The following is a 112,140-nucleotide window of genomic DNA, read 5'->3' on the forward strand; positions in this document are numbered from 1 at the left end:
CGAGGTCGAGAGTGATGGCGCGGACGGTGAAACTCATCGTCCCATTCTAAGCCATCAGCTCCTGCATGTTTCGGGACCGGGAATGTTCAGTTTGGGTGCGGCCGAGCCGCCTTGCCGTGACTCGCCGCAGCGTTCAAGCCCGCTTCGCCCGATGGGTCGGGGGAAGCGGAAGCGCGGCATTCCATTCGCGCCAGCGAACCGCCCCGGTTCGGCCGGAATTGTGAAAAAAAGTAGCAACCGCACCGATTCCCGGCGAGCCGCGTACCCTTGTTGCACCGTGTCAATTTCTCCTGGCCGCCGCCGACGGTTAGATTTTCGGCCACCAAGCCGAAGTCGAAGCGCTTCCCCGCGGACGGCCTCAGTTTCGCCGATTGCCCCATGAACCGACCTTCTCCTTCCCAATTTCCTCCCTTCAGCGGTCCCGGCATCGGGGCCGAACTGGTGCAGCGCCGGATCGAGCCGAGCCACAATGCGTTGCAGCCTGGCACCCGGCTCGCCGAGTACGAGCTTCTGTCCGTCCTCGGCGAGGGGCGATTCGGCATCGTCTATCTGGCGATGGATCATGGCCTGCAGCGCCACGTCGCCATCCAGGAGTACTTCCCCGCCGCCTTCGCGTCGCGGGGCAGCGGAACGGAGGTGGTCCTGCGTTCCGACAGGCACGCGCAGACCTTCACCCTCGGCCTCAAGTCCTTCGTCGACGAGGCCAGACTGCTGGCCCGTTTCGACCACCCGGCGCTGGTGCGCGTGTATCGCTTCTGGGAGGCCAACTGCACCGCCTATACCGTGATGCCCTACTACGAGGGGGTCACCCTCAGGGTCGCGCGTCAGGCCATGGAGCGACCGCCGGACGAAGCCTGGCTGCGCGGCCTGCTGTTGCCGCTGCTCGGCGCGGTCGACCTTCTGCACGGCGTTTCCTGCTATCCCCGGGACATCTCACCGGGGAACGTCCTGCTGCTGCCCGACGGCCGCCCGGTGCTGCTGGATTTCGGCGCCGCGCACCCCGCCGTTGGCGATCGCGACGAGGCACTCACCGCCATCCTCGATCCGGCCTTCGCAGCGATCGAGCAGTACGCCGAATCGACACAGCTGCGGCAGGGGCCGTGGACCAACCTCTATGCCCTGGCCGCGGTCGCCTACTACTGCGTCAGCGGTCAATCGCCAGTGGCCTCGACCGCACGCGTGCTGGACGACCAGCTGGAGCCGCTGTTCGAGGTGGTGGATCGCCTCGCCCGCAGTTTTCCGGAACTGAACTACAGCGTGGCCTTCGTCGCGGCGATCGAACGGGCCCTCAACGTCAGGCCCGAGGAGCGGCCCCAGAGCGTGGCCGAATTCCGGCGGGCGCTGCTCGGCGGCCGCAGCGTCGCGGCATCCATCGTCGTGCCGCCCGCGGTCAAGGAAGCTCAGCGGCACGAGACGTCGCCCCCGCGCCCGTCCTCCCGGGAGAACGCGCCTTTCCATGTTTTTCCGAGTGACGCTGAGGACGGAAACGTCGAGGACGCTTCCCCCGGGCGCTCGGAGCCTCGGTCAATGGAAGCAGAGGCGAACCTGCAAACGGCGCTGGCGTGGGAAACCGGGGCCCGGCTCGAATCACCTCCCCGCCAAGCTGCGGGCGCGAGCGTCGACGATGCCGGCGATGCTGCTTGGCGTGCCGTTCTGGAGGCCGCCCCACGCGTGGATGCGGCGCAGCTCGGCGGATCTGCGCACTCGCGGGGCGACGCGAAAGCGGGCAGCTGGCGCCGGGCGTTGTTCGGCGGTGTCGCGGTGGTGGCACTCGCCGTCCTGGGGGCGGGCGGCTGGATGATGTGGTCGGACTACCGTGACACGAAGGGGGTACTGGACGCCCTGGCGCACAGCATGGAGCGGGACGGACGGCCCGCTTCTCTCGTCCCACCCGAGCCACCGGTGACCGTCCTGCCCGAGCCGCGGGCGCAATTACCCGCATCGTCGGTGCCCTCCGGCGCGGCGGCCGAGCCGCAGTTGCCGTTACCCGGGACCGCTGCGCCGGCAGCGGCGCCGGGCGAGCCCGCTGCGGGGGAAGAGGCACCGCTGGCGCAAGCGCCGCCCGAGGAGGTGCCGCCGGTGTCTAACGTCGTCGCCGAGGAAACGCCAAGCCCGCCGCCTCCCGCCGAAGCTGTCAGGAAGGAGTCGAACAATCCGCGCGTGCTGTGCGGAACGCGCACGCACTTCTCCCTCTACCGCTGCATGAAAGAGGCGTGCGAGCGGCCGAAGTACTTCGAGCACCCCGAGTGCAAGTACCTGCGAGTGACGGACACGGTGCGGGCAATCCCGTAAGGATGAATGCCGGACTCGACCGGGGACACCGTGCCGAGAGCCTCCGGGAAATCCCCGTCTGCCGGTGTTCGCGCTCAGCCAAGTCATCGGCCTGAACCGGCTTTGAGAACGGCGGAGGCTTCGCGTCGGTGCGCAGACAGCCAGGAGATTTGGCGGCTACGAGGGCGTCCGTTTGTGTCCTCGAGGTCTGCGGGGACGGCAAGCGCTGCAAGTTCAGCGCGCGGACGACGACAGCTTCGATGGAATCAATTGAGGAAGATCCATGCTCAAAAAGTGGCCTGCAATGCTCCTGGGAACGTGTGTACTCGGGCTCTCCGCTCACCTCGCCGCCTCCCCGGCCGCCGATGACGGCCCGCTCGCCACGATCGCTTCCCTGGACGTCCCGCGCTACATGGGGCGCTGGTACGAGATTGCGAAGTACCCGAACCGGTTCCAGAAGAAATGCGTCGGCGACACCACGGCGGAATATAGCCTCCAGCCCGACGGGAATCTGCACGTCATCAACCGGTGCCGTATCGAAGATGGCCAGTTTGACGAGGCTATCGGGGCAGCGCGCCAGATCGGGGATCAGTCGTCGCCGAAACTGGAAGTCCGCTTCGCGCCGGCATGGCTGTCCTTCATTCCCGCCGTCTGGGGAGACTACTGGGTGATCGACCTCGATCCCGACTACCAAGTGGCGGTGGTCAGCGAGCCGAAACGTGAATACCTGTGGATCCTCTCCCGAAGCCCGAAAGTCAGCCCGGACGTCTATGACAAGCTGTTGCAACGACTACGTGGCAAGGGCTTCGACACGCGCAAGTTGGAGATGACGCTCCACGCCGCGAAGACCTGAGGTGAAATATCCGGGTCAGCGTCACTCCGGCGGCTGTGCGAACAGCCGCGCCGCTCGTTCCGACGCGACCACGATCAGCTTCATGCTCGCGCGCGTCGCGCCGACGAAGAGCTTGCGCACCGTCAGCTCGTCGAGCGCGTCGAAGTCGATCTCGGTGAAGATCACGCACGGCGCGGCCTGGCCCTTGAAGCGGTACACCGAGTCGATCAGGAAGTCGCCTTCGGAGTAGATCGGGTTGCCGAGCAGGTCGTAGCGGCCGGTGAAAGCTTTCAGCCGGTGCGCGCCGAGCCGCTCGTACGGCGTGAACAGCGAGTGCTCGCGGCCGCGGAACGTGATCGTCGCGATCATGTTGCGGCGAAAGCCGAGGCCGAGTGCGCGAGTCATCGCGCGCTTGGTCTGCTCGACGAGCGCGGTTTCATCTTTCCACGTCAGGATCTCGACGCTCGAACCGCCGAGCGGGCTCGCGGCTTCGAGCATGCGCGGCAATGGCAGCGCGCGGTTCAGCGTGTCGATGATGTCCGACGGGCTGCGGTAATTGCGCTCGCTCGTGATGCGCACCCAGCCGGGCAGCGCGATTTCCGGCCGGCCGTAGAGGTTCTGCAGCGGATCTTCGAGCCACCACGCGCGCGCGCCGGGCCGCAGCAGGCGCAGCAGCGCGTCACGCCACTCGTCGCGGAAGTCCTGGCCTTCGTCGACGATCAGCTCGTCGAAACGCCAGTCCTCGCCGGGGTCGAGTTCGCGGAACGCCTGTTCGAGGCGCGCGAATGCATCCGGCGGCGAGAAGTCGGGAACCTCGCCGTGCGCGCGCAGCACGCGGTCGCACAGCTGGTGGTAGGTCGCGACGACGCCGCCCGACGGCGCGATCAGCGCGATGTGGTCGGCGAGCGGGCGGTTGTAGCAGACGTACAGCGGCCGGTGCCCGGCTGCGAGCGCATCGCGGAACACCGCCATCGCGAGCTGCGTCTTGCCGCTACCGGCAGTGCCCGTGACGCGCAGGCGGAACGGTTGCATGTCGATGCGCCGCGCCCATTCCGCGAGGCCGCCGGCAAGCCGCGTGTACAGCGCCTCGGCCTGGCCGATGAACGCGTTGACGTCGGGCACGAGTTCGAGCTGGTCCGCGAGGAAGCGGTGGATGTTGTCGAGCACGACGCGGTCGCGCGGCCCTTCGCGCAACAGGCTCTGCACGATCGCGGCGAGATGTTCGCGGCGCCCGGCGTCGACGATCCGCGCCGGGTCGACGCCGGCGCTGCCGGGCTGGCGGACGGTGTAGTCGGGGCAGTACAGCAGCGTCTCGACGTCCGCCTCGTGGCCCTTGAGGAACGCGGTGAGCCGTTCGCGCAGCTGCCCGGCACTGTGCGCCATGCGCACGCCGACGTGGCTCTTTTCCTTCGTGTACGTCTTGACGAGCCCTTGCGGGGTCTCGTCGAGGAAGCCCGATTCCTGCTCGATCAGCAGCAGGCGCCCGGTCGGCCCGACGACGATGAAGTCGATCGCGCCGAACAGCGCGTGGCCGCGCGCGACGCGGGTCCAATGCACACTGTGATAGATCGCGTGGTCGTCCGGCAGGCCGGCGGCGAGCGTTGCGAGCGTGTCGAGCGCGCGCGCGAGCCTGCCGCTCGCGGGCATGTGCTGCCATCCTTCCGGGTAAATGCGCGCCATCCGCTCGATCCGTCGCATGTCGGGCAGCGGGCAGCGGGCATGTTATCCGGCCCGCCACCCGTGCGCGTCAGCCGCCGCGGATCTCGATGCGCCGCGTTTTCGCGCGCGCGGCTTTCGGCAGCTCGATGCGGAGCACGCCGTTGCGGTAAGTTGCCTTCGCGCCATCGGCCTCGACCGGCGACGGCAGCGGGATCGCGCGGTGGAAGCTGCCGTAGGCGCACTGGCGCACGCGGTAGCGGCCTGCGGTCGCTTCGTGCTCGTAGCGCTTTTCGCCACGCACGACGAGCTTGTCGTCGTCCTCGAAAACGTCGCCGGCGAGCAGCGCCCACGTTGCGGCCGGGAACTGGGCCGATTCCGGCGCGCGCGCGTCGGCGGCGGACGCCGCCTTTTCCGGACCGAAATGCGTCAACGCGCCGGCAGCGCGCTCGCGCAGCTGTCGCCATCCGTCGGCGACCGAGTGCCATGCCTCCTCGAGACCGTGCTTGAACTCGGCCATCCTGTTCATCGTGACACCTCCTGTCGATCGTCGTGGTCGGCGCTCAAGCGATCTTGACCTCGATCTTGCGCGGTTGGGCGTGCGCGTGCTTCGGGATGCGCAGCGTCAGCACGCCGTCCTTGAACTGCGCCTCGACCTTGTCCGTATCGAGCTCCGAACTCAGCGTGAAGGCGCGGCGGTAGCGCGGCAGGCGCAGCTCGGCATAGACCGCTTCCATGTTCGCGGGCGTCTCGGGCGAAATCTCGCCTTCGAGCTGCAAGGTGTCGCCTTCGACGCGCAGCGTCAGCTTGTCCTTCGCGACACCGGGCAGATCGGCGAGCAGCGTGATGCCCGCGCCGTCCTCGAAGACATCGACGCGCGGCAGCAGCGCGGGTGTGTCGCTCTGGCGTTCCGCTTTCGTTACTTCCTGCTTGTCGTTCATCGCAATATCCTCCGTCCGTTTGACCGCTTACTTGATCTCGACGCGCTTCGGCTGCGCCGATTCGCGCCGCGAAACCGAGATGTGCAGCACGCCGTCGCGATAGTTCGCGGTGACGCGGTCCGGGTCGATATCTTCGGGCAGGCTCACGGTGCGCCGGAAGCGTCCGGAGAAGCGCTCGGATGCGTACACCGCCTGGCGCTCGTCGCCCGAAGGCAGCGCGCCCTGACGCTCGCCCGACAGCGTCATCACGCCGCGGTCGATCTGCACGTCGAGCTTCGCCGGGTCGAGGCCGGGCGCGAACGCGTAGATCTCGACCGACGCCGGCGTGCTGCCGACGTTGATCGCCGGGAACGCGCCGCTCGCGACCGCACGAATGCTGCTCGGCTGGCCGACCGTGCCGAACGCCTGCTGCAATTCGCGCTGCAGGCGGTCGAAATCGGCGAACAGCCCGCCAGGGAAGTTCAGAAGCGACTCATACATGGCAACCTCCTTGATCCATCCAGGTTCAACTTGCCGCGGACTTGGCGATCCGCCGCAACCAGGCGACGCGCCCGCGGCCCCGCACTCCCCATATATGTTCGGGGCGACGGAGTTCAAGAGCCTTTTCAAGCCGTGCCGTCACCCCTATCTTGTAGTCAATATGCGGGGCGATTGCCACGCAAAATGAACCGGGAGATCCGAACGCATGGAATTCAGGGACTACTATCAGGTTCTCGGCGTCGGGCGCGACGCGTCGGCGGACGAGATCAAGCGCGCGTACCGCAAGCTCGCGCGCAAGTACCACCCGGACGTCAGCAAGGCGGCCGACGCCGAGCTGCGCATGAAGGAGGTCAACGAGGCGAACGCGGTGCTGTCCGATCCGGAAAAGCGCGCAGCGTACGACCAGCTCGGCCGCGGCTTCCGCGCCGGTCAGGATTTCCGGCCGCCGCCGGACTGGGATGCCGGCTTCGAGTTCACGCGCGGCGGCGACGCGGGCGACTTCAGCGATTTCTTCTCGACGCTGTTCGGTCAGATGGGGCAAGGCGGCCGCGGCGCGCAGTTCCACTCGCGCGGCTTTCACGCGCGCGGCGAGGACCATCACGCGAAGGTGGTCATCGACCTCGATGACGCGTTCCATGGCGCGACGCGCGAGATCCGGCTGCGGGCGCCGGAACTCGACCCGCACGGCCATGTGACGACGCGAGAGCGCACGCTGCAGGTGCGCATCCCGAAAGGGGTGCGTGACGGACAGCAGATCCGGCTCGCCGGACAGGGACGGGCCGGTGCCGGAGGCGGCCCGGCGGGCGACCTGTTCCTCGAAGTCCGTTTTCGCCCGCACCCGCGCTACCGCGTCGACGGCCGGGACGTCTTCGAGACGGTGCCGGTCGCGCCGTGGGAAGCAGCGCTCGGCGCCTCCGTGGATGTGCCGACGCCCTCCGGCACGGTTTCGGTGCGGATTCCACCGGGCTCGCAGAACGGTCGCAAGCTGCGGCTGAAGGGACGCGGCATCCCGGGGGCCGAGCCGGGTGATCTGTACCTCGTCCTCGACATCGTGCTGCCGCCGGCCGACACCGAGGCGGCGCGGCAGTTCTACGAGCGGATGGCGCGCGAGCTCGCGTTCAACCCGCGCCAAGGTCTGGGAACCTGAGCGACGCGCCGGCGCGACGCGGGAGCGCGCGGAGCGGGTAACATGACGCCCTGATCCGCCACGCTCCGTGCCGATGCTCTCGCTCGCCTTCTCGAACCGCTACGAAGTGCTCCTCGAAACGCTGCTCGCGCACCTCGCGATCGAGCAGCCGGGCCCGTTCGGCGCGCGCGAGATCGTCGTGCCGAGCGCGGCACTGCGCCGCAGCGTCGAGCTCGCGGTCGCGCGGCGCGAAGGCGTTGCGGCGAACCTGCGCTTCGCATACCTCGCGCAATGGCTGTGGAGCCAGATCGACAAAGTCGTCCCGGTCGGGGAACAGTCCCCGTTCGCGCCGGCGCTGCTCAGGTGGCGGATTTTCGAGCAGTTCCACGACGCGGCCTGGACCGGCGCGCACGCGCGCCTCGCGCGTTACCTCGGGGCAGCCGACGCGACGATGCGCTTCGAGCTCGCCGAGCGCGTCGCGCGTGTCTTCGATCACTACCTCACGTACCGCCCGCGCTGGCTCGCCGAATGGTCGGGAGGGCGGACGGTTAGCGGCCTGCCCGACGACGCCCGCGCCGATGAAGCCTGGCAAGCCGGGCTGTGGCGCCGGCTGACGGCGGAACTGGGGACGCGCAGCGAGCACCCGGCGGAAACTTTTTTCCGCGTCATCGCCGCAGCCGGCGATGCGTTGCCCGGCCTCCTGCCGGAGTCGGTGCACGTGTTCTGCCTGCCGGCGATGCCGCCGCTGTACCGCGACGTGCTGCGCGAACTGTCGCAGCGGGTCGACGTGCGCCTGTACGTGCTCAATCCGTGCCGCGAATACTGGTTCGAGATCGTCGAACCGCGCCGCCTCGCGTGGCTCGCGGGCCGGCAGCAGGATCTCTATTTCGAATCCGGCAACCGGCTGCTCGCCGCGTGGGGGCGCCAGACGCAGGCGCACATCGACCTGCTGTTCGAAGGCGAAGGTGCGCCGGAAATCGAGAGCAGCCTGTTCGTTGCGGCCGGCGGCGCGAGCCTGCTCGCACAGCTGCACGACGCGGTGCTCGACCTCGTCGACCTCGCGCCGGGCAGCATTGCGCTCGCCGACGACGACCGCAGCGTCGAGGTGCACGTGTGCCATTCGATTACGCGCGAACTCGAAGTGCTGCACGATAGGCTGCTCGCGCTGTTCGCCGCGCCGCACCCGCCGCGGCCCGACGAGATTCTCGTCGTTACGCCCGATCTCGACGCCGCGGCACCGCTGATCGAAGCGGTATTCGGCACCGCGCCGGCGTCGCGTCGCATTCCCTGGACGATCACCGGCCTCGGCCAGACGCGCGTCAACCCGGTCGCGCGCGTGCTCGACGCGGCGCTCGCGCTCGCCGCGAGCCGCTTCCCGGCGAGCCGCGTGTTCGACCTGCTGCAGCAGCCGCCGGTCGCGCGCCGTTTCGGCCTCGACGGCGCGGACCTGGAGCAGGTGCACGAATGGCTGCGCGCGGCCGGTGTGCGCTGGGGGCTCGACGGCGCCCATCGCCGCCGGCTCGATCTGCCGGGCGTGGACCGCCACAGCTTCGCCGAAGGCCTGCACCGGCTGTTTCTCGCGTATGCGCTCGGGGATGGAGACGCAAGCACGGACGAGGACGGCGATGGCAGTGGCCCGGCGCTGTTCGGCGGGCGTCTCGGGCCGGCAATCCCGAAGGCGGCGACGCGCTCGCATTGGGGCGCTTGTGGCGCTACGTCGAGACGCTGCAGTGGCTCGAGGCGGCCACGCGCCGCCCGCAAGACGCCGACGGCTGGCGCGCGCTGCTCGTCGAACTGCTCGACCGCCTGGTCCCGCCCGACGCCGAGTGGGCCGACGACCGGCGCGCCGTGCTCGCGGCGAGCGCCGAGCTGCACGCGAACATGATCGCCGGCGGGCTGCGCAGCGCGGTGCCGCTCGCGCTCGTGCATGACGCGCTCACCGCGCTGCTCGACGATCCGGCGCGTGGCGGCGTGCCCGGCGGCGCGGTGACGTTCGCGGCGATGACGAGCCTGCGCAGCCTGCCGTACCGCGTCGTGTGCGCGATCGGCCTCGACGACGGGGCGTTCCCCGGCGCCGAGCGGCCGGTGGAGTTCGACCTGATGGCGAGGCACGGCGCGCGCGGCGACCGCCAGCGCCGCGACGACGAGCGCAACCTGTTCCTTGATCTGCTGCTTGCCGCACGCGACTGCGTGCATCTGTCGTACGCGGGCCGCAGCGTGCGTGACAACAGCGAAAAACCGCCGTCGGTGCTGGTCGACGAGCTGCTCGACTACGCCGCGCGCGCGTGCGCCGCCGATCCGCTCGATCCGGCGTCGCTTGCCGCCGCGCGGCGCCGGCTGACGGTCGTCCATCCGCTGCAGGCGTTCTCGCGCAGCTACTTTCTCGCCGACCCGGAGCGCGACCCGCGGCTCGCGAGCTTCAACGCCGAATACTGCGACGCGCTGCGCGCCCGCCTGCAGGCGGCCGCGCGCGCGCTGCCCGCTGCGCGCGCCGTCTCTCGTGACGACGAGCACGACGAGCGCGAAGAGGAAGAGGGCTGCGCATCCGGCGTGCCCGGCGAAGCGCCGTTCTTCGCCGCACCCTTGCCGCCGCCATCCGACGAGTGGCGAACGGTCGGGCTCGATCGGCTGATCCGCTTCTTTCGCAATCCGGCCCGCTTCCTGCTGCGCGAACGGCTCGGCGTGACGGTGCCCGAAGGCGACGAGGAGCTCCTCGACGACGAAGCGTTCCTGCCGGCGTGGCGCGAGCGCCAGGCGCTTGCCGAGCGGCTGCTGCCGGCGCTGCTGGCGGGGCGCGATCCGGCAGCGGTGCGCGAGCTCGCGCCTGCCGGCGGCGAGTTTCCGGCCGGGCCGCTCGGCGAGCGGCTGCTCGAGCGCGAGCTCGACGTCCTCCGGACCTATGCGGATGGCCTGCGTGCCGCGCTCGCGCCCGACCCGCTGCCGCCGCTGCACGCGCAGCTCGAGTTCGACCTCGGCGGCGAACGCTGGACGCTCGACGCTGCATTCGGCGATCTGGGTCCGGCTGGCCTCGTGCGCCACCGCTACGACGCCGCGCGCGCGAACGACTATGTCGCCGGCTGGATCGCGCATCTCGCGCTGTGCGCAGCCGCGCCCGGCGCTCGCGAGCTCGGCACCGAATGGCATTCGCGCGACGGCGTCTATCGGCTGCGGCACTGCGACGACGCGCGCGGACAGCTCGCGGCGCTCGTCGCGCTGTATCGCGAAGGCCTGATGCGGCCGCTGCCGTTCTTTCCGAAATCGGCGTGGGCGTGGATCGTCAATGACCGCAGCCGCTACAAGGCGGAGCAGAAATGGCGCGGCGGCGCGCGGCCCGAGTTCAGCGAATGCCGCGACGCGGCGATCCGGCTCGCGTTCCGCGGGCTGCCCGACCCGCTCGACGACGCATTCTACGACCACGCCGCGACAGTGCTGCAGCCGCTCGTCGCGCATCTCGACGACCCGAGGCTGTGACATGACGATGCCCGCGCCCGGCTCTTGCGCCGCCGACGAGCTCGACGTCTTCGGCTGCCCGCTCGACGGCATCCGCCTGATCGAAGCGTCGGCCGGCACCGGCAAGACGTGGAACATCTGCGGCCTGTTCCTGCGCCTGCTCGTCGAGCGCGAGTTGCCGGTCGACGCGATCCTCGTCGTCACGTTCACGCGCGCCGCGACCGCCGAACTGAAAAGCCGCGTGCGCGAGCGCATCGCCGGCACGCTCGCGTATCTCGACGGCGCCGCCGGCGGCGGCGACCCGTTCGTCGCGCAGCTCGTCGCCGCGCTCGAAGCGCGCGCGATCGCGCGCGCGCAGATCCGCGAGCGGCTCGACCTGGCGCTGCAGACGTTCGATGAAGCGGCGATTTTCACGATCCACGGTTACTGCCAACGCGCGCTCGCCGACACGCCGTTCGCCGCCGCGCTGCCGTTCGCGCTCGAGCTCGCCGAAGACGACCTCGAGCTGCGCCTGGAGGCGACGCGCGACTTCTGGCGCCGCGAAATCGCCAGCGACGACTGCCCGGCCGAACTCGGCGAACTGCTGATCGCGCGCGGCGACAGTCCGGAGCGCTGGGCCGCGCTGCTCGGGCGCTATCTCGCCCGCCCCCTCGCGCAAAAGCGCTGGCCCGACGCGGGCGGCGCGGTGAAACCCGATCTGTCCGCGGTCCAGGCGGCGTTCGCCGACGCGTGCGCGCTGTGGAACGGCGACGGGCGCGACGCCCATGACGCTCTGCTCGCCGGCCTGCCGCAGCTGAACGCGACGAGCTACAAAGCCGACGGCGTCGCGCTGGCGGCGAAGAGCTGGACGAGCTGGCTCGCCGGCGGGGATCCGCTCGCGCCGCTCGACGTGCAGGACGGCAAGTTCGCGCTGTTTTCGGCGACGCGCATCGATGAATGCGTGAAGAAGCACTGCAGCGCGCCGCAGCACCCTTTCTTCGACGCTGCGGTACGCGTGCTCGCGCTGCGCGACGAAGTCATCGCGGCGCTCGACGCCGCGCGCCTCGCGCTGCTGCGCCGCTTTCTCGAAACGGGCGCGGCGCGGCTGCGCGCGACCAAGCGCGAGCGCCGGCGCATCGCGTTCGACGACATCCTGTTCAACGCCCATGAAGCGCTCGCCGGCGCCGACAATCCGTGGCTCGCGGCGGCGCTGCACCAGCGCTACCCGGTCGCGCTGATCGACGAATTCCAGGACACCGATCCGCTGCAGTTTGAGATTTTCCGCAGCATCTACGCCACCGGCGGACGGCACGGCGGGCTCTTCCTCGTCGGTGATCCGAAGCAGGCGATCTACAGCTTCCGCAACGCCGACCTGCACACTTATCTGCACGCCCGCAGCGCTGCCGACTCGCGCTACACGCTGAGCCACAACCAGCGTTCGCTCGGCGGCCTGATCGGCGCGTGCAACGCGCTGTTCACGGCGAACCCCGCAGCGTTCGTGCTCGACGGGCTCGCGTACGAGCCGGTCAGCGAAGGCGCGAAACCGCGTCAGCGGTTCGTCGACCTGTCGGCCGCAGCGGATGCGGCGTCGCTGCGCGTGTGGTGGATCGCGCCGGATGCGGACGGCGTGCTGCCGCTGCGCGCCGCAGTCGTCGCAAGCGCGGCGGCAGCGACTGCGGCGGAGATCGTCCGGCTCATCGCTGAAGGCGCCGCCGGGAACATCACGATCGGCGGACGTGCGCTCGCGCCGGGCGACATCGCGGTGCTGGTCAAGAGCCACAGCCAGGGCGCACGGATGCGCGAAGCGCTCACCGCGCTCGGCGTCGGCAGCGTCGAGCTGTCGCAGCAGAGCGTTTTCCACAGCCCGGACGCCGAGGAGCTCGAGCGCGTGCTGCTCGCGATCGCCGAGCCGGCGCACCTGCCGCTGCTGTCGGCGGCGCTCGCGACCGCGCTGATGGGCCGCGACGCCGCCGCACTCGACGCGCTCGTCGCCGACGAAGCCGAGCTGCTGCGCGTGATCGCCCGTTTTGCCGAGCTGCGCGAAGTGTGGCTCGCGCGCGGCCTCGGCGTGATGCTGCGGCGCTGGATCGTGCAGGAGGGCGTCAACGTGCGCCTGCTCGCGCGCGACGATGGCGAGCGGCGGCTGACGAACCTGCTGCATCTGGCCGAATGCCTGCATGCGGTGGCCGCCGAACACCCGTCGCCGGACGCGCTGCTGCGCTGGTTCGCGAGCCGGCGGCGCGAAGCGCAGGTCAGCGAGGCGACACAGGTGCGGCTCGAATCCGACCGCAACCTCGTGCAGATCGTGACGATCCACCGCTCGAAAGGGCTCGAATACGGCGTCGTGTTCTGCCCTTTCCTGTGGGACGGCTTCCCGGGCCGCGGCGATGACGGCGAAGGCTGCGTGTATCACGACGCGCAAGGTGGGCTGCTGCTCGACTTTCGCCCCGCCGCGCGCGACGACGAGGATGTCAAGGCGCTGATGCGCCGCGAGCGCGACGCCGAGTTCCTGCGCCTCGTCTATGTCGCGATGACGCGCGCCGTGTACCGCTGCTATCTCGTCGCCGGCTGCTACCTGAAGAAGAACGGCAAGACGGCGTCGCCGACCGAGAGCACACGCAGCCTGCTGAACTGGCTCGTCGCCGGCGCCGGCTCAAGCCACGCGGAGTGGCTCCGGCACAAGCTGACGACGGACGACATCGAGGCGGCGTGGGCGCGGCTGCTCGAGCGTGCCGAACCCGATCTGGCGATCGTCAACCTGCCGACCGGCGGCGGCGCGCGGCTCGCGAATCTCGAACCTAATGCCGACGCACTGCATGTGCTGCCGCCGCCGGCCCGCCTGCCGTCGGCGTGGCGAATCGGCAGTTTCAGCGCGATGAGCCACGGCGCAGGCACTGAGGCGGCGGCGCAGGACCACGACGCGTGGGTCGATCGCGGCGAACTGCGCGCCGACGGCGACGGAAAACGCGCGCCGGCGCCGCTCGCCGATGACGACATCCTGTGCTTTCCGCGCGGCCCTGCGGCCGGCGACTGCATCCACGCGGTGTTCGAACGGCTCGATTTCTGCGCTGCGGCGAGCCGCGCGCCGGCGATCGCGGCGGCGCTCGCCGGGCATCCGCAGCGCGGTGCCGAGGCCGTGCTCGCGCGCATGCTCGAGCGCCTCGTCGATGACGTGCTCGCGACGCCGCTGCCCGGCGGCATCGTGCTCGGCCGCATCCCGCGCAGCCGCAAGCTCGTCGAACTCGGTTTCCACCTGCCGGCGCCGCGGCTGTCCGCCGAAGCGCTGAACGACTGGCTCGCCCGTGCCGGCTACCCTGTGCCGCGGCTCGCGTTCGGCGCGCTCGCCGGCTACCTGAAAGGTTTCATCGATCTCGTCTTCGAGCATGACGGGCGCTTCTACGTGCTCGACTGGAAATCGAACCACCTCGGCTTCACCGCCGAAGACTACGCGCCGGCGCGCGTCGAAGAGGCGATGCGCACGCACGGCTACCATCTCCAGCACCTGCTCTATGCCGTCGCGCTGCACCGCCATCTCGGGCGCACCGTGCCGGACTACGACTTCGAGCGCCATTTCGGCGGCGTGCTGTATCTTTTCGTGCGCGGCGTTCGGCCCGGCTGGCAGCTCGGCAAGCATCCGGCCGGCGTGTATTTCCATCGCCCGGACGCCGGGACTCTCGCGAGCCTCGACCGCCTGATCGGCGGCGTCCCCGCCGCGGAACCCGTACGATGAACCCTCTCGACCTGCGCCCCGACCAGAGCGCCGACGCCGATCTCGCGCACGGTTTTGCCGCGCATGTCGTGAGCTGGGCGCGCGCCGCCGGCGCACCCGACGCGTGCGTGCCGCGGCTGCGCGCTGCGGCGATGCGCGCGAGCCTCGCGGTCGCCGCCGGGCACGTGTGTGTGCCGCTCGCCGAGCTCGTCGCCGCGGACGAGACGGTCGCCGCGCTGCGCGACGCATTGCTCGCGAGCGGCGTCGTCGGCCGCGCCGGGGCGCCCGAACCGCGGCCGCTGCTGCTCGATGCGGCCGACCGGCTGTACCTGCGCCGCCATTACGACTGGGAACGGCGCCTCGCGACCGCGCTCGTCACGCGTGCCGCAAGCGCGCTGCCGGCGTCGCCGCCGGCCGCGATCGAGCGCCTCGGCGAACTGTTCGCCGCCAACGCTGCGCGGCTCGACGGGCGCGCCGACTGGCAGAAGCTCGCGGTCGCGCTCGCGCTCGAACGGCGCCTGACCGTCATCAGCGGCGGACCCGGCACCGGCAAGACGACGACCGTCGCGGCGCTGCTCGCGTGCCTGCTGAGCAGTGAACCGGAGCTGCGGATCGCGCTCGCCGCGCCGACCGGCAAGGCCGCCGCGCGCATGCTCGACGCGCTGCGCGCGCGCAGCGTGTCGCTGCCGGATGGCGTGCGTGCTCGCTTGCCGCAGACCTCGCACACGTTGCATCGCCTGCTCGGCGTGACGCCGCAGCCGGGGCGCTTTCGCCACCACGCCAGCAACCCACTCGCGCTCGACGTGCTGGTCGTCGATGAGGCGTCGATGCTCGATCTCGCGCTCGCGACGCGCCTCGTCGACGCGCTGCCGCCGCACGCGCGGCTGATCCTGCTCGGCGACAAGGACCAGCTCGCCGCGGTCGAGGCCGGCGCAGTGTTCGCCGAGCTGTGCGCCGACCCGTCGCTCGATGCGTCCTGCGTCGCGCGGCTCGCGGCGCTGACCGGCACGCCGGCCGCCGCGATCGTGCCGCCCGGGCGGCGTCGCGCGACGCCGCTTGCCGGCAGCGTCGCCTGGTTCTCCGAGAGTCACCGCTTTTCCGCCGACTCCGGCATCGGCCGGCTCGCCGCCGGCATCAACGCCGGCGCCGGCGACGAAGTGCTCGCGTGGCTGCGCGAAGGCGGCGACCCGTCGGTCGAATGGCTCGCCGACGACGCAGACGCGCCGGCCGCTGCGGTGCTGGCACGCCTCGAGCAGGGCTACGCCGGTTATTTCGACGCACTGCGCGCGTACGACGGTGATCCGGCGCGGGTGTTCGCCGCGTTCGACCGTTTTCGCGTGCTGTGCGCAGTGCATTGCGGGCCGCGCGGCACCGACGCGACGAACGAACGGCTCACGCGCCACGCCCGCGCCGCAGTCGCTCAGGGGTCCGGCGTTGCCGCGTCGCCGTGGTATCCGGGGCGGCCGGTGATCGTGCTGAAGAACGATTACCTGCTGCGGCTCTACAACGGCGACATCGGCATCTGCCTGCCGGATGCGCACGGGGAGCTGCGCGTCGTGTTCCCCGACCCCGCCGGCGGCTGGCGCGAGCTCGCGCCGCTGCGCCTGCCCGCCCACGCCACCGCGTTCGCGATGACGGTGCATAAGGCGCAGGGCTCGGAGTTCGCGAAAGTGGTGGTGCTGCTGCCGGCGACGGCGGTGAAAGTGATGACGCGCGAACTGCTGTACACCGGCGTCACGCGCGCGGCGCGCGAAGTCGTGCTCGCCGGGCCGGAAGCGGTGCTGCTCGCCGCGTGCGGCACGCCGACAGTGCGCGAAAGCGGCCTGATCGACCGCATGGTCGAAGCGGGCGACGCACTTCGGCTCCCGCCGGGAGGTTCGCGATGATTGGCCGGCTGCGCCGTCTCGTCGCGCTCGCGCTGCTTGCGCTCGTTTTGCCGGCCGATGCCGGCGAAGTGCGCGTTGCGGTGGCGTCGAACTTCGCCACGCCGATGCAGCAGATCGCCGCGGCGTTCGAGCGCGATACCGGTCACAAGGCGCTGCTCGCGTTCGGCGCGACCGGAAAGTTCTACGCGCAGATCAGGAACGGCGCGCCGTTCGACGTCTTCCTCGCCGCGGACGCGAAGGCGCCGGCGAAGCTCGAAGAGGAAGGGCTGGCGTTGCGCGGCAGCCGTTTCACGTACGGCATCGGCCGGCTCGTGCTGTGGTCGGCGCAGCCCGGTTTCGTCGATGCGCACGGCGAGGCGCTCAAGCGCGGCGACTTCCGTCATCTCGCCATCGCGAGCCCGAAAACGGCGCCGTATGGCGCGGCCGCCCTCGAAGTGCTGAACCGGTTCGGTCTCGCCGACGTGCTGCGCGAAAAGCTCGTGACCGGCGAGAACATCGCACAGGCTTACCAGTTCGTCGCGAGCGGCAATGCCGAACTGGGTTTCGTCGCGCTGTCGCAGGTGAGCGCCGATGGCACGATCGTTCGCGGCTCGGCGTGGGTCGTGCCGGCGCAGCTTCACGCGCCGATCCGCCAGGACGGCGTGATCCTCGCCCGCGCCCGGGACAATCCCGCTGCATGCGCGCTGCGTGAATACCTCGCAGGCGACGAAGCCGCCGCGATCATGCGCGCGCATGGATACGACCGCTAAATGGCGCTCGATCCGGCCGGCCTCGCCGCGATCCGCCTGACGCTGGAACTCGCCGCAGTGACGACGGCAGTGCTGCTCGTCGTCGGCACGCCGGTCGCGTGGTGGCTCGCGCGCACCCGCTCGCGCTGGAAAGCCGTCGTCGGCGCGGTCGTCGCGCTGCCGCTGGTGCTGCCGCCGACGGTGATCGGCTTCTATCTGCTGGTCGCGCTCGGTCCGCATGGTCCGGTCGGCCAGCTCACGCAGGCGCTCGGGCTCGGCCTGTTGCCGTTCACGTTCGCCGGGCTCGTCGTCGGCTCGGTGTTCTACTCGCTGCCGTTCGTCGTGCAGCCGCTGCAGAATGCGTTCGAGGCGATCGGCGAGCGCCCGCTCGAAGTCGCAGCGACGTTGCGCGCCGGCGCGATCGACACGTTCTTCAGCGTCGTGCTGCCGCTCGCGCGGCCCGGCTTCGTCACCGCGACGATCCTCGGCTTCGCGCACACGGTCGGCGAATTCGGCGTCGTGCTGATGATCGGCGGCAACATCCCGGAGAAGACGCGCGTCGTCTCGGTGCAGATCTACGACCACGTCGAAGCGCTCGAGTACGCCGAGGCGCACTGGCTGTCGGCAGGCATGCTGGTGTTCAGCTTCGTCGTGCTGCTCGCGCTGTACGGGCGGAAAAAGGAAGTGCTGCGGTGAGCGGCGCGGCGCCCTTCGCTCCCGGCAGCGCGCGAACCGGCGCGATCGCCGGCGACGACACCGCGATCCGGGCGCGCTTCGGACTCGGCTGGCCGGGTTTCCGGCTCGACGTCGACCTCGCGTTGCCGGGGCGCGGCGTGATCGCGTTGTTCGGCCATTCCGGATCGGGCAAGACGACGCTGCTGCGCTGTCTCGCCGGGCTCGAGCGCGCCGCGCACGGGTATCTCGCGGTGCGCGGCGAGCTGTGGCAGGACGAGTCACGGCGTCTCTTCGTGCCGACATGCCGCCGCCCGCTCGGCTACGTGTTCCAGGAAGCGAGCCTGTTCGCGCACCTGACGGTGCGGCGCAACCTCGAATTCGGCCTGAAGCGCGTGCCGGCCGCGGCGCGGCGCATCCCGCTCGACCAGGCGATCGCGCTGCTCGGCATCGAACCGCTGCTCGCACGCCTGCCCGGGCGCCTGTCCGGCGGCGAGCGCCAGCGCGTCGCGATCGCGCGGGCGCTCGCGACGAGCCCGCGACTCTTGCTGATGGACGAGCCGCTCGCGGCGCTCGACGTCAAGCGAAAGCAGGAAATCCTGCCGTATCTCGAAGGCCTGCACGCCGAGCTCGACATCCCGGTGGTGTACGTCAGCCACGCGCCCGAGGAAGTCGCGCGGCTCGCCGACCACGTCGTGCTGCTCGCCGACGGGCGCGCGCTCGCCGCCGGGCCGATCGGCGAAGTGATGGCGCGCCTCGACCTGCCGTTCGCGCACGACGAGGACGCGTTCGTCGTCATCGACGCGCGCGTCGTCGCGCATGACGAAGCCTATGCGCTGACGCGGCTCGAATTCGCCGGGCTGCCGCTGTGGATCACCGGCCTCGATGCGCCGGTCGCGTCCCGCGTCAGGGCGCGCGTGCTCGCCCGCGACGTCAGCCTCGCGCTGTCCGAGCGCCACGATTCGAGCATCCTCAACGTGCTGCCGGCGCGCGTCGTGTCGCTCGACGAGGCCGATCCCGGGCGCACGCTGGTATGTCTCGACGTGGCCGGCACGGCGCTGCTCGCGCGCATCACGCGCCGTTCGGCCGCGCAGCTCGGCATCGTGCCGGGTCGCGACGTGTATGCGCAGGTCAAGGGCGTCGCGCTGCTGCGCTAGCGAAGTGAAATTAACCGGCTAAACTGTTGCGTTGCTCAACCCGGATCCTCGCCTGCCATGATCGACCTGCGTATCGTCCCCGTGACCCCTTTCGAACAGAACTGCAGCATCCTGTGGTGCGACAAGACGCGCAAGGCCGCGGTCGTCGACCCCGGCGGCGACCTCGAGCGCATCCTCGTGAAAGCGAAGGAGCTCGGCGTCACGATCGAGAAGATCCTCATCACGCACGGCCACATCGACCACGCCGGCGGCACTGCGCAGCTCGCGCGCGAGCTTCAAGTGCCGGTCGAAGGGCCGCACGAAGCGGACCTTTTCTGGATCGCCGGCATCCCTCAACAGGCCAAAACGTTCGGTTTTCCGGGCGCCGAGAGCTTCGAGCCCGAGCGCTGGCTGCACGATGGCGACACGGTGACGGTCGGCGACGAGCGGCTCCGCGTGATCCACGTACCAGGCCACACGCCCGGCCATGTCGCGTTCTTCCATGCCGATGCGCGCCTGGCGATCGTCGGCGACGTGCTGTTTGCCGGCTCGATCGGCCGCACCGATTTCCCCCAGGGCGACCACGCGACGCTGATCCGCTCGATCCGGCACAAACTCTTTCCGCTCGGTGACGACATCACGTTCGTCCCCGGTCACGGGCCGACTTCGACGTTCGGCGAGGAACGCCGCAGCAACCCGTACGTCGGCGACCACGCCTGAAGCCTTGCGGGCGACGCCGTTGCCGACGGCCTCGCCCGTTTCAGCCGCGCTTGAGGGCGTCGCGGATTTCGCGCAGCAGCTTGACTTCTTCGAGCTCCACCGGCGGCGGGGGCGGGGGCGGTTCCGAGCGCTTGAGGCGGTTGATCGCCTTGACGGCGACGAAGATCGCGAACGCGATGATGAGGAAGTCGATCGTCGTGTTGATGAACTGCCCGTATTTCACCAGCGGCGCGCCGGCCTTCTCGGCGGCTTCCATCGTCTCGTAAGTTTGGTCGCCGAGATTGATGTACAAGTGCCGGAAATCGACGCCGCCGAGCAGCCGTCCGATCACCGGCATCACGATGTCCTTGACGAGGGAATCGACGATCTTGCCGAACGCCGCGCCGATGATGACCCCGACGGCCAGATCGATGACGTTGCCGCGCATCGCGAACTCTTTGAACTCACGCATTAAGCTCATTCGGGACACTCTCCTGTCGTTGTCGGCCCCCGAGGGCGCCGCGAAACCGATGCCGGCGCCATCTTAGCGCCTGCCGGTGGCGCTGCACAGCGGCGGCGCGTTCGCAGCGCGATGGGGCAGCGGTGACATGACCCGGGCGATGCGCATGCGCCGCGCGACGGTTTTCTTCGCGCTGGTGCTCGCGCTGGCCGCGATCGTCATCGCCGCTGCCATGTATTTCGGCGGGGAATGGCTGCGGGCCGAGTTCGAACGCCGCCTGCAGGCCCGCGTCGTGCCGGCCGTGCGCGTCGACGGCCCCGTTCGCGTGCGGCTGTGGCCGGCGCCGGCGCTCGTCGTCAACGGCATGCGGGTCGCGGGCGACGGTGAAGCCGACATGCTCGAAATCCGCGCTTTGGCGCTCGAGCTCGATCCGGCGCAGTTGCGGCACGGTCGCGTCGCGCTGTCGGCGCTGACGCTCGAAGGGGGCGACATCGCTTTGCGGCGCGGCGACGAAGGAGACTGGAACTTCGCCGGCTGGCTGCGCCCGGACACGACAGCGGGCGACGGTGCCGGCGTGCCGATCGGCAGGCTCGTGGTCACGAACACGTCGCTTCGCGTCGTCGGCGCTCGCGGCGAGCCGCTCGCCGGCCTGTCGGAACTGCGCCTCACGGCGGGCCCGCTCGCGCCGGGCATGCCGGGCACGTTCGAGCTGCACGCTCGCGCGACGGCGGCTGCCGCGTTCGCGGCGGACGTGCGAATCGCATCGAGCGGAAATTATCGATCCGACGACGGCGCCGCGATCATCGAAAACCTGTCATTCAGCGCCGAGGGCAGTGTGGCGCAGTGGCGCGTCGATCGCGCTGACGTGGACGTCGCGCGGCTGCGCCGGGAACGTGACGGCGCCGTGCGGCTCGGCGACAGCCGGTTCGCGCTTGAACTTGCGGCGGGCGAGAGCACGTTGGCGGTGCAGGGCAGTCTCGCGATGCTGGAGATGCCGGCGGACGGCACCGCCGGCCGCGCAGCGGCCGATGCGGTCCCCCGCGACACGGCGAGCGACGCCACGTTCAACGGCGGCACGGTCGAGCTGCCGCACCCGGGAGGCACGCCGGCGCCGCTGATCGTGTCGTTTTCAGGCGACCTGCGCTTCGATCCGGCGGCGCCGTCCGTCGTCCGCGGCACGCTCGCCGGCAGTTTCGAGCGCAGCCGTTTCGACGGTCGCTGGCACTTCGAGCCGGACGCGGTGCCGCCGCTGAGCGTGACGCTGTCGCTCGACCGGCTCGACCTCGATCGCTATCTGCCGCCGCCGGCCGCCCAGCCCGCACCGGCGGACCTGACGGCGTGGCGCAACTGGCCGGTCGAGGCGGATCTGCGGGTTGACCGGCTGACGCTCGGCGGGCTCGTCAGCGAGAACGCGCGCGTGCGCCTGACCGGCCGCCTGGTGGGGGCGAACCCGACTACAGGCGCGCGCTGAACACTGGCAGGCGCCAGCCGAAGCGCATCGCACCGAGGCGGATTACGAGCACCAGGACGCCGGCGGCGAGCGCCGACACGCCGGGCGTCGCTCCGGAGGCTTTCATCGCGATCAGCAGCAGCGCGCCGGCCCACGACGCGGTCGCATACAGTTCGCCGCTGAACACCAGCGGCACCTCGTTGCACAGCACGTCGCGCACGATGCCGCCGAATACACCGGTGACGACGCCCATCAGGCTCGCGACGAGCCACGGCGTGCCGAGCGCCAGCGCCGCCTGCGTGCCGCTGACGGTAAACAGCGCGAGGCCGACCGCGTCCGGCAGCAGGAAGAGTTTGCCCGGCAGGTGCACGAAGCGCACCAGCGCGAACGCCGCCAGCCCGGCCGTCAAGGCGGTGATCAGGTAGCTCTGATCGGCGATCCAGAACACCGTGCGGTCGAGCAGCAGGTCGCGCAACGAGCCGCCGCCGAGCGCTGCCGCGAGCGCGACGATGACCATGCCGAAAAGGTCGAAGCGCTTGCGCCCGGCTTCGAGTACGCCGGCAGCCGCCTGCGCGGCGACGCCGGCGAGGCCGATGCCATAGACGAGAATATCGATCGGAATCATCGGGCGCGAGAATAGCATCGCTGCGCGTCTGTCCGGCCGGCAGTTCGACGAATCGGTCATTCGACTCCCGGGGCTGCGCGCAGCGCATCCCCGCGGCGGGACTCGACGAGCTGCGGGAACGGCACCCGTGATAGAGTCGCCGCGCGTCGTGTTGCCGGGGCGTTAGGGGGTGTACTGGGGGTGATCGCGATTCCGCAGGCGATTTCCCGCGCGAGCGTCGTGTTGCTGGGCGGGGATCGGGCAGCGCGTGATGAATTGGGGACAATGGTGAAGTGCTTGGCATCGAAATTGCACGGCGTCGCACTAAAATGGTGTTCTGCCTGTCAGGGAGCCGGGGCGTGAAGGAACGTTTGATGTCCGATGCACCCCGCCGAACGGGGCCGGAGTGATCATGGCGAACTGGTCGGAGTGCGGTCGGCAGCGCCGCCCGCTCGTCGTCGGCATCGTCGTTTTCCTTGTCGCGGCGATGATCTCCTGCCTGCTCGTGCTGGGCCTGGGGGGCGGCATCTGGCTGCCGAGCGTCGAGGGCGACAACCGGGTGCTGTCGCTGAACGCCGCCGTGGCGCTGCTGTTCAGCCTGCTGCTTGGCGTGCTCGCAAGCCAGATCGCGCAGGTGCGCGCGCAGCGCGCCGAGCTCCGGCGACTGGGGGCAGCGCGCAGCGCCCAAGTGCGGGCGCGCGAGGCGGAGCTGGATCGCGCGCAGTCGGTCGCGCATGTCGGCGAACAGCAGCTGCGCAAGCTGTCGACGGCAGTCGAATGCAGTCCGGCATCGATCGTCATCACCGACCGCAGCGGAAACATCGAGTACGTCAATCCGCAGTTCGAACGCAGCACCGGCTACACCGCGCAAGAAGTGATGGGAAAGAACCCGCGCATCCTCAAGTCCGGCAATCGTTCCGCGGATGAATACGCGGCAATGTGGGCGACGATCACGCACGGCCACGTGTGGCGCGGGGAGTTCGAGAACGTGCGCAAGGACGGCGTGCATTACTGGGAGCGCGCGTCGATCGCGCCGATCCGGGCAGTCGATGCAACGATTTCGGGCTTCGTCGCGGTCAAGGAAGACATCACGCTGCAGAAGCGGGCCGAGCGTGAGCTGCGCGATCGCGAAGTGAAGCTCGCCGCGCTGATCGCGTCGTTGCCCGACCTGATGTTCGTCATCGACCGGAACCGGCGCATCGCGGAATTCCACGCGCCCGATCCCGGACTGCTGCTGATGCCGCCGGAGTGCTTTCTCGGTCGGTCGTATGCGCGAACGCTGCCGCCGGCAGTGGTCGCGAAGTTCGACGCGGCGCTGGAGGAAATTTCCGCGACCGGAGGGGCGAAGCAGGTTGAATACACGCTCGAGTTGCCGCGCGGCACGCACCATTTCAGCGCATCGGTCAGTCGCCTCGCCGGCACCGGCCTCGCCCCGGAAGGCTTCATCGTGCTCGTGCGCGACCTCACCGAGCGCGTGCGCATGGAAGAGGCGCTGATCGAAAGCGAGTTGCGCTACCGCGAGCTGTTTGCGAACAGTCGCGTCGTGATGCTCGTCAGCGATCCGGACGACGGCCGTATCGTCGATGCGAACGCGAAAGCCTGCGAATACTACGGCTACGATCCGGTTTCGCTGACGCGCATGAAGATCGACGACATCAAGGTGCCGGGTGGCGAGCAGATCCGGTTCGACACTGCGCAGGCGCGCAAGACCGACGCGTTCCGTTTCCGCCACCGGCTTGCATGCGGCGACGTGCGCGACGTCGAAGTGGCGAGCAGTCCGATCGAGATTGCCGGCAGGAAGCTGCTCTACTCGATCGTCCAGGATGTCACCGAACGCAAGCGCTTCGAGGAGCGCATGCGCGAGGCGATGGTGGTGTTCAAGGCCTGCAGCCAAGGCATCATGACGACCGATGCGCGCGGCGTGATCACGTCGATCAATCCCGCGTTCTGCACCATTACCGGCTACCTCGCTGCCGACGTCATCGGCCGCAAGTCGTCGATGTTCAAGCCCGAATGCCACGAGGCGGCGTTCTTCGACGCGATGTGGACGTCGATCGTCGAGAGCGGCAGCTGGGCCGGCGAAGTGTGGAGCCGGCGCAAGGACGGCGACAGCTATCCGCAGTGGGTCACGATCACCGCGGTGCGCGACACCGACGGCAAGATCGCCGAGTACGTCACGCTGTTCAGCGATATCACCGAGCGCAAGCAGCAGGAAGTCGCGATGTGGCGCCAGGCCAACTTCGACGCGCTCACGGGGCTCGCGAACCGGAGCCTGCTGCAGGACCGCCTCGGTTGCGCGCTCGCCCATGCCCGTCGGCATGGGTGCAAGGTCGGGCTGCTGTTCCTCGACCTCGACGGCTTCAAGTGGATCAACGATTCGCTCGGCCACGACGTCGGCGACGAGCTGCTGGTCGATGTCGCGCGCCGCCTCAACACCTGCGTGCGCGACGAGGACACGGTCGCGCGCCTCGGGGGCGACGAGTTCACGGTGGTCGTGCACGACCTTGCCGACCGTGCAGACCTCGGCGCGATCGCCGACAAGCTCGTCGCCGTGCTGCGCGAGCCGTTCGCGTTGTGCGGCGCGCGTCATCATATTTCCGGCAGCGTCGGCATCACCGTGTTTCCCGACGACGGCGACGACGTCCAGACGCTGCTGCGCAACGCCGACATCGCGATGTACAAGGCCAAGCAGGCGGGCAAGAACCGCGCCCAGCCCTATGCTCCCCACATGCAGGCCGATGCGCTCGCGCGCGTGCTTCTCGAAGCGGACCTGCGCATTGCCGTCGAACAGCGCGCGTTCGAGCTGCATTACCAGCCGATCGTCGATTGCGCGAGCGGCGCGCTCGTTGGGGCCGAAGCGCTGATCCGCTGGAAGCATCCCGAGCGCGGCACGGTTTCGCCGCTCGAATTCATCCCGGTCGCGGAAGAATGCGGGCTGATCGTCCCGATCGGGGAATGGGTGCTGCGCGAAGTCGTGCGCCAGCGGCGCGACTGGCTCGCGCGCGGCTATCCGCCGCTGCGCCTCACGCTGAACGTGTCGGGCGTGCAGTTCCGCGAAACCGGCCTGCCGGAGCTCGTGCGCGCGCTGCTCGCGGAAGGCGGCACGACATGCGGTTCGCTGGTCTTCGAGATCACCGAATCGGTGCTGATGGGCGGTAGCGACGAAAACGTCGAGGCCCGCATGCGCGACATCAAGGAGCAGGGCATCTGCTTCGCGCTCGACGATTTCGGCACCGGTTTCTCGTCGCTGTCCTATCTCAAGCGCTTCCCGGTCGATATCGTCAAGATCGACCGCAGCTTCGTGCGCGACTGCCCGGACGACGGCAACGACGCGAGCCTCGTCGAAGCGATCATCAACATGGCGCACAGTCTCGGGCTGCGCGTCACCGCCGAAGGCGTCGAATCCGCCGAGCAGCGCGAATTCCTGCGTGCGCTGGGCTGCGATTACCTGCAAGGCTACCTGATCAGCAAGCCGCTCGCGGCCGACGCATTCGAGGCGATGATGGCGCCGCTGCGAAGCGTCGCCGGCGCGGCGGAGTGCACGGAGTCATGCTGAGGCTCACGCCGCGGCGGCGAGCGCGTCGAGAATGCGCCGGACCGGCGTCGGCAGCGCGGCCGCGTCCAGATCGGCGAGCGCGAGCCAGCGATGCCCGACTTCGGCGACGCTGCGCCCGGCGGCCTCGACGTCGAAGCGGATCGGCGTAATCTCGAGCCGGAAATGCGTGAACGCGTGGTTCAGCGGGGCGAGCGGGAGGCTCGCGCGCGGCGCAAGGCCGAAGCGCGTTTGCAGCCACTGCGCGGCGTCCGGCTCGCTGTCGGGAATTTCCGGCAGCGCGAGCAGCCCGCCCCAGATGCCGGCAGGCGGGCGCTGCTCGAGCAGCACGCGCCCGGCCGCGTGAATCACCGCGACGCGCACGCGGCGCTGCGGCACGATCTTGCGCGGACGCGCCGCGGGCAGCTCGGCGAGGCGGTCCTCGCGGTGGGCGACACACGAGTCGGCGAGCGGGCAGCGTGCGCACGCCGGCCGGCTGCGCCTGCACACCGTCGCGCCCAGATCCATCTGCGCCTGGATGTAAGTGCCGACGTCCGTCTGCGGTAGCAGCGATTCGGCGAGCGCCCACAGCTGCGTCTCGACTGCCCGCTCGCCGGGAAAGCCGGCGACGCCGAACGCGCGGCACAGCACCCGCTTGACGTTGCCGTCGAGGATCGCCGCGCGCTCGCCGAACGCGAACGCCGCGACCGCCGCTGCGGTCGAGCGGCCGATGCCGGGTAGCCGGGCGATCGCTGCGGCACGCGACGGGAAGTTCCCGCCGTGACAGTCGACCACCTTCTGCGCCGCCTTGTGCAGGTTGCGCGCGCGGGCGTAGTAGCCGAGCCCGCTCCACAGCGCGAGCACCTCGTCGACCGGCGCCGCGGCGAGCGCCGCGAGGTCGGGGAAGCGCGCGAGAAAGCGCGCGTAGTACGGGATCACGGTGTCGACCTGCGTCTGCTGCAGCATGATTTCCGACAGCCAGACACGATACGGATCGGGGGCGTGGCCGCACGGGTGCTGCCACGGCAGGTCGTGCCGGCCCTCGCGGCGATGCCAGTCGATGAGCCGTGCGGCGAAAGTCGTGTGTGTCTCCATTGCCCGCTGTTCCCTTCGTCTGCGTTGCCCGATGCCGCCTGCGCAGCGATAATCACCGGCTCCATTCACTTCAGCGGCGGCGGGCGACAACCTGCGATCCGCCGCCCGGCCCCCGCTCATGTCCCAGCCGCCCGTCACCCACCAGGAATTCACCCGCGCGTTCCGCGACACGCTCGGCATGTTCGCCACCGGCATCGCCGTGGTCACGACCCGGGCGGCGAACGGCGAGGCGATCGGACTGACGGTCAATTCCTTCAACTCCGTTTCGCTCGACCCGCCGCTGATCGTGTGGAGCCTCGCCCGCCATCTGCAGAGCCTGCCGATATTCGAAGCCTGCGAATACTACGCGGTCAACGTGCTGTCGGAAGACCAGCAGCACCTGTCGCAGCTCTTTGCGACGCGCTCGGACGAAAAGTTCGTCGGCCTCGACATCGACGATGGCCTGTATGGCGTGCCGCTGCTGCGCGGTTGCTGCGCCCGCTTCGAGTGCCGCAACACGGTGCGCCACGAAGGCGGCGACCACCTGCTGTTTCTCTCGGAAGTCGTGCGCTTCGACCGCGAAGACCACCCGCCGCTGATTTTCCATAGCGGCGTGTACCGGCGGCTCGCAGCCGATTGAAGCGCCGCGGCCGAACGTCACCGCGTTTGCCGGTGGCGCTCGTTGCGCTACACCGGCCACCGGCGCAAATCAACGCTCAACGCGTTCTCGCCATTGGCTGGCGCAGCCAGAACACCACCAAAGTGATGATCGTCAGCGGAACGACAAACCCGAGCATCGTCGCGGAAAAAGCTTGCAAGGCGTCGTGCTGCTGAGCGGCAAGTATCAGGTAAGTGACGTAGGCCAGGTAGTAGCCGAGGAATACGGCGCCTTCCCAGCGCGCGATCTCACGCCCGGTGAGAAAGACCGGCAAGCAGGCCAGAGCGACAGCCAGCATCACCCAGATGTCGAAGTTGAGCAAAGAGGGGGCCAGAGCCAGGCCGCCGCTGCCGGCCACCACTCCGCTCAGGCCTACGCAGCCCAGAATGTTGAACGTGTTGCTGCCGACCACGTTGCCGACCGCAATGTCGCGCTCGCCCTTGAATGCCGCCGTCAGTGAGGTCGCCACTTCCGGCATCGAAGTGCCAGCAGCGACGATGGTGAGGCCGATGACCACATCGCTGACGCCGAACGCCCGGGCAAACGCGACCGACGAACTCACCAGCCAGTCCGATCCCAGCACAAGCAGTGCCAGTCCCGCGACGATCAAGCCAAGCTGGACTGCCCACCGCGTATCCCAGCCGCCTTGTTCGGCAGCTTGGATTTTTTCATTGAATTCGGACGCCTGCTGTGCGCTCTCTTTGCGCGACTGAATGACCAGAAACGCCGTGTAAGCGAGCATCAGGACCAGCAAGAGCGCGCCCTCCCACAGCTTGATGGTGCCATCGAGCGCCAGAGCCAGCAGCAGCAACGACGCGCCCAGCATGATCGGAATCTCCTGCCGAATCAGCTGAACGTGCACCACCAAAGGTACGATCAGCGCGCTGGCTCCCAAGATGAACAGCACGTTGAGGATATTGCTTCCCACGACGTTTCCTACCGCGATATCGCCCTGCCCGTCGAGCACCGCGCCGGTGGATACCGCCATTTCGGGGGCGCTTGTTCCGAAAGCAACGATCGTCAACCCGACCACCAGGGGTGACAAACCCACCGACAAGGCCAGCTTCGACGCGCCGCGAACAAGAGAGTTGGCGCCCACTATCAACGCGACCAACCCCGCTGCGAACCACAAAGACTGTAACCAGAGCATGGCGGCAATATCCCGAGAAAAAACGCCCGACAGGGCTTGTTGTTAAAACGGCAACTGAATAAATAAAACCGTTCGCCCTGAGCCCGTCGAAGGGCGGTGGCAGGGCTTCGACAAGCCTGTCCTGAGCTTGCCGAAGGGCTCAGCCCGAACGGGATGTGGGTGCCGCGCCAACAGATCGGATAATTTTGCACGGCCGACCTGTCAGAGGAGCGCGCATTAATGAAAAATTTTTCGGTTGAGAATTGAATGAAAACGTTCGTCCTGAGTGGTCGAACAGCGGGGGCAGGGCTTCGACAAGCCTGTCCTGAGCTTGCCGAAGGGCTCGGCCCGAACGGGATGTGGGTGCGGCGCCAACAGATCGGGTAAGCCGACTTCGATTGAAGCGGAGCGCTGGCTCGCCAACGTCATGACGAGCCCGAATTTTCGTTCGGAAGACCAGCAGCACCTGTCGCAGCTTTTCGCGACGCGCTCCGACGAAAATTCACCGGCCTGGACCTCGACGAGGGCCTGTACGGCGTGCCGTTGCTGCGCGGCTGCTGCGCCCGTTTCGAATGCCGCAACACCGTGCGCCACGAAGGCGGCGACCACCTCGTGTTCCTGTCGGAAGTCGTCCGCTTCGATCGCGAGGACCGTCCGCCGCTGATCTTCCACAGCGGCGCCTATCGGCGCCTCGCTATCGACTGAACAGCCGAATCGCCGCTTGAACCGCTGATCGATCGGACGGGATCGCTCGCGGCCGCTGCATCGGCTGCCGAAGCCGCTTCAACCCCCGCGGGCGTCAAGCGCAAAATGAGCCCCGCTCGGACCGGCTGCACGCGCCCTGGTGTATGAGCAGGGGCTTTACCTCAGCGGCCTGCTCGCGATCGGGCTGATGTCGCTGGCAATGGTGCTCGCCACCCGTCCGGCGTGGCTGGAGCGCCCGCTCGGCGGCATGGACCGCATTTTCCGCGTGCACAAATGGGCCGGCATTCTCCCCGGCGTGTTCGCTCTGCTGCACTGGCTGATTGAGATGTCCGATGACTTGGTCAAGTCGATCTTCGGCCGCGGCGGGCGCCCGCACGAGGAAGAATTCGGCGGCCTCCTCGAAAACCTGCGCGAGGCCGGCGAGGAACTGGGCGAGTTCGCCATCTACCTGGTGCTGGCGATGGTCGTGCTGAGCCTGCTGAAGCGCTTTCCGTACAAGTTCTGGCGCCACATTCACCGCGCCATGCCGGTGCTCTACCTGATGCTCGCCTTTCATGCCGCGGTGCTTGCTCCGATCGCCTACTGGACCCAGCCCGCGGGTGCGCTGCTGGCCCTGCTGCTGGCCGCCGGCAGCGTCGCTGCGGCACTCTCGCTCACCGGGCGGATCGGCCGCGAGCGGCGCGTGCATGGCGTCGTTACCGGAGTGTCTTCGCCCGCCGCCGATGTCACCGAAGTGGTCTGCCGCCTCGACGGCGACTGGCGCGGGCATCGCGCCGGGCAGTTCGCCTTCGTCGGCTTCGACCGCTTCGAAGGCGCCCACCCCTTCACCATCGCCAGCGCCGACCGGGGCGATCGCAACGTGAGCTTCCAGATCAAGGCCTTGGGCGATTACACCCGCCAGCTCTCGAGCCGGATCGCCGTCGGGCAGGCGGTCACCGTCGAAGGCCCCTACGGCCGCTTCGTCCTCGATCGCCACAACCGCAAGGCACGCCAGATCTGGGTTGCGGGGGGAATCGGCGTCACCCCCTTCCTCGCCTGGCTCGATGCCCTGCGCACCCGTCCGGAGGATGCGCCGGCCGCCGACCTGCACTACAGCACTCGTGACCTCGCACGCGACCCCTTCGCCGCCCGTCTGCAGGGCTTGTGCGCCGAACTGCCGTCGGTCACGCTGCATGTGCACGACAGCAGTGCCGGCAGCGTGCTCACCGCCGAACACCTGTCGGCCGCGCAGGGCGGCGACCGGGGCAGGCCGCGCAGCGCCGAAGTCTGGTTCTGCCGGTCCGCGTCCCTTTGCGGAACAACTGCGTGCCGGACTGCTGCGCATCTGGGGGCCACGGCTGCGCTTTCACCAGGAAGCCTTCGAGCTGCGCTGAAGAAGGCAAAATTGTGCGCCCGGCCTGACGGCCGGGCGCAGATCTCAAGGCGATCGGCTCGATGAGGCCGCAGCAAAAGACGCGCATGACCCCGCTGATTTTCGAGGAACTGGGCTGGGGCTATAGCGGACTGGGCATCCCGGCGATGGCGTTAGCGACGGGGTTTCCCGCGTTTGCCGCTTCGCACCCTCGCTGATCTGGGAAGGCGACGACCGGCCCTCGCCGTCCGCCGGTACGGTGAAGGTCATGCAGGAAGAGGGGCGAGTCCGAATGGGAACAAGCTCTTGGAGGGGGTATGGAGCGGGCGATGGGAATCGAACCCACGGCTCTAGCTTGGGAAGCTAGGGTATTACCATTATACGACGCCCGCGATTCAGGCCAATTTGCTCTGAACAGGGCTGTCATTCTAATGGCCGGCGCGGCGGCGCGCAATGCGCGAGTTAGGCGTGCCTGTGGCGCGGGGGTTTCGCCCAAACCGGCGACCGGGCAAGGGTCCGCGGAGGGCGTGGTAAGATTTCGGTTCACTGCACCTCGACAGCTACAGCATGATTGAGCTCATCATCAATGGCAAACCCGAGCGCCTCGACGAGGCGCCGACGGTGCTCGCGCTGCTCGAAGCCAGGCAGCTCGCCGGCAAGCGTCTCGCGGTCGAGCGCAACGGCGAGATCGTGCCGAAAGGGCAGCATGCGCACACGCTGCTCGCCGACGGCGACCGGCTCGAGATCGTCGTCGCGGTCGGCGGCGGCTGAAGTTTCGCCGCCCCGGCGCCGCGCTCGCTGGACCGCGCGCCTTCATCAACCCGATTCCTACAGGCCGAACATGAACGACTCCCTGGTGATCGCAGGCAAGTCCTACCGCTCCCGTTTGCTGGTGGGCACCGGAAAATACAAGGATTTCGCCGAGACGCGCGCCGCGATCGACGCGAGCGGCGCCGAGATCGTCACCGTCGCGATCCGCCGCACGAACATCGGCCAGAACGCCGATGAACCGAACCTGCTCGACGTGCTGCCGCCCGAGCGCTTCACGATCCTGCCGAACACGGCCGGCTGCTACACGGCCGACGACGCGGTGCGCACGCTGCGGCTCGCGCGCGAGCTGCTCGACGGTCACGCGCTGGTGAAGCTCGAAGTGCTCGGCGATCCGGTGAGCCTGTTCCCGAACATGCCCGAGACGCTGAAGGCAGCCGAAACCCTCGTCAAGGACGGCTTCGAGGTGATGGTGTACTGCGCCGACGACCCGATCCAGGCAAAGATGCTCGAAGAGATCGGCTGCGTCGCGGTGATGCCGCTGGCGTCCTTGATCGGCTCCGGCATGGGGATCCTCAATCCGTGGAATCTGCGGCTGATCATCGACCAGGCGAAAGTGCCGGTGCTCGTCGATGCCGGCGTTGGCACCGCGTCCGACGCAGCGATCGCGATGGAACTCGGTTGCGACGGCGTGCTGATGAACACGGCGATCGCGCACGCGAAAAACCCCGTGCTGATGGCGTCGGCGATGAAAAAGGCGGTCGAGGCCGGGCGCGAGGCGTTTCTTGCCGGACGCATGCCGCGCAAGCATTATTCGGCCGATCCGAGCTCGCCGACGAGCGGCCTGATCGGCTCCTGAACGAACGCCGCGCGCGCCGCCTGCCACCTGCGCCGCGCGCGTCGACCCTTTTCGCCATGCCGGCACAGCGCCGGCACGGCCTCGCACGACGTTACGATCCCCGACAATGACTTTTCCCCCCCACAACCCGCCGGAAACCGGGCCTCCGTCCGCCGCTCCGGACGAATCGCTGCCGGCTCCGCAAGGCCGTGTCGCCGGCGATGCGGAAGCGCGCTTTTCGAGCCGCTCGATCCGCAGCTTCGTGCTGCGCCAGGGACGCATGTCGGTCGCGCAGCAGCGCCACCTCGACGAGACGCTGCCGAAAGTCGGCATTCCCTACCGCGTCGCGCCGCTCGATCTCGACGCGGCGTTCGGACGCGCGGCGCCAAAAATCGTCGAGATCGGTTTCGGCATGGGCGAGACGACCGCGAAAATCGCCGCCGCGCTGCCGGACAAGGACTTTCTCGCGATCGAAGTGCATGGGCCGGGCGTCGGCAGCCTGTGCAAGCTGATCGCCGAAAGCGAGCTGCACAACTTGCGCATCGTCCAGCACGACGCGGTCGAAGTGCTGCGCGACATGATTCCCGAACAGGCGCTGGCCGGCGTGCATGTGTTCTTTCCCGATCCGTGGCACAAGAAGCGTCATCACAAGCGGCGCATCATCCAGCCCGACTTCGTCGCGCTGATCGCCTCGCGGCTCGCGCCCGGCGCTTATCTGCACTGCGCGACCGACTGGGAGGAATACGCGCAGTGGATGCTCGAGGTGCTCGCCGCCGAGCCCGCGCTGGAGAATACTGCCGACAGCTACGCCCCGCGTCCGGCTTACCGCCCGCTGACGAAATTCGAAAACCGCGGTCTGAAGCTCGGGCACGGCGTCTGGGACCTGGTGTTCAGGCGGCGCGGTTGAGCGAAGCGCGCGTCGAACGGAGATCTGAACGATGGTGAAACGCCTCTTTGCCTTTTTCGGCGCGCTTCTCGCGGGCTTGTGGCGCACGATCGACGTGCTGCGGCGCGTGCTCCTCAACGCGGTATTCCTGCTGTTGCTCGCTTTTGTCGCGGTGCTGCTGTGGCGCGCGCTGCCCGCGGTGCCGGACGGCGCGGCGCTGGTGCTGCGCCCGGCCGGTCCGCTCGTCGAGCAGAAGACGTTCGAGACGCCGCTCGATTTGCTGCGCAATGGCGGTGTCGCGCCTTCCCAAACGGCGCTGCACGATCTGCTCGAAGCGGTGGAGGCGGCGCGCGACGACCGGCGGATCAAGGCGCTCGTCATCGAAACCGACCGGCTCGGCCCGAGCGGCCTGTCGAAGCTCGCCGAACTGCGCGCCGCGATCGTCGCTTTCCGGCAGAGCGGAAAGCCGGTGTTCGCTCGCGGCGAACGCTTCACGCAGGGGCAGTACTACCTCGCCAGCGTCGCCGACGAAGTCCATGTCGGGCCCGACGGCTTCGTGCTGCTGCAAGGGTTTGCGCGCTACGTCAGCTATTTCGCCGGCGCGCTCGACAAGCTCGGCGTCAAAATGCACGTGTTCCGCGTCGGCGAATACAAGGCGTTCAGCGAGCCTTTCACGCGCAACGACATGTCGGAGGCGGACCGCGAAGCGTCGCGCGATCTGCTCGAAGGGCTGTGGAGCGGCGTGCGCGAGGATCTCATCGCGAGCCGCCGCCTCGCGCCCGAGAAGCTCGACGCCTACGTCAACGCTTACCCCGCCGCGCTCGCAGCAACGGGGGCGATGCGGTGAGCGCGGCGCGCGATGCCGGCCTGATCGATCGCGCGAGCACCCGCGACGAGTGGCGCGAGCTGCTCAAGGCGCGCGTCGGCGCAAGCGAGGACGGCAAGGATTTCCGGCGCGTCGAGGCCGACGACTATCTCGCCGTGGTGCACGCCACGCGGCCCGCGCACGACGACCACGTCGCAGTGCTGGTCGCCCAGGGGGCGATCATCGACGGCAGCGACACGCAGTCGGCGGTCGGCGGCGACAGCCTCGCGCACCTGATCCGCACCGCGCGCGAGGACGAGCGGGTGAAAGCGCTGGTGCTGCGCGTCGACAGCCCCGGCGGCAGCGCGTGGGCGTCGGAAGTGATCCGGCGCGAGTTGGAATTGACGCGCGAGGCGGGCAAGCCGGTCATCGCGTCGATGAGTTCGGTCGCCGCGTCCGGCGGTTACTGGATCGCGACCGGCGCCGAAGAGATTTTTGCGAGCCCCGCTTCGCTGACCGGGTCGATCGGGATTTTCGCGCTGTTTCCGGAGCTCGCCGGATCGCTCGACAAGCTCGGCGTGAATACCGACGGCGTCGCGACCGCCCCGCTCGCCGGTGCTTTCGATCCGCGCCGCCCGCTCGAACCGGCGGCGGCGAAGACGATCCAGCTCGGCATCGAACACGGTTACCGGCGCTTCCTCGAAACCGTCGCCAAGGCGCGCGACATGAGGGCGGCCGAAGTCGACACCGTCGCGCGCGGACGCGTCTGGACCGGCGAGGCGGCGACGAAGCTCGGTCTCGTCGACCAGCTCGGCGGCCTGGACGCGGCGGTCGCGGCGGCCGCGTCGCGCGCCGGACTGAAGCGCTACGAGACGGTGTGGCCGAGAGCGGACGTCGGCCCCGGCCAGCGGCTCCTGCAGCGCTTCGTCGCCATGCTCGCGCCGGACGGCGGCTTTTCGGGCGTTTCAATCCTTGCCGCGTCGCCGCTCGCCGTCGTCATCGAGGGTTTGCAGCAGGATGCCAACGAGCTGCTACGCTGGAATGACCCGCGCCACCTCTATACGCATTGTCTTTGCGAAGCGCTCTAGCCGAGGACGATCCCATGCCGAATCCCGATTTGCACTGCACGGCCGTCCCGTCGCCGCGCCGGGCGCTGGCTGTCGTGCTGTTGCCGCTGCTGCTCGCCGCGTGTGCCGGCACACGCGACACGCCGCGCGCGCCCGACGTGCCGCCGGCAACCCGCGTCGGGCCGGATCAGCAGCTGCACTTCGAGCTCGCGAGTGGCGATTACGATTGCGAATTCGGCGTGAAGGTGCGCGTCAGCCGCGACCTGCGCGACGCGAATCGTCTCGAGCTGGGGTGGGCCGGCCGCTCGTTCGATCTGCGGCGCGACGTGTCGTCGTCGGGTCTGCCCCGCTTCGAGGCGCGCGACGCGGGCCTGGTGTGGATCGACCTGCCGTGGAAGAGCATGCTGCTCGATTCGCGCACCGACCGGCCGCTCGCGACGGAGTGCCGCCCGGCGTGACGCGCGTGGCCGCCGACCCGGTCCTCCCGCACCGCTTCAGTCGCACCGCTTCAGTCGCGCAGGAACAGCGTCAGCAGATCGTTGAGGAAATGCCGGCCGCGCTCGGTCGGGCGGAGGACGTCCGGCGTGACTTCGATCAGGCCTTGCGCGCGCGCCGTCTTCAGCTCGTCCTCGATCACCGCGAGCGGCAGGCCGGTGCGCTCGGCGAACAGCCGTGGCGGGACGCCGCCGGTCAGGCGCAGCGCATTCATCATGAATTCGAATGGCAGCTCGGTGACGCCGATCGAGCGGCGTTCCTGCACGAACTCGCGGCTCTTCGCTGCGTCGAGGTAGCGTCCGGGGTGCTTGTGGCGCATCTCGCGCACGATCCCCTCGAAGCTCGACAGCTTGCCGTGCGCGCCCGCGCCGACGCCGAGATAATCGCCGAACGTCCAGTAGTTCAGGTTGTGGCGGCATTCCTCGCCGGGTCGGGCGAACGCCGAGGTCTCGTAGTGGCGGAACCCCGCGCCGGCGAGCCGCGCTTCGATCGCATCCTGCATGTCGGCCGCGGCGTCGGTATCGGGCAGCGGCGGCGGAGCGTGGTGGAAAGGCGTGTTCGGCTCGAGCGTCAGCTGGTAGCACGACAGATGGGTCGCGCCGGTCGCGAGCGCGATGTCGAGGTCGGCGAGCGCCTGCTCGAGCGTCTGCTGCGGCAGCGCGTACATCAGGTCGAGGTTCACGCGCTCGAAGTTCGCCAGCGCGGTGTCGATCGCGACGCGCGCTTCGCGCCCGTCATGGATGCGCCCGAGGCGCACGAGCTGCGCGTCGTCGAAGCTCTGGATGCCGAGCGACAGGCGGTTCACGCCGGCCGCGCGGTAATCGCGGAAGCGGCCTGCCTCGACGGTGCCGGGATTGGCTTCGAGCGTGACTTCGGCCAGCGGGTCGAGCTGCAGCAGCATGCGCACGCCGGTCAGCAGGCGGTCGAGCGCTGCCGCCGACATCAGGCTCGGCGTGCCGCCGCCGATGAACACCGACAGCACGCGCCGTCCCCACACCTGCGGCAGCGCGGTCTCGATGTCGCCGAGCAGCGCGTCGATGTAGGCCTGCTCCGGGATCTCGCCCGTGCCGCCGCGCGACGCATGCGAGTTGAAGTCGCAGTACGGGCACTTCTTCACGCACCACGGGTAATGCACGTACAGCGCGAGCGGCGGCGACGCCGTCAGTTGCGCTCGCTCGGGCAGCGGTGCGGCAACGGCCGGCGCGGGCGCGACGGGGATAATGCGATGGCGGGTCACAGCGGTTCGGTGGACAGGCGGGCGAGCAGGTGGCGCATCGCCGCGCCGCGGTGGCTGAGGGTGTTCTTCAGCTGCGCGTCGAGCTCGGCGGCCGTCTGCCCGAGCTCCGGGACGAAGAACAGCGGATCGTAGCCGAAGCCGTTGGCGCCGCGCGGCGCGTAGAGGATCGTCCCGTGCCACTCGCCGTCGGCGATCAGCGGCCGCGGATCGTCGCGATGGCGCACCAGTACCACGACGGAATAGAAGAACGCGCGCCGGTCGGCGCTGCCGGCGAGCCGCTCGACGAGCAGCGCGTTGTTGCGCGCGTCGGATTTCGGTTCGCCGGCAAAGCGCGCCGACTGCACGCCCGGCGCTCCGCCGAGCGCCGCGACGCACAGCCCGGAGTCGTCGGCGACCGCCGGCAGCCCGATCAACGCGGCAGCGTGACGCGCTTTCGCGAGCGCGTTCTCGACGAACGTCGGGTGCGGCTCGTCGGCTTCCGGAATGTCGAACGCCGACTGCGACAGCACCTCGATGCCGAGCGGCGCGAGCAGCGCCGTCATCTCGACGGCCTTCTTGGCGTTGTTGCTAGCGAGAACGAGCCGGGTCGTCATGAGTTCAGTTCCGGTCGATCGCCGCTTTCTGCATTTCGACGAGCCGGCGGACGCCGGACTCGGCAAGCTCCAGCAGCGTGTTGAGTTCGGCGCGCGAGAACGTCGCGCCTTCGGCAGTGCCCTGCACTTCGACGAAACCTCCCGACCCCGTCATGACGACGTTCATGTCGGTGTCACAGCCCGAATCCTCGAGGTAGTCGAGATCGAGCACCGGCACGCCCTGGAACACGCCGACCGACACCGCGGCGACGAACTCGCGCAGCGGGCTGTGCGGCAGCTTGCCTTCGGCGACGAGTTTGCCGAACGCGTCGTGGACCGCGACGCAGGCGCCGGTGATCGCGGCAGTGCGGGTGCCCCCGTCGGCCTGCAGCACGTCGCAATCGATGACGATCTGGCGTTCGCCGAGCGCGCTGAGGTCGACGACCGCGCGCAGGCTGCGGCCGATCAGGCGCTGGATTTCCTGTGTGCGCCCGCTCTGCTTGCCCTTGGCCGCTTCGCGCGCGCTGCGCGTGTGCGTCGCGCGCGGCAGCATGCCGTATTCGGCAGTCAGCCAGCCCTGGCCGCGTCCGCGCAGGAACGGCGGCACGCTGTCCTCGACGCTGGCCGTGCACAGCACGCGCGTCGCGCCGAATTCGACGAGCACCGAGCCTTCGGCATGGCAGGTGAAGTTGCGGGTGATCGTGACCGGGCGCAGCTGGTCGGGGCGGCGTTGGCTGGGACGCATGGAGGATTCCTATCTGCTGTACTTGTGAATGGCCTGGTTGATTTCGGCGATCGCTTTCTCGATCTCGTCATCGCTGATGTCGCCGGCGGCGGCCGGCACGCGCGCGCGGCCGAAGACGTTGAGCTGCGTCGTGACCCGATCGAGTGCCAGCGTCTGTGTCGATTCGATGTCGTCGTGTGCTGCGCCGCGCTCGTCGTGCCAACACATCGCGATCATCGACAGGTTGTCGCAGCCGGGCCCGGCGAGCTGCTCGGCGTGGTCCAGCAGCTTCGGCACGGCGTCCATGACATTGGTTCCGGCGAGCCCGTCGACGATGCCCGGGTCGCGCAGCGGGCCCCATACGCCGTCGGTGCACAGCGCGAGGATGTCGTCGTCACGCAATGGCGTCGGCACCGACAGTTCGAGCTGCGGCGTGCGCGTGCCGCCGAGGCAGCTGTAGATGCGATTGCGCTCGGGATGATGCGCGGCGGCTTCGTCGTCGAGCAGGCCCTGGTCGATCAGCAGCTGCACGCGCGAATGGTCGCGCGTGCGCGCGGCAACCCGCCCGTCCCGCAGCAGGTAGAGGCGCGAGTCGCCGGCGTGCGCCCAGTGTGCGAGACCGTCCTGGACGACGCAGGCGACGATCGTCGTGCGCGGCGTGTCATCGAGATCTTTGTCGAACGCGTGATCGACAATCGCGCTGTGCGCGTTCATCAGCACGCGCGACAGGAAGCGCCCCGGTTGGCCAAGGGTCGGCGTCGCTTCGCGCCGGAACGCTTCGACGATGGACTGCACCGCCAGCTGCGCAGCGATCTCGCCGTGTCGGTGCCCGCCCATGCCGTCGGCGATCACCATCAGCAGCGCGTCGCGCGAGTAACAGTAGGCGAGACGGTCCTGGTTGCTTTTGCGCCGGCCGATGCGGCTTTCCTGGTAGATCGTGAATTTCATCGCGCGCCTCTCAAGTGCGGCCGATAAACGATTTGATGCGCGCGCCGAGGTCGCCGAACAGGCTCGCCGGAACCACCTCCTCGCCCCGGCGCATCAGCGTCTTCTGCAGCGAATAGACGCTCTGCGGGCGCTCGAGCGGGTCGAGCTTCAGGCACCAGTCGATCGTCTGCAGCAACTGCGCCGAATAACGCGTCGCATAGGCCCGGGTCGCCGGAACGAAAGTGTCGTGCCGGCTGCGCTCGTCCGAGCGCGGCGGCGCGGTTCCGGCGACGCAGGCGTACAGGCTCGCGCCGACACTGTAGATGTCGCTCCACGGCCCGAGCGCGTTGCGGTTCGTGAACTGCTCCGGGGACGCGAAGCCGGGCGTGTACATCGGTTTGAGCAGCGGCTGGCCGGTCAGCAGGGTCTGGCGCGCGGCACCGAAGTCGAGCAGCACCGGCGTGCCGTCGTTGCGCAGATAGACGTTCGACGGCTTGATGTCGAGGTGCAGCAGCTTGTGCGAGTGCACTTCGCGCAGGCCGTTGAGCATGCGTGCGAAAACGGCGCGGATGAAAGCCTCGCGCACGCCGTCGCGGTGTTTGTGGATATAGTCATGCAGCGTGCGGCCGCGCTCGAACTGCATCACCATGTACACTGTGCCGTTGGCGCGAAAGAAATTGAGCACCCGGACGACGTTCGGATGCATCAGCTTCGCGAGCGAACGCCCTTCCTCGAAGAAGCATTTCATGCCGTAGCGGAAGGCCGGCCGGTTTTCTTCGGTGATCTGCGGCTCGAGCTCGCCGTCCTTGCGCAGCGCGAGCGAGTTCGGCAGGTATTCCTTGATCGCGACCGGGGTGCCGTGGCGATCACGGGCGAGATAGACAATCGAAAAACCGCCGACGGAAAGCTGCCGCTCTATTTGATACTGGTCCAGCTGGAAGCCGGAGGGCAGAGGGCAGTTGGCTTGAGGCGGCATCGACAGGGGGAGAGCCGGAGCCGGCTTTCCGCGAGATTTTCTTGATTGGACCTGCAGTGTAAAGGATCGCGGCAGGTTCCCGGAGACACTTCATGATCCACAGCATGACCGGTTTCGCCGCCCAGACGCGGGACCTCGGGGCGGTGAGCCTGCATATCGAACTGCGCAGCGTCAATTCACGCTACCTCGATCTGTTCTTCCGCATCGGTGACGAACTGCGCCAGGCCGAACCGGCGCTGCGCGAGCGGATCACGGCGAAACTGACGCGCGGCAAGGTCGAGTGCCGCCTCAACCTGCAGACGAACGGCGCCGCGCCGCGCAGCCTCGCGCTGAACACCGCGCTGCTCGACCAGCTGCGCGACGCCGAACAGCTCGTGCGCGCACGCCTGCCGCAGGCCGGGTGCCTGTCGGTCAATGAAGTGCTGCGCTGGCCCGGCATGCTCGCCGACGACGGCGTGAGCTTCGAGCAGCTGCAGCCGGCGCTGCTCGAACTCGCCCAGGCCGCGCTCGACGAGCTCGCCGCGACGCGCCGGCGCGAAGGCGACAAGCTCGCCGCGATGATCCGCGAGCGGCTCGTCCGCCTGCGCGAACTGGTCGCCCAGGCCGAGCCGCGCGTGCCGGTGATCGTCAGCGAATACCAGGAGCGCCTCGCGACGCGGCTGCGCGACGCCGTCGCCTCGCTCGACGAGGACCGCATCCGCCAGGAAGTCGCGCTGTTCGCCCACCGCATCGACGTCGCCGAGGAGCTGTCGCGCCTCAGCACGCATCTCGACGAAGTCGAACGCATCCTCGCCGCCGGCGGTGCAGCGGGAAAACGGCTCGATTTCCTGATGCAGGAGCTGAACCGCGAAGCGAACACGCTGGCGTCGAAATCCGCCGCCACCGACGTCACCGGCATCGCGATGGAGATGAAAGTGCTGATCGAGCAGATGCGCGAGCAGGTACAGAACATCGAATGACGCGGGAACCCGCCAGGAGCGGAATGCCCGGTCGCCGCTGGCGCGCCGCTGCCGCTTGACTGCGAGCGGCAGCGCGGCCGTGGGGGCGCAGGGGGTTCAGCGAAGTATCGCGGGAAGCCTGCTCGGTGAGGAAGCGGCCTCCCCAAGCTTCCATAATTCGAGTGCGAGCGCGCTCACCTCTTCGACGCTGACGTCGTCGACGAAGGACGGGTCGTGCTTGCAGCGCCGCGTGAGGTTGTCCTCGCCGCACACCGGGCACGCGCGGCGCAGCGACGCGGCACAGCGGTTCTGGTACGAGGTCAGCGGCCCCGACACCAGCAGGTTCACGAACCAATAGATGCCGACTGCAGGGGTGCCGACGGCCTGAGCCATCTGTAGCGGGCCGCTGTCGCTCGCAAGGACGAGGCGCGCCCGGTGGAGCAGCGCTGCGAGACCGTCGAGCGTCAAAACGCCACCCGCGTCGATCGCCGGCTCGCTCATCGCGGCAACGACGCTCGCGGAGAGCCGTCGATCGTCCGGGCCGCCGCCCTGCACGACGACGCACGCCCCCATCCGCACGAACTCGTCGGCGACCGCGGCGAACTTCTCGACCGGCCAGATGCGACGCGGGTCGGTCGCGCCGGGACTGAGCACCACCAACGGCCGGTCAGCCGGCAGCCGCAGACGCTTCGCGAGCTCGGCGCGATCGCGCGGCAGCACCGGCAGCAGCGGCTGCAGGTCGACCGGACGCGCGCCGGTGAGCCCGACTGTTTCGAGAAGCCGCAGGCGCTCGTTGTGCCAGGGCACGTACGGCAGCCAGCGGTCGAGCGGCTCGGCGTCGCCGGCCCTCACTCCGACGGTCAAGCGCGCGCCGAGGCGGCGGACGAATGGGTTGGAATGCCGCCCGCCGCCGTAGAACTGGAAGGCGATATCGAAATTCCGGCGCCGAAGCGCTTCGCACGCCGACTCGACCGCGTCCTCGTCCACGACTGCGTCCGGCGGTGCGCCGACGCCGGGGATCGGTGGAAGCACGACGACTTCATCGATGAGCGGCGTGCGGCCTTCGAGGAATTCCTTGTGCCACGCGCGACCGAGGTAGACGATGCGGGCGGCCGGATAGGTTTCGCGCAGCGCCGCGAGCGCCGGCAGCGCGAACATGAAGTCGCCGACCTGGTTCGGGCGCAACACGGCGATCGACGCGACGCGCGGCACCGGCTCGCGCGAGGCGGCATTCATCGGTCCGGTCATTTCGCGACGGCCCTCGCACGATCGAGCGAAAGTTCGCGCTCCGGTTCGTTGTGTTTCTGTTGCGTTGTCATGACGGTCCCCTCGCAGCTGCATGAGGAGCAATGCAATCCCGAGGCCCGCCGTCCCCTTGGATGCGAGGCAGCGTCAGGTCATGTAAAAGCTGCTGCGGAGCCGACAACGTTGCAGCCGGTGGCAACGGTGATCGGCAGTTTCGTCGCTGGAACGAAGCAGGCTGTTTCGCCGCCACCGTGAGGGACATGCGCGATCATCGAGGGCGACGACGGTCGCCGGGGTCGGTCAGCCCGAAGCAGAACGAACTCTTCACCCGGGAGCAAGCGGCCGACAACTGCCCGACGCCGAATCCACGAAGCCGCCCCCCGAACGACTGCTGCGACGGTCAGTCGAATTGGATGATTTGGGGAACATCGCGTTGGTATCGTCGTCCGTAGCCGGCCCTTTTGCTCGCCGCCCTGTCGTCCGCCCGTTGCGCTGCCGATGCGACATCGTTCGCGGATGTTGGATTGCGACGAGCATGCGGGTCCCCTCGATTTCTGTTCTGTTCCTGTTTTGCGTTCCGCTCATGGCCACCCGACTCGACGAACTTTCCGAACGTGACTTTCCCTGGTATGTGCGTCTGGTTTTCGCGTACCAGAAACGCAAGTACGGGCAGGTGCTGTCGCCCATGTGGGCGTGGGGGCGGCAACCGGGGATCATGTTCGTCTTCCTCCTTTTGATCGGACGCTTCAAAAGGCTGGCCTCGCCCGGCCCGCTGCTGCGGACGTTGCTGAGCGTGCGCATCTCGCAGCTCAACCATTGCGATTTCTGCGTGGACTTCAATGCCCACAATTTCCTCGCCGCCCAGGGGGCGCACGAGAAGATCGACTTCATCGACCGCTGGCTGGAGCATCCCGAGGTTTTCAGCGATGAAGAGCGGGCGGCGCTCGCCTACGCCGAAGCGGTAACGCTGAACGACGAGGCCGGCACCGCCCGCGCGATGACCGCGCTCAAGCGCCTCTTCAAGGATGACGCAATCGTCGCCATCACCGCGTGGATCGGCGTGCAGAATCTTTCGAGCAAGTTTAACGACGCGCTGAGCATCCCGATGCAGGGATTCTGCCGGGTTCCGCCCCGTCCGCCTCCTGGTTGATCGACGCTGCGCTTCATCCACGCAGGCCCGTTTCCGAGGCAGGCGCTCGAGCGCTTGCAGAACCGGCAGCTGAACTCTGCTTCCCGCGGGCGGTCGATCAGCCAGTACCCCAGGCGAATAGACCCATGGAAGACCGTGAATCCGGAGCACGCAGCGCACGCCCCAAGGCGACGCCCGAGCCGCCCGCAGCGGCGGCGACGGACGCCGCTCGCGTCTTTCGCGTCGGCATTTCGGGGTCCTATGGCGGCCTGAACCTCGGTGACGAAGCCATTCTCGGCTCCATCGTGTCCGAGCTGCGCGCCTCGCTGCCGGTGGAGATCACGGTGTTCTCGCGCAACGTCGAGGATACGAGTCGTCGCCACAAGGTCGATCACGTCCATGCGGTGCGCCAGCTCACGCGCAACGAAGCCCGCGCGGTCGTCGAAGGCCTGGACGTGTTCGTGCTGGGCGGCGGCGGCATCCTCTACGACGACGAGGCCGAAATCTACCTGCGCGAAGTCATGCTCGCCCATGAAGCGGGAGTGCCGGTGATGATTTATGCCATCAGTGCCGGCCCGCTGGTGCGCACGGTAAACCGGGACCTGGTGCGCGAGGCGCTCAACCGCGCCGCCATCATTACCGTGCGCGACCGCCAGGGGCGGCGCCTGCTCGAAGAAATCGGAGTGGACCGGGATGTGCGGGTGACTGCCGATCCGGCCCTGCTGCTCGCACCGGAGCCGTTGCCGAAGGACGCGCTGCGGCGCGAAGGGATCGATCACGGCCGCCGCCTGATCGGCGCCTCGGTCCGCGAGCCCGGCCCCGCGGCCCCGGATATCAACATCGACCATTGTCACAGCCTGTTCGCCAACGCGGCCGATTTCATCGCCGATCGTCTCGACGCGGACATCGTGTTCGTGCCGCTCGAGCGCCAGCACGTGGACATGCAGCACAGCTACGCGGTGCTCTCGCGCATGCAGCTCGTGCAGCGCGCGACGCTGCTGAAGGGCGAGTACACGCCCGGCCAGCTTCTCACCCTCATGGGGCACTTCGAGCTGGCGATCGGCATGCGACTGCATTTCCTGATCTTCGCCGCGATCCAGGGCGTGCCTTTCGTCGCGCTGCCCTACGCGTCCAAAGTGACGGGGCTGCTGCAGGATCTCGAGCTGGAGATGCCGCCGATGAACGACGTGAATACCGGGCGCCTGCTGGCCAACGTGGATCGTTCCTGGGACCGGCGCGACGTGTTGCGCCGCCACCTCGAGCAGCGGCTGCCGGCGCTCCAGGAGCGGGCGCGCGAGAACAATCGCCTGCTGGTGGCGCTGCTCCACGCCGGCGCTTCGATGCGCAGCCTGAAAGGAGGTTGAACCGTGCCGGCGCTGAGCAAACCCTCGTCCATGCGTTCGATTCCGTTGCCGCCGCGCTCGGCGGCGCTCGCGGCCGAGACCGATGTGCTGGTGGTCGGCGGCGGCCCGGCAGGCATCGGCGCGGCGCTCGGAGCGGCACGCGCCGGTGCGCGCACCGTGCTCGTCGAGCGCTACGGCTTTCTCGGCGGCAACGCCACGGCGGCACTCGTCATGCCGCTGATGTCCTTCCACACGCAGCAGCCCACCTTCAGGCTCCAGGGGGTGACGAATCTGCTGCCGGACGACCACGGTCCCGGTCATTCGGTCATCGCCGGCGTGCTGCAGGAGCTCGTCCAGCGCCTGGTGGCGGCGGGCGGGGCGCGGGCGCCGACGCTGGAGACCGGATACGTGGTGCCGTTCGATCCGGAATCGTTCAAGCTGGTGGCGATCGAAATGCTCGACGACGCGGGCGTCGAGCTGCTGTTCCACGCTCTGGCAAGCGGCCTTGCCGGGACGAGGGTCCGCGACGGGGTGGTGTTCGAGACCAAGTCCGGCCCGGTGGTCGTCAAAGCGCGGGTGGTGGTCGACTGTTCGGGAGACTCCGACGTCGCGGCGCAGGCGGGCGCACGCTACGAAATCGGGCGTGATCCGGACGGCCTGGTGCAACCGATGACCCTGATGTTCCGCATGGGAGAGTTCGCGCGCGCCGCTTTCGCCGCCTACGCGGAGCGGCATCCCGACCAGTGGCGCGGGGTCCATGGCCTGTGGGACCTGGTGCGCAAAGCCACCGAAGCGGGCGAGCTCGAGCTCACGCGCGAGGACATCCTGTTCTTCGCCACGCCCCACGACGGCGAAGTGAGCGTGAACAGCACGCGGGTCACGCGGGTGCTCGGTACCGATGTGTGGGACCTCACCCATGCCGAGATCGAGAGCCGCCGCCAGATGCGCCAGGTGGTGCGTTTTCTGCAGCGCTACGTGCCGGGGTTCGAGAAGGCCTACGCGCTGCAAAGCGGCGTCACCATCGGTGTGCGCGAGACCCGGCGCGTGCTGGGCGCGTACTGCCTCACCGCGGACGATCTCCTGCACGCGCGCAAGTTCGACGACGTCATCGCGCGCGGCACCTACCCGGTGGACATCCACAACCCCGAGGGCAAGGGCACGGTGCTCAAGCGCATCCCTGCCGGAGAAGCCTACGACATTCCGCTGCGCTGCCTGATCCCGCAAGGGGTCGACGATCTGCTCGTGGCAGGTCGCGGCATTTCCGGCACCCACGAGGCCCATTCGTCGTTTCGCGTGATGCCGATCTCGATGGCGACCGGGCAGGCGGCGGGAGTGTGCGCCGCCCTGGCCGCGCGCCACGACCAGGCTCCGCGCGCGCTGTCCGTCTCCGCAGTGCAGAACGAACTGCTGCGCCAGGGCGCGGACCTCGGTCAGCGGGAGCGCTGAACGTGGCCGCGGCGGTCGATGAGCTGACCTTGCGATGGACGGCGCGCGCCTGAGGACGGCCATGAGGCGATTCATACGGCATCCGGTCAGTATTCCGATCGAAGTTCGTGCCGGCGAGCACGCCGGCGGCGAGCTTCATCCCGCGGGGAACGTGAGCCTCGGTGGGATCGAGTTCGATTCGGACTCCGCGATCGAGCCGGGCAGCCTCGTCGAGGTGCGCATTCCGATTATCGAACCGACGTTCGCAACCTGCGGCCGTGTGGCCTGGTGCCGGCGCACGGGGAACCGCTTCGAACTCGGCGTGCAGTTCCTCGATGCCGACGAAGCCTATCGCACGCGCATGGTCGAGCAGGTCTGCCACATCGAGGAATACCGGCGCAGCGTGCAACGCCTCGAGGGGCGCGAGTTGAGCGCCGAGGAAGCCGCGTTCGAATGGATCGGCCGGTTTGCCGGGCAGTTCCCCGAAGCGGGCGACGAGTCCTCGTGAGTGCCGGCCATGCCCTGGAAGCGGTGAGCCTGCATTGCAAGAGCTGACCCTATGATGATCCTGATCCTGTGGGCTCCTGCGCTTTCGCGACGACCGACGTCATGGAACTGCTGCTGCTGATCGTCGCGGTCGTCGCGATCGTCGCCGGGATCGCCGGCGTGATCCTGCCGCTGTTGCCCGGAACGCCGCTCGTCTTCGCGGGCCTGTGGCTGCTCGCGTGGCTGGACGCCTACGTGCGGGTCGGCGGGGTCACGGTCGTCGTGCTTGGGGTGCTCGCGGCCCTCGCCTGGTTCGTCGACTATCTCGCGTCGGCATTCGGCGTCAAACGGGTCGGCGCGAGCGGGCTCGCGGTCACGGGCGCGCTCGTCGGCGCCGTGCTCGGCATCCTCGGCGGCTTCATCGGTGTCGTCGTCGGCCCGATCATCGGCGCAACCGTCGGAGAACTGATCGCGCGCCGCAGCCATGGCCAGGCCGCCCGGGCGGGCCTGGCCGCCGGCCTCGGCTTCGTGATCGCGATCGTCGCCAAGCTCGGCATCACGTTTGCGATGCTCGGGATCTTCGCACTCGCGTGGCTGGTGTGAAGCGCTTCGATGGCACCCGTCGGTTCGGCAGAGGCGTCACGGTCAACAGGCGCTGCGGCGACTCGCGGCGGCGACGACCGGCTGGCCGCTGCGCACCGGCTCACGCGCCGGCGGCGGCGAGGATCGCCTTGACGAAAAACGCAGAGATCGTCGCGAAGAGCAGCATCACGACGAGGAGCGCGACGATGACCAGTGCGACGAGGCGGCGGCTGCTGCGCGTGCTCGCGACCGGGTCGTCGAAGTGGCGCTCGAGCAGCTGCACGTTGCGCTGGTTCGCTTTCCACGCTGCGTCGAACACGTCGCCGAGGATTGGCACGAGGCCGACGAGCCCCTCGATGGCGACGTTCCCGATCATGCGCAGCAGCACGCCGCGCGGGACGCCGAGCCGCGCGGCCTCGCGCACGATGTAGCCCGACAGCAGCACCCCCACCGCGTCACCGAGAAACGGCACGAGGCCGATCAACGCTTCGACGCCGATCCTGAAGCCGCCGGGCAGGCGGATCGAACTGTCGAGCAGCCACGCGAGCGCCCGCAGTTTCTCGCGCGTGCGGGCGGCGTCGCCGCGAACGTCCCGGCCCGCTCCGCCGGCGTCGCGCCGCGCTTTCATCGGCTACCTTCCGCGCGTCGCGACTGCCGGCCGGCAGGGCTGCCGCAGGTGGCGTCGTGCGATGGTCGCAGGATTTCGGGGAGCGGATCGTCGGGCATCGTGCGGGGAGCGGTTGGAGGGGAATCGGGACGTCGCGCGGCGTCGCAGCCGCTTGCCGTTGCGGTGCAAACGGCGTTCCTCATGCGCCCGCCGAGGCGGAGGGGGGCGTGGGGTGGAGTTTCAGGGCTCACCCGAGCGCGGCTGCGAGCTGCTCGATTTTCGCCACGTCTTCTTTCAGGGGCAGGGCGTGCCGGGCTCGCCCCAGCGCGAGTTGCGACTGCTGTCGCGCCGCGGCGCGAAAGGCCGGGTGGGCCAGGCGGGACAGCGAGCGCAAGGTTTTTTGCAGCCGGATGCCCACGGCCAGCGTGCCGGCTCCAGCCGCGGAAATGGGCGAGAACGCATCGTTGAAAAGGTCTTCGACCGCGAGCGGCGGGATGAAAACGTGTGGATGGAAAATTTCGCTGTCTTCGTCCCGCGCTTCGGTCAGGAGCGCGAGCACGCGGGCCAGGGCGGCGAGTGTCGCGATCGCGGTGCCGGGGTCGTTGATTGCCGGTGATAGCGCTTTCGATGCGATCTCCGACAACACGATGATGCCGAAGCGAGGATCCTGATCGAAGGAGCGTCGCTCGCCGACATGGAAAGCCTGACGTGCGGCGTGCAGGAATTTGTCATCCGGCACGAAGTCGAACCAGGCGAGTGGCGCGACCGTATCGACGAAGTCGCCCGGGATTGCGTCCACGTGGATTTCGCCGCCTGCCGCGCACGCCAGCCGCTCCAGCGTGTCCACGTCGATATGCTGCAGGTAGCCGATCCGGGTGCTGGTGACCGAAGCGACGGTCGGTGGCGGTCCGATCGGCATGCGCCCGCCGAGGGATGGATGCTTCCAGCGCGCCCGCAGGGCATGCTCCGCGGCGGCCTCGACGCGGTCGATCGCATCGCCGACACGCCCGAACCGTGCCAGCAAGTCGATCCAGTGCAGCAGCGTGAGCACGATGACGCCGATGATTCCGATCGTGCCGGCGAACAGCACCACCCGGCCACTGTCTCCATACACGCCGGCGTTGAGCGCAATGATGCCAACCAGGCTGAACAGGAAACTGCCGACGAAAGTGCCCAGCGCATTCTGCGCGCTGCTGTCCTGAATCAGCAGCTCGGCGACCCGCGGCGTTGTCGCGCTCGATGCGGTGGCGTAGGCAGATACCATCGTCACCAGTGAAAACGTCGTCACGGCCAGCATGCTCGATGCGAGTATCTCCAGCACATTGCCGATACTCGCGGCGCCGATCTTGCCCGGCCAGTCGGCAGGAATGAGTGGCGCGAGGACGATTCCGGCAGCGGCAGTGAGGATCCCGGCCACGGCAAAGAGCGTTGCCCGCAGCCACAGACGCCGGCCGACTTCGATGATCAGCCAGCGCAGGCGCGACAAACCGGATTTCCTGTCCGTTCGAGCATGGCAGCCATTCTAGTCCTGGCGGCCGTGACGCTTTGCCCTTTTCAAAAGCGCAGCCGGTAATGCACCGTGTATGTCTCGACTCCGTCGTTCGGCTGCTTGAGCCCGGCATTGGAATAGTGGATCACCCGCACGCCGAGCTCCTGATCGGCGAAACGGACGCCGAAGCCAAGGCGGTCCTCGAACTGGAACGACGAGCCGAGGTCGTTGCCTTCGACCTCGGTGCTGCTGAAGGCCGCGATCCCGATGCCGATCGCGACGTACGGCCGGAACGTCGTGCCGGTGAATTCGTAGACGAACACCGGGCTGAAGGACAGGCTGTGGTTGCTGGCCGTCTCGTCGCCTTCCCAGTACGTGTAGCCCGCATCCCAGTAACCGCCGAGATGCCCCGTGCTGCTCTGCAGCCAGCGGCTGCCGAAGTCGACCTGAGTGCTGACCCGATAAACCATCGTCGAGTCGCCCGTCTGGCCGACAGCGAAAGTCACATCGGTCGCGTGTGCAGCGCTGACGCTTCCCATCGATATCGCTGCAAGAGCGCCCGCCAAAAACAGTTTGTTCATCGAAATACCTTTTTTGTTATTAATCCTGCAAGCCGATGCCGTTCGGGCTCAGGGCGAACGGTCGTATTTGACTGCCACTTTAATAATAGTGAGATACCTCCTGTGAGGTAGTGCAAAGTCTAGAGACGGAAATTTCCCCGCAAATTGATGGGCGTCAAACGTAAAAACTTATTGAATACACAAAGAAAATAGGGGAAATGCGGAACGAGCTCGGCTGTTCCGGGCTTTCCCGGAGGGCCGGACAGCATGGTTGGCCGAGCGGCGGATGCGTTTTGTCTTGCGGCTACTCGCGATCCGATCGACGCAACGTAACGAAGAACGACGTGAACCGCGTGCCGAACGAGGAGTGCCCGCCCGAGTTCGACCGGCCGCTCATCGAGCGCCTCGACAACACCCACGTCCGCTTCGAGAGCGGAAGGGGAGATGGCCGGTGCCGCCGGGCGCCGCGGCGGCGCGAGCGGTCGGTCAGGCCGGTATCGCTGCGCTTTTCGCGGACGTGTCGTCGGCGTCGGCTTTCTTGCGCACCGCTTTCGGGTCGCACGTGATCGGGCGGTAGATCTCGACCCGGTCGCCGTGCTTGAGCGGCGTGTCGAGTTTCACGACTTTCGCGAAAACGCCGACTTTCTGCACTGCCAGGTCGATATGCGGGAACTGCGCAAGAATGCCGGAGCGCTCGATCGCCGCGCCGACGGTCGTCCCGTCCGGGACTTCGAGGTTCAGCCACACCTGGTGCGACGGCTCCGAATAGGCGACGCCGATTTTCATGGACATCTGCGTTTTCTCCTTCAAGCGCTCGGCACGGAAGCCGGCACCTGCGGCACTGCCTGCCGCCGGGTTTCGAATACCCGCTTGGCCGCGAGGAGCAGCCCGAGCACCGCGAAGCCTCCCGGGGGCAGGATCATCAACAGCGCGCCGTCGTACTCCGGGACTCGCATCTCGAGAAACGCGAAGCCCGGTCCGAGCAGCAGGCTCGCCTGCGCGAACAGCGTGCCGGAGCCGAGGAGCTCGCGGATCAGCCCGATCGCCGTGAGGGCGAGCGTGAAGCCGAGCCCGGTCGCCAGCCCGTCGAGGGCCGAAGCCGCGACGCCGTTCTTGCTCGCGAACGCTTCGGCGCGTCCGAGGATCGCGCAGTTGACGACGATCAGCGCGATGAAGAGGCCTAGGATCTTGTGCAGCTCGTGCGCCCACGCATTCATCGCCATGTCGACGATCGTCACCAGCGTCGCGATCAGCACGACGAAAACCGGGATGCGCACCTGCGAGCTCACCGTCCTGCGGATCATCGACACGAGGACGTTCGACACGACGAGCACTGCCGTCGTCGCCAGCCCCATCGCGAGCGCGTTCGTGCCGGTCGTCGTGACCGCCATCGCCGGGCACAGCGCGAGCATCTGCGAGAAGACGACGTTGTTCTCCCACACGCCGTCCCTGACGATGCCGCCGATGTTCATGGTTTGTCTCCGAGAAGGTCGCTGCGATGGGCGGCGAAGAAGTCGAGCCCGCCTTTGACGGCTTTGACGACCGCGCGCGGCGTGATCGTCGCGCCGGCGAACGCGTCGAACACGCCGCCGTCCTTTGTCACGGCCCACTTCGCGGGGGCCGGGTCGGCGAGGGATTTGCCCGCGAACCCGTCGATCCAGCGCGACTTCGCCGTCTCGATCTTGTCGCCGAGGCCGGGCGTCTCGGTGTGCTTGAGGACACGCACGCCGAGCACCGTGCCGCGCGCGTCGACGGCCATCAGCACCGTCACGTCGCCGGCATAGCCGCGCTCGGCGGTCTTGAACACCGCGCCGACCGGCATGCCCGCGTGCTTCGCGAGATGCACCGTGACTTTGCCTTTCGCGCCGTCGAGCTCGACGACGTCCGCCAGCAGGTCGTTGTCGGCGAAGCCGCTCGGCAGCACTTGCGCGAGCGTCATGCGCAGATCTTTTTCCTCGGCGGCGGCGATCGGCACTTTCGTCGCCTCGAACGCCCATGCGAGCGCAGTGCCGGCGACGAGCGCGATCGCACCGAGCAGCACCGGCTGGTAGGGCAGCGTCTCGCGGACCGCGTCGAGTGCCGGCGCGCGATCGGATCCGCTCATTTCACACCTCGCTGCGCGGCGGCGTCGATCGGGGCGCCACGGTAAGTCCTGCCGAGGATGCGCGGCCGGCAGTAGCGGTCGATGACCGGCGTCAGCGCGTTCAGCAGCAGCACCGCGAACGCCATGCCTTCCGGATAACCGCCCCAGCTGCGGATGATCCACGTCAGGAGCCCGATGCCGAAGCCGAAGACGAGCTGTCCGAACGCGGTGTTCGGCGACGTCACGTAGTCGGTGGCGATGAAAAACGCACCGAGGATCGCCGCGCCCGACAGCAGATGCGCAGAGGCTGGCAGGTAATGGGCCGGATCGAGCGCGTGGCCGATTGCTGCGGGGATCGCGAGGCCGGCGAGGACGGCGAGCGGGATATGCCAGCGGATGACCCCGGTGGCGAGCAGATAGAGCCCGCCGGCGAGAAGGAAGATCGCGCCGGTTTCGCCGAGGCTGCCGGCACGCGCGCCGGCCCACGATAACAGCGGATCGGTCGCCGCGCCGAGCGCGTGCAGCAGATCGACGCCGCGGGAAAGCTCCGTCTTGGCGTGGCCGAGCAGCGACGCCGACGCAATCGCGTCGGGAAGCGGCGGCGACGCGAGCGTGATCCACAGCCCTTCGCCGAAGCCGGGCGCGCCGTCGGCCGTCATCGGCAGCGGCGCGACCCACTGCGTCATCACGACGGGGAACGACACGAGCAGCGCGACGCGAGCGACCATCGCCGGGTTGAAAAGATTCTGGCCGAGGCCGCCGAAGAGCTGCTTGCCGATCGCGATCGCGATGAAGCCGCCGAGCGCGCCGATCCACGCCGGCGCCCACGGCGGCAGCGACAGCGCGAGGAGCCAGCCGGTCAGGACGGCGGAGCCGTCGCCGAAGCTGCTGTCGAGGCCCATCAGGCGCTGGCAGACGAGCTCGGTCAGCACGCACGTGCCGACCGTGATGACGAAAAGATGCACCGCGGGCCAGCCGAACAGCCAGAAGCCGAACAGCGTCGCCGGCAGCAGCGCGACCTGCACGTGGCGCATCGTCCGCGCTATCGACGCGCCGCCGTGGGCGTGTGGCGAAGCGGGAGGCGAGGCGTGAGGCAGCGTGCTCATGCGGATTCTCCTGCCGGGGGTGTCGCGACGGCAGGCCGGGGTGCCGGAGCCGGTTGCGCGTCCGGCGCGGCTTTACGCCGCGCGGCGGTTTCGGCCTTCTCGCGCGCTTCGCGTTCGAGTCGCTCGGCTCTTGCCTGCGCGAGCGTCTTCGTCGCCTCGCTGCGCAGCTTGTGGCGGTCCCGCGCCGCGAGCTCGCCTTTGGCGTGATGGAAGTATTGCACCAGCGGAATGTGCGACGGGCAGTCGTAGGCGCAGCAACCGCACGCGATGCAGTCCTTGAGGCCGAACTTCACCGCAGCGTCGAGATCGCCGGCGCGAACGCGGCGGGCGATCTCGAGCGGCAACAGGCCGACCGGGCAGGCGCGCACGCAGGTGCTGCAGCGGATGCACGGGCCGGGCGTACGCACGCCGACTTCGTCGCGATCGAGGACGAGGATGCCTCCGCTCCCCTTGATGACCGGCACGTGCAGCGTCGGCACCTGCATGCCCGTCATCGGGCCGCCGAGGAGCAGCCGCGCCGGTGCGCCACGGTCGGCGCGCACGCCGCCGCAGAATTCGAGCACCGCATCGGCGAGCGTGCCGATCAGCACTTCGACGTTGCCGGGCTCGCGCACGCACACGCCGTTGACGGTGACGAGGCGCGACAGCAGCGGCCGGCCGAAACGCACTGCGTCGCGCACGGCGGCTGCGGTGGCGACGTTGTGCACGACGACGCCGACATCGGCGGGGCGACCGTTCGCCGGCACTTCGAGCCCGGTGAGCGCGAGCACGAGGTGCTTCTCCGAGCCCATCGGGTAGCGTGTCGGCACCGGTTCGACGCGGATTTTGGCGTGTCCGGCCGCGGCCGCGCGCATCGCCGCGATCGCTTCGGGCTTGTTGTCCTCGATGCCGATGCGCGCTTCGCGCGCCCCGGTCGCGTGCAGCATGATCGCGATGCCGTCGATCGCGTCGGCGGCGCGGTCGCGCATCAGCCGGTCGTCGCACGACAGGAACGGCTCGCATTCGCCGCCGTTGATGATCAGCACGTCGACGTTCGCATCGCGCCCGCCGCTGAGCTTGACCGCCGACGGGAACGCCGCGCCGCCAAGACCGACGACCCCGGCTGCCGAAACGCGTCGGCCGATTTCGGCCGCGTCGAGCGCGAACGGGTCGGCGCACGGCGTCAGCGGCGTCCACTCGTCCCGGCCGTCGCTTTCGATCGTGATCGCCGCGACCGGCAGCCCCGACGGGTGTGGTGCGACGATGTCGCCGATCGCGACGATTCGCCCCGAAGTCGGCGCGTGGATCGCAGCGGAGATCGCGCCCTGCGGCTCGCCGATCCGCTGTCCCTTGCTGACGGTATCGCCGACGGCGACGGCAGGGCGCGCCGGCGCGCCGACGTGCTGCAGCAGCGGCACGTACAGCCGCTCGGGCAGCGGCATTTTGCGCAGCGGCGCGTCCGCCGCCGGCCGCTTGTGGTCTTCGGGGTGGATGCCGCGACTGAACTTGCGCGTGCGCAGGAAGCGGTCGATGAAGCCCATTGCGTCTCCTCAGGCGCCGGCCGCCGGCTTCGGCCAGACCCACTGCTGCAGCGTGACCGGCAGCGGCTGCATCGCCATCGCTTCGGTCGGACAGCGCTCGATGCAGTTGCCGCAACCGGTGCAGGCGTCGCGCAGCACGTTGTGGATCTGCTTCGGTCCGCCGAGGATCGCGTCGGTCGGGCAGACCTTGATGCAGCGCGTGCAGCCGATGCAGATCTCTTCCCTGATGCCGGCGACTTTCGGGCCTTCGTCACGCATGCCGGCGAGATCGACGGCGATGCCGAGCCGCGCGGCGATCGTCTCGGCGAGCGCACGTCCGCCCGGCGGGCAGCAGGCCGGGGACGCGGTGCCGGCCGCGATCGCCGCCGCGGCCCCGGCGCAGCCGGGGAAACCGCACTGGCCGCAGTTCGACCCGGGCATCATTGCCTCGAGTTCGGCGACGACCGGACTCGCCTCGACGGCGAAAAAGCGGCTGGCGAGACCGAGCATGACGCCGAGCGCGGCGCCGAGAACGGTCAGACTGACGACGGCGAAAAGCACCTCTTTTTCCTCCTCAAGTGGCGACGAGGCCGGACAGCCCCATGAAGGCGAGGCTCAGCAGGCTGATCGTGATGAACGCTGCCGGGGCGCCGGCGAACGCGGCCGGCACGCTCGCGAGCGCGAGGCGTTCGCGCAGGCCGGCGAAGATCAGCAGCACGAGCGTGAAACCGAGCGCCGAACCGAAGCCGAACAGCACGCTCTTGAAGAAGCCGTAGCCTTGCTGCACGTTGAGCAGCGCGACACCGAGCACGGCGCAGTTCGTCGTGATCAGCGGCAGGTAGATGCCCAGGCTCTGATACAGCGCCGGGCTCGTCTTGCGGATCGCCATCTCGGTGAATTGCACGGCCGCCGCGATGACCAGGATGAAGCTCAGGATGCGCAGGAAGCCGAGGTCGAACGGCGCAAGCAGCCAGTGCTCGAGCATCCAGCTCGCGGCCGCGGCGAGCGTGATGACGAAAGTCGTCGCGAGCCCCATGCCGAGCGCCGCGTCCATGCTTCTCGACACCCCCATCGCCGGGCACAGGCCGAGGAATTTGACCAGCACGACGTTGTTGACGAGCGCGGTCGACAGCAGCAGGAGCGCATATTCGTGCATCGCGTGCTCCCGCTCACACGGGGTTGCGCGACAAGTCGCGGCTCGCGTGGCGCACGAAGCGCGGCACCGTGCTGCCGCTGGCGGCAAGCCGCGACGCGACGCGGCGGGCGATCGCGAGGCCGAGCACGAGGCCGCCGGCCATCGCGCCGAAAGTGGCCAGGTCGCTGCCGGCTGCCAGCTCGGCAGTTGCGCCCGCGCCGAGCATGATCGCGAGCGGCAGCGCGTAGGCGGTCAGCGCGGCCGTCGCGAGCGCGTCCTCGCCGACGCCGACGACGACCCGGTCGCCGACTGCGAGGCAGGGCCCGTCGCCGCCCGTCGCGACCGGAAAACGGCGCGCCGCGATCCGCCGCGAGAACGTGCCGGCGCCGCTGGCGAGGGCGAAAGTCGTCGAACCGCAGCTGCGCAACGCCGCGCAGTTGCCGCACCCGGCGCTCGGCTCCGGCTCGAGCCACGCGACGGTGCCGGCGACTCCGACGACGCGCGCAGTGCCTTCGAGCAGCGGCGCGCCGCTGCCGGCGATGCCGTCCTGTTCCCGCCCATTCATGTTGGCCGAACCTCCTTCGTCGAAATGCTGCCGTTGCCGTGCGACGGGCCGGCCCCGGGTCTTTTCCCCGCGCTCGCCGTCCCGCATACAGCGGCGTGACCGCCGCGCAGCAAAAAGGTTGATGTCAAACAATCAGTTTTGCAAACGATACATAAAATCAATACTAAAAGTCAATGGGTGTAACGCAAGGCCGGCGTTCAGCGCGTCGCTTTTCCACGGTTCCGGGCGCCCGGCGCTCCCTGATCCCGACAAAAACGGCGGCCGCAGCCGAGACGCTGCCCTATAGTTGCAGTCCGAATCCGGTCGCCGGACGCGTCGCGCGACGGCAGGATATTCGCCAGCACCGCAGGTGCGGGAATCGAACCGAGGAGATTCGACCGATGATGCTGTCCCGCCTCACGCTTGGCGTCGCGATCCTCGCCGCCGTGGTGCTGTTCCTGTCCGGCTCGGGCACGCGCTTCGGAGTGTGGCCGTTTCCCACCGGCTTCATGCTGCTGAAATGGGCTGCGTATTTCGGGCTCGCGGCGGCCGCGGTCGCGCTCGTCGGCCTGCTCGTGCCGAAGCTGCGCGCCGGGTACGCGCGCAGCTTTGCCGCCGCACTCGTGCTCGGCGTCGCCGTGGCGGCCGTGCCGGCGTACTGGATGCAGGCGGCCGGCCAGGTGCCGCCGATTCACGACATCAGCACCGACCTCGACGATCCGCCCGCTTTCGCCGCAGTGCTGGCGCAGCGGGGCGACGCGTCGAATCCGCCCGAGCATGGCGGGCCGGCTGTTGCCGACGCCCAGCGTCGTGCCTATCCCGACATCCGGCCGCTCGTGCTGCCGCTGCCGCCGGAGGATGCGTTCGCGCACGCGTTGCGGGCGGCGCGCGCGATGGGCTGGGAGATCGTCGCGCAGGACGCGGCCGCGGGACGGCTCGAAGCAACGGCGACGACGCTGTGGTTCGGCTTCAAGGACGATGTCGTCGTGCGCGTCACGCCGCTGCAAGGCGGCAGCCGCATCGATGTCCGCTCGGCGTCACGCGTCGGCGTCAGCGATGTCGGCGCCAACGCGAAGCGCATTCGTGCCTATCTGGCGAAGCTCGCGGACTTCGCCGACTGACGTTCAGCAGCCGGAGAGGCATTTCGCGTCGGCGTCGAACGTCATCGTCCGGCCGCTCAGCGGCACGCGCATCGGCGCCGTTAGCGCGTTGCCGAACTGCGCGGTGCGCGTCTCGGGCAGCAGCTCGCCATCGCGCGTCGCCGCCTCGTTCGCATGCGACGCGATCACTGCGTTCGGCTTGACCATTTCGTTGATGACGTGGGCCGCTTCGGCCGGTCCCGTCGTGAACGTGCCGCCGATGTTGATCACCGCGAGCTTCGCGTTGTAGAAGCGCCGCACGACGAGATCCTGCTCGGCCGTCACGCCCGTGTCGCCGGACAGGTACGCGACGAGGCCGTTCGAGAATTTCAGCACGTAACCGCCGGGCGGGCCGACGTAAGCGGTCAAGCCGGCGGCTTTCAGCGCTTCGGCGTGGCCGTCGTCGAGAAACGCCGGGTCGAGGCCGTTGCTGTGCACCGCCGGCACGCTGGCGATGGTGACGCCGCCGACTTTTGCGCTGCCGCCGAAGCGCAGCAGCTGGACCTGCTTCGGGTCGCCGCCCGCGGCCTTCAGACGGGCGGCGAGAAAGCCGTGCATTTCGCCGCCGACGACGAGTTTCGCTTTCTTGCCGACGGCGATGTTCACGGTGTTGGAATTCGGCGTCACTTTCACCGACGCATCCGGTTTGCCGCATTCCCCCGCGTTCGCCGCCGGCGTGTGCGCGTCGCCGAGATGGTCGCCATGCACGTGCGTCAGCAGCACCGCGTCGATCTGGCCGAGCCGTGGGTCGTCGGCGCCGCGCACGGTGCGCCCGGCGTCGTAGAGGATGCGGGTGCCGTCAGGGTCCTCGAACACCATCGCGCGGTCAAACGCGCAGAATTCGCCGTCGTGGCTTCCGAGCGGCGTGATCCTGACGGTTGCGCCTTCCGCCGCGGGCGTGGCCGCAGTTGCCGGCGCCGCGGCCGCGATAGCTGAAAGCGCGAGCGCGAAAGCTGTCGTTTTCATTCTTTTCCCCTCCGTAGCGGCGGCGGGCGGCGCGCTGCCGCATCATCTTGCCCTTTCAACGCCGGTAAACCTTTCCGAAGCTTAGACCACCGGATGGCATCCGGCCGCCGCGGCGCAGGCGCGACCGCGGGCGGAGAGCGCCGGAGCATTCGGCGCGCAGCGGGAATGAAACAAAGGCTTGCGGGCGTCGGCGGCGATCGCGGTTATCGTCGGGCCTCCCCGGCAGGGTGCGAGGCAAGTCGCCGGCATCGCCATCACAGGGAGAAATCGTCGATGGGAGCACGAAAATCCGGCTGGGTCGGCGTGTGGTTCGATCTCGCCCGGACGACGGCCCGCGCGTCGGGAAAGATCAACCGGGCGGCCGGCAAGGCGACGGCGAAGCGCGCCGGACCGGCGCTGCGCAAAGCTGCGACGCAGCTCTTGACCGGCGTCGCGACGCCGACGCCGCCTCCCGCGACGCGCGGCGGCGGGCTTTGGGAAGTCGGCCGCTGGGGCCTCGGGCCGATGGCGATGCGCCGCTATCGCCTGTACCTGCCGCCGGGCGTGCGCGGACCGCTGCCGCTCGTCGTGCTGTTGCATGGCTGTGGCCAGGATTCGGCGAGTTTCGCGGCGACGACGCGCGCCGCGGCGAACGCCCGTGCCGGAGGCTATGCGGTGCTGTTGCCCGAGCAGGCGTCCGAGGCGAACCCGAACCGCTGCTGGAACTGGTTCGGGCGCGAGCCGGTCGTCGCGACCGAGGCCGCGATCCTCAAAGCCATCGTCGACCACGTCTGTGCCGCCCACCGCTTGCGCGCCGACCGGGTGTTCGCGCTCGGCCTGTCGGCAGGGGGCGCGATGGCGCTGACGCTCGCGCTGCGCTATCCGGCGCTTTTCGCCGCCGTCGGCACGCACTCGGGCGCCGTGCCGCACAGCGCGTCGTCGGCGCTGCAGGCCGGGCACGCGATGCGCGGCCGGCGCTCGCCCGAACTCGCTGGGCTGCGCCAGCGGCTCGGCGGGCGCCGCCTGCCGCCGCTGATCGTGATCCACGGCGACGCCGATCGCAGCGTCGCCTGGGCGAACGCCGAGGAGTCCGTCGCGCTTTGGCTCGGGCTGATGGCGCCGGTCGTCGCGTCGGCGGGAATTTCCCGTGCGGCGCGGCGCGGCGCGCGCCATCCATACGCGGTGACCGACTGGAAGCGCGACCGTCGCGCCTACGTGCGGATGATCCGCGTCGCCGGGCTCGGCCACGCGTGGAGCGGCGGGGCCGCGAAGCAGGCTTTCTCCGATCCGCGCGGACCCGACGCGTTGAAGCTTTTCTGGCGCTTCTTCGACGCGTGTGTCGCGTGACGCAGTGGCGGATGCAACGGGGCAACAGGCCCGGGCGAGCGGGCTAAAGAGTGTGGCGTTCTTCGGCGCGATGCCGCGACGCGTCGTTCGCCGCGTCAGCGTTTTCGCGGTGGTACACCGGCGTCACCGTCACGACGCCAGGGAGTTCCCGCATCCAGCTGATCAGTTCCAGCGTGTCGGAAAAACGCGTGCAGTCGCTGATCACGGCGAGCTTGCCTGCCGGGTTGATCGTGCAGATGTCGAGCTCCGGCACTGCCGCGATTGCGCGGGCCACTTCCGCAGTACGTGCGGGTTCGGTCTCGACGAGAATGCCGGGGACATGCTCCGGAAAATCGTCGGCGACCAGCGGCGGCGCACTCTCGGTCGCAGAGCCGGGTCGCGCGCTGAAGCTCCTGAAGAGGAAGTGGAGCGCGACCGGCAGCAACGCGAGCGCCGGGTTGACGACAACGCCGAGAAAAACACCTGCCAGCGCGAGAAGAATCAGGCGCGGAAGCTGGTGTTGCCTCTTCCAGGGGGAACTCGATCGTGCATCCATTGCCATCGCTCCAGAACAAGGCTTGCTGTCCAGAAGCGCGAAGCGGCGATGCCGCCTGCATGCCTCCGGTCGCCCGGCGCGCCATTGTAGACGCTCCCTGTGCATTCGCGGGGTTGCGTTGGGCCCGCCCGGCCCTACCGCGGAAAGCCATGTGAAGGATACAGCTTAATGGGTATTCGATATGTCAACAACGAGTAGGTTCATGCGGTAACGAACGCCACTGAGCGTGCACCGGGGACAGATCCACCGCCTGGAGGGACGCTGGGAGCAGGTTCACGCGAACTCATGCCGCTGTCACGAGGTTGCGCGACGATCGCGGCGTGCGTGCGCTTTCATGCTCCATATGCGCTTGGATCAGCGTGCGCGCGCAGAATTCCTCACTCCGTCCTTTCGTCAGGCGGTTCGACGCCACCGCTGCGCACGATTGCCGGCAAGGCATCGGGACTGCGGCGCTCCGCGGGGAGCTTCGCGATGCCGGCGAGGTCCGGGAGGCGGTGCGCGATGCCGACATGGCAGTCGATGCAGGTGCGCGTGCCGCTCGCGAGCGAAGTCGAATGCGCACGGTTCGCGCGCGGGCTCTGGCGCGTGAAGTCCATGTATTCGAACTTGTGACAGTTGCGGCATTCGAGCGAATCGTTCGCTTTCAGCCGCTTCCATTCGTTCGACGCGAGCTGCAGGCGCAGCGCCTCGAACTTTTCCGCTGTGTCGATCGTGCCGAAAAGCTTGCCCCAGACTTCTTTCGAAGCCTGCATCTTGCGCGCGATCTTCGACGTCCAGCGGTGCGGCACGTGGCAGTCCGGGCAGGTCGCGCGCACGCCGCTGCGGTTCGTGAAATGGATTGTGCCCTGCAGCTCCTGGTAGACGTTGTCGTGCATCTCGTGGCAGCTGGTGCAGAACGTTTCGGTGTTCGTCGCTTCGAGAGCCGTGTTGAACGCACCCCAGAACATGACGCCGCCGATGAAGCCGCCGATCGTCAGGAAACCGAGGCTGTAATGGACCGCAGGGCGCCGGATCACCTGCCAGTAACGGCGCAGCAGGCGGATCATCGTTGCTCCGGCTGGCGCGGCGACGCCGGCTCCGCTTCGCCGGGCGGCACTGAAGGCGAACTGCCGCGGCGCAGCATCGTTTCGACGTCGACGAAACGGTTGTCGACGAGCGGATTCACCGGCGCCTGCGGAACGTGGCACTGCAGGCAGAAGTAGCGCCGCGGCGACAGCTCGGCGAGGAAATTGCCGTCACGGTCCTGGAAGTGCGTGACGCTGATCATCGGCGCCTGGCTTTGCTCAGTGCGCGTGCGGGCATGGCAGAACATGCAGCGGTTCGCGCTGCGGTCGAGCTGGTAGCCTTCGATCTTGTGCGGCACGACCGGCGGCTGCATCGCGTACGCGCGCGAGCGGCGCACGTCGCTGTTGTCCGGGTTCGTGAGCGGCTGCGGCGTGGCCTCCTCGGGGATCGGAACGTTGCCGCGCATGCGGTCGTAATGGCCGGGCAGATCGGAAGGCACTAGCCGCTGCGCGAGCGTCGCGGCCGGCGCGAAGGCGAGAGCGGCGCACACGACGACGAGGCTGACGGGACGCATCACAGGAAGGGCGCGCATTGCGTTCTCCTACGCCTTGCGGATGTTGATCGCGCATTTCTTGAAGTCGGTTTGCAGCGAAATCGGGCAGGTCGCGTCGAGCGTCACCTTGTTGATCAGCTGGCTCGCGTCGAACCACGGCACGAACACGAGGCCGGGCGGCGGCTTGTCCCGCCCGCGCGTCTCGACGCGGGTCTTCATCGCGCCCCGCCGCGACACCAGCTCGACTGCGTCGCCGCGGCGAAGGCCGAGCTTGCGGGCGTCCTCGGGGTGCATGAAGCACACCGCGTTCGGGACTGCGCGATGCAGCTCGGGCACGCGTCGCGTCATCGAGCCGGAATGCCAGTGCTCCAGCACGCGGCCGGTGCATAACCAGAACGGGTAGTCGTCGTCGGGCTCCTCGGCGGCGGGCTCGTACGGCAGCGCATAGAGGACCGCCTTGCCGTCCGCGTGGCCGTAGAAGCGCACCTCTTCGCCGGCCTTGACGTACGGATCGTAGCCTTCGCGGTAGCGCCAGCGCGTCTCGCGGCCGTTGACGACCGGCCAGCGCAGCCCGCGTGCTTCGTGATACAGGTCGAACGGCGCGAGGTCGTGGCCGTGGCCGCGGCCGAACTCGGCGTATTCCTCGAACAGGCCTTTCTGGATGTAGAAGCCGAAAGCTTCGGCTTCGTCGTTCAGGTAGCCGGACCCGATCTGCGAGTTCGGGAAGCGGTCGACGCTGCCGTTGCGAAAGAGCAGATCGAACAGCGTCTTGTCGCGGAACAAAGGCGCCTGGTCGAGCAGCTCCTTCGGCCACACTTCGTCCATGCGGAAGCGCTTCGAGAATTCGGCGAGCTGCCACAGGTCCGAGCGCGCCTGCCCCGGCGCCTTGACGAGCTGGTGCCAGAACTGCGTGCGCCGCTCGGCGTTGCCGTACGCGCCTTCCTTCTCGACCCACATCGCGGTCGGCAGCACGAGGTCGGCGGCGAGCGTCGTCACGGTCGGGTAGGCATCCGAGACGACGATGAAGTTCTCCGGGTTGCGATAGCCGGGATAAGCCTCTTCCATGATGTTCGGCGTCGCCTGCATGTTGTTGTTGCACATCACCCAGTACGCGTTGAGCTTGCCGTCCTTGAGCATGCGGTTCTGCAGCACCGCGTGGTAGCCCGGCTTGTCCGGGAGCGTGCCCGGGGGCAGCTTCCAGATGCGTTCGGCGCTCTGGCGGTGCTCGGGATTCGTCACGAGCATGTCGGCCGGCAGGCGGTGCGAGAACGTGCCGACTTCGCGCGCGGTGCCGCACGCCGACGGCTGCCCGGTCAGCGAGAACGGGCCGTTGCCCGGCGCCGAGATCTTGCCGGTCAAGAGATGCAGGTTGTAGAGCAGGTGGCTGCACCACGTGCCGCGCGTGTGCTGGTTGAAACCCATCGTGAAGAACGACACGAGCTTCACCGCCGGGTCGGCGTACAGCGCGGCGAGCCGTTCGAGGCGCTCGCGCGGCACGTGCGACAGCTCGGCGACGGTGTCGAGGTCGTAGCGGCTGACGAAGGCCGCGTACTCGTCGAACGTGATCGGCTTGCCGCCGCCTGGGTCACCGACATTCTTCGCCTGCTGCAGCGGATGTTCGGGGCGTAGCCCGTAGCCGATGTCGGTGTTGCCGAGCATGAAGCGCGTGTGCCGGTTCACGAAATCGCGATTCACGCGGCCGCTGCGGATGATGTGATGCGCGATGTAGTTGAGGATCGCCAGGTCGGTCTGCGGCCGGAACGTCAGCGCGACGTCGGCGAGGTCGTAGCAGCGATGCTCGAACACCGACAGCACCGCGACTTTGACGTGCGGCGCCGACAGCCGGCGGTCGGTGACCCGGGTCCACAGGATCGGGTGCATCTCGGCCATGTTCGAACCCCACAGCACGAAAGCGTCGGCCTGCTCGATGTCGTCGTAGCAGCCCATCGGCTCGTCCATGCCGAAAGTGCGCATGAAGCCGGCGACTGCGGAAGCCATGCAGTGGCGCGCGTTCGGGTCAAGGTTGTTGGTGCGAAAACCGGCTTTCATCAGCTTCAGCGCGGCGTAGCCTTCCCAGATCGTCCATTGCCCCGAGCCGAACATCCCGACCGCGCTCGGGCCCTTGTCGCGCAGCGTCTTCTTGAACTGCGCGGCCATGACGTCGAACGCGCGCTCCCACGACACCGGCTGCAGTTCGCCGTTCTTGTCGTATTGTCCGTTCGTCTGGCGCAGCAGCGGCTCGGTGAGGCGGTCGGCGCCGTACATGATTTTCGACAGGAAATAGCCTTTCACGCAGTTGATGCCGCGGTTCACCTCGGCGTTGCTGTCGCCGTGCGTCGCGACGACCTGGCCGTCCTTGACGCCGACATTGACGCCGCAGCCGACGCCGCAGAAACGGCACGGCGCCTTGTCCCATTTGAGCTGCGTCAGCGTCGCGTCGGTGACGACGTTCTGGCCGAATGCGTCAGGCGGGATTCCGGCCGCGACGGCGGTCGCGGCAGCGGCCGAGTGCTTAATGAACTCCCGGCGGGTCAGTTTCATCGGACAACTCCTCTTCCATCGCGGCGGCGCTTTCGGCGTGCTGATAGACCAGCGCGACGTTCAGCACGCCGGGCAGCGCACGGATGCGGTCGATCAGCGCGAGCGTCGCTGCGGCGCTCGGGCATTCGCTGACGACGACCACCCGGTCGGCCGCAGCGGCCCGCACGTCGAGTCCCGGTATCGCGTCGATCGCTGCCGTAACGCTCGCGGCGCAGTCCGGGCGCGCCTGCACGAGAATTCCGGCGATGTGCACTTCGCGCATCGCGGCGACTTCGGGTAGCGCGCTTGGCGGAGACATCACTAGGCCGTCGGCAGCCGGCCGGACAGCAGCTGGTACATCCAGACGAGGAAACCGTAGCCGCCGACGACGATGACGGCGAGCACCGGTGCAGTAACGACGGCGAGGAACAGGAAGCTGCGCAGCTCTTCCTGCGGCGTCGAAGGCGGAGGAGCCGAGGAAGGCGTTTGCGATCCAGGCGATACAGGCATGACGGTCTCCGGTAGCGGGTAACGGGATTCGTCGATGACGACAAAGCGTTGCGCCAGCAATCGACGGACCTGAGGCCCGATGCCGGCGGCGGCAGGCGCCGGCCGCCGGTGATGACGCCGGAGCGGTAGGAACTGCAAAAAGCCGGTAAGTTTTCCCGCGGCGAGGCGCAGGGATCAGGAGCCGGCCGGATCGACTCGCGCGCCTTTCTCGGTCAGCAGCGCGCGAAGAATCGAGCGATGGCAATGCGATTCGTCGGCGCAATAGCAGCCGACGGAAAAGTTCGCACTGTGCGACAGGGCCGCGAGCACGTCGAGCGAGCGGCTGTTGTCGGGCGTCGTCATCTCGGCGCGGTAGTGTTTCGCGAAAGCATGCCAGTCGGCGGGCGTGACGGCATGGTGCGCCATTTTCATCGTCGCGACGCTCGGCGCGAGGTTCGGATACCAGACGTCGTACCAGTCGCGCGACGCGAACTCGGTTTTCGGCACGCCGCGCGGCGGGCGGCGCACCGTCCCGATGCGCAGCCCTTCCTCGGTGGCGCGCGGCGTGCCGAGCCGCACGATACGAACGACCATCGCTGCCTCCTCGTGTGTTGCCGGGAAGCTCGCCGGCGGGCGGGCGGCCCCGCGGCGAGCTTCACCGTTCCTTATAGACGAGCCTGACTTCGTCGGCACCGTGCAGCCGTTCGAGGCGGCGCACGGTGAAGTGGCCGCGGGCCATGTCCTGGAAGTGGTCGATGAACAAAGTGTTGATCACCGCGCCGCCAAGCGCGCCGACGACCGGCACGGCCTGTGCGGCGACTTTCTGCGAAACGGTGATCGAAAAACGCGACGCGACCTGGGTGATGAGCTGCACGATCGCCGGCGCGCCGCGGGCGATCGTGCCCTGCTGCGCGGCGTATCGCGCCGCTTCGGAGACCGCTTTCGCCATCGCCGCGCGCGCCGCGAAGTATCCGGTTTCGGCGGCGTCGTCCTGGCCGGATTTCCCGCCCAGCGCGAGCACCTGGATGCACTGCAGGCGCGCTTCGGCCGAACCGAGGTCTTCGCCTTCGCTGCGCGCGATCTCGGCGATCGAGCGCAGCATGATCGTCGTCGACAGCGGCAGCTCGATCGCCAGCGCCGCGAGGCCGAACGCGCCGCCCGCCGCGCCGGTCGTCCCGACTGCGAGCTTGTGCCAGCGGTTCGAGGTCGTCGACGTCGTCTCGGCCGGTTCGCGCTCGAGCGTGCGCAACGCGACGTCGAGCGCGCTCTCGATCGCCTTGCGCGTCGCGTTCATCACTGCCGTGTTCCAGCTCTTCGGCAGCATCGCGAAGCCGCGCTCGATCGGCGAGCCGACGACGTCGCTGATGCGCGCGGCCAGCCCGGGGTTCTCGAGCAGCGCGCGCGCCTGGCGCAGGTCTTCGAGGTCAGCGGCGGTCAGTCCCATGCGTGGCTCCGGTATCGAAGGTCAGAGGGGCGGCGGGGAAGACGGTTCCCTCCCGGGCCCCCGGCACGCGTGGCGCGTTGCGTCGGTTTGCGCGGCAGTTTATCTTCGCAGGCTTTGCCGTTTCCCGATACGAGCCCGAAGATGCCGATGAAACCCGTGCAGCTTTTCCGCGCAAACCCCGGCGCCGGTGCTGCGAAGTGCCGCCCATGAGCGTGCAGCTCGAACTCGGCCTGCGCGACGTGGCCGCGCTCGGCCAGGTGTTCACGCCCGAGCCGGTCGTGCAGGCGATGCTCGCGCTGCGGCGCAATCGCGGTCGGGTGCTCGAGCCGGCGTGCGGCGACGGCGCGTTCCTGCGCCACTTGCCCGGCGCGGTGGGTATCGAGTTCGACCGCACGCATTGCCCGCCGGGCGCGCTGAACGAGGACTTTTTCGCCTATCCGGTCGCCGAGCGCTTCGACACGATCATCGGCAATCCGCCTTACGTGCGCTTCCAGGACATTCCGCCGGCAACGCGACGGCTGCTGCACGCGGAACATTTCGACGGGCGCTCGAACCTGTACCTGTTCTTCATCGAGAAGTGCGTGCGCCATCTCGCGCCGGGCGGCGAGCTGATTTTCATCACGCCGCGCGATTTCCTCAAGGGGACGTCGGCAGTGAAGCTCAACCGGCTGCTGTTCGCTGCCGGCACGATCACCGACGCGATCGAACTGGGCGACGCGCGGGTGTTCGACGACGCGGTGCCGAACTGCCTGATCTGGCGCTTCGAGAAGGACTGCTTCGTGCGCGACATGCGCTATGCGCAGATCGGCGTCGCCGACCGGCTTGCCGCGGCGCTCGCCGCGCCGCGCTGGCAGGCTCGCCACCTCGTCGAATGCGCCGGCCACCTGATGTTCGCGCGCGGCGACTATCCGCTGCGGCTGTCGGACGTCGCGTTCGTCAAAGTCGGCGCGGTGTCCGGCGCGGACGACCTGTATGCGGGCGCGGCGGGCGCAAACCGCGATTTCGTCTGCTCGGCGACGCTCCGGACCGGCGAGACGCGGCGCATGCTGTGGATCGCGCCCGGTGATCCGCCGCCGCCGGCGCTGCTCGCCCACAAGGCGCGGCTGATCGCGCGGCGCGTCCAGCCTTTCGACGAGTCGAACTGGTGGCACTGGGGGCGCGGCTACCATCAGTCGGAGCAGCCGCGGGTGTACGTCAATGGCCGCACCCGCACGCCGCGGCCGTTTTTCCTGCACGCCTGCCGCCATTACGACGGCGCGGTGCTGGCGGTTTTCCCGCGCCGCGCGGACATCGACCTCGCGGCGTTCCGCGACGCGCTGAACGATGTCGACTGGGCCGATCTGGGTTTCGTCTGCGATGGCCGCTTCCTGTTTTCGCAGCGCAGCCTCGAAAACGCGCCGCTGCCGGAGCACTTCCGGGCGTTCGCCGCGGTCTGAGTGGCGTGGGAGCGCGCCACGCCGGCTGGTGTAATATTGGTTGCAATTCACTTGCCGCGGCACGTCCGCCTGCGGACTTTCCCGAGAAAAGCTCATGGTTCCTCATCTGACTACCGCGCTGACCGGCCCGCTTTTGGAACTGGAAAAGCGCTTCCTCGACCATGCGACCGAAATCGAACGCTGGATGCGCGTGCAGTGGCAGGATCACCTGCCGCCGTTCTACGGCTCGACGGATCTGCGCAACTCCGGATTCAAGCTCGCGCCGGTCGACCTGAACCTGTTCCCGGGCGGCTTCAACAACCTCAATGACGCTTTCATGCCGCTGTGCGTGCAGGCGGCGCAGGCGGCGATCGAGCGCATCTGCCCCGATGCGCGGCAGTTGCTGCTGATCCCGGAAAACCACACGCGCAACCAGTTCTACCTGCAGAACGTCGCGAAGCTGGTGTCGGTGCTGCAGCTCACCGGGCTCGACGTGCGCCTCGGCTCACTGCTGCCCGAAATCACAGCGCCAACGACGCTCGAACTGGCGAACGGCAGCACGCTGACGCTCGAGCCGCTCGAGCGGCACGGCGCGCGCCTCGGCCTTGCGGGCTTCGAGCCGTGCGCGGTGCTGCTGAACAACGACCTGTCGGGCGGCGTGCCGGCGATCCTCAAGGGACTCGACGACCAGTGGCTGATCCCGCCGCTGCATGCGGGCTGGCACGTGCGCCGCAAGTCGATCCACGCCGCCGTCTATGATCGCGTCGCGCGCGATTTCGCGTCGGTCATCGGCATCGACCCGTGGCGCATCAACCCCGAATTCGGCGTGTGCAGCCAGATCGACTTCCACGAACGCGCCGGCGAGGAACGCCTCGCCGACGAGGTCGACACGCTGCTCACGCGCATCCGCGAGAAATACCGCGAATACGAAGTCACCGAGACGCCGTTCGTCGTCGTCAAGGCCGATGCCGGCACTTACGGCATGGGCGTGATGACGGTGCGGGACGCGTCCGAAGTGCGCGGCCTGAACCGCCGCCAGCGCAACAAGATGAGCGTCGTCAAGGAAGGCCTCGAGGTGCACGAAGTCATCATCCAGGAAGGCGTGCATACGTTCGAGACCGTCGACGACGCGGTCGCCGAGCCGGTCGTCTACATGATGGACCACTACGTCGTGGGCGGCTTCTACCGCGTCCACACCGAGCGCGCGCGCGACGAGAACCTCAACGCGCCGGGCATGCACTTCAAGCCGCTGGCGTTCGAGACCTGCTGCTCGCTGCCGGACTGCCGCCAGGGGCCGGACGCGGCGCCGAACCGCTTCTACGCGTACGGGGTCGTCGCCCGGCTCGCGCTGCTCGCGGCGTCGATCGAGATCGAGGAAACGATGCCGGCCGAAGCCGAGCTGGCGGCGTGAATGAACCATCCCGATCGAATTCCGGGCGAGCGCGCGGTGCCTGAGCCGAAAGTGCAGCCGTCGCGTCCGCTGGACCTCGCCTTCATCCTCGACCCGCTGCATGGCCTCAAGGCCTACAAGGATTCGAGCATCGCGATGATGCGCGAAGCCGCGGCGCGCGGCCATCGCGTATCGGCGATCCAGCGCGAGGCGCTGACCTGGCGCGAAGGCGTGGTCGCCGCGCGCAGCCACGCGATCCACACCCGGGCCGACGAGCGCGGCTGGTACGAAGCGGGCGACGAGGCGTCGCTGCCGCTCGCCGCGTTCGACGCGGTCGTGATGCGCCAGGACCCGCCGTTCGACTTCGAATACATCACCGCGTCCTGGCTGCTCGAACGCGCCGTCGCCGGCGGGGCGCGCGTCTTCAACGATCCGCGCGCGATCCGCGACCATTCGGAGAAGATCGCGATCACCGAATTCCCGCAGTTCACCGCGACGACGCTGGTCGCGCGCGACGCGGCCGACATCGACGCGTTCATCGACGAGCTCGGCGACGTGATCCTCAAGCCGCTCGACGGCATGGGCGGCAGCCAGATCTTCCGCGTGACGGCTTCCGATCCGAACCGCAACGTCATCGTCGAGACGCTGACGCACGAAGGCCGCCGTACGATCATGGCGCAGCGCTATCTGCCGGCGATCGCCGACGGCGACAAGCGCGTGCTGATCATCGGCGGCGAAGTCGTGCCGTATGCGCTCGCGCGCATTCCGAAGCCCGGCGAGACGCGCGGCAACCTCGCTGCCGGCGGACGCGGCGTGGCGATGCCGCTGACCGAGCGCGAGCGCGAGATCGCCGAATTCCTCGCGCCGGTCCTGTGGCAGCGCGGCCTGATGGTCGTCGGCCTCGACGTCATCGGCGGCCACCTGACCGAAATCAACGTCACGAGCCCGACGTGCTTCGTCGAGATCGCCGCGCAGACCGGTTTTTCGGTCGCCGGGCTGTTCGTCGACAAGCTCGAACAGGCCTGCGCCTGATGCGCGGATGGCACAGGCTGGCCCGCCTCGGCGCGGCGTGGGTCGCGCTGGGGTGCGTCGTGCTCCTCGGGGCATGCAAGCAGCCGCAGCTCTTCCATCAGGAAGCCTATGTGTTCGGCACGCGCGTCGATCTCACCGTGTACGGCGAACCGCACGAAGTCGCGGCCGAGGCGATGGGCGCGGTGCTGCAGGAGTTCGACCGCCTGCACCGCGCGTACCACGCGTGGCAGCCTTCGGAGCTGACGGCGCTGAACGAGGCGATCGCGCGCAGCGAAGCCGCCGTGGTGTCCGCCGAGCTCGCGGCGATGCTGACCGACGCGCAGCGCCTGTCCGCGGCCGGCGACGGGCTGTTCAACCCGGCGATGGGCGCGCTGATGGGCCTGTGGGGCTTTCACGCCGACGAATTCGTGCCGCGCCTGCCCGATCCGGCGGCGCTGCGCACGGTGATCGAAGCGCGACCGCGCATGTCGGACCTCGTCATCACCGGCAAGCGCGTCGAGAGCCGCAATCCGGTCGTGCAGCTCGATCTGGGCGGTTACGCGAAAGGCTACGCGCTCGACCGCGCCGTCGCGATCCTGCGCGACAAGGGCATCGACAACGCGCTCGTCAATATCGGCGGCAACGTCATGGCGCTCGGCAAGAAAGGCGACACGCCGTGGCGCCTCGGGCTGCAGCATCCGCGCGAGCCGCAACCGCTCGCGACGCTGCCGCTGTACGACGGCGAGGCGATCGGGACGTCGGGCGACTACCAGCGCTATTTCGAACTCGAGGGGCGCCGTTATTCGCATCTGCTCGATCCGCGCACCGGCATGCCCGCGACCGGCAGCCAGTCAGTGACGGTGCTCGTCACGCCGCGCGAGGACGCCGGCACGCTGTCGGACGCGGCGAGCAAGCCCGCTTTCATCGCCGGCGACGACTGGCGCGAATACACGCGCCGCTACGACATCGACCACGCGCTGCGCGTCAGTGCCGACGGGCGCGTCGAAGTCACCCGCGCGCTGCGCGCCCGCCTCCAGTTCCCGTCCGACACGCCGGGCGTCACGGTCGTCGAATAGGTTAATCATGCCCCCTCGCCCGCATCTCGATCGCTTTGCCATGGGACTGATGGTGCTGCTGTGCACCGTGTGGGGATTGCAGCAGGTCGCGATCAAGCTTGCCAATGCCGGCATTTCGCCGGTATGGCAGGCCGGGCTGCGCTCGCTCGGCGCGACGACGCTGGTGTGGGCGTGGGCGAGCGCGCGCGGCGTGAAGCTGTGGTCGGCGGACGGCACGCTCGCGCCGGGCCTCGTCGCCGGTCTGCTGTTCGCCGGCGAGTTCGCGCTGATCTTCGGGGCGCTCGAATTCACGACCGCGTCGCGCGGCGTGATCTTCCTGTACACGGCACCGTTTTTCGTCGCGCTCGGCGCAGTGTGGCTGCTGCCGCACGAGCGCATGCGCCGCGCGCAGTGGGCGGGCATGGCGCTGGCGTTCCTCGGGGTGCTGACGCTGTTCGGCGAGAGCCTGCTGCTCGGATCCGGTCGCGCCTGGATCGGCGACCTGATGATGCTGCTCGCGGCGAGCATGTGGGCCGCGACCACGCTGACCGTGAAAGTCAGTCCGCTCGTCCGCGTGCCGGCCGAAAAGACGCTGCTGTATCAACTGGGCATTTCGGCGCTGGTGCTGCCGCTGCTGTCGCTCGCGTTCGGCGAGCCGGGCGTGTTCGCACCGACGGCGGTGGTGTGGGCGAGCCTCGCGTTCCAGATCGTCATCGTCGCCGCCGCGAGCTATGTCGCGTGGTTCTGGCTGATCAGCCAGTATCCGGCGACGCGCCTGTCGTCGTTCTCGTTTCTGACGCCGGTGATGGGCGTGCTCGCCGGCGGCCTCCTGCTCGGCGAGGCGCTGACGCCGGCGGTGTTCGCCGCGCTCGCGCTCGTCGGGGCCGGCATCTGGATCGCGAATCGCCCGTCCCCCGAAGCGGCGCCCGTGCGGCTGCGCTAAAGTCGATCACCCACAGGAACGGAGGGCTTTCCCATGCAGCGACCCCGAATCGAGTTCTGGTACGAGTTCGCGAGTTCGTATTCGTTTCTTTCGGTAATGCGCCTCGAAGCGCTCGCGGGCGCTGCCGGCGTCGATGTCGCGTGGCGACCTTTCCTGCTCGGGCCGGTGTTCCTCTCGCTCGGCTGGAATGACTCGCCGTTCAACATCTACCCGCCGAAAGGCCGCTACATGTGGCGCGACCTCGCCCGGCTCGCGGAAAAATACGACCTGCCGTTCCGCGTGCCGAGCCGCTTTCCGCGCAGCGGCCTGCTCGCGGCACGCGTCGCGCTGCTGGGCGTCGAAGAGGGCTGGATCGCGCCGTTTTCGCGCGAAGTCATGCGCGCGAACTTTGCCGAGGATCGCGAAATCGGCGACGAGGAAGTCATCGAGGCGATCCTGAACGACCTCGGCCTGCCCGCCGGCGAACTGCTCGCGGCGGCTGTCGCGACCGACAACAAGCTCGCGCTGCGGCACCAGACCGAGGAGGCGACCTCGCTCGGTCTGTTCGGCGCGCCGACGTTTCGCGTCGGCGACGAGCTCTTCTGGGGCAACGACCGGCTCGAAGACGCGCTCGACTGGGCGAACCGGCGGCCTGACTGACGGGAAAGCTTCAAGCCCGCGCGAGCGGGGAGCCGGCGGCGTGTCGCCGAAAGCAACCCGTCGGAGTTCGCCGGCCGCCGTCAGTTGCCGGCCTTTTCCTTTTCCTTTTCCTGCTCGCGCTTGCGGATCCGCTCGTCGTAGCGCGCCCGGTCGCGTGCCGCATCTTCGGCCCGTTTCGCGGCGTCCGCTTCGGCGCTCAGGCGTTCGCGCGCTTTTTCCGCGTCCTGCTCGCGTTGCCGGTCACGGGCAGCGGCGGCATCGCGCACAGCCTGCGCCTCGCGTTCCCGCCGCGTGGCGTCGGCCGCAGGATCGGGCGCGATCTGTGGGTCGGCGGACGGCGCCGCAGGAGGCGGCGCGACCGGCAGCGGCGCCGGGGCGTCGGACGACAGGGCCGGCGGCAGCGTGCCGCGCAACGCGGCCTGGCGCTGTTTTTCGGTGAGTTCGAGGCGGCTCGCCTCGGCTTCGATCGCGCGCGCCTGGCGGAGCTTGTCGAGGCGCTGTTCCTTGGCCTGGGCGATGCAGCGATTGACGAGGAAACGTTCGTAGCACGCCGGTTCGGCGCGCCGCAGCGCATCGTCGGCCTCTGCGCGCAGCGCCCGGGCTTCGTCGCGCAGGCGCTCGGCGTGCTCGAGGTCGGCTTCGGCAGCGCCCGCGGTCGCGGCCGCGACCGCGAAGAGCAGCGGCAGCAGGCGAGGGATCATCGGCATTCGGCAGCGGTCCAGTGGGGGGATGCGTAGAATAACGCCTTTGCCCTTCGATTCGCTGACGTGATCCAGTTCCGCAACCTCCGCCTCGCCCGGGGCGCCAAAATCCTCGTCGATGCCGCCTCCGTGCAGATCCACCCCGGCTGGCGGGTCGGTCTGACCGGCGCGAACGGCACCGGCAAGTCGAGCCTGTTCGCCCTGTTGCGCGGCGAACTGCACCAGGACCAGGGCGACCTCGACATCCCCGCCGGCTGGCAGATCGCGCACGTCGCGCAGGAAACCCCGGCGCTGGCAAAACCTGCGATCGAGTATGTGCTCGACGGCGACGTCGAACTGCGCAGCATCGAGGCGCAGCTCGCCGCGGCGGAAGCTGCGCACGACGGCGCGCATATCGGCGAACTCCATGCTCGTCTGCACGAGATCGGCGGCTACGCGGCGCGCGCCCGCGCCGCGGCGCTGCTCGACGGCCTCGGCTTCCTGCCGGGCGAGGCCGATCGTCCGGTGTCGGACTTCTCCGGCGGCTGGCGCATGCGGCTGAACCTCGCGCAGGCGTTGATGTGCCGCTCCGATCTGTTGCTCCTCGATGAGCCGACGAACCACCTCGATCTCGACGCGGTGCTGTGGCTCGAGCAGTGGCTGCGCGACTACCGCGGCACGCTGGTGCTGATCTCGCACGACCGCGAGTTCCTCGACGCGTGCGTCACGCACATCGCGCACATCGAGTCGCAGCGCCTGACGCTGTATTCCGGCGGCTATTCCGACTTCGAGCGCCAGCGTGCCGAGCGCCTCGCGCAGCAGCAGTCGCTGTTCGACAAGCAGCAGCGCGAGATCGCGCACATCGAGGACTACATCCGCCGCTTCCGTGCGAAAGCGACGAAGGCGCGCCAGGCGCAGAGCCGCATCAAGGCGCTCGAACGCATGGAGCGCATCGCCGCCGCGCATGTCGACACACCGTTCAGCTTCAGCTTCCGCGACGGCCCGCCGGCGCCCGATCCGCTGCTGCAGGTCGAGGACGGCGTCGTGCGCTACGGCGAGCGGACCGTGCTCGACGCCATCCGCCTGACGCTGCGCCCGGGCGAGCGCGTCGGCCTGCTCGGGCCCAACGGCGCCGGCAAATCGACGCTGATCAAGCTGCTCGCCGGCCAGCTGCCGCTCGCCGCCGGCAGCCGCAGCGAAGGCAAGGGGCTGGCGATCGGCTATTTCGCGCAGCACCAGCTCGAAACGCTGCGCCCGGACGAGTCGCCGCTGCAGCATCTGGCGCGCCTCGACCCGCGCACGCGCGAGCAGGAGCTGCGCGACTACCTCGGCGGCTTCGACTTCCGCGGCGACGGTGGCGGCGGCACGTCGACGCCGGCGACGACGCCGTGCGGCCGCTTCTCCGGTGGCGAGAAGTCGCGCCTCGCGCTCGCGCTGATGATCTGGCAGCGGCCGAACCTGATGCTGCTCGACGAGCCGACGAACCACCTCGACCTCGAGATGCGCCACGCGCTGACGCTGGCGCTGCAGGACTACGACGGCGGGATGGTGCTGGTGTCGCACGATCGGGCGCTCTTGCGTGCGACCTGCGACCGCTTCCTGCTCGTCGATGCCGGCCGCATCCAGCCGTTCGACGGCGACCTCGACGATTACCGCGACTGGCTCGCCGAGCGCCGCGCGCAGGCGAGCGAAGCGGCGAAATGCCCGGACCGCAGCGCCGACAAGGCAGCGCGCAAGGCCGACCGGGAACAGTCCGCGGCGGAGCGCCAGGCACGGCTCGCCGCGCGCCGCCCGCTCGTCAAGGAACTCGAGCAGCTCGAAAAGAAGCTCGCCAACTGGCACGGCGAGAAAAAGCTCCTCGACGCGCGCCTCGCCGACCCGGCGCTCTACAGCGGCGCCGAAGCCAGCCAGCTGCAGACGCTGCTGAAGCGCCAGGCGGAGCTTGCCGGGTGGGTCGACGACGCCGAGCTGCGCTGGCTCGAAATTTCCGAGCAGCTCGAAGCGATGCAGGCCGACTGAGCGGGTGTGAAGCGCGAACAGCGCGAATACGGATAGCGTCTCCTGCTTTCCGCTCTACGCGGGCTGGTTTTCCCTTTCCACATCCGCAAGAAAATCTTCCGTCCGCAGTTGCTCGGCCTGTTCCAGCCATACCGGGTAATGCGTGCGGAAATCTTCGGCCATCAGCGACAGTGGCACGTCGGGGAAGTGACCACGCTGGTGGATATATTCCATGTGCTGATTGCCGCTGCGGTCGAAGGGGTGGTAAATCGAGTCGCTTCGGCCGTCGAATTCCAGCGGCAGCAACCCGAACCGCTCGCACAGCGCGAGGTTGAATGCCGGCGTGGCCTTGTACCAGGAGCCGTCGATGAGGATTTCGGTGTACCCGTGCCACCGGTACAGGTCCGCGCCGAAAGTCTCGCGCATGCGTTCGGTGCTGAGGTGGTTGCGTACGTCGGCGTAACCCGGCCGCGCCGGAATTCCCGCCGCGCGGCACACCGCCGTGAGCAGCGTCGCTTTCGGCACGCACCAGCCGGCGCCGCTGGCGATCACGCTGCTCGCCTTCATCCCGGTTTCCGACAGGTCGATGCGATAGGGGTCGTAACGGAAGCCGTCGCGCACCGCGTAGTACAGCGACACCGCGCGCTCGCGGACGTCGCTGCTGCGGCAATGCGCGCGAGCGAAGGCAAGGACTTCGGGGTGGTCGCTGTCGATCAGTGGAGTCGGTGAAAGGTACGCATCTATCATCGTAGTGCTCAATCGAGTAAAGCGGGATACGGCAGTTTAAAACGAAAACGCCGCCTGTCCTCGTTTCCCCTTGCAAGAGGCGGCCCGTGTTTCCCGCAGACACTGCCCGCGTCGCCGCTTTGCGCATACAGTAGCGATTCGAACGCCCGTTCGGGGCGGTTTGCGGAGAATCGCCATGTCGTCCATTCCGGTGCCGCTCGCACTGCCCGATCTCGTCGCCGCGCGCGAACGCATCCGCGACGCGATCGTCCGCACCGGCCAGTGGCAGAACGACGCGCTGTCCGACGAGCTCGGCGTGCCGCTGCAACTGAAGCTCGAAAACATGCAGCGCACCGGCTCGTTCAAGCTGCGCGGCGCGACGCACAAGATCGGCCGACTGCTGGAGGGCGGTGACCGGCCTGCCGGCGTCGTCGCGGCGTCGGCGGGCAACCACGCGCAAGGGGTCGCGCGCGCGGCAGCGCGGGTCGGACTTTCCGCGGTCGTCGTGATGCCGGCGAACGCGCCGCTGACGAAAATCCAGGCGTGCCGCAAGCTCGGCGCCGACGTGCGCCTCGTCGGCGACACGCTCGAAGCCGCCAGCGACGAGGCGCATCGCCTCGCCGATGGCGAAGGGCTCGCGCTGATCCATCCGTACGATGATTGGGACGTGATCGCCGGTCAGGCGAGCTGCGGCCTGGAGATGCTCGAAGACGCGCCGGACATGACCGTCGCGATCGTGCCGCTCGGCGGCGGCGGGCTGATCTCCGGCGTCGCGCTGGCGCTGAAGCTGCAGAATCCGGCGATCCGCGTCGTCGGCGTGCAGACCGACGCGGTCGCTCCGTGGCGGCATTTCCTGCGCGACGGCACGCTCGAAGCGGTGCGGCCGGACGCGCACACGATCGCCGACGGCATCAAGGTGAAACGCCCGGGGATGCTGACGCGCCAGGTGATCGCGCGCCACGTCGACGACATCGTCACCGTCGACGACAACGCGATCGCCGAAGCGATCGTCACGCTGCTCGAACGCACGCGCACGATCGGCGAAGGCGCGGGCGTGGTCGGGCTCGCAGCGCTGCTGCAGCGCAAAGTCCGCCTCGCGCCCGACGACCGCGCGGTGGTCGTGATTTCGGGGGGCAACGTCGATATGACGCTCGTCGGCCGTTCGATCGACTACGGCCTTGCGTCGAGCGGGCGGCTGATGAGCGTCGCGGTGATGATTTCCGATGCGCCGGGGCAGTTGCTCGCGCTGCTGACGACGATCGCCGAGCTCGGCATGAACGTGCGCCATGTCGAGCACCGCCGCGGCGAACTGCACGTCGCGGTCGGCATGACCGAAGTGATCCTGCAGATCGAGACGCGCGATGCGGAGCACCAGCGCGCGCTGCTGACGCATTTCGCCGCCCAGGGCCTTGCCGTGCGCAACCTGCTCGCCGGCTGAGGTCCGCAGCCGGATTCGCGGCAGGCCGCCCGCGCCGCTGCTAGAATCGCGGCTTTCCCCTTGCCGCTACAGGATATTGCCGTGCAGATCGTCTGTCTCGACCTCGAAGGTGTGCTGGTCCCCGAAATCTGGATCGAATTCGCCGAGCGTACCGGCATCCCCGAGTTGCGTCGCACGACGCGCGACGAGCCGGACTACGACACGCTGATGAAGTACCGGCTGAACATTCTCGCCGAGCGCAAACTCGGCCTGCCCGACATCCAGGAAGTCATCGCCAGCATGGGGCCGATGGCCGGCGCGCGCGAGTTCCTCGACGCGCTGCGCGAGCGCTACCAGGTCGTGATCCTGTCCGACACGTTCCAGGAGTTCGCCAAGCCGCTGATGAAGCAGCTCGGCTGGCCGACGCTGCTGTGCCATCGCCTCGAAGCCGACGCGAACGGCGTGCTCGTGAACTACCACCTGCGCATGCCCGACCAGAAGCGCGAAGCCGTCAAGCGTTTCAAGGAGCTGAACCTGACGGTCGTCGCGGCGGGCGATTCGTACAACGACACCGCGATGCTCGGCGAGGCGCACGGCGGCATCCTGTTCCATCCGCCGGAGAACGTCATCCGCGAATTCCCGCAGTTTCCGGTGACGCGCAACTACGCCGAACTGCGCCGCGAGATCGACCAGGCTTTCGCCCGCGTCGCCTGACGGGGTCCTGCCATGCACCGCGACCGCCATTTCACGCTGTCCGCGTCCTGCCCCGACCGCGTCGGCATCGTTGCGCGGGTGTCGGGCTTCATCGCCGAGCATCGCGGCTGGATCCTCGAGACGTCGCTGCACGCCGAGCCTCCTGCCGACGGCGAGGCGCTCGGGCGCTACTTCATGCGCATCGAGATCAGGGCCTCGTCGCTGCCGTTTCACCTCGCCGAGTTCCGCGAACGATTCCGTCCGCTCGCGGCCGAGCTCGAGATGGACTGGACGATCACCGATTCGGCGGTCAAGAAGCGCGTCGTCGTGCTGGTGTCGAAGCAGGAACACTGCCTCTACGACCTGCTCGCGCGCTGGCAGTCGAAAGAGCTCGACATCGAAATCCCGTGCGTGATCTCGAACCACGACACGTTCCGCGGCCTTGTCGAGTGGCACGGCATCCCGTTCCACCACGTGCCGGTGAACGCCGACAACAAGGCGCAGGCCTACGCCGAAGTGGCGCGCATCTTCGAGGAAGTGCGCGGCGAGACGATGGTGCTCGCGCGCTACATGCAGGTGTTGTCGCCCGAGCTGTGCGCCGCGTACGCCGGGCGCATCATCAACATCCACCACAGTTTCCTGCCGAGCTTCGTCGGCGCGAAACCCTACCACCAGGCGTGGGCGAAAGGCGTCAAGCTGATCGGCGCGACCTGCCACTACGTGACCGCCGACCTCGACCAGGGGCCGATCATCGACCAGGACGTGATCCGCATCGACCATTCCGATTCGGTCGAGGACATGGTCCGCTACGGCAAGGACATCGAAAAGATGGTCCTCGCGCGCGGCCTGCGCTACCACCTCGAAGGTCGTGTGTTGGTGCATCGCAACAAGACAATCGTGTTCCGCTGAGCGCCGGGGCGCCGTCGTGAAGCTCGCGTGGAGCGCCACGGTGGCGTAGCATTGCGGCCCTTTTCCGACCGGCTGCATCCGCTTATGGGCAAGACCTCCGCACGGGCCTGCGGCGTCGATTTCGGCACTTCCAACTCCACGGTCGGCTGGCTCCGGCCCGGCGTCCCGGCGCTGCTCGAACTCGAGGACGGCAAGCCGACGCTGCCGTCGGCAGTGTTCTTCAACGCCGACGAGGAGACGACGTGCTACGGCCGCGCTGCGCTCGCCGAATACCTCGAAGGCTACGAAGGGCGCCTGATGCGCTCGCTGAAGAGCCTGTTGGGCAGCAGCCTGATGGACGGCCAGACCGAAGTGCATGGGCGCGCGTTGCCGTTCCGCGATCTCCTCGCGAGCTTCATCGGCGAACTGAAGGCGCGCGCTGAAGCGGCGGCGGGACGAAGCTTCACGCAGGCGGTGTTCGGCCGGCCGGTGCATTTCGTCGACGACGACGAGAGCGCCGACCGCAAGGCGCAGGACACGCTCGAGGCGATCGCACGGCAGGCGGGTTTTCGCGACGTCAGCTTCCAGTTCGAGCCGATCGGCGCGGCGCTGCATTACGAGACCGGCCTCGAGCGCGAGGAGCTGGTGCTGATCGCCGACATCGGCGGAGGTACTGCGGACTTCTCGCTCGTGCGGCTGTCGCCGGCGCGCGCCGGTCGCGACGATCGCCGCGAAGATCTGCTCGGCAACGCCGGCGTGCATGTCGGCGGCACCGATTTCGATCGCGCGCTGAGCCTCGAATGCGTGATGCCGCTGCTCGGTTATCGCGGCCGGATGAAGAACGGCGCCGAAGTGCCGTCGAGCCTGTTCTTCCAGCTCGCGACGTGGCACACGATCAATTTTGCCTATACGCGGCAGGCGTGGGCCGACCTGCAGCACATCTACCGCGATGCGATCGCGCGCACCGAGCTCGATCGCCTGTCGCGGCTCGTCAGCCGGCGCGAAGGGCACTGGCTCGCGCTGCAGGTCGAGCAGGCGAAGATCGCCCTGTCGCAGGCGCCGGCCACGGCGCTGCAACTCGGCCGGCTCGAACCCGGGTTCGTGCACGAGATCGGCCGCGACGCTTTCGCCGGCGCGACGACGGCGCTCGTCGAGCGGGTCGCGGCAGCGGTCGCGGACCTGCTGACGGAGGCCGGCGTTGCGCGCGAGCGTGTCGATACGATCTATTTCACCGGCGGCGCGAGCGGCGTCGCGCAGCTGCGCGCGCGCATCGCAGCCGAGCTGCCCGCCGCGCGCAGTGTCGAAGGCGACCTTTACGGCAGCATCGGCAGCGGGCTTGCAGTCGAGGCCGCACGCCGCTACGGGTGAGCAGCGGGTTCCGGGCCCGAAAAGCAAAAAGCCCGGCAAGGCCGGGCTTTGACTCGTTGCGCAGGCCGTGCGGTTTAGCGGACGCCTGCGCGAGAGAGCGGATCGAGGATCAGAGCGGGCGGATGTTGCCTGCTTGCTTGCCCTTCGGGCCCGACGTCTCGTCGTACTGAACTTTCTGACCTTCGGTCAGGCTCTTGAAGCCCGAACCCTGGATCGCGGAGAAATGCGCGAACAGATCTTCGCCGCCGTTGTCCGGCGTGATGAAACCGAAGCCCTTGGAGTCATTGAACCACTTAACAGTACCAGTTGCCATTTCGAAAAATCCCAAATCAAAGTTAATGAAGGGCGTTTGCCCGGATTGCGGCAATCGAGATCGGGGAAAGACGAACTGAGTACCCAAAGGCCGTCGAGCACGAAAAACCACGCGATTGCAGATGCGCACGCGCAGTCTGGTGAAAAACCGACGCGCGGTCAAGGGCTGAAATGGATTGTCACGCTCATCCCGGGGGTTTATAGGGGATTGCCGGTACGGGCAGTGGCAATGTCATACTGTCGAGGCGGTAATTTTGCCGCCTGCAAAGCTTTTCCCGGCAGCCGCTTGCGCCCTCGAAAGTTGCCGCGCCGAACCTCGCCGATGGCAGAATCCGCCCACTCCGGATCCATGAGGGTGCAGGGTGGCATGAGTTCCCAATTCAGACTGATGAGCGAGCGGCGCTTCCTGCCGTTTTTCATCACGCAGTTTCTCGGCGCGTACAACGACAACCTGTACAAGAACGCGCTGGTCGTGCTGATGACGTTCGAGGCGGCGCGTTTCACGACGATCGCGCCGGGCGTGCTGGTGAACCTCGCTGCCGGGATTTTCATCCTGCCGTTCTTCCTGTTCTCGGCAACAGCCGGCCAATGTGCCGACAAGTTCGAGAAAAGCCGGCTCATCCGCGGGACGAAACTGCTCGAAATCCTCGTCATGGCGCTCGCGGCGCTGGCGTTCGCGCTCGACTCGCTGGCGCTGATGCTCGGCGCGCTGTTCCTGATGGGCGCGCAGTCGGCCCTGTTCGGGCCGGTGAAATACGCGATCCTGCCGGTGCATCTGCGCGAAGACGAACTGGTCGGCGGCAATGCGCTCGTCGAAGCGGGCACGTTCGTCGCGATCCTCGTCGGCACGATCGCCGGCGGCGTGACGATCAGCTTCCCGGGTGGCGCGCTGTGGGTGTCGGTCGCGGCGCTGACGGTCGCGGTGCTCGGCTATGTCGCGAGCCGGGCGATTCCGGTGGCACCGGCAGCCGATCCCGGGCTGCGCATCAACTGGAACCCGTTGACCGAAACCTGGCGCAACCTCCGGTTCACTCGCGAGGACCGCAGCGTGTTCCCCGCGGTGCTCGCGATCTCGTGGTTCTGGTTCTACGGCGCGCTGCTGCTGTCGCAGTTCCCCGGCTATGCGAAGGACGTCCTCGGCGGTGACGAACACGCGGTGACGCTGCTGCTGGCGGTGTTCTCGGTCGGCATCGGCATCGGTTCGCTGATGTGCGAGCGGCTCTCCGGCAAGCACCTCGAACCGGGCCTCGTGCCTTTCGGCTCGATCGGCCTGAGCCTGTTCGCGTTCGACCTGTGGTGGGCGAGCCCGGCGCTCGCAGCCGGCAGTGCGCCGCTGCCGCTGGGTGCGGTGCTCGCGGATGCGGCGACGTGGCGGGTGCTGGGCGATCTGCTGCTGATCGCGGTGTTCGGCGGTTTCTTCATCGTGCCGCTCTACACGCTCGTGCAGGCCCGCTCCGCGGCCGCTCACCGCTCGCGCGTCATCGCCGGCCTCAACATCCTCAATGCGCTGTTCATGGTCGCGGCCGCCGGCCTGGGCGCAGGGCTGCTCGCGGCCGGCCTGTCGGTGCCGCAGCTGATTCTCGTCGGGGCGCTGCTCAATGCGGCGGCGGGGCTCTTTCTCTGCGTCCGGGCGCCGGAGTTCGCGCGGCGCTTCGCCGCGTGGCTGCGCGGCACGGCGGCAAGCCGTCCCGGCGATGCCCGTTGACGGCGCGGCGGCTCAGTCCCGCAGCAGGAAGCTTTCGAGCGCCGCGGCGACCTGCTCCGGCTGGTCGTGCTGGAGATTGTGCCCGGCGTCGGTCACGGTGGCGACGCGCACGTCGGCGAAACACGCGAGCCGCTCCCGGTAGTCGTCCGAAGCCGCCGGGAAGCGGTCGAGGACGTAGCCCTGGTCCGAGATCAGCAGCAGCACCGGTGCCGTGATCGTGCGCCAGCAGGCGAGCGTGTCGCCGAGGCGGTAGGGTGCCGGCGCGGCAGTCTTGTGCCAGGGATCGCAGGCCATTTCGACCTGCCCGTCAGGCAGCACGCGGCTGACGTTTCGCGCGAGGAAGGCGGCCCGTTCTTCCGTCAGCCGCGGGTTGGCCTGCTGCAGGCGGCGGGCCAGCGCATCGTGATCCGCGTAGCGCCGCAACTGCGGGTCGGCCGGCACGGCGTCGAGCCACTGGGCGAGGCGCTTCGGCGCTTCGTCGGCGCTGCCGTCCTTGAGGCCGAGAACGTCGAGCATCGCCACCTGCGACACGCGTTGCGGCCGCACGCCCGAATATACGCCGGCGATATTCCCGCCCATGCTGTGGCCGACGAGGCGGGCCGGGCGGTGCGGCGAATAATGCGCGAGCAGGGCGTCGAGATCGGCGTAGTAATCGGGAAACCAGTACGGCCGGCGCAACCATTCGCTCGCGCCGTAACCGCGCCAGTCCGGCGCGATGACGTGCCAGTCCTGCGCGAGCGCGGCGACGACAAACTGGAACGTCGCCGAGTTGTCCATCCAGCCGTGCAGGAAGAACACCGGCGGCGCGTCCGCAGCGCCCCAGTGCCGGACGTTGTAGCGCAGCCCGCGCACGTCGAGCTGCTCGCATCGGGATTCGGGATTCGGTTTCATGACGGCAATGGTAGCAGCGCGCGGGCCGCGATTGGCGCGGGCCCGGCGCGCTGCAGCGGCCGCCTTCCGGCGGCCGTGGCTTCCCGTGCTGCCGCGGCCGGATTTCAAACCCGTGGCGAACCTTGCGCAGGACGCCCGGCCGGGAGGGGGCGCTGCCGTCAGCGACGCAGCGGAATCGGTGTCGCCCGGTCGACCGCCACGGCGGTGACGCTGTTTTTCGGGCTGCCTTCGATGAGCTTGTCTGAATAGGTGAGGTAAACCAGGACGTTGCGGCGCACATCGACCATGCGCACGACCTGCAGCCGCTTGAACAGCACCGACAGGCGCTCGGAGAAGACTTCCTCCTGCTGCGGCAGCGGTTCGCGCGTGCGGATCGGGCCGACCTGGCGGCACGCGATCGACGCTTCGGCGAGGTCTTCCGCAAGCCCGACTGCGCCCGACAGCCCGCCGGTCTTCGCGCGCGATACGTAGCACGTCACGCCCTCGACGCGCGGGTCGTCATAGGCTTCGACGACGACCTTGTGGTTCGGGCCGATCAGCTTCCACACCGTCGATACTTCGCCGACCGATTCCGCGCGGAGCGGCAGCGGCACGGCTGCGATCAGGGCAACGAGGGCGGCGAGGCGGCGGGCGCGCAGGCCGGGGCGGGGGCGGGAAGATTTCATCGGCTGCGGTCCTGTTCGGGAAAATGAGGGTTCCGGGTCATTCGTCGATCGAGGTGCGACGCGTCCGCTGCCGCTTGCGTTCGCCCTGCGTCCGCTTCGCTTCGAGACGCCGGATCTTCGCTGCCCTGGTCGGGCGCGTCGCGACCCGCACGAGCGGTTTTTCATGGGCGCGGGCGATCAGCTCCGCGAGCCGGGCGCGCGCATCGGCGCGGTTGCGGTCCTGCGTGCGAAAACGCTGGGCGCAGATCACGATCACGCCTTCGGACGTCGCGCGGCGCCCCGCCAGTTTCAGCAGGCGGGCGCGGACATCGTCGGGCAGCGACGGCGAACGCGCGGCGTCGAAGCGCAGCTCCACTGCCGTCGACACCTTGTTGACGTTCTGCCCGCCGGGACCGGACGCGCGAATGAAGCGTTCTTCGAGTTCCTCTTCGGGCAGCGCCGGCAGGAGCGTCACATCGACCATGAGCGACAGTATAGACCGCGGCACCGGGCGCCCCGATCGTGACGGTCCCCGCGGCAAACCGCGTCCGCTTCGCCTTACGAGGCGTGCAGCGACTGCAGGATCGCCGCGCCCAGCGCCGCCTGCGACTGCGCGCCCGACACCGCGAGCTTGCGGTTGAAGATGAAGAACGGAACGGCGGTGATGCCCTGCTTCCGCAGCTGGTCCGCCATCCGCCTGACTGCCGCTGCATCGTCGTCGCTTTCGAGATAGGCGAGGACGGTTTCGCGCTCGTCACCGGCCGCTGCGGCGATGTCCGCGAGCGTGGCGTTGTCGCCCAGGTCGCGGCCGTCCTGGAAATGGGCGGCGAACAACGCTTGGCCGAGCGCGTTGACGTGCTCCTGAGTGTGGCCGAGCGATTGCGCCCGGTAAGTGAGGCGATGCGCATTCAGCGTGTTCGGCCGGATCGCGATGCGCTCAAACGCGAAAGTCACGCCATCGGGCGCGCCGGCTGCGACGATGCGGGCGAGGACTTCGTCGGTCTTGCGCCGCCCGCCGAACTTCGCGTCGAGGAACGGCCGATAAGGCACTCCGGCCGCCGGGGTGTCCGGGTCGAGGAAGAACGGCAGCCGGTTCACACGTATTTCTTCGAGTTCGGGCACATCGTGGCGTACTTCCTCGATGGCCTGGCGCAGGCGCTCGTTGCCGATGAAGCACCACGGGCAGACGAAGTCGGAAACGAAATCGATGTCGAGAATCATGGCGGTTTTCTGTCGATTGGGCCGTACGGGACGGCCGGGGGCGTTCAGCGTGTTTCGGGGAGGTCGTGGAGCCAGCGCTGTTCCCAGCTTGCCACATCCGGCAAGTGGCGGGACAAGGTCTTCTGCAGGCGGCTTTCGGCGAGTTCGAGCAGGGCGAGGATTTCCGCGTCGGGCGCTTCGGGCAGTACCGGCACGAGCTGCACGATCAGCGCGCCGGCGCGCTGTCCGGCGCGTCCTGGGAAGCCCGCCCCTTTGACTTTCAGCTCGCGCGTCGTTGCCCGTCCGGGTTCGAGCTTCAGGTGGCGGACGCCGTCCGGCAGCGGAATCGGCAACTCGCCTCCCAACAGCATCCGGAACGCGCTGACCGGGCGGCTCAGCATCAGGTCGCGACCGTCTAGCCGATACAGGGCGTGGGGCGCCAGGACGACGCGCAGGAGCAGGTCTCCCGGCGCGCCGCCGCCGGCATCGCAGGCTTCGCCGGCGCCGGCAACGCGCAGTTCGTCGCCGTCGAGCACGCCGGCCGGAATCCGGACGCGGAGCTTGCGCGCTACGCGCGCCTCTCCGCTGCCGCGACAAGCGGCGCAGGTCTGCCTGTTCAGGTACCCACGGCCCGCGCAATCGGCGCACGGCGCGAGACTTCCGCCGTTGCGGACCCGCCCGAGCCGTGGCACGTGGTGCACAGGCGGGTGTGGCGCAGCACTTCCTCGCCGCTGCCGCCACAGGCGTCGCACGGGGCGGCAGCGGTGATCGTGAACGTTTTTTCGCCGCCGGTGAACGCTTCCTCGACGCTCAACACGAGCTCCTCGCGACGGTCCGCTCCGCGCGGCGGCGCTTCTGGAGGCGGCTCGGGCGACTGTGCGTCCTCGGGTGTCGCTGCGGGCGCCGGCTCGAATGAATGTCCGGCAAGAAGATTTTCGTAGGCGGCGCGCAGGCGCTTGAAATGCTCGATCGCCGCCGGATCGGCATTGCGATCGGGGTGCCAGCGCATCGCGAGGCGGCGAAAAGCGTGCTTGATCTCGCGTTCCCCGGCGCCCGGGCCAGGCCGAGGAGACTGTGGGGGTCGCTGTGCGACATCGCTAGTGTCCTGAGTTAAAAATTTGTTGAACAACTAGCTCATCCGCTGGTCTCTCATGCCGTACGATTGGCGACAGGAGGCAGCGATGGGCAGACCGAAGGTGGAGATCGTGCTGAACGAGAGCGAGCGCGAGCAGCTTGAAGCCTGGACGCGTCGGCGTAAGACCGCGCAGGCGCTCGCATTGCGCTCGCGGATCGTTCTCGAGTGTGCGACGGGTGTCGACAGCAAGGTTGTCGCGCAACGCTTGTCGGTGTCGCAGCAGATGGTATCGAAATGGCGCAACCGCTTTGACGCGAATCGGCTCGATGGCCTGCTCGATGCCCCGCGCTCGGGGGCGCCGCGTACGATCGACGATACCCGTGTCGATGCGGTGATTGCCAAGACGCTCGAAACGGTGCCGAAGAATGCCACCCATTGGAGTACGCGCAGCATGGCGCGCGAGATGGGGATGTCGCAGACGGCGGTCAGCCGCATCTGGCGCGCCTTCGGCCTGCAACCGCACCGGCAGGAAACATTCAAGCTCTCGACCGATCCGCTGTTCGTCGACAAGGTCCGCGACATCGTCGGGTTGTATCTGGATCCCCCGGTCAAGGCGATGGTGTTGTGCGTCGATGAGAAGAGCCAGATCCAGGCGCTCGACCGCACCCAGCCGATCCTGCCGCTGGCGCCGGGACTTCCCGAACGGCGAACGCATGACTATATGCGCCACGGCACAACGACTTTGTTTGCGGCGCTCGATGTCGCCACCGGAGAAGTCATCGGGGAACTGCACCGACGCCACCGCAGCCGCGAGTTTCTGGCCTTTCTGCGCACCATCGAAGCCAACGTCCCAGCCGGTCTGGACATCCATCTGGTGATGGACAACTACGGCACGCACAAGACGCCAAAGGTCAGGAGTTGGTTTGCCCGTCATCCGCGTTTCCACGTCCATTTCACCCCGACCTCGGCCTCCTGGATCAACCAGGTCGAACGCTGGTTTGCCGAGCTCACCGAAAAACAGATTCGTCGCGGCACCCACCGTTCCACCCGCCAACTCGAGCAGGCCATCCGCGACTACCTTGCTCGCTACAACGATGATCCCAAACCCTTCGCATGGACCAAATCAACTGACGACATCCTCGCCAGCCTTGAACGATTTTGTATGCGAATTTCTAACTCAGCACACTAGCGGGCCGTGCGAGTTACGGATGGAGGCCGGGCCGCTGAACCCGACCGCCGGCCCGCGCCCGCCAGACTTTCGGCCGCGCTGCCGGCGCCCCCGGGCGCCCGTGCCCACCGACGCGCCGGATGCGGATCGCGCAGTCGCGTCGGCCTCATCGCCAACACGGGGAAAGAACTGTCCATCGGAAGCATTCCGGCGCGCCAAAATGAAACAGAGTAGCGCTTGGCTCGCGCTCCGTCGAATCCCGCTGCGCGCGAACCGGGCGCGTCTTGCGATCGCGGTGACAGGCTGTGACGCGGGGAGCCTTGGTGATCGGCGGCACGCGCTGGCACAATCGGTCCCGCGGATACTTTCATCCCGGTAAGCGAATCCTGCCAGAAACGACGGAGAGTGCGCCGCCTGCGGGTCGGCACGAACGAAAACATGCCCGGAACCCTGATCATCGTCACTGCGCCGTCGGGTGCAGGCAAAACCACGCTCGTCAGCGGCCTGCTCGAACGCGATCCGCAGGTGAACCTGTCGATGTCCTACACGACGCGCGAGCCGCGTCCCGGCGAGCGCGACGGGCGCGAATACCACTTCGTCGATGTCGCGACGTTTCGCGCGCTGCGCGATCGCGGCGAGTTTCTCGAGTGGGCCGAAGTGCATGGAAACTACTACGCCACTTCGAAGGTCTGGTTGAAGCAGCAGATCGCGGCCGGGCGCGATATCCTGCTCGAAATCGACTGGCAGGGCGCGCAGCAGGTGCGCAAGAGCTTTCCCGACGCCGTCGGCGTGTTCATCCTGCCCCCATCGCTCGAGGAACTCGAAGTCCGGCTGCGCGGACGCGGCACCGACAGCGACGACGTGATCATGCGGCGGCTGCTCGGGGCGCGCGGCGAGATGCGCCATGTCGGGGAATTCGACTACGTTATACTCAACAACGACTTGCAGTGCGCGCTCGACGATCTCGTCGCGGTCGTGCGTGCGTCGCGCCTGCGTTATGCAAACCAGCACGAGCGACATCTGCAGTATTTCGATTTTCTTGAACAGGACTGAACCATGGCTCGCATCACGATCGAAGATTGTCTGAAAAAGATCCCCAACCGCTTCCAGCTCACGCTCGCCGCGACCTACCGCGCGCGCCAGATCACGATCGGCTCCACGCCGCAGGTCGAGCTCGAAAAGGGCGACAAGGACAAGCCGACGGTGATTGCGCTGCGCGAAATCGCGGCCGGAAAAGTCGGTCTGGAAGTCCTCAATCGCGGACAGGCCTGAGCTTCGCGGGGGGAGGGAACAGCCGATGGACGCTGCAGCGATTCCCGCTCCGGGCCCTTTCGGTTCGTCGTCCGGTCTCCCCGTGTCGTCGGATTTCGTCGCGCTCAGGACGAAGCTCGAGACTTATCTGCGTCCCGAGGATGTCGAGAAAGTCGAAGCTGCGTACCATTTCTCGGCGCGCGCGCACGAGGGTCAGCTGCGCATCAGCGGCGACCCGTACATTTCGCATCCGGTCGCCGTCGCCGACATCGTGTCCGACTGGCACCTCGACGCCCAGGCGCTGATCGCCGCCCTCCTTCACGACGTGATGGAGGACACGCACATCTCGAAGCAGGAGATCGCCGACCGCTTCGGCCGCACCGCCGCCGAGCTCGTCGATGGCCTGTCGAAGCTCGACAAGATCGAGTTCCGCTCGCACGAGGAAGCGCAGGCGGAGAACTTCCGCAAGATGCTGCTGGCGATGGCGAGCGACCTGCGCGTGATCCTGATCAAGCTCGCCGATCGCCTGCACAACATGCGCACGCTGCAGTGCATACGCTCCGCGAAACGGCGTCGCATCGCGAGCGAGACGCTCGAGATCTACGCTCCGATCGCGAACCGGCTCGGTCTCAACACGCTCTACCGCGAGTTGCAGGAGCTCGCGTTCGAGCACAAGTACCCGCTGCGCTACCGCGTGCTGTCGCGCGCGATCAAGGCGGCGCGCGGCAACCGCCGCGAAGTCGTCGGCAAGGTGTTGCAGGGCATCGAGGAGCGCCTGCCGCAATGGGGGCTGACGGCCGAAGTCCAGGGCCGCGAGAAGCACCTGTTCGGAATCTACCGCAAGATGGCCGAGAAACGCCTGTCGTTTTCGCAGGTGCTCGACATTTACGGTTTTCGCGTCATCGTGCGCGACGTGCCGAGCTGCTACCTCGCGATCGGCGCGCTGCATTCGATGTACAAGCCGGTGCCGGGCAAGTTCAAGGACTACCTCGCGATCCCGAAAGCGAACGGCTATCAGTCGCTGCACACGACGCTGATCGGCCCGTTCGGCACGCCGGTCGAAGTGCAGGTGCGCACCGCCGAGATGCATCACATCGCCGAGACCGGCGTCGCGTCGCACTGGCTGTACAAGGAAGACGAGAAGACGCTCACCGAGCTGCAGCAGAAAACGCATTCGTGGCTGCAGTCACTGCTCGAACTGCAATCGGCGTCGGGCGGCGCGACCGAGTTCCTCGAGCACGTCAAGATCGATCTCTTCCCCGGCGAAGTGTATGTGTTCACGCCGCAGGGCAGGATCCTGTCGCTGCCGAAAGGCTCGACGCCGGTCGATTTCGCCTACGCGGTGCACACCGATATCGGCAACCGCTGCGTCGCGTGCCGCGTCAACGGCGACCTGATGCCGCTGCGCACCGAACTGCACAACGGCGACCAGATCGAGATCATCACCGCCGCGCACGCGAACCCGAATCCGGCGTGGCTCGCGTACGTGCGCACCGGCAAGGCGCGCGCGCAGATCCGCCATTTCCTCAAGGGCGCGCAGCAGGAAGAATCCGTCGCGCTGGGCGAGCGGCTGCTGAACCAGGCGCTGCGCCCGCACGGGCTGACGCTGGGACAGATCAGCACGTTCGCGTGGGAGCGCTTCCTGCGCGACCGCAGCATGCGCAGCAAGAAGGAAGTGTTTGCCGACATCGGCCTCGGGCGGCGCCTGCCGGTCATCGTCGCGCGCCGCGTCGCGCAGGCGCAGGACCTCGAATCCGGTCGGCCGAACGTCATCAAGCCCAAGCCCGCCGGCGCGATCCTGATCCGCGGCAGCGAAGGCATCGCGGTGCAGCTCGCGCGCTGCTGCCAGCCGATCCCGGGAGACCCGATCATCGGCATGATCCGCAAGGGCCAGGGGCTCGAAGTCCATCTGCACGACTGCGCAGTCGTGGCGAAGCTGCGCGGCGACCGCGGCCGCTGGGTGGACGTCGAGTGGGAAGGGGGCGAAGACCGCCTGTTCGACGTGACGATTCGCGTGCTGACGCGCAACACCCGCGGCGTCCTCGCCAAAGTCGCGAGCGCGATCTCGGAGGAGGACTGCAACATCCAGAACGTCAGCATGGACAACGAGCAGGGCATCTACACTGCGATCAACCTCGTGCTGCAGGTCCGCGACCGCATGCATCTGGCGAAAGTCATGCGTGGCGTGCGCCGGGTGCCGGAAGTCGTGCGGATCGGTCGGCTCAAGGGCGACGTGCGCAGCTGACCGCGCGCCGACGCGCGGCGGCGCGCGGGGGACATCGATCGCGATTGGCGCATTCGGGACGCTCGCCTACAATTGCCGACTTTCCGGGAGCAATGCATGGCGATCTACGAATCCGAACACACCAAATTCATGCGCGAGTGGCTGGCGAAGCATCCGCAGGAAATCGAAGAGCAGCGCAAGGGCCGGGCACTGTGGTGGGACAAGCCGCAGGACGTCGTCGCCCAGGCGCGCCTCGACCAGTCGAAAGTGCCGGTCAAGCCTTATTACTACGATATCAACCACTGACGCGCACCGCGGCACGCAACTCCTGATCGAGGAGCGGGTCGGATGCACGAACGTGTCCGACCGATGCCCCCATGTCGCTTCCTGATTCGCTGGTCCTGATCGACGTCGAGACGACGGGCGCGAATCCGGTGTCCGATCGCGTCACCGAAATTGCCGTGCTGCGCATCGAGCGCGGCGAGATCGTCGGGCGCTGGGAGAGCCTCGTCAACCCGCAGCGCCCGATCCCGTCGCTGATCCAGCGGCTGGTCGGCATCACTGACGAGATGGTCGCTGCGGCCCCGACGTTCGCCGAACTCGCCGACCGCGTGCGCGGGCAGCTCGAAGGCGCGGTGTTCGTCGCCCACAACGCACGCTTCGATTACGGCTTCATCCGCAACGAGTTCTCCCGTCTCGGCCAGCCGTTCGAGGCGTCGGTGCTGTGCACCGTCAAGCTTTCCCGCGCGCTGTACCCGGAACACCACCGTCACGGGCTCGACGCGCTGATCGAGCGACACGGCTTCACGTGCGGCGCGCGCCACCGCGCGATGGGCGACACCGACGTGCTGTGGCAGTTCGCGCGCCTGGTTTCCGGATCGTTTTCCGCCGACGTGCTCGCGCGCGCGTGCGAGCGGGCGATGAAGCTGCCGGCGCGCCCGCCCGGCCTGCCCGAAGGGGCGCTCGAAGGCGTGCCGGACGCGCCGGGCGTGTATTCGTTCTTCGGCGAGAACGACCGGCTGCTGTACGTCGGGCGCAGCGCGAGCCTGCGGGCGCGGGTCATGGAGCATTTTTCGGCCGGCAGCGGCGCGGGCAAGGAGGCCGGACTCGCGCGTCAGGTGCGCCGCGTGGAATGGGAAGAGGCCGCCGGCGAGTTTGCCGCGTCGCTGCGCGAAGCCGATCTGCTCAGAGCGCGTCGGCCGCTTCATGCCCGGCCGGCAGTGGGCGGCGAAGAGGTGTTCGGCCTGCGCCTCGTGCCGCAGCGCAAGCGCGCGCCGATTTTCGAGCGCGTGCCTCTGCATGCGACCGATCCGGCGGCGTGGGAAGCGGTCCACGGCACTTTTCGCACTCGCAAGGAGGCCGACAGCCTGCTGCGGGAATTCGCCCAGCTGTACCAGCTGTGTCCGCGCCGTCTCGGTCTCGAAGGCGGCAGCGGCGCCTGCGGCGCGCACGAAGCGAGGCGCTGCGCCGGCGTATGCGCCGGCAAGGAAAGCATCGCCGCGCACGATGCGCGCCTCGCAGGCGCGCTCGGGTCGGTGACGCTGCGCGCGTGGCCGTGGGCCGGAGCGGTCGTCATCGAGGAGCGCAGTGCGCATTCGGGGCGCGAAGCGTTCCATCTCGTCGATCACTGGTGTCATCTGGGCAGCGCGGACAGCGCCGAGGCGCTCGGGGCGCTGCTCGACGACTCGCCGGCGCGCCGCTTCGACCTCGACACTTACCGCATGCTGGTGCGCTGGTTCGCTGCCGAAGCGAATCTGGCGGCCGTGCGACCGATCGATGAACTTCGCTGAGTCCGACCCCTGAGTCAGGCCCGGCGTCCGCTCGCCGGCCGGGGTTCGGCGTCAGGCGGCGATCGATTGCAGGCTGCGCAGGTCGGTGAGCGTGATCGAGCGCCGGCCGCGTGGCACGATGATGCCGTCGCGGGTGAGTCGGTTGAGAACGCGCGAGAAAGTTTCCGGCGTCAGGTTGAGTTGCGAAGCGATCGTCTGCTTGTCGCACGACAGGCGCACTTCGACGTTCTGCGCGCTGCAGTCGGCGTGCTGCACGAGGTAATGTGCGACGCGCTGGGTCGAGTTGCGCTGGATGCATTGCTCCATCCCTTCGACGAGCTCGCCCATCCGTTCGGACAGCCGTGCCATCAGCGCTTGCGTCAGCGACGGGTGCGCGGCCATGGCCGTCTGCAGCGCGGGACGCTGCAGATGCAGCACCACGCTGTCGCGCGTCGCCTGAGCGGCGAGCGTCTGCGGCGTGTCGGACAGGATGTTCTCTTCGCAGAACGATTCGCCCCGGCCTGCGAGGCGCACGATCTTCTCGGCGCCCGCGCTTGAGATCAGGAATAATTTGACTTCGCCTTCGACGACCGCGTACATGCCCGCCGGACGCGCGCCGCGATGCATCAGCATTTCGCCACGCGACGCCCGGCAGATCCGCACGCCTCGCGACAGGCGCTGCAGCGTTGCCGGATCGAGGCTGCTGAAAGGTTCAAGACAGGAAAGTGACTGGAACGCCGGAGATTGGATAGCGGTCGCCATATTGTCGTGCTCCTTCGGGATGCTCGTGTTCAGGGATGCAGGCCGCAGTCTAGACGCTCCACGTGACGATCGACCCATCCTGGGTCGGGCAGGGAAACGGGAGATACCACTTCCGAGGTATGTGGAATAAATGCAAGTCATTGTTGCGAATGGTTTACCCCGAATAACGGTAGCGATGACGAATGACTCGGGGGAAAAGGGGGTAGGGGTGTGAACAGCGCCGGCAATGCGGATGTCCTTGTCGAGGGCAGGGTCATCGAGCGGGTGCGCGCCTCGCTCGCAGGGCGCGCGACGCAGCTGCTGCTGGTGCTGGCCTTCGTCGCCGTGGCGTTCATCAGCGCGATCGGAATCGGCGCCTCCGCGGCCATCGTCGAAACTGTCCAGGACAGCGGCAGCGCGGTCAACGCGGCGGGCGGCCTGCGCCGTCTCGCTCATCGCGCCGCCAGTGTCGCGCTCGCCACAGCGCTCGACGGCCGTACCGGACGTGCCGAAGTCACGGCAGCGATCGTCGCGTTCGAGGCCGGACTGGGCGATGCGACGCTCGAGAAAGTGCTCGAACGCGAACCCGGCGGCGTCTTCGCGTCGATCTACCGTGGCATCCATTCAGGCTGGTACATGAACCTCAAGCCGCGCCTGCTCGGGGTGCCGGAGCTCGCGAGCGAGAGTCCCGATGTGCTGTTCTACGAAACGCTGCTCGCGGACGTCGACGCCTTCACCGCGCAGATCGACGCGCTGGTGGCGGTGCTCGAGCGCAAGACCGAGGCCGGCATCGGGCAGCTGCGCATGACGTTGGCAATTGCGCTCGGGCTGGTGATGGTCGTCATGGTCGCGGCGCTTTGCGTCATCCGCCGGCGCGTGTTCATGCCGCTGACCGAGCTGCGCGACTGCGCTGCACGCATCGCCGGCGGGGATTTTCGCGCCCGCAGCCGCTACATCGGGCGCGACGAACTCGGGCGCGTGGGTTCGGCGTTCAACGCGATGGCCGACGAGCTGTCGAGCGTCTATCGCGACCTCGAGCAGCGGGTCGAGCAGAAGACCGCGGATCTGATGCGCAGCAACCGCGCGCTCGAGCTGCTGTACCACGTCATCGCGCGGCTCTATCACGCTCCGGCCTCGCCGCAGACCTACGCCGAGACGCTGAAGGATCTCGAGCAGGTGCTCGGGCTCAATGGCAGTTTCGTCTGCGTGCAGCCCGAGCACGGCGGCGTCGCGACCGTCCTGTCGACGACGATGGGCGACTGTCCGGTGCGCTCGCGCAGCGACGAGGAGTGCACCCACTGTCCCGGGCGGATGATGCCGTGGAGCTATCGCCGCGAGGGCGGCTTCGATGTGTTCCTGGTGCCGCTGCGCGATGCCGACCACCTCTACGGCATGATGCGGCTCGCGCTGCCGCCGGGCGAGCGACTGCGCGCATGGCAGCACACGCTGGTCGAGGCGGTATCCCGCCACATGGGGATCGCGCTGGGCATTTCGCACCAGAGCGAGCGCGAACGGCTCCTCGCGCTGCAGGAGGAGCGCTCGATCATCGCGCGCGAACTGCACGACTCGCTCGCGCAGTCGCTGTCGTACATGAAGATCCAGGCGAGCCTGCTGTCGTCGGCGCTGCAGCGGCCCGAGCGCCGCGACGACGCGTCCGACATCCTCGCCGACATGAAGGACGGCATCAACGCCGCGTACCGCCAGCTGCGCGAACTGCTGTCCACGTTCCGCCTGCAGATGGAGGGGGATTTCGCGCGTCTGCTCGGCAGCACCGTCGAGGAGTACGCCAGCCGCAGCGGCATGCCGATCGAGCTGGAGATCCGCCTCGGCATGTGCCATCTGAACCCGAACCAGGAAATCCACGTGCTGCACATCATCCGCGAGGCGCTGTCGAACGCGACGCGTCATGCGCGCGCGAGCTCGATCCGCGTCGGGCTGTTCGGCCATCCGGACGGAGTCCAGGTGATCATCGAAGACGACGGCAAAGGCATCCTGCCGGCTGCCGCCAGCGAACCGCACCATTACGGCCTGGCGATCATGGGTGAGCGGGCGCGGGGACTCGGCGGCATGCTCGAGATCGTGCCCCGTCCGGACGGCGGCACGCGCGTAGCCGTGTGCTTCGATCCGGCCGCCCGGCACGCGGTTTCGTCCGCCGCTCCCCCTTCCGAGGCGCAATGAACGACAGGAACGACACTCCCCAGTCGGTCGTCATCATCGACGACCATCCGCTGTTCCGCAAAGGACTGATCCAGCTGCTGCGCACCGTGCCCGGTTTCCGCCTCGTCGCGGAAGCGGCCGACGGCAAGGAGGGCATCGCGCACATCCTGCATCTGCGCCCCGACCTGCTGCTGCTCGACCTGAACATGAAGGACATGTCCGGCCTCGAGGTGCTGAAGTTCGTGCGTCAGGCTGACCTGGACACGCGCGTCGTGATGGTCACGGTCTCGGACGCCGCCGAAGACCTCGTCGCGGCGCTGCGCGCGGGCGCCGACGGCTATCTGCTCAAGGACATGGAGCCGGAGCAGATGGTCGAGGCGCTGCAGGCCGCGGCAGCGGGACGGATCGTCGTGTCCGAAGCGCTGACCCACCTGATGGCGGCCGCGCTGCGCCGGGAAAAGCGTCCCGACAGCGTCACCGACGCAGGCCTCACCGAGCAGGAGCAGCGCATTCTCGAGCGCATCGCGGTCGGCCTGTCGAACAAGCTGATCGCCCGCGAGCTGGGCATCGCCGAAGGCACCGTCAAGGTGCACGTCAAGCACGTGCTGCGCAAGCTCAACTTCCGTTCGCGCGTCGAGGCGGCCGTGTGGGCGGTCGCGAACCAGCGCGGCGAGCGCTGAACGCCGATCGATCGCCGCATTCCGGTCGCGCATCGTACAGCGATGGCCGGCCGCCCCGTCATTTTTCCAAGCCGTGGTCTATGTTGAAGTCAGATTGACGGCTGAGGATGCGGCTCGTTCAGAAGCCTTCGCCCACTGCAAACGGCACTTCCTGGCAGGGAGCGTTTTTCGCGGAGGAACCCGACCATGTTGAAACGCAAGCTCCTCATCACGACCCTGATCGGTGCGGGCCTGATCGGTACGATCGCGTTCGGCGAGTACCGCGCGTGGCGCATGGACAATACTTCCGCACTGCTGACGACGATCGGCGCACCGTTCTGTGCGCCGCAACGCAGCGGACCACAGCACAAGACCTTCTTCCGGCTCGCGATGGCGCAAGCGGAAAGCGGCCGTGCGCCGGCGCGAACCGAAGTCGGTCCGTTCAGCAGAGCGATCCCGGATGCCGAGTCGATCGCCCACGCCGATGCCAACCCGCGGCTCATGGACGACCTGGGCACTTTGCACTACCCGATCACGACTTCGATACCCACTGCGCAGCGATTCTTCGATCAGGGCTTGCGTCTTGCCTACGCTTTCAACCATGGCGAGGCGCTGCGCGCTTTTCGCAAGGCGCGCACGCTCGATCCCGAGTGCGCGATGTGTTACTGGGGGGAAGCGCTGGTCCTCGGGCCGAACATCAACGCGCCGATGGACGCCGCTGCGGTCGCGCCCGCTTTTGACGCGGTGACCAAGGCGCAACAGCGCTCGGCCAGCGCGAGCGCGAAGGAACGCGCGCTGATCGAAGCGCTGACGGCGCGCTACGCGCAGGCGCCGCAGGCCGACCGCGCGGCGCTCGATGCGGCCTATGCCGACGCGATGCAGCGGGTCGCGCAGTGCTACCCCGACGACGACCAGATCACGCTGACCTACGCCGAAGCGCTGATGGATCGGCAGCCTTGGGACTACTGGGAAGCCGGCGGTTTCCTACCGAAAGGGCGCGCGGCCGAGATCGTCGCCCTGCTCGAGAAAGTGCTGCGCAGGACGCCCGATCATCCGGGGGCGATTCACTACTACATTCATCTCACCGAGAGTTCCAGCGATCCTGGGCGCGCCGTCCCTTACGCGCAACGTCTGGGCCGGCTGATGCCCGGCGCCGGGCATGTCGTGCATATGCCGTTCCACACTTTCTTCCGTGTCGGCATGTACAAGGAGGCGATCGAGGCGAACCGGCAGGCGGTGCGGGCGGACGAGACCTACATCGCCCGTTCGGCGCCGGTCGGCATCTATCCGCAGGCCTACTATCCGCACAACATTCATTCGCTGATGGTATCCGCGCAGATGGCCGGCGATGGCGCCAGCGCAATCGAGTCCGCCGACAAGCTGGGCCGGATCGTCTCCGATGCAGCGGCGAGGAACATCCCGTGGGTGCAGCCGATCATGGCCGCGCCCTATTTCGCCCACGCGCAGTTCAGTGACGCGAAGACCATTCTCGCCCTGCCCGATCCGGGGGCCGACTTCCCCTATGTGCAGGCGATGTGGCACTACGCTCGCGGGGTCGGCCTCGCGGGCGCCGGGGACGTGAGCGCGGCGCAGGCCGAAGTCGATGCGATCGTCCGCCTCGAGCAGCAAAACGACTTTGCCGATCTGGTCGCCGGCGGCGTGCCGGCGAAGGACGTGCTGCGCCTCGCCGAACAGGTGCTGCGCGCGCGCATCGCCCAGGCGAACCGGGACCCGGCGCGCGCCGTCCGCCATTTCGAAGCGGCGGTCGCGCTCGAAGATCGGCTGGCCTACACCGAGCCACCCTATTGGTACTATCCGACGCGCCAGTCCCTCGGGGCGGCGCTGCTGCTCGCCGGGGATCTGGACAATGCGGAGAACGTGCTGCGCTCGAGCCTGGCACGCGCGCCCAACAACGGCTGGGCGCTGTTCGGCTTGATGCGGCTTTACGAGCAGCGCGGTGATGCAGCGAGTGCTCAGGCCGTCAGAACTTTGCTCGACAAGGCGTGGATCGGCGACCCCCGTATCCTGGAACTTTCACGCCTGTGAGGATCCGCGCTCGCGCGCGGTCGTGATGGGGCGGGTCGGAGGCCGGCCGCGGCGAAACCGCAGTGAGCGAGTTCGAGTGAGCCTGAATGGCGGTTTCGCATTCCCGCGGCGAAACCGCGCTGTTCGCCACTCAAGCAGCCTCCCGGAGCGCTCCGCTCTGTGGTTAAATCCACGCCCATGCTTTATGCCGCCGATCTCGCCTGTCTGAAGGGTGACCGCCTGTTGTTCCGGGGCCTCTCCCTGCAGGTGGCGCCCGGCGCCATGCTGCGGATCGCCGGTCCGAACGGCTTCGGCAAAACCAGCCTGCTACGCATCCTGTGCGGGCTCGCGCATCCCGAAGCGGGCGAGATCCGCTGGAACGGCCGGCCGATCGCCGGCGACCGCGAGTCCTTTCATCGCACGCTGCTCTATCTCGGCCATGCGCCGGCCCTGAACGATCTGCTCACGCCGCTCGAAAACCTGCGCTTCGCGTGCGCCGCGGCGGGCGACGACGTCGACGAGGACGCTTGCGTCGATGCGCTCGTGCGCATCGGCCTCGCCGACCAGCTCGATCTGCCGGCGCGCGTGCTGTCGCAGGGCCAGCGCCGGCGCGTCGGGCTGGCGCGCCTTTTTCTCGGCATCCGCCGCGGCCTGTGGGTGCTCGACGAACCGTTCACGGCGCTCGACGCCGCGGCGGTCGCCGATCTCGCGACGACGCTCTCGGATCACTGCGCCGCGGGCGGCATCGTGATCCTGACGACGCATCAGGACGCTCCTTTTGCCGTGCCGCCGACGGTGCTGGATCTTTCCGAGGTGGCCGCTTGAGCCGTACGCTCGGTCCGTTTGCCGCCGTGCTGCACCGCGATCTGCTGCTCGCCTGGCGAGGCCGGGCCGACGTGCTGGTCACGCTCGCGTTCTTCGTCGTCGTGGTGTGCCTGTTTCCGTTCGGCGTCGGCGCCGAAACGAACCAGCTGCGCTCGATCGCGCCCGGCGTGCTGTGGGTCGCGGCGCTGCTCGCGACGCTGCTGTCGCTGCACCGCCTGTTCGCGCAGGATCACGCCGACGGCACGCTCGAGCAGTTGCTGCTGTCGCCGGAGCCGACCGTGCTGTGGGTCGTCGCCAAGGTCGTCGCGCACTGGATCGCGACCGGCCTGCCGCTCGTGATCGTCGCGCCTGCGCTGGCGCTGCTGTTTGATGTGGAGCAAGGAGCGCTCGGGGTCCTCGTCCTATCGTTGGCGCTCGGCACCCCGATCCTGGCTCTGCTCGGTGCGGTGGGCGCGGCCTTGACGCTCGGGCTGCGCGGCGGCGGCATGCTGCTCGCGCTGCTGGTCCTGCCGCTGTTCGTTCCGGTGCTGATTTTCGGCGCCGGCGCGGTGGATTCCCACCTTTCCGGCACCGGCGCGGACGCGCATATCCTGCTCCTCGGGGGCGGGCTGCTCGGGGCGCTGGCGCTGGCGCCGGTCGCATGCGCGGCGGCGCTCAGAATCGCAGTCGAATGATGAAAGAGATGAAAAGACCTGAACGCGGCAAGAGCCTGTTTCGCTTCGCGGCCCCCCAGCTGTTCTATCCGCTCGCGGGCGCGCTGGCGCCGTGGTTCGCCGGGGCTGCCGCGGTGCTCACGATCCTCGGGCTGTGGCTCGCGTTCTTCGTCGCGCCGACCGACGCGCAGCAGGGCGAGGTGTATCGCGTGATCTTCATCCACGTCCCGGCGGCGTGGATGTCGATGTTCGTGTATCTGATCATGGCGTTCTGGTCGGCGGTCGGGCTGGTCATGAACACCCGCCTGTCGTTCATGATGGCGCGCGCGCTGGCGCCGACCGGGGCGATGTTCTGTGTCGTCGCGCTGGTGACCGGCGCGCTGTGGGGCAAGCCGACGTGGGGCGCATACTGGGTGTGGGATGCGCGGCTGACGTCGCAGCTGCTGCTGCTGTTCCTGTACTTCGGCTTCATGGCGCTGACCGAGGCGATCGAGGATCCGCGCCGCGCCGACAAGGCCGGCGCGATCATCGCACTCGTCGGCGCCGTCAATGTGCCGATCATCTATTTCTCGGTGAAGTGGTGGAACACGCTGCACCAGGGAGCGTCGGTGAGCCTGACGAAAGCGCCTTCGATGGCCGCGACGATGCTCGCGGGGATGCTCGTCATGGCGCTCGCGTCCTGGGCCTACACGATCACCGTGACCTTGTGGCGGGTGCGCCCGCTGATTCTCGAGCGCGAGCGCCACGCCGAATGGGTCGCGGCCGAGCTCGACGCGCTGGAGGGCAGGATCTGATGCAGTGGGAATCATGGAGCGCGTTCTGGCAGATGGGAGGCGCGGCCCCGTTCGTGTGGGGCAGCTACGGCATCACGGCGCTGCTGGTGGCCGGGGAACTGATCATGGTGATGCGCCGTCGTAAGGACGCCCTGCGGCGTCTGCTGAGGCTGCGCCGCGCGAGGACGGGCGGCAGCGGCGGGCGACGTGCTTTTGAGGAGATCGTTGAATGAAACCCCGTAGCAAACGTCTGCTGCTCGTCGCCGGCGCCGTCGCGTTGCTGGTCGGTGCGGTGGCGCTGGTGCTGAACGCGTTCCAGCAGAACCTCGTGTTCTTCCATACGCCGACCGAAGTGGCCGAAGGCAAGGCACCCGTCGGTCGCGCGTTTCGCATCGGCGGGATGGTCGAAACCGGCTCGATCCGCCGTGCTGCCGACGGCGTGACCGTGCAGTTCGCGATCACCGACACGGCAAAAGTGATCCCGGTCTCGTACAAAGGCTCCCTGCCCGACCTTTTCAGCGAAGGGAAAGGCGCGGTGGTGCAGGGCACGCTCGGCGCGGACGGCCAGTTCCAGGCGTCCGAAGTGCTCGCCAAGCACGACGAAAACTACATGCCGCCCGAGGCGCAGCACGCTGTCGATCAGGCCAAGAAAGCGGCACAGACGGTGGCCCAATGATTCCCGAACTCGGTCATTTCGCGCTGATCCTCGCGCTGGTGCTCGCGCTCGTCCAGGCGGTCGTCCCGATGGTCGGCGCGAACCGCAACCGCGTCGCGCTGATGGCGGTCGGGCGGCCGGCGGCGCAGGGGCAGTTCCTCGCCATCGCGTTCGCCTTCGGCTGCCTGACCTGGGCGTTCGTCACGAGCGACTTCTCGCTGCAGCTCGCGGCAGTCAATTCGCATACCGACACGCCGCTCGTCTACAAGATCACCGGCGTGTGGGGCAACCACGAAGGGTCGCTGCTGCTGTGGGCGCTGTCGCTGTCGCTATGGACGGTCGCGGTGACGGTGTTCAGCCGCAACCTGCCCGACGCGTTCATGGCGCGCGTCCTCGGCGTGCTCGGCTGGATCAGCGCCGGCTTCCTGTCGTTCACGCTGGTCACGTCGAATCCTTTCGACCGCCTGCTGCCGGCGGTCGCGCAGGGGCGCGACCTCAACCCGCTGCTCCAGGACGCCGGCATGATCATCCACCCGCCGCTGCTGTACATGGGCTACGTCGGCTTTTCGGTCGCGTTCGCGTTCGCGATCGCCGCGCTGCTCAGTGGCCGCATGGATGCCGCCTGGGCGCGCTGGTCGCGGCCGTGGACGACGGTCGCGTGGGTGTTCCTCACCGCCGGCATCGCAGTCGGGTCGGGCTGGGCCTACTACGAGCTCGGCTGGGGCGGCTGGTGGTTCTGGGATCCGGTCGAGAACGCGTCCTTCATGCCGTGGCTGCTCGGCACCGCGCTGATCCATTCGCTCGCGGTCACCGAGAAACGCGGCGCGTTCCGCAGCTGGACGATCCTGCTCGCGATCAGTGCGTTCTCGCTGTCGCTGCTCGGCACTTTCCTGGTCCGCTCGGGCGTCATCACTTCGGTGCACGCGTTCGCGACCGACCCGAGACGCGGCCTGTTCATCCTCGCGCTGCTGGTCGTCGTGATCGGCGTTTCGCTGACGCTGTTCGCGTGGCGCGCGCCGAAGCTCGCCGGCGGCGGCAGCTTCGGCCTCGTGTCGCGCGACGCGACGCTGCTCGGCAACAACGTCCTGCTCGCGGTGGCGACGGGTTCGGTGCTGCTCGGAACGCTCTACCCGCTGTTCCTCGATGCGTTGAACCTCGGCAAGATCTCGGTCGGGCCGCCGTACTTCGAAGCGGTGTTCGTGCCGCTGATGACGCCGGTCGTCGTGCTGATGGTGCTCGGGCCGTTCGTGCGCTGGAAAGGCGACGGCATCGGGCGCGTGCTGCGGCCGCTGCTGCCGGTGATGGTCGCGAGCATCGCGATCGGGCTCGGCGTCGCGTTCGCAGTCGGGCACGTCACGGTGCGCACCGTGCTCGGGCTGGTGCTGGCGGCGTGGGTGCTGCTCGGCAGCGCGCGGCTGCTGATGACCCGTTTCGCGGAACGTCGTGGCGCGAGCGCCGCGGCAGTGCTGCGCGGCATCCCGTCAGCGTGGTGGGGAATGTGGCTCGCCCACCTCGGCATCGGCATCTTCATCATCGGCGCGACGATGGCCGGCAGTCTCCACGAGCGCCTCGACGTCAGGATGCAGCCGGGCCAGACCGCACAGCTCGCCGGCTACACTTTCACGTTCCGCGGTGTCGCCGACGCTCCGGGGCCGAACTACGACGCCGCCCGGGCGACGATCGACGTGACGCGCAGCGGCATTCCGGTCGCGACGCTGCACCCGGAAAAACGCTTCTACATCGCGCAGCAGATGCCGATGACCGAGGCGTCGATCGACATCGGCCCGTTCCGCGACGTGTACGTAAACCTCGGCGACCGCCTCGACGACGGCAGCTGGGTCGTCGGCCTGTTCTACAAACCTTTCATCAGCTGGGTATGGCTCGGCTGCTTGCTGATGGCGGTCGGGGGCGTTTTCGCGGCCGCGGATCGTCGCTACCGCCGCCTCGCCGAGCGTGAAGTCCCTGCCGGCACGGCGCGCCGCACGACATGAGTGATCGACAATGAAAGCGAAGTTTCTCGTCCCCCTCGCGCTGTTCCTCGTGCTGGCGGGCTTCCTCGGCTACGGCCTGCAGCTCAATCCGCGCGAAGTGCCGTCGCCGCTGGTCGACAAACCGGCACCCGAGTTCCGCCTCGCGACGCTCGCAGCCCCCGACACCGCGCTCGGTGTGGCCGACATGCGCGGCGAAGTGTGGCTGCTGAACGTCTGGGCGTCGTGGTGCGTGTCGTGCCGCGAAGAGCATCCGGTGCTGATGGAACTCGCGCGCGACAAGGTCGTGCCGCTCGTCGGCCTCAATTACAAGGACACGCGCCCCGAAGCGATCGCCTGGCTCGAAGCGCACGGCGACCCCTACACGACTTCGGTCGTCGACGCGGATGGCCGCGTCGGCATCGACTACGGGGTGTATGGCGTGCCCGAGACTTTCCTCATCGACCGGCAGGGCGTGATCCGCTACAAGCATATCGGGCCGGTGACGCGGGAGGCGGTGCGCGACGTGCTGCTGCCGAAGATCGCGGAGCTGTCGCGTGCGAGCTAGATCTTTCCGGCATCTGCTGCCTTCGGCCGTGTCGGCCGTGCTGTTCACGCTGATCCTCGCCGTCGCCGCGCTGCAGGCGTTCGCCGCCGACGAAGCCACGCCGCTCGTGACCGACCCGCAGCTCGAAGAACGCGTCATGGATCTGTCGCACAAGCTGCGCTGCCTGGTGTGCCAGAACCAGTCGATCGCCGAATCGAACGCGCCGCTCGCGCTCGACCTGCGCAATCAGGTCCGCGAGCAGCTCGCGGCCGGCAAGAGCGAAGAGGCGGTCGTCGATTATCTCGTCGCCCGCTATGGCGATTTCGTGTTGTATCTGCCGCCGTTCAAGGGCACGACGCTGCTGCTGTGGCTCGGACCGGCGCTGCTGCTCGTCGCCGGGGCGGGCTGGCTCGGATGGCGCCTGCGCCGCCGCGCCGAGGAGGTCCGCAGCGCGCCGCACTTGACGCCGGCCGACCGTGCCCGCGCCCGCGCCTTGCTCGACGGCACGTCCCCTGGCACGCCCCCTTCCTCCGAGGAGCCCCGTTCGTGATTCCCTTCCTGATTCTGGCCACCGTGCTGGTGGCCGGTGCGTTGCTGCTTGTCGTTCCGCCGCTGCTCGGGGGCGGGAGCCGCGCGCGCGAACAGGCGCACCGGCAGCGCCAGGCCGAAACCGTGCTCGTCGTGCTGCGCGAGCAACTCGCGGAGCTCGAGGCCGAACATGCGGCCGGCCACATTGCCGAGGCCGACTATCAGCGCTCGCGCGAAGAGCTCGAACAGCGCGCGCTCGAAGAAGGGCGCGCGGCCGAAGGCGGCGCCGATCTGCGGCCGGCACGCCGCTGGGCGGTCGCGATCGTCGTCGCGCTGCCGGCGCTCGCGGTGCTGTTCTACCTCGTACTGGGTGAACCGCGCGGCCTCGATCCGGCGCAGATCGCCGCCCAGGAAGAACACCGGATCACGCCCGAGCAGATGTCGGCGCTCGTCGCCCAGCTCGCGCAGCGCCTCGAACGCGAGCCGGATGATGTCGAAGGGTGGATGATGCTCGGCCGCTCCTACTCGATGACGAACGATCTCGACGGGGCTGCGGCAACGTGGCGCAAGCTCGGCGCGAACATCCCGGACCAGCCGGACGTCCTCGCCGACTGGGCCGACCTGCTCGCCGGCGCAGCAGGCGGCAGCTTCGACGGCGACCCCGATCGCCTGATCGGCCGCGCGCTCGAACTCGACCCGACGCACCTCAAGGCGCTCGCGCTCGCCGGCACGGCAGCGTTCCAGCGCGAGGACTTCGCCGCCGCATCCGCGCACTGGGAGCGCATTCTCGCGAACATGGACCCCAGCGAAGGGGTTTACGCAGCGGTGGTGTCCAGCATCAACGAGGCGCGCGCGAAGGGGGGCATGCCGTTGCTGGAAGCGGCCGGCCGGGGGGCGGCGCGCACGGGCGACAGTGCCGGGAATAGATCTGCCGAGGGAGCGGTCGAGGGGGCCGGCGAAGCGCTCAAGGTCAGCGGGCGGATCAGCATCTCGGCCGAGCTTGCCGCGCAGGTCGAAGCGGACGACACCGTGTTCGTCTTCGCCCGCCCGGTGGAAGGGGGGATGCCGGTCGCGGCGCTGCGTCTGCGCGCCGGCGATCTGCCCGCGTCATTCAGCTTCGAAAACGCACCGCGCATGTCGAAGGAACCTCTCCCGGCGCAGTTGAGCATCGGGGCGAGATTGGCGAAGCACGGGGAGGCGACCGCCCAGGCAGGCGATCTCGAAGGGCAGGCGGTCAACGTCGCGCCCGATGCGGCGAACGTCGAGATCGTCATCGACCGGCTCCGCAACTAGCGCCGTCCTCCGCACGAGGCGGGCGAACGGCGCCATTTCCGGGAGGACGGCGGGCGATTGCCTGCGAGCCGGGCGCGCCGGAGCGCACTTGGCACTCCGCGCGTCCGCTGCAATGGGACGGCTCAGGGACGAACTCAGGTCCCGGCGCAGCCGCAGCCGCCGCCACCACCGCCACATCCGCCGGCGCTGCGCGGAGCCGGTTCGACCGGTGCGGGCTCCTGGGCGTTCAGCTGGACGGTGAAATCGATGACGATATTGCCCGGCTCACGGGCGACGTAATTGATCTTGATCTGCGACCCATAACGCTGCTGGATCTGGCCGAGCAGCGGCAGCGGGTCATGGTCGTTGACGAAACGCATCGTTTCCCCTTCTTCCAGGGACTCGAGGGCGCCGAAAATGGCCGCATGGCGAAAACGCTTGGCGACGCCGCGGGCGTCGAACGGGAATACGGAACGGTCGATGATCGGCAGTTCATTCATGGAAGTATCCTCCGGGGTGGGGGTGGGTGCGGCAAGTGTCCGCTGGTTGGAAATGCTAGGGAGCCGCAAGCGCTGTCGCCTTGAGCAAGAACAAGAATCGCGTGGCGGCGCCGCGACGTCAACGAGTGTTTGGCGGCGGAACATTGCCGCCGTCGATGAGCAGTTCGAAGCGCTCGTCGATCAGGCGCGGATCATCGAAATGACGGCGCCCGACGAACGCGGTCGCGTGCCGCCCCCACTGGCGCATCGCCCCTGCGTTGACGATTCCCATCGGCCAGAAGAGGAAGCGCTCGGCGCGTTCGGTGCCGCCGACGAAGCCGTCGGGACCGTACAGGCTGCGGCTTTCGCCGTGCTGCAGCGGCAGGCGGCGCAGCACGTCTTCCGCGTGCAGCGCATAACGGGACGACGGCATCGACACCGGAGAAGGCAGCTCGTGCACGCGCTGCAGGTAATGCGTGCGCGAGGCGATGCGCAGCACGACGCGTTGCGGCTCGGGGTGATGCGGCACGGCCTGCGGCACGAACCGCCACTCGTCGAGCGAAGCCGGCGCGACGCGCGGTCGCGCTCGCGGTGTCGGGAAGAAAAAATGGTAGCAGCCGCACGGGTGGATGCTGTCGAACAGCAGCGGTTCGCCGTCGGGCGCAAGGGTCACGCGCCACACGAGGCCGTCGAGATGGCCGGCGAGCAGGTCGAGCGCGCCGCGGGGAGGACGCGCCGGGAACCACGCCGTATAGACGAGCTGCAGCAGCACGTGCTCGCCGACGCGCGTGTGCGCCGCGCGGTAGAAAACGGCGGGCTGCGACGGATCGATCCTTGCCGGGCCGCGCGGTGGCCACGCCGGCGTACCGATCAGGTCGTCGTCGCCCGCGACATCGACTTCGAGCACCGGCGCATGGGCATGCGCGAGAACGCGCAGCGCTTCGCCGTCGACGTACGGCACGCCGAGCGGATTCGCCGCCGCCTCGCGGACCCGTCGCGCCTGTTCGCGTCGCGACGGCGATGCTTCGTCGGGCGGCGCGAAGCGCTGCAGCCGACCCTGAACGGGCAACGCGGCAAGCGGCAGCGCGAACACTTGCGCGGTGTCGCGCTCGAACATGCGCACGCCGGCGGCGAACGGGATCCGCGTCAGCGGGTAGAGGCCGGCAATGCGCCGAACGGTGCTGTAGTCGTCCGGCACGACTGCGGCGTCGCGCAGCGCGGCGAGCCGGGCAGGGTCGCCGAGGTCGGCCGCGAGCAGTTCGTCCCGACACTGCGCGAGCGCCGCGGCGAGGTCGGCGTGCGGCGGGCGAATCGCGGCGGTGAGCGCGTCGCGTGCCGGCGGCGGCAGGTTCGCGATTTCGGCGGCCCGCGCCGCGGCGTCGAGATGCGCGAGTCGCCCGGCCCAGAAGCGTATCGCCGCGTCCCCGGTCGCTTGCGCGCGGAAGCTCGCGAGCAGGCGATCGACTCTCAGGTGCGGAAAGCCGCGGATGCGCGCCACCGACGCGTCGCCGACTCCTTCGCGCGTGACAACGTCATCGACGCGGGCGAAGAGGGCTTCGCAGCGCGCGTGCAGGTCGTCACGCAGGGTCGCGCGCAACGGCGGACCGGCACACGCGGCAAGCAGCATGCTTCCCGCCGCGATCAGCGCGGCGAGCGTTCGTCTCGTGCCATTCGCCATGCCGCCCCCGCCTCCGGCAGTCCGCTCAGCCGGAATAGTCGAAACGTACCCGCTTGACGTTGCACAGCAGTTCGTACGAAATCGTCTTCGCGGCCTGCGCGATGCGGTTCACCGGGATGTTCGCACCCCACAGCTCGACGCGGCTGCCGAGGCCGGCGTCGGGCAGATCGGTGAGGTCGATCGTCAGCAGGTCCATCGACACGCGCCCGATCAGGCGCGTGCGCACGCCGTCGACGGCGACCGGCGTGCCGTTCGGCACGCTGCGCGGATAGCCGTCGGCGTAGCCGAGCGCGACGAGGCCGACGCGAGTCGCGCGCTCGGCGTGGAAGCGCGCGCCGTAGCCTAGCGGCGCACCTGCCGGTATTTCGCGTACCGCGATCACCGCACTGTCGAGCGTCATCACCGGCAGCAGTCCGTTCGGCTCGTCGGGCATCGGATCGGCGCCGTACAACAGGATGCCCGGGCGCGCCCAGTCGCGGTGCGCCGCGGGCCAGCCGAGAATCGCGCCGGAGTTCGCGAGGCTGCGCGGACCGGGCAGCTCGCGCGTCGCAGTGTCGAAGGCCGCGAGCTGTTCGCTCGTCGCGACGACTTGCGGCTCGTCGGCGCGCGCGAAGTGCGTCATCAGCGTGATGCCGGCGACCTTGCCGCTGTCCTTGAGACGCTGCCACGCCGGGCGCAGCTCGTGCGACAGGAAGCCGGCGCGGTTCATGCCGCTGTTCATCTTCAGCCAGACTTCGAGCGGCAGCGCCGGCCGCGCGTGGTCGATGATGCGCAGCTGCTCGGCATGATGGACGACGATCCACAGGTCGTGGCGAACCACTTCGTCGAGCTCGGCGGCGGCGAACACGCCTTCGAGCAGCAGGATCGGCAGGTCGATGCCGGCAGCGCGCAGTTCGAGCGCTTCTTCGAGAAACGCGACCGCGAAGCCGTCCGCGTCCGCGGCGAGCGCGCGTGCGCACTGCACCGCGCCGTGACCGTATGCGTTCGCCTTGACGACGGCCAGCGCGCGGCCTCCGTGCCGGCCCCGGGCGAGACGGTAGTTGTGGCGCAGGGCGTCGAGATCGATCAGCGCGCGGGTGGGTCTCATGCAGTGAAGGCGCGAAGCCTGGTAGGCGACAAGACGCTACTTTGCCACAGCAATACCGCATTCGTCGCTGCGCTGCGGGGTGGCAGACGCGAGCTTTTCGTCATGCCGATCGCGGCCTCCGAGCCGGCACTTCGACCGTCGGTTCCGTGGCCGCTGCAACATTACGGTAATATTGCGCACCTTCCGGACCCTGCCTGCGTCCGGAAGCCGGCCTCCGGAGGGCCTGGCCATGCGTCTGCACCCACTCTTGAAGCCCCTCGCCTATCTCGCAGGCTGTCTCCTCTACGCCGTCCCCAACTGGCTGACCGACGAGTTCGGCTCGGTCAGCATCGACCAGGTGCTCTATCACCTGAATCTCGGCACCGAAGGCCTGCTGTCGAGCGACCCGGAACTGCTCGTGCGCTTCGTGTGGCGCGGCGTTGCGCTGCCGGTCGCCCTCGCGCTCGTGCTGTGGGCCCTCGACACGTACGTCCGCTACCTGCGCGCCCATCGCGAAGCCGTGCCGATGCGGGTGATCGGCCCGGCGATCGAGGCGGCGCGCAGGGGCGGCGCGCACCTCGGCGAACTGCTCAGAAGGACGTTCCGGCGCGCGCTGCCGCACGCGCTGCCGCTGGTCGTGTTCGGGGCGGGGGCGGCGTTCTTCATCGACAGCTTCTCGCTCGCGAGCTACGTGCGCACCTATTTCGGCGAGGATTATTTTTCCGGATCCTATGTCGACCCGCGCCACGTCAGCTTGCGCCAGGAGAAGCCGAAAAATCTCGTCCTGATCTACGTCGAAAGCCTCGAAAACACTTACTCGGACCCGGCGCTGTTCGGGCACGACCTGCTCCACCGTCTCAACGCCTACAAGTCGCGGGCGATCTCGTTCGACGACTATCGCCAGATGCCCGGCGCCCATTTCACGATCGCGGGAATCGTCGCGACGCAGTGCGGGCTGCCGCTGAAATCGGTCGCGCTGTTCGGCGGCAACACGCAGGGCGAGCAGATCGACCGGTTCCTGCCGCGGGCGCATTGCCTCGGCGACATCCTCGCTGATGCCGGCTACACGAACGTGTTCCTGAACGGCTCGAGCCTCGTGTTCGGCGGAGTCGGCAACTTCTTCCGCGATCACCATTACGCGAAAGTGCTCGGCCGCGAAGAGTGGGTCGGCCTCGGCGAAAAACCCGAGACGATGAGCGGCTGGGGGCTGCACGACGACGACCTGTTCCGCCGCGCGCGCGAGGAACTCGGCGTGCTGATGAAAGCGAAACGGCCGTTCAACCTGACGGTGCTGACGATCGACACCCACCACCCCTACGGGCATCTGTCGTCGCGCTGCGCGCGCGAAGGGCGGAGCGACTTCGACGGGATTGTCGAATGCACCGCCGGCCAGGTTGCCGACTTCATCGAGCATATCGCCGCGAAGGGCTGGATGGATCGTGTCGCGATCGTCGTGCAGGGCGACCACCTCGCGATGGGCAACACGTCGTACGACAAGCTGGTCCGCAATCCGCACCGCACGATCTTCAACCTGCTGATCGGCGGCGACGGGAAGCTCGTGAAGAATACCGACCAGGTCACGCATTTCGACATGCTGCCGACGATGCTCGACTTCATCGGGCTGCGCGTCGAAGGGCAGCGCGCCGGACTCGGCTACTCGGCGATCGGGCCGGCCGCCGTACCCCGTCCGGCCGATCGCCTCGCGCGTATGGAAGCGCAGCTGATGAACTACAGCGCGGCCTATCGCGAACTTTGGGAACTCCCTGCGGCGCCCGACGGCACCCCGATGCAGCTTGTCGCGCCCGATCAGGCGCCGGCATCGCCGCTGGCGGACCGGAGACGGTTGGTGCGCGTGAACTGATTGCGCAGGCGCAAGGCCGCGCGCTCCGCTCGCCTCTCGCTGCCGACCCAAACCGCTTTATACGCATATAAAACCAAGTTTTTGAGATGCGTAAGCCGGACGTAAGTCTCCGGGACTACTTTTCGTCTGTCCGGATGAAAATCCGGCCTGACTACCGTACGAGTGGAGGAGACATGCAAAACGACATGGTGGCAAGAGTCATTGCCAATCCGAAGTACCAACGCCTGGTGAAATTGCGCACGTCATACGGCTGGCTGTTGACGGCGATCATGATGATCGTCTACTACGGCTACATCGCGGTCATTGCGTTCAACAAGGAGCTGTTCGCGCAGCGGCTCGGCGAAGGCGTCATGACGGTGGGCATTCCGGTGGGTTTCGGGGTGATCGTGTTCACGATCGTCCTCACCGGCATTTACGTGCGGCGCGCGAACTCCGAGTTCGACAAGCTGACGCAGGAAATCATCCAGGAGAGCGCCAAATGAGCGGCCGTTTCACGCATCTGGGCGCGGGGCTCGTCCTCGCGCTGCTGTCTGCCGCGGCGCTCGCCGCAGGCGGCGACCTCGGCCAGGCAGAGAAGCAGGCGACTAACTGGACCGCGATCGCGATGTTCGGCGGCTTCGTCGTCCTCACGCTGTTCATCACCAAGTGGGCCGCGGCGAAGACCAAGTCGGCAGCGGACTTCTACACTGCCGGCGGCGGCATCACCGGCTTCCAGAACGGGCTGGCGATCGCCGGCGACTACATGTCGGCGGCGTCGTTCCTCGGGATCTCCGCGGCGGTCATGGCGAACGGCTACGACGGACTGATCTACTCGATCGGCTTCCTCGTCGGCTGGCCGGTGATCACTTTCCTGATGGCTGAACGCCTGCGCAACCTCGGCAAATTCACGTTCGCCGACGTTGCCGCGTACCGCTTCAAGCAGACGCCGATCCGCGCATTCGCCGCGTCGGGAACGCTGGTCGTCGTTGCGTTCTACCTGATCGCGCAGATGGTCGGTGCCGGCCAGCTGATCAAGCTGCTGTTCGGCCTCGAGTACTGGATGGCGGTCGTCATCGTCGGCGCGTTGATGATGGTGTACGTGCTGTTCGGCGGGATGACCGCGACGACGTGGGTGCAGATCATCAAGGCTGTCCTGCTGCTCGCCGGCGCGTCGTTCATGGCCTTCATGGTGCTACTGGCCTACGACTTCTCGCCGGAAGCGCTGTTCGCCGCTTCGACGCAGGTCAAGGAGCAACTCGCGCTGTCGGCGGGCAAGACTCCCGAAGAGGCGAGCATCATCGGCCAGGCGATCATGGGACCGGGTTCGTTCATCAAGGACCCGATCTCCGCGATCTCGTTCGGCATGGCGCTGATGTTCGGTACTGCCGGTCTGCCGCACATCCTGATGCGCTTCTTCACCGTGCCGGATGCGAAGCAGGCGCGCAAGTCGGTGTTCTGGGCGACGACGTGGATCGGCTACTTCTACGTGCTGACCTTCATCATCGGCTTCGGCGCGATCGTGCTGGTGTCGACGAACCCGAGCTTCCTCGATCCGAACGGCGTCCTTATCGGCGGCGGCAACATGGCGGCTATCCACCTCGCCAATGCGGTCGGCGGCAACGTCTTCCTCGGCTTCATCTCGGCGGTCGCGTTCGCGACGATCCTCGCGGTGGTCGCTGGCCTGACGCTGTCGGGCGCTTCGGCAGTGTCGCACGACCTGTACGCCACGGTGTTCAAGAAAGGCAACGCCGATTCGGCGTCGGAACTGCGCGTGTCACGGATGACGACCGTCGCGCTCGGCGTCATCGCGGTCGTGCTCGGCATCGCGTTCGAGAAGCAGAA

The 112,140-nt window shown here is 68.4% G+C and carries 108 protein-coding genes, 1 tRNA gene and 3 pseudogenes (2 of these 112 only partly in view); 63 read left to right on the top strand and 49 right to left on the bottom strand.

Annotation, left to right across the window (positions count from 1 at the left end):
• Positions 1-37 carry the 5' portion of an HAD-IA family hydrolase gene (locus PA01_08880; protein ID KAI5913088.1) on the bottom strand. Its footprint begins 737 nt before the window's first position, so the window shows 37 of its 774 coding nt (coding positions 1-37); the start codon lies at positions 35-37; its stop codon lies off the left edge, out of view.
• Between the two features lie 341 nt (positions 38-378).
• On the opposite strand from PA01_08880, the gene PA01_18765 reads away from it, so the two are divergent.
• Positions 379-2,292, top strand: coding sequence for a protein kinase (locus PA01_18765; protein KAI5913089.1), 1,914 nt, complete (start codon positions 379-381; stop codon positions 2,290-2,292).
• Between the two features lie 262 nt (positions 2,293-2,554).
• On the top strand, positions 2,555-3,124 hold the full coding sequence (locus PA01_08890) for a lipocalin family protein (protein ID KON81694.1): 570 nt from the start codon (positions 2,555-2,557) through the stop codon (positions 3,122-3,124).
• Between the two features lie 21 nt (positions 3,125-3,145).
• On the opposite strand, the gene PA01_08895 is transcribed toward PA01_08890, so the two are convergent.
• From PA01_08895 to PA01_08910, 4 genes are all read right to left on the bottom strand, one after another.
• The gene (locus PA01_08895) at positions 3,146-4,783 is read right to left on the bottom strand and encodes an ATP-dependent helicase (protein ID KON81695.1); all 1,638 of its coding nucleotides are present in this window, start codon (positions 4,781-4,783) and stop codon (positions 3,146-3,148) included.
• Between the two features lie 67 nt (positions 4,784-4,850).
• On the bottom strand, positions 4,851-5,288 hold the full coding sequence (locus PA01_08900; protein ID KON81696.1) for an Hsp20/alpha crystallin family protein: 438 nt from the start codon (positions 5,286-5,288) through the stop codon (positions 4,851-4,853).
• Positions 5,289-5,322: 34 nt separating this feature from the next.
• Positions 5,323-5,700, bottom strand: a complete 378-nt coding sequence (locus PA01_08905; protein KON81697.1) for an Hsp20/alpha crystallin family protein — start codon at positions 5,698-5,700, stop codon at positions 5,323-5,325.
• A 27-nt stretch (positions 5,701-5,727) separates the two neighbouring features.
• Positions 5,728-6,180 (bottom strand): Hsp20/alpha crystallin family protein, encoded by a 453-nt coding sequence (locus PA01_08910; protein ID KON81698.1) that lies wholly within the window; start codon positions 6,178-6,180, stop codon positions 5,728-5,730.
• A 205-nt stretch (positions 6,181-6,385) separates the two neighbouring features.
• On the opposite strand from PA01_08910, the gene PA01_08915 reads away from it, so the two are divergent.
• From PA01_08915 to PA01_08950, 9 genes and pseudogenes are all read left to right on the top strand, one after another.
• On the top strand, positions 6,386-7,327 hold the full coding sequence (locus PA01_08915; protein KON81699.1) for a DnaJ domain-containing protein: 942 nt from the start codon (positions 6,386-6,388) through the stop codon (positions 7,325-7,327).
• Between the two features lie 73 nt (positions 7,328-7,400).
• Positions 7,401-8,846, top strand: a pseudogene (locus PA01_18770) (exodeoxyribonuclease V subunit gamma).
• Between the two features lie 155 nt (positions 8,847-9,001).
• A complete protein-coding gene (locus PA01_18775; GenBank protein ID KAI5913090.1) occupies positions 9,002-10,777 on the top strand; it encodes an exodeoxyribonuclease V subunit gamma in 1,776 nt (591 codons plus the stop codon).
• Position 10,778: 1 nt separating this feature from the next.
• Entirely contained in the window at positions 10,779-14,465 is a 3,687-nt protein-coding gene (gene recB / locus PA01_08925) for an exodeoxyribonuclease V subunit beta (protein ID KON81700.1), read from the top strand.
• The gene (gene recD, locus PA01_08930; GenBank protein ID KON81701.1) at positions 14,462-16,330 is read left to right on the top strand and encodes an exodeoxyribonuclease V subunit alpha; all 1,869 of its coding nucleotides are present in this window, start codon (positions 14,462-14,464) and stop codon (positions 16,328-16,330) included. Before recB ends, recD begins: the two co-directional genes overlap by 4 nt.
• Positions 16,327-17,079: a molybdate ABC transporter substrate-binding protein gene (gene modA / locus PA01_08935; GenBank protein KON81702.1), complete on the top strand. Its 753-nt coding sequence runs from the start codon at positions 16,327-16,329 to the stop codon at positions 17,077-17,079. The genes recD and modA overlap by 4 nt, the downstream gene beginning before the upstream one ends.
• A complete protein-coding gene (gene modB, locus PA01_08940; GenBank protein ID KON81703.1) occupies positions 17,080-17,754 on the top strand; it encodes a molybdate ABC transporter permease subunit in 675 nt (224 codons plus the stop codon).
• Positions 17,751-18,887: a molybdenum ABC transporter ATP-binding protein gene (gene modC / locus PA01_08945; GenBank protein KON82407.2), complete on the top strand. Its 1,137-nt coding sequence runs from the start codon at positions 17,751-17,753 to the stop codon at positions 18,885-18,887. Before modB ends, modC begins: the two co-directional genes overlap by 4 nt.
• A 57-nt stretch (positions 18,888-18,944) precedes the next feature.
• Positions 18,945-19,586, top strand: a complete 642-nt coding sequence (locus tag PA01_08950; GenBank protein ID KON81704.1) for an MBL fold metallo-hydrolase — start codon at positions 18,945-18,947, stop codon at positions 19,584-19,586.
• Positions 19,587-19,626: 40 nt separating this feature from the next.
• Here PA01_08950 and mscL read toward each other — a convergent pair whose 3' ends face one another.
• A complete protein-coding gene (gene mscL / locus PA01_08955; protein ID KON81705.1) occupies positions 19,627-20,046 on the bottom strand; it encodes a large conductance mechanosensitive channel protein MscL in 420 nt (139 codons plus the stop codon).
• 127 nt (positions 20,047-20,173) lie between these two features.
• Here mscL and PA01_08960 point away from each other — a divergent pair, with 127 nt between their 5' ends.
• On the top strand, positions 20,174-21,496 hold the full coding sequence (locus tag PA01_08960) for a hypothetical protein (GenBank protein ID KON81706.2): 1,323 nt from the start codon (positions 20,174-20,176) through the stop codon (positions 21,494-21,496).
• On the opposite strand, the gene PA01_08965 is transcribed toward PA01_08960, so the two are convergent.
• Positions 21,480-22,100: a trimeric intracellular cation channel family protein gene (locus PA01_08965; GenBank protein ID KON82408.1), complete on the bottom strand. Its 621-nt coding sequence runs from the start codon at positions 22,098-22,100 to the stop codon at positions 21,480-21,482. The genes PA01_08960 and PA01_08965 overlap by 17 nt on opposite strands.
• 391 nt (positions 22,101-22,491) lie before the next feature.
• On the opposite strand from PA01_08965, the gene PA01_18780 reads away from it, so the two are divergent.
• Positions 22,492-25,635, top strand: a complete 3,144-nt coding sequence (locus PA01_18780) for an EAL domain-containing protein (GenBank protein ID KAI5913091.1) — start codon at positions 22,492-22,494, stop codon at positions 25,633-25,635.
• A gap of 3 nt (positions 25,636-25,638) precedes the next feature.
• Here the strand turns inward: PA01_18780 and mutY are convergent, their stop codons facing one another.
• Entirely contained in the window at positions 25,639-26,706 is a 1,068-nt protein-coding gene (mutY, locus tag PA01_08975) for an A/G-specific adenine glycosylase (GenBank protein ID KON81707.1), read from the bottom strand.
• 118 nt (positions 26,707-26,824) lie between these two features.
• Between mutY and PA01_08980 the strand changes: the two genes are divergently transcribed.
• Positions 26,825-27,325, top strand: a complete 501-nt coding sequence (locus tag PA01_08980) for a flavin reductase family protein (GenBank protein ID KON81708.1) — start codon at positions 26,825-26,827, stop codon at positions 27,323-27,325.
• 76 nt (positions 27,326-27,401) lie between these two features.
• Here PA01_08980 and PA01_08985 read toward each other — a convergent pair whose 3' ends face one another.
• Complete coding sequence (locus PA01_08985) at positions 27,402-28,493, bottom strand: calcium/sodium antiporter (protein KON81709.1); 1,092 nt, start codon at positions 28,491-28,493, stop codon at positions 27,402-27,404.
• A 516-nt stretch (positions 28,494-29,009) separates the two neighbouring features.
• Between PA01_08985 and PA01_08990 the strand changes: the two genes are divergently transcribed.
• From PA01_08990 to PA01_18785, 3 genes and pseudogenes are all read left to right on the top strand, one after another.
• Positions 29,010-29,177 (top strand): flavin reductase family protein, encoded by a 168-nt coding sequence (locus PA01_08990; GenBank protein KAI5913092.1) that lies wholly within the window; start codon positions 29,010-29,012, stop codon positions 29,175-29,177.
• A 136-nt stretch (positions 29,178-29,313) separates the two neighbouring features.
• Positions 29,314-30,550: pseudogene (locus PA01_08995) on the top strand (ferric reductase-like transmembrane domain-containing protein).
• Positions 30,551-30,611: 61 nt separating this feature from the next.
• Positions 30,612-30,746 carry a hypothetical protein gene (locus tag PA01_18785; GenBank protein KAI5913093.1) on the top strand — a complete coding sequence of 45 codons (135 nt, stop codon included), beginning with the start codon at positions 30,612-30,614 and terminating at the stop codon, positions 30,744-30,746.
• 100 nt (positions 30,747-30,846) lie between these two features.
• Here PA01_18785 and PA01_09000 read toward each other — a convergent pair.
• Positions 30,847-30,920: transfer RNA gene (locus PA01_09000), tRNA-Gly, on the bottom strand.
• A 175-nt stretch (positions 30,921-31,095) separates the two neighbouring features.
• Between PA01_09000 and thiS the strand changes: the two genes are divergently transcribed.
• The 5 genes and pseudogenes from thiS (at position 31,096) to PA01_09025 (ending at position 35,350) form a co-directional block, all read left to right on the top strand.
• The gene (gene thiS, locus PA01_09005) at positions 31,096-31,299 is read left to right on the top strand and encodes a sulfur carrier protein ThiS (GenBank protein ID KON81710.1); all 204 of its coding nucleotides are present in this window, start codon (positions 31,096-31,098) and stop codon (positions 31,297-31,299) included.
• A gap of 70 nt (positions 31,300-31,369) precedes the next feature.
• Positions 31,370-32,155: a thiazole synthase gene (locus PA01_09010; GenBank protein KON81711.1), complete on the top strand. Its 786-nt coding sequence runs from the start codon at positions 31,370-31,372 to the stop codon at positions 32,153-32,155.
• Positions 32,156-32,261: 106 nt separating this feature from the next.
• Positions 32,262-33,041: a tRNA (guanosine(46)-N7)-methyltransferase TrmB gene (trmB, locus tag PA01_09015; protein KON82409.2), complete on the top strand. Its 780-nt coding sequence runs from the start codon at positions 32,262-32,264 to the stop codon at positions 33,039-33,041.
• 31 nt (positions 33,042-33,072) lie between these two features.
• A pseudogene (gene sppA, locus PA01_09020) lies at positions 33,073-34,913 on the top strand (signal peptide peptidase SppA).
• Positions 34,914-34,927: 14 nt separating this feature from the next.
• Positions 34,928-35,350, top strand: coding sequence for a hypothetical protein (locus tag PA01_09025; GenBank protein KON81712.1), 423 nt, complete (start codon positions 34,928-34,930; stop codon positions 35,348-35,350).
• A gap of 50 nt (positions 35,351-35,400) precedes the next feature.
• Here PA01_09025 and hemW read toward each other — a convergent pair whose 3' ends face one another.
• The 5 genes from hemW to PA01_09050 are packed head-to-tail and all read right to left on the bottom strand — an operon-like array spanning position 35,401 to position 39,823.
• Positions 35,401-36,624, bottom strand: a complete 1,224-nt coding sequence (gene hemW, locus PA01_09030) for a radical SAM family heme chaperone HemW (protein KON81713.1) — start codon at positions 36,622-36,624, stop codon at positions 35,401-35,403.
• A complete protein-coding gene (rdgB, locus tag PA01_09035) occupies positions 36,621-37,217 on the bottom strand; it encodes an RdgB/HAM1 family non-canonical purine NTP pyrophosphatase (protein ID KON81714.1) in 597 nt (198 codons plus the stop codon). Before rdgB ends, hemW begins: the two co-directional genes overlap by 4 nt.
• A 4-nt stretch (positions 37,218-37,221) precedes the next feature.
• Positions 37,222-37,941, bottom strand: coding sequence for a ribonuclease PH (rph, locus tag PA01_09040; protein KON81715.1), 720 nt, complete (start codon positions 37,939-37,941; stop codon positions 37,222-37,224).
• A gap of 9 nt (positions 37,942-37,950) precedes the next feature.
• Positions 37,951-38,868, bottom strand: a complete 918-nt coding sequence (locus PA01_09045) for a serine/threonine-protein phosphatase (protein KON81716.1) — start codon at positions 38,866-38,868, stop codon at positions 37,951-37,953.
• Between the two features lie 10 nt (positions 38,869-38,878).
• Positions 38,879-39,823, bottom strand: coding sequence for a serine/threonine protein kinase (locus tag PA01_09050; protein KON81717.1), 945 nt, complete (start codon positions 39,821-39,823; stop codon positions 38,879-38,881).
• 92 nt (positions 39,824-39,915) lie between these two features.
• On the opposite strand from PA01_09050, the gene PA01_09055 reads away from it, so the two are divergent.
• Positions 39,916-40,782: a YicC family protein gene (locus PA01_09055; protein ID KON81718.1), complete on the top strand. Its 867-nt coding sequence runs from the start codon at positions 39,916-39,918 to the stop codon at positions 40,780-40,782.
• 96 nt (positions 40,783-40,878) lie between these two features.
• Here PA01_09055 and PA01_09060 read toward each other — a convergent pair whose 3' ends face one another.
• On the bottom strand, positions 40,879-41,997 hold the full coding sequence (locus PA01_09060) for a glycosyltransferase family 9 protein (protein ID KON82410.1): 1,119 nt from the start codon (positions 41,995-41,997) through the stop codon (positions 40,879-40,881).
• A 544-nt stretch (positions 41,998-42,541) separates the two neighbouring features.
• On the opposite strand from PA01_09060, the gene PA01_09065 reads away from it, so the two are divergent.
• The 5 genes from PA01_09065 (at position 42,542) to PA01_09085 (ending at position 46,992) form a co-directional block, all read left to right on the top strand.
• Positions 42,542-43,156 (top strand): carboxymuconolactone decarboxylase family protein, encoded by a 615-nt coding sequence (locus PA01_09065; protein KON81719.2) that lies wholly within the window; start codon positions 42,542-42,544, stop codon positions 43,154-43,156.
• A 125-nt stretch (positions 43,157-43,281) separates the two neighbouring features.
• A complete protein-coding gene (locus tag PA01_09070; protein KON82411.2) occupies positions 43,282-44,499 on the top strand; it encodes a polysaccharide pyruvyl transferase family protein in 1,218 nt (405 codons plus the stop codon).
• Between the two features lie 3 nt (positions 44,500-44,502).
• Positions 44,503-45,924, top strand: coding sequence for an FAD-dependent oxidoreductase (locus tag PA01_09075; GenBank protein KON81720.1), 1,422 nt, complete (start codon positions 44,503-44,505; stop codon positions 45,922-45,924).
• A gap of 61 nt (positions 45,925-45,985) precedes the next feature.
• Positions 45,986-46,411, top strand: a complete 426-nt coding sequence (locus PA01_09080) for a PilZ domain-containing protein (protein ID KON82412.1) — start codon at positions 45,986-45,988, stop codon at positions 46,409-46,411.
• A gap of 101 nt (positions 46,412-46,512) precedes the next feature.
• The gene (locus PA01_09085; GenBank protein KON82413.1) at positions 46,513-46,992 is read left to right on the top strand and encodes a DUF456 domain-containing protein; all 480 of its coding nucleotides are present in this window, start codon (positions 46,513-46,515) and stop codon (positions 46,990-46,992) included.
• A 100-nt stretch (positions 46,993-47,092) separates the two neighbouring features.
• On the opposite strand, the gene PA01_09090 is transcribed toward PA01_09085, so the two are convergent.
• The 11 genes from PA01_09090 to PA01_09140 form a co-directional block, all read right to left on the bottom strand.
• On the bottom strand, positions 47,093-47,599 hold the full coding sequence (locus PA01_09090) for a DUF4112 domain-containing protein (GenBank protein KON81721.1): 507 nt from the start codon (positions 47,597-47,599) through the stop codon (positions 47,093-47,095).
• 226 nt (positions 47,600-47,825) lie between these two features.
• A complete protein-coding gene (locus tag PA01_09095) occupies positions 47,826-49,064 on the bottom strand; it encodes a DUF2254 domain-containing protein (protein KON81722.1) in 1,239 nt (412 codons plus the stop codon).
• Positions 49,065-49,132: 68 nt separating this feature from the next.
• On the bottom strand, positions 49,133-49,648 hold the full coding sequence (locus tag PA01_09100; protein KON81723.1) for an acyloxyacyl hydrolase: 516 nt from the start codon (positions 49,646-49,648) through the stop codon (positions 49,133-49,135).
• A gap of 465 nt (positions 49,649-50,113) precedes the next feature.
• Positions 50,114-50,413, bottom strand: a complete 300-nt coding sequence (locus PA01_09105; GenBank protein ID KON82414.1) for an RnfH family protein — start codon at positions 50,411-50,413, stop codon at positions 50,114-50,116.
• A 20-nt stretch (positions 50,414-50,433) separates the two neighbouring features.
• Positions 50,434-51,099, bottom strand: a complete 666-nt coding sequence (locus PA01_09110; GenBank protein ID KON81724.1) for an electron transport complex subunit E — start codon at positions 51,097-51,099, stop codon at positions 50,434-50,436.
• Complete coding sequence (gene rsxG / locus PA01_09115) at positions 51,096-51,731, bottom strand: electron transport complex subunit RsxG (GenBank protein ID KON81725.1); 636 nt, start codon at positions 51,729-51,731, stop codon at positions 51,096-51,098. The genes PA01_09110 and rsxG overlap by 4 nt, the downstream gene beginning before the upstream one ends.
• Entirely contained in the window at positions 51,728-52,816 is a 1,089-nt protein-coding gene (locus PA01_09120) for an RnfABCDGE type electron transport complex subunit D (protein KON81726.1), read from the bottom strand. Before PA01_09120 ends, rsxG begins: the two co-directional genes overlap by 4 nt.
• Positions 52,813-54,336 carry an electron transport complex subunit RsxC gene (gene rsxC / locus PA01_09125; GenBank protein KON81727.1) on the bottom strand — a complete coding sequence of 508 codons (1,524 nt, stop codon included), beginning with the start codon at positions 54,334-54,336 and terminating at the stop codon, positions 52,813-52,815. The genes PA01_09120 and rsxC overlap by 4 nt, the downstream gene beginning before the upstream one ends.
• A gap of 9 nt (positions 54,337-54,345) precedes the next feature.
• Complete coding sequence (locus PA01_09130; protein KON81728.1) at positions 54,346-54,876, bottom strand: RnfABCDGE type electron transport complex subunit B; 531 nt, start codon at positions 54,874-54,876, stop codon at positions 54,346-54,348.
• A 13-nt stretch (positions 54,877-54,889) separates the two neighbouring features.
• A complete protein-coding gene (gene rsxA / locus PA01_09135; protein ID KON81729.1) occupies positions 54,890-55,471 on the bottom strand; it encodes an electron transport complex subunit RsxA in 582 nt (193 codons plus the stop codon).
• Between the two features lie 13 nt (positions 55,472-55,484).
• The gene (locus PA01_09140) at positions 55,485-56,015 is read right to left on the bottom strand and encodes a SoxR reducing system RseC family protein (GenBank protein ID KON81730.1); all 531 of its coding nucleotides are present in this window, start codon (positions 56,013-56,015) and stop codon (positions 55,485-55,487) included.
• Positions 56,016-56,395: 380 nt separating this feature from the next.
• Between PA01_09140 and PA01_09145 the strand changes: the two genes are divergently transcribed.
• A complete protein-coding gene (locus PA01_09145) occupies positions 56,396-57,115 on the top strand; it encodes a DUF1499 domain-containing protein (GenBank protein ID KON81731.1) in 720 nt (239 codons plus the stop codon).
• Positions 57,116-57,118: 3 nt separating this feature from the next.
• On the opposite strand, the gene PA01_09150 is transcribed toward PA01_09145, so the two are convergent.
• Positions 57,119-58,099 carry an MBL fold metallo-hydrolase gene (locus PA01_09150; GenBank protein ID KON82415.2) on the bottom strand — a complete coding sequence of 327 codons (981 nt, stop codon included), beginning with the start codon at positions 58,097-58,099 and terminating at the stop codon, positions 57,119-57,121.
• Positions 58,100-58,372: 273 nt separating this feature from the next.
• Here PA01_09150 and PA01_09155 point away from each other — a divergent pair, with 273 nt between their 5' ends.
• Positions 58,373-59,425, top strand: a complete 1,053-nt coding sequence (locus PA01_09155) for a PHB depolymerase family esterase (GenBank protein ID KON81732.1) — start codon at positions 58,373-58,375, stop codon at positions 59,423-59,425.
• 43 nt (positions 59,426-59,468) lie between these two features.
• Here PA01_09155 and PA01_09160 read toward each other — a convergent pair whose 3' ends face one another.
• The 8 genes from PA01_09160 to PA01_09195 all read right to left on the bottom strand — a co-directional run bounded on the left by PA01_09160 (position 59,469) and on the right by PA01_09195 (position 65,971).
• On the bottom strand, positions 59,469-59,960 hold the full coding sequence (locus PA01_09160; GenBank protein KON81733.1) for a chaperone NapD: 492 nt from the start codon (positions 59,958-59,960) through the stop codon (positions 59,469-59,471).
• A 377-nt stretch (positions 59,961-60,337) separates the two neighbouring features.
• Complete coding sequence (locus tag PA01_09165) at positions 60,338-61,003, bottom strand: cytochrome c3 family protein (GenBank protein KON81734.2); 666 nt, start codon at positions 61,001-61,003, stop codon at positions 60,338-60,340.
• Positions 61,003-61,557 carry a nitrate reductase cytochrome c-type subunit gene (locus PA01_09170; GenBank protein KON82416.2) on the bottom strand — a complete coding sequence of 185 codons (555 nt, stop codon included), beginning with the start codon at positions 61,555-61,557 and terminating at the stop codon, positions 61,003-61,005. Before PA01_09170 ends, PA01_09165 begins: the two co-directional genes overlap by 1 nt.
• Before the next feature lie 9 nt (positions 61,558-61,566).
• On the bottom strand, positions 61,567-64,059 hold the full coding sequence (napA, locus tag PA01_09175; protein ID KON81735.1) for a periplasmic nitrate reductase subunit alpha: 2,493 nt from the start codon (positions 64,057-64,059) through the stop codon (positions 61,567-61,569).
• The gene (locus PA01_09180) at positions 64,031-64,357 is read right to left on the bottom strand and encodes a chaperone NapD (protein ID KON81736.1); all 327 of its coding nucleotides are present in this window, start codon (positions 64,355-64,357) and stop codon (positions 64,031-64,033) included. The genes napA and PA01_09180 overlap by 29 nt, the downstream gene beginning before the upstream one ends.
• A gap of 2 nt (positions 64,358-64,359) precedes the next feature.
• Positions 64,360-64,548, bottom strand: a complete 189-nt coding sequence (napE, locus tag PA01_09185; GenBank protein ID KON81737.1) for a periplasmic nitrate reductase, NapE protein — start codon at positions 64,546-64,548, stop codon at positions 64,360-64,362.
• 174 nt (positions 64,549-64,722) lie between these two features.
• Complete coding sequence (locus PA01_09190; protein ID KON81738.1) at positions 64,723-65,121, bottom strand: DUF488 family protein; 399 nt, start codon at positions 65,119-65,121, stop codon at positions 64,723-64,725.
• 61 nt (positions 65,122-65,182) lie between these two features.
• A complete protein-coding gene (locus tag PA01_09195; protein ID KON81739.1) occupies positions 65,183-65,971 on the bottom strand; it encodes an EcsC family protein in 789 nt (262 codons plus the stop codon).
• Between the two features lie 206 nt (positions 65,972-66,177).
• On the opposite strand from PA01_09195, the gene PA01_09200 reads away from it, so the two are divergent.
• From PA01_09200 to PA01_09225, 6 genes are all read left to right on the top strand, one after another.
• Positions 66,178-67,407 carry a class I SAM-dependent methyltransferase gene (locus tag PA01_09200; GenBank protein ID KON81740.1) on the top strand — a complete coding sequence of 410 codons (1,230 nt, stop codon included), beginning with the start codon at positions 66,178-66,180 and terminating at the stop codon, positions 67,405-67,407.
• Between the two features lie 94 nt (positions 67,408-67,501).
• Entirely contained in the window at positions 67,502-68,797 is a 1,296-nt protein-coding gene (gshA, locus tag PA01_09205) for a glutamate--cysteine ligase (protein KON81741.1), read from the top strand.
• Positions 68,798-69,808 (top strand): glutathione synthase, encoded by a 1,011-nt coding sequence (gshB, locus tag PA01_09210; protein KON81742.1) that lies wholly within the window; start codon positions 68,798-68,800, stop codon positions 69,806-69,808. It begins immediately after the preceding gene.
• Positions 69,808-70,863, top strand: a complete 1,056-nt coding sequence (locus tag PA01_09215) for an FAD:protein FMN transferase (GenBank protein KON81743.1) — start codon at positions 69,808-69,810, stop codon at positions 70,861-70,863. Before gshB ends, PA01_09215 begins: the two co-directional genes overlap by 1 nt.
• Positions 70,864-70,870: 7 nt before the next feature.
• The gene (locus tag PA01_09220; protein ID KON81744.1) at positions 70,871-71,785 is read left to right on the top strand and encodes a DMT family transporter; all 915 of its coding nucleotides are present in this window, start codon (positions 70,871-70,873) and stop codon (positions 71,783-71,785) included.
• Between the two features lie 33 nt (positions 71,786-71,818).
• Entirely contained in the window at positions 71,819-72,424 is a 606-nt protein-coding gene (locus PA01_09225) for a 2-hydroxychromene-2-carboxylate isomerase (GenBank protein KON81745.1), read from the top strand.
• 80 nt (positions 72,425-72,504) lie between these two features.
• Here the strand turns inward: PA01_09225 and PA01_09230 are convergent, their stop codons facing one another.
• Positions 72,505-73,131, bottom strand: a complete 627-nt coding sequence (locus PA01_09230) for a hypothetical protein (GenBank protein ID KON81746.1) — start codon at positions 73,129-73,131, stop codon at positions 72,505-72,507.
• A gap of 60 nt (positions 73,132-73,191) precedes the next feature.
• Between PA01_09230 and PA01_09235 the strand changes: the two genes are divergently transcribed.
• The gene (locus PA01_09235) at positions 73,192-75,123 is read left to right on the top strand and encodes an ATP-binding cassette domain-containing protein (protein ID KON81747.1); all 1,932 of its coding nucleotides are present in this window, start codon (positions 73,192-73,194) and stop codon (positions 75,121-75,123) included.
• Positions 75,124-75,177: 54 nt separating this feature from the next.
• Here PA01_09235 and PA01_09240 read toward each other — a convergent pair whose 3' ends face one another.
• Positions 75,178-75,849, bottom strand: a complete 672-nt coding sequence (locus PA01_09240; protein ID KON81748.1) for a transglutaminase family protein — start codon at positions 75,847-75,849, stop codon at positions 75,178-75,180.
• Positions 75,850-76,024: 175 nt separating this feature from the next.
• Here PA01_09240 and ilvA point away from each other — a divergent pair, with 175 nt between their 5' ends.
• The 4 genes from ilvA (at position 76,025) to PA01_09260 (ending at position 80,194) form a co-directional block, all read left to right on the top strand.
• A complete protein-coding gene (gene ilvA / locus PA01_09245) occupies positions 76,025-77,266 on the top strand; it encodes a threonine ammonia-lyase (protein KON82417.2) in 1,242 nt (413 codons plus the stop codon).
• Positions 77,267-77,347: 81 nt separating this feature from the next.
• A complete protein-coding gene (gene thrH / locus PA01_09250; GenBank protein ID KON81749.1) occupies positions 77,348-77,959 on the top strand; it encodes a bifunctional phosphoserine phosphatase/homoserine phosphotransferase ThrH in 612 nt (203 codons plus the stop codon).
• Between the two features lie 12 nt (positions 77,960-77,971).
• Positions 77,972-78,847, top strand: coding sequence for a formyltetrahydrofolate deformylase (purU, locus tag PA01_09255; GenBank protein ID KON81750.1), 876 nt, complete (start codon positions 77,972-77,974; stop codon positions 78,845-78,847).
• Between the two features lie 84 nt (positions 78,848-78,931).
• Positions 78,932-80,194: an Hsp70 family protein gene (locus tag PA01_09260; protein ID KON81751.1), complete on the top strand. Its 1,263-nt coding sequence runs from the start codon at positions 78,932-78,934 to the stop codon at positions 80,192-80,194.
• A gap of 109 nt (positions 80,195-80,303) precedes the next feature.
• On the opposite strand, the gene PA01_09265 is transcribed toward PA01_09260, so the two are convergent.
• The gene (locus PA01_09265; protein KON81752.1) at positions 80,304-80,507 is read right to left on the bottom strand and encodes a cold-shock protein; all 204 of its coding nucleotides are present in this window, start codon (positions 80,505-80,507) and stop codon (positions 80,304-80,306) included.
• Between the two features lie 366 nt (positions 80,508-80,873).
• Between PA01_09265 and PA01_09270 the strand changes: the two genes are divergently transcribed.
• Positions 80,874-82,211: an MFS transporter gene (locus tag PA01_09270; protein KON81753.1), complete on the top strand. Its 1,338-nt coding sequence runs from the start codon at positions 80,874-80,876 to the stop codon at positions 82,209-82,211.
• Positions 82,212-82,223: 12 nt separating this feature from the next.
• Here PA01_09270 and PA01_09275 read toward each other — a convergent pair whose 3' ends face one another.
• From PA01_09275 to PA01_09300, 6 genes are all read right to left on the bottom strand, one after another.
• The gene (locus tag PA01_09275; protein KON81754.1) at positions 82,224-83,102 is read right to left on the bottom strand and encodes an alpha/beta hydrolase; all 879 of its coding nucleotides are present in this window, start codon (positions 83,100-83,102) and stop codon (positions 82,224-82,226) included.
• Positions 83,103-83,260: 158 nt separating this feature from the next.
• Positions 83,261-83,767, bottom strand: coding sequence for a CreA family protein (locus PA01_09280; GenBank protein KON81755.1), 507 nt, complete (start codon positions 83,765-83,767; stop codon positions 83,261-83,263).
• 37 nt (positions 83,768-83,804) lie between these two features.
• Entirely contained in the window at positions 83,805-84,230 is a 426-nt protein-coding gene (gene arfB, locus PA01_09285) for an aminoacyl-tRNA hydrolase (GenBank protein KON81756.1), read from the bottom strand.
• 74 nt (positions 84,231-84,304) lie between these two features.
• Entirely contained in the window at positions 84,305-84,967 is a 663-nt protein-coding gene (locus PA01_09290; GenBank protein ID KON81757.1) for a DsbA family oxidoreductase, read from the bottom strand.
• 44 nt (positions 84,968-85,011) lie between these two features.
• Complete coding sequence (locus PA01_09295) at positions 85,012-85,638, bottom strand: HSP40/DnaJ peptide-binding protein (protein KAI5913094.1); 627 nt, start codon at positions 85,636-85,638, stop codon at positions 85,012-85,014.
• Entirely contained in the window at positions 85,563-85,955 is a 393-nt protein-coding gene (locus PA01_09300; GenBank protein ID KON81758.1) for a hypothetical protein, read from the bottom strand. Before PA01_09300 ends, PA01_09295 begins: the two co-directional genes overlap by 76 nt.
• A 172-nt stretch (positions 85,956-86,127) precedes the next feature.
• On the opposite strand from PA01_09300, the gene PA01_09305 reads away from it, so the two are divergent.
• The 6 genes from PA01_09305 to PA01_09330 all read left to right on the top strand — a co-directional run bounded on the left by PA01_09305 (position 86,128) and on the right by PA01_09330 (position 92,454).
• Positions 86,128-87,210, top strand: a complete 1,083-nt coding sequence (locus tag PA01_09305; protein KON81759.1) for an IS630 family transposase — start codon at positions 86,128-86,130, stop codon at positions 87,208-87,210.
• A 417-nt stretch (positions 87,211-87,627) separates the two neighbouring features.
• A complete protein-coding gene (gene gmk, locus PA01_09310; protein ID KON82418.1) occupies positions 87,628-88,242 on the top strand; it encodes a guanylate kinase in 615 nt (204 codons plus the stop codon).
• A 3-nt stretch (positions 88,243-88,245) separates the two neighbouring features.
• Complete coding sequence (gene rpoZ, locus PA01_09315; GenBank protein ID KON81760.1) at positions 88,246-88,461, top strand: DNA-directed RNA polymerase subunit omega; 216 nt, start codon at positions 88,246-88,248, stop codon at positions 88,459-88,461.
• 25 nt (positions 88,462-88,486) lie between these two features.
• Positions 88,487-90,685: a bifunctional (p)ppGpp synthetase/guanosine-3',5'-bis(diphosphate) 3'-pyrophosphohydrolase gene (locus PA01_09320; protein ID KON81761.1), complete on the top strand. Its 2,199-nt coding sequence runs from the start codon at positions 88,487-88,489 to the stop codon at positions 90,683-90,685.
• A 96-nt stretch (positions 90,686-90,781) separates the two neighbouring features.
• Positions 90,782-90,970, top strand: a complete 189-nt coding sequence (locus PA01_09325; GenBank protein ID KON81762.1) for a DUF3460 family protein — start codon at positions 90,782-90,784, stop codon at positions 90,968-90,970.
• Positions 90,971-91,041: 71 nt separating this feature from the next.
• Positions 91,042-92,454 (top strand): exonuclease domain-containing protein, encoded by a 1,413-nt coding sequence (locus PA01_09330; protein KON81763.1) that lies wholly within the window; start codon positions 91,042-91,044, stop codon positions 92,452-92,454.
• 51 nt (positions 92,455-92,505) lie between these two features.
• On the opposite strand, the gene PA01_09335 is transcribed toward PA01_09330, so the two are convergent.
• Positions 92,506-93,195 carry a Crp/Fnr family transcriptional regulator gene (locus PA01_09335; GenBank protein KON81764.1) on the bottom strand — a complete coding sequence of 230 codons (690 nt, stop codon included), beginning with the start codon at positions 93,193-93,195 and terminating at the stop codon, positions 92,506-92,508.
• 210 nt (positions 93,196-93,405) lie between these two features.
• Between PA01_09335 and PA01_09340 the strand changes: the two genes are divergently transcribed.
• From PA01_09340 to ccmI, 12 genes are all read left to right on the top strand, one after another.
• Positions 93,406-95,352, top strand: a complete 1,947-nt coding sequence (locus tag PA01_09340) for a histidine kinase (GenBank protein ID KON82419.2) — start codon at positions 93,406-93,408, stop codon at positions 95,350-95,352.
• Positions 95,349-96,011, top strand: coding sequence for a two-component system response regulator NarL (gene narL / locus PA01_09345; protein ID KON81765.1), 663 nt, complete (start codon positions 95,349-95,351; stop codon positions 96,009-96,011). The genes PA01_09340 and narL overlap by 4 nt, the downstream gene beginning before the upstream one ends.
• 186 nt (positions 96,012-96,197) lie before the next feature.
• Positions 96,198-98,036, top strand: a complete 1,839-nt coding sequence (locus PA01_09350; protein KON81766.1) for a tetratricopeptide repeat protein — start codon at positions 96,198-96,200, stop codon at positions 98,034-98,036.
• A 177-nt stretch (positions 98,037-98,213) separates the two neighbouring features.
• On the top strand, positions 98,214-98,840 hold the full coding sequence (gene ccmA / locus PA01_09355; protein KON81767.1) for a cytochrome c biogenesis heme-transporting ATPase CcmA: 627 nt from the start codon (positions 98,214-98,216) through the stop codon (positions 98,838-98,840).
• Positions 98,837-99,514 (top strand): heme exporter protein CcmB, encoded by a 678-nt coding sequence (gene ccmB, locus PA01_09360; GenBank protein KON81768.1) that lies wholly within the window; start codon positions 98,837-98,839, stop codon positions 99,512-99,514. Before ccmA ends, ccmB begins: the two co-directional genes overlap by 4 nt.
• Before the next feature lie 8 nt (positions 99,515-99,522).
• Positions 99,523-100,287 (top strand): heme ABC transporter permease CcmC, encoded by a 765-nt coding sequence (gene ccmC, locus PA01_09365; GenBank protein KON82420.1) that lies wholly within the window; start codon positions 99,523-99,525, stop codon positions 100,285-100,287.
• Positions 100,287-100,499 carry a heme exporter protein CcmD gene (gene ccmD, locus PA01_09370; protein ID KON81769.1) on the top strand — a complete coding sequence of 71 codons (213 nt, stop codon included), beginning with the start codon at positions 100,287-100,289 and terminating at the stop codon, positions 100,497-100,499. The genes ccmC and ccmD overlap by 1 nt, the downstream gene beginning before the upstream one ends.
• Positions 100,496-100,942 carry a cytochrome c maturation protein CcmE gene (gene ccmE, locus PA01_09375; GenBank protein ID KON81770.1) on the top strand — a complete coding sequence of 149 codons (447 nt, stop codon included), beginning with the start codon at positions 100,496-100,498 and terminating at the stop codon, positions 100,940-100,942. The genes ccmD and ccmE overlap by 4 nt, the downstream gene beginning before the upstream one ends.
• Entirely contained in the window at positions 100,939-102,912 is a 1,974-nt protein-coding gene (locus tag PA01_09380; GenBank protein KON81771.1) for a heme lyase CcmF/NrfE family subunit, read from the top strand. The genes ccmE and PA01_09380 overlap by 4 nt, the downstream gene beginning before the upstream one ends.
• A gap of 10 nt (positions 102,913-102,922) precedes the next feature.
• On the top strand, positions 102,923-103,456 hold the full coding sequence (locus tag PA01_09385) for a DsbE family thiol:disulfide interchange protein (GenBank protein ID KON81772.1): 534 nt from the start codon (positions 102,923-102,925) through the stop codon (positions 103,454-103,456).
• Entirely contained in the window at positions 103,446-103,985 is a 540-nt protein-coding gene (locus PA01_09390) for a cytochrome c-type biogenesis protein CcmH (protein KON81773.2), read from the top strand. Before PA01_09385 ends, PA01_09390 begins: the two co-directional genes overlap by 11 nt.
• Positions 103,982-105,256 (top strand): c-type cytochrome biogenesis protein CcmI, encoded by a 1,275-nt coding sequence (ccmI, locus tag PA01_09395; GenBank protein KON81774.1) that lies wholly within the window; start codon positions 103,982-103,984, stop codon positions 105,254-105,256. Before PA01_09390 ends, ccmI begins: the two co-directional genes overlap by 4 nt.
• 134 nt (positions 105,257-105,390) lie before the next feature.
• Here ccmI and PA01_09400 read toward each other — a convergent pair whose 3' ends face one another.
• The 3 genes from PA01_09400 to alr all read right to left on the bottom strand — a co-directional run bounded on the left by PA01_09400 (position 105,391) and on the right by alr (position 108,479).
• The gene (locus tag PA01_09400) at positions 105,391-105,735 is read right to left on the bottom strand and encodes a DUF2249 domain-containing protein (protein ID KON81775.1); all 345 of its coding nucleotides are present in this window, start codon (positions 105,733-105,735) and stop codon (positions 105,391-105,393) included.
• A 118-nt stretch (positions 105,736-105,853) separates the two neighbouring features.
• Positions 105,854-107,392 (bottom strand): hypothetical protein, encoded by a 1,539-nt coding sequence (locus tag PA01_09405; protein ID KON81776.1) that lies wholly within the window; start codon positions 107,390-107,392, stop codon positions 105,854-105,856.
• Between the two features lie 25 nt (positions 107,393-107,417).
• Complete coding sequence (gene alr, locus PA01_09410) at positions 107,418-108,479, bottom strand: alanine racemase (protein KON81777.1); 1,062 nt, start codon at positions 108,477-108,479, stop codon at positions 107,418-107,420.
• Positions 108,480-108,708: 229 nt separating this feature from the next.
• On the opposite strand from alr, the gene PA01_09415 reads away from it, so the two are divergent.
• The 3 genes from PA01_09415 to PA01_09425 all read left to right on the top strand — a co-directional run.
• A complete protein-coding gene (locus tag PA01_09415) occupies positions 108,709-110,319 on the top strand; it encodes a sulfatase-like hydrolase/transferase (protein KON81778.1) in 1,611 nt (536 codons plus the stop codon).
• Between the two features lie 173 nt (positions 110,320-110,492).
• On the top strand, positions 110,493-110,801 hold the full coding sequence (locus PA01_09420) for a DUF485 domain-containing protein (GenBank protein ID KON81779.1): 309 nt from the start codon (positions 110,493-110,495) through the stop codon (positions 110,799-110,801).
• Positions 110,798-112,140, top strand: partial view of a cation acetate symporter gene (locus PA01_09425; GenBank protein ID KON81780.1) — the 5' portion only. Its footprint extends 376 nt past the window's final position; 1,343 of the gene's 1,719 nt are visible here — the first part of the coding sequence; its start codon is at positions 110,798-110,800; the stop codon falls past the right edge of the window. The genes PA01_09420 and PA01_09425 overlap by 4 nt, the downstream gene beginning before the upstream one ends.

The organism is Azoarcus sp. PA01 (genome assembly GCA_001274695.2).
Lineage (GTDB): Bacteria > Pseudomonadota > Gammaproteobacteria > Burkholderiales > Rhodocyclaceae > Aromatoleum.

What these genes read in the sequence shown, in the direction of transcription:
- PA01_09010 (KON81711.1), top strand. Translation starts at nt 31,370, where the DNA reads ATGAACGACTCCCTGGTGATCGCAGGCAAGTCCTACCGCTCCCGTTTG.
- rpoZ (KON81760.1), top strand. Translation starts at nt 88,246, where the DNA reads ATGGCTCGCATCACGATCGAAGATTGTCTGAAAAAGATCCCCAACCGC.
- napE (KON81737.1), bottom strand. Translation starts at nt 64,548, where the DNA reads ATGCCTGTATCGCCTGGATCGCAAACGCCTTCCTCGGCTCCTCCGCCT.
- PA01_09280 (KON81755.1), bottom strand. Translation starts at nt 83,767, where the DNA reads ATGAAATCTTCCCGCCCCCGCCCCGGCCTGCGCGCCCGCCGCCTCGCC.
- arfB (KON81756.1), bottom strand. Translation starts at nt 84,230, where the DNA reads ATGGTCGATGTGACGCTCCTGCCGGCGCTGCCCGAAGAGGAACTCGAA.
- PA01_09400 (KON81775.1), bottom strand. Translation starts at nt 105,735, where the DNA reads ATGAATGAACTGCCGATCATCGACCGTTCCGTATTCCCGTTCGACGCC.
- trmB (KON82409.2), top strand. Translation starts at nt 32,262, where the DNA reads ATGACTTTTCCCCCCCACAACCCGCCGGAAACCGGGCCTCCGTCCGCC.
- PA01_09145 (KON81731.1), top strand. Translation starts at nt 56,396, where the DNA reads ATGATGCTGTCCCGCCTCACGCTTGGCGTCGCGATCCTCGCCGCCGTG.
- PA01_09230 (KON81746.1), bottom strand. Translation starts at nt 73,131, where the DNA reads ATGCCGATGATCCCTCGCCTGCTGCCGCTGCTCTTCGCGGTCGCGGCC.
- PA01_09155 (KON81732.1), top strand. Translation starts at nt 58,373, where the DNA reads ATGGGAGCACGAAAATCCGGCTGGGTCGGCGTGTGGTTCGATCTCGCC.
- PA01_09215 (KON81743.1), top strand. Translation starts at nt 69,808, where the DNA reads ATGCGCGGATGGCACAGGCTGGCCCGCCTCGGCGCGGCGTGGGTCGCG.
- PA01_09160 (KON81733.1), bottom strand. Translation starts at nt 59,960, where the DNA reads ATGGATGCACGATCGAGTTCCCCCTGGAAGAGGCAACACCAGCTTCCG.
- PA01_08895 (KON81695.1), bottom strand. Translation starts at nt 4,783, where the DNA reads ATGGCGCGCATTTACCCGGAAGGATGGCAGCACATGCCCGCGAGCGGC.
- PA01_09265 (KON81752.1), bottom strand. Translation starts at nt 80,507, where the DNA reads ATGGCAACTGGTACTGTTAAGTGGTTCAATGACTCCAAGGGCTTCGGT.
- modB (KON81703.1), top strand. Translation starts at nt 17,080, where the DNA reads ATGGCGCTCGATCCGGCCGGCCTCGCCGCGATCCGCCTGACGCTGGAA.
- PA01_09405 (KON81776.1), bottom strand. Translation starts at nt 107,392, where the DNA reads ATGGCGAATGGCACGAGACGAACGCTCGCCGCGCTGATCGCGGCGGGA.
- ccmD (KON81769.1), top strand. Translation starts at nt 100,287, where the DNA reads ATGCAGTGGGAATCATGGAGCGCGTTCTGGCAGATGGGAGGCGCGGCC.
- PA01_09085 (KON82413.1), top strand. Translation starts at nt 46,513, where the DNA reads ATGGAACTGCTGCTGCTGATCGTCGCGGTCGTCGCGATCGTCGCCGGG.
- PA01_09190 (KON81738.1), bottom strand. Translation starts at nt 65,121, where the DNA reads ATGGTCGTTCGTATCGTGCGGCTCGGCACGCCGCGCGCCACCGAGGAA.
- PA01_09060 (KON82410.1), bottom strand. Translation starts at nt 41,997, where the DNA reads ATGAATGCCGCCTCGCGCGAGCCGGTGCCGCGCGTCGCGTCGATCGCC.
- PA01_09120 (KON81726.1), bottom strand. Translation starts at nt 52,816, where the DNA reads ATGAGCACGCTGCCTCACGCCTCGCCTCCCGCTTCGCCACACGCCCAC.
- PA01_09305 (KON81759.1), top strand. Translation starts at nt 86,128, where the DNA reads ATGGGCAGACCGAAGGTGGAGATCGTGCTGAACGAGAGCGAGCGCGAG.
- modA (KON81702.1), top strand. Translation starts at nt 16,327, where the DNA reads ATGATTGGCCGGCTGCGCCGTCTCGTCGCGCTCGCGCTGCTTGCGCTC.
- ccmC (KON82420.1), top strand. Translation starts at nt 99,523, where the DNA reads ATGAAAAGACCTGAACGCGGCAAGAGCCTGTTTCGCTTCGCGGCCCCC.
- PA01_09335 (KON81764.1), bottom strand. Translation starts at nt 93,195, where the DNA reads ATGGCGACCGCTATCCAATCTCCGGCGTTCCAGTCACTTTCCTGTCTT.
- PA01_09050 (KON81717.1), bottom strand. Translation starts at nt 39,823, where the DNA reads ATGCCGCCTCAAGCCAACTGCCCTCTGCCCTCCGGCTTCCAGCTGGAC.
- rsxG (KON81725.1), bottom strand. Translation starts at nt 51,731, where the DNA reads ATGAGCGGATCCGATCGCGCGCCGGCACTCGACGCGGTCCGCGAGACG.
- PA01_09290 (KON81757.1), bottom strand. Translation starts at nt 84,967, where the DNA reads ATGATTCTCGACATCGATTTCGTTTCCGACTTCGTCTGCCCGTGGTGC.
- PA01_09240 (KON81748.1), bottom strand. Translation starts at nt 75,849, where the DNA reads ATGATAGATGCGTACCTTTCACCGACTCCACTGATCGACAGCGACCAC.
- PA01_09090 (KON81721.1), bottom strand. Translation starts at nt 47,599, where the DNA reads ATGAAAGCGCGGCGCGACGCCGGCGGAGCGGGCCGGGACGTTCGCGGC.
- PA01_18780 (KAI5913091.1), top strand. Translation starts at nt 22,492, where the DNA reads ATGGCGAACTGGTCGGAGTGCGGTCGGCAGCGCCGCCCGCTCGTCGTC.
- rph (KON81715.1), bottom strand. Translation starts at nt 37,941, where the DNA reads ATGCGTCCCAGCCAACGCCGCCCCGACCAGCTGCGCCCGGTCACGATC.
- PA01_09220 (KON81744.1), top strand. Translation starts at nt 70,871, where the DNA reads ATGCCCCCTCGCCCGCATCTCGATCGCTTTGCCATGGGACTGATGGTG.
- PA01_08985 (KON81709.1), bottom strand. Translation starts at nt 28,493, where the DNA reads ATGCTCTGGTTACAGTCTTTGTGGTTCGCAGCGGGGTTGGTCGCGTTG.
- PA01_09170 (KON82416.2), bottom strand. Translation starts at nt 61,557, where the DNA reads ATGCGCGCCCTTCCTGTGATGCGTCCCGTCAGCCTCGTCGTCGTGTGC.
- PA01_09055 (KON81718.1), top strand. Translation starts at nt 39,916, where the DNA reads ATGATCCACAGCATGACCGGTTTCGCCGCCCAGACGCGGGACCTCGGG.
- rdgB (KON81714.1), bottom strand. Translation starts at nt 37,217, where the DNA reads ATGACGACCCGGCTCGTTCTCGCTAGCAACAACGCCAAGAAGGCCGTC.
- PA01_08950 (KON81704.1), top strand. Translation starts at nt 18,945, where the DNA reads ATGATCGACCTGCGTATCGTCCCCGTGACCCCTTTCGAACAGAACTGC.
- ilvA (KON82417.2), top strand. Translation starts at nt 76,025, where the DNA reads ATGTCGTCCATTCCGGTGCCGCTCGCACTGCCCGATCTCGTCGCCGCG.
- PA01_09065 (KON81719.2), top strand. Translation starts at nt 42,542, where the DNA reads ATGCGGGTCCCCTCGATTTCTGTTCTGTTCCTGTTTTGCGTTCCGCTC.
- PA01_09070 (KON82411.2), top strand. Translation starts at nt 43,282, where the DNA reads ATGGAAGACCGTGAATCCGGAGCACGCAGCGCACGCCCCAAGGCGACG.
- PA01_09380 (KON81771.1), top strand. Translation starts at nt 100,939, where the DNA reads ATGATTCCCGAACTCGGTCATTTCGCGCTGATCCTCGCGCTGGTGCTC.
- PA01_09025 (KON81712.1), top strand. Translation starts at nt 34,928, where the DNA reads ATGCCGAATCCCGATTTGCACTGCACGGCCGTCCCGTCGCCGCGCCGG.
- napA (KON81735.1), bottom strand. Translation starts at nt 64,059, where the DNA reads ATGAAACTGACCCGCCGGGAGTTCATTAAGCACTCGGCCGCTGCCGCG.
- PA01_18785 (KAI5913093.1), top strand. Translation starts at nt 30,612, where the DNA reads ATGAGGCCGCAGCAAAAGACGCGCATGACCCCGCTGATTTTCGAGGAA.
- PA01_09300 (KON81758.1), bottom strand. Translation starts at nt 85,955, where the DNA reads ATGCGCTGGCACCCCGATCGCAATGCCGATCCGGCGGCGATCGAGCAT.
- PA01_08900 (KON81696.1), bottom strand. Translation starts at nt 5,288, where the DNA reads ATGAACAGGATGGCCGAGTTCAAGCACGGTCTCGAGGAGGCATGGCAC.
- PA01_09415 (KON81778.1), top strand. Translation starts at nt 108,709, where the DNA reads ATGCGTCTGCACCCACTCTTGAAGCCCCTCGCCTATCTCGCAGGCTGT.
- PA01_09100 (KON81723.1), bottom strand. Translation starts at nt 49,648, where the DNA reads ATGAACAAACTGTTTTTGGCGGGCGCTCTTGCAGCGATATCGATGGGA.
- PA01_09110 (KON81724.1), bottom strand. Translation starts at nt 51,099, where the DNA reads ATGAACATCGGCGGCATCGTCAGGGACGGCGTGTGGGAGAACAACGTC.
- PA01_08905 (KON81697.1), bottom strand. Translation starts at nt 5,700, where the DNA reads ATGAACGACAAGCAGGAAGTAACGAAAGCGGAACGCCAGAGCGACACA.
- rsxA (KON81729.1), bottom strand. Translation starts at nt 55,471, where the DNA reads ATGCACGAATATGCGCTCCTGCTGCTGTCGACCGCGCTCGTCAACAAC.
- alr (KON81777.1), bottom strand. Translation starts at nt 108,479, where the DNA reads ATGAGACCCACCCGCGCGCTGATCGATCTCGACGCCCTGCGCCACAAC.
- mutY (KON81707.1), bottom strand. Translation starts at nt 26,706, where the DNA reads ATGGAGACACACACGACTTTCGCCGCACGGCTCATCGACTGGCATCGC.
- PA01_09080 (KON82412.1), top strand. Translation starts at nt 45,986, where the DNA reads ATGAGGCGATTCATACGGCATCCGGTCAGTATTCCGATCGAAGTTCGT.
- PA01_09420 (KON81779.1), top strand. Translation starts at nt 110,493, where the DNA reads ATGCAAAACGACATGGTGGCAAGAGTCATTGCCAATCCGAAGTACCAA.
- PA01_08915 (KON81699.1), top strand. Translation starts at nt 6,386, where the DNA reads ATGGAATTCAGGGACTACTATCAGGTTCTCGGCGTCGGGCGCGACGCG.
- PA01_09385 (KON81772.1), top strand. Translation starts at nt 102,923, where the DNA reads ATGAAAGCGAAGTTTCTCGTCCCCCTCGCGCTGTTCCTCGTGCTGGCG.
- PA01_18765 (KAI5913089.1), top strand. Translation starts at nt 379, where the DNA reads ATGAACCGACCTTCTCCTTCCCAATTTCCTCCCTTCAGCGGTCCCGGC.
- ccmE (KON81770.1), top strand. Translation starts at nt 100,496, where the DNA reads ATGAAACCCCGTAGCAAACGTCTGCTGCTCGTCGCCGGCGCCGTCGCG.
- PA01_09350 (KON81766.1), top strand. Translation starts at nt 96,198, where the DNA reads ATGTTGAAACGCAAGCTCCTCATCACGACCCTGATCGGTGCGGGCCTG.
- purU (KON81750.1), top strand. Translation starts at nt 77,972, where the DNA reads ATGCACCGCGACCGCCATTTCACGCTGTCCGCGTCCTGCCCCGACCGC.
- ccmA (KON81767.1), top strand. Translation starts at nt 98,214, where the DNA reads ATGCTTTATGCCGCCGATCTCGCCTGTCTGAAGGGTGACCGCCTGTTG.
- PA01_09150 (KON82415.2), bottom strand. Translation starts at nt 58,099, where the DNA reads ATGAAAACGACAGCTTTCGCGCTCGCGCTTTCAGCTATCGCGGCCGCG.
- PA01_09325 (KON81762.1), top strand. Translation starts at nt 90,782, where the DNA reads ATGGCGATCTACGAATCCGAACACACCAAATTCATGCGCGAGTGGCTG.
- narL (KON81765.1), top strand. Translation starts at nt 95,349, where the DNA reads ATGAACGACAGGAACGACACTCCCCAGTCGGTCGTCATCATCGACGAC.
- gmk (KON82418.1), top strand. Translation starts at nt 87,628, where the DNA reads ATGCCCGGAACCCTGATCATCGTCACTGCGCCGTCGGGTGCAGGCAAA.
- PA01_08965 (KON82408.1), bottom strand. Translation starts at nt 22,100, where the DNA reads ATGATTCCGATCGATATTCTCGTCTATGGCATCGGCCTCGCCGGCGTC.
- PA01_09225 (KON81745.1), top strand. Translation starts at nt 71,819, where the DNA reads ATGCAGCGACCCCGAATCGAGTTCTGGTACGAGTTCGCGAGTTCGTAT.
- PA01_09195 (KON81739.1), bottom strand. Translation starts at nt 65,971, where the DNA reads ATGGGACTGACCGCCGCTGACCTCGAAGACCTGCGCCAGGCGCGCGCG.
- PA01_09270 (KON81753.1), top strand. Translation starts at nt 80,874, where the DNA reads ATGAGTTCCCAATTCAGACTGATGAGCGAGCGGCGCTTCCTGCCGTTT.
- PA01_08980 (KON81708.1), top strand. Translation starts at nt 26,825, where the DNA reads ATGTCCCAGCCGCCCGTCACCCACCAGGAATTCACCCGCGCGTTCCGC.
- PA01_08910 (KON81698.1), bottom strand. Translation starts at nt 6,180, where the DNA reads ATGTATGAGTCGCTTCTGAACTTCCCTGGCGGGCTGTTCGCCGATTTC.
- PA01_08890 (KON81694.1), top strand. Translation starts at nt 2,555, where the DNA reads ATGCTCAAAAAGTGGCCTGCAATGCTCCTGGGAACGTGTGTACTCGGG.
- recD (KON81701.1), top strand. Translation starts at nt 14,462, where the DNA reads ATGAACCCTCTCGACCTGCGCCCCGACCAGAGCGCCGACGCCGATCTC.
- mscL (KON81705.1), bottom strand. Translation starts at nt 20,046, where the DNA reads ATGAGCTTAATGCGTGAGTTCAAAGAGTTCGCGATGCGCGGCAACGTC.
- thiS (KON81710.1), top strand. Translation starts at nt 31,096, where the DNA reads ATGATTGAGCTCATCATCAATGGCAAACCCGAGCGCCTCGACGAGGCG.
- gshA (KON81741.1), top strand. Translation starts at nt 67,502, where the DNA reads ATGGTTCCTCATCTGACTACCGCGCTGACCGGCCCGCTTTTGGAACTG.
- rsxC (KON81727.1), bottom strand. Translation starts at nt 54,336, where the DNA reads ATGGGCTTCATCGACCGCTTCCTGCGCACGCGCAAGTTCAGTCGCGGC.
- recB (KON81700.1), top strand. Translation starts at nt 10,779, where the DNA reads ATGACGATGCCCGCGCCCGGCTCTTGCGCCGCCGACGAGCTCGACGTC.
- PA01_09260 (KON81751.1), top strand. Translation starts at nt 78,932, where the DNA reads ATGGGCAAGACCTCCGCACGGGCCTGCGGCGTCGATTTCGGCACTTCC.
- PA01_09330 (KON81763.1), top strand. Translation starts at nt 91,042, where the DNA reads ATGTCGCTTCCTGATTCGCTGGTCCTGATCGACGTCGAGACGACGGGC.
- PA01_08960 (KON81706.2), top strand. Translation starts at nt 20,174, where the DNA reads ATGACCCGGGCGATGCGCATGCGCCGCGCGACGGTTTTCTTCGCGCTG.
- PA01_09200 (KON81740.1), top strand. Translation starts at nt 66,178, where the DNA reads ATGAGCGTGCAGCTCGAACTCGGCCTGCGCGACGTGGCCGCGCTCGGC.
- PA01_09105 (KON82414.1), bottom strand. Translation starts at nt 50,413, where the DNA reads ATGAAAATCGGCGTCGCCTATTCGGAGCCGTCGCACCAGGTGTGGCTG.
- PA01_09180 (KON81736.1), bottom strand. Translation starts at nt 64,357, where the DNA reads ATGTCTCCGCCAAGCGCGCTACCCGAAGTCGCCGCGATGCGCGAAGTG.
- gshB (KON81742.1), top strand. Translation starts at nt 68,798, where the DNA reads ATGAACCATCCCGATCGAATTCCGGGCGAGCGCGCGGTGCCTGAGCCG.
- PA01_09140 (KON81730.1), bottom strand. Translation starts at nt 56,015, where the DNA reads ATGAATGGGCGGGAACAGGACGGCATCGCCGGCAGCGGCGCGCCGCTG.
- PA01_09045 (KON81716.1), bottom strand. Translation starts at nt 38,868, where the DNA reads ATGAAATTCACGATCTACCAGGAAAGCCGCATCGGCCGGCGCAAAAGC.
- PA01_09320 (KON81761.1), top strand. Translation starts at nt 88,487, where the DNA reads ATGGACGCTGCAGCGATTCCCGCTCCGGGCCCTTTCGGTTCGTCGTCC.
- PA01_09275 (KON81754.1), bottom strand. Translation starts at nt 83,102, where the DNA reads ATGAAACCGAATCCCGAATCCCGATGCGAGCAGCTCGACGTGCGCGGG.